111 protein-coding genes and 3 tRNA genes (2 of these 114 cut by a window edge) are annotated in these 110,518 nt (G+C 66.6%); 68 read left to right on the forward strand and 46 right to left on the reverse strand.

The features are described from left to right. From ACI2JO_RS09270 to ACI2JO_RS09285, 4 genes are all read right to left on the reverse strand, one after another. Nucleotides 1-862, reverse strand: partial view of a sensor histidine kinase gene (locus ACI2JO_RS09270; RefSeq protein WP_404720856.1) — the 5' portion only. It extends 455 nt beyond the left edge of the window; 862 of the gene's 1,317 nt are visible here — the first part of the coding sequence; its start codon is at nt 860-862; the stop codon falls past the left edge of the window. 38 nt (nt 863-900) lie between these two features. Further along, nucleotides 901-1,623 (reverse strand): response regulator, encoded by a 723-nt coding sequence (locus tag ACI2JO_RS09275; RefSeq protein WP_333917260.1) that lies wholly within the window; start codon nt 1,621-1,623, stop codon nt 901-903. Nucleotides 1,624-1,664: 41 nt separating this feature from the next. After that, nucleotides 1,665-2,150 carry a ca2+ sensor protein gene (locus ACI2JO_RS09280; protein ID WP_404720422.1) on the reverse strand — a complete coding sequence of 162 codons (486 nt, stop codon included), beginning with the start codon at nt 2,148-2,150 and terminating at the stop codon, nt 1,665-1,667. A gap of 130 nt (nt 2,151-2,280) precedes the next feature. Further along, nucleotides 2,281-2,919 carry a glutathione S-transferase N-terminal domain-containing protein gene (locus tag ACI2JO_RS09285; RefSeq protein WP_404720423.1) on the reverse strand — a complete coding sequence of 213 codons (639 nt, stop codon included), beginning with the start codon at nt 2,917-2,919 and terminating at the stop codon, nt 2,281-2,283. Between the two features lie 161 nt (nt 2,920-3,080). Here ACI2JO_RS09285 and ACI2JO_RS09290 point away from each other — a divergent pair, with 161 nt between their 5' ends. Then, complete coding sequence (locus ACI2JO_RS09290) at nt 3,081-3,935, forward strand: helix-turn-helix domain-containing protein (protein WP_404720424.1); 855 nt, start codon at nt 3,081-3,083, stop codon at nt 3,933-3,935. Nucleotides 3,936-4,042: 107 nt separating this feature from the next. Here the strand turns inward: ACI2JO_RS09290 and ACI2JO_RS09295 are convergent, their stop codons facing one another. Beyond that, nucleotides 4,043-5,278, reverse strand: a complete 1,236-nt coding sequence (locus ACI2JO_RS09295) for a TetR family transcriptional regulator (RefSeq protein ID WP_404720425.1) — start codon at nt 5,276-5,278, stop codon at nt 4,043-4,045. Nucleotides 5,279-5,413: 135 nt separating this feature from the next. Here ACI2JO_RS09295 and ACI2JO_RS09300 point away from each other — a divergent pair, with 135 nt between their 5' ends. Genes ACI2JO_RS09300 through ACI2JO_RS09315 form a run of 4 tightly spaced genes read left to right on the forward strand, consistent with a single transcriptional unit; the run spans nt 5,414 to nt 9,584 of the window. Continuing rightward, entirely contained in the window at nt 5,414-6,649 is a 1,236-nt protein-coding gene (locus ACI2JO_RS09300) for an acyl-CoA dehydrogenase family protein (RefSeq protein WP_404720426.1), read from the forward strand. After that, nucleotides 6,646-7,665, forward strand: a complete 1,020-nt coding sequence (locus ACI2JO_RS09305; RefSeq protein WP_404720427.1) for a phosphotransferase family protein — start codon at nt 6,646-6,648, stop codon at nt 7,663-7,665. The genes ACI2JO_RS09300 and ACI2JO_RS09305 overlap by 4 nt, the downstream gene beginning before the upstream one ends. Further along, nucleotides 7,662-8,462 (forward strand): SDR family NAD(P)-dependent oxidoreductase, encoded by an 801-nt coding sequence (locus ACI2JO_RS09310; RefSeq protein ID WP_404720428.1) that lies wholly within the window; start codon nt 7,662-7,664, stop codon nt 8,460-8,462. The genes ACI2JO_RS09305 and ACI2JO_RS09310 overlap by 4 nt, the downstream gene beginning before the upstream one ends. A gap of 54 nt (nt 8,463-8,516) precedes the next feature. Continuing rightward, nucleotides 8,517-9,584 carry a catalase family protein gene (locus ACI2JO_RS09315; protein WP_404720429.1) on the forward strand — a complete coding sequence of 356 codons (1,068 nt, stop codon included), beginning with the start codon at nt 8,517-8,519 and terminating at the stop codon, nt 9,582-9,584. Nucleotides 9,585-9,586: 2 nt separating this feature from the next. Here ACI2JO_RS09315 and ACI2JO_RS09320 read toward each other — a convergent pair whose 3' ends face one another. The 4 genes from ACI2JO_RS09320 to ACI2JO_RS09335 all read right to left on the reverse strand — a co-directional run bounded on the left by ACI2JO_RS09320 (nt 9,587) and on the right by ACI2JO_RS09335 (nt 15,143). Next, nucleotides 9,587-10,474: an acyl-CoA thioesterase gene (locus tag ACI2JO_RS09320; protein ID WP_404720430.1), complete on the reverse strand. Its 888-nt coding sequence runs from the start codon at nt 10,472-10,474 to the stop codon at nt 9,587-9,589. Continuing rightward, nucleotides 10,471-11,598, reverse strand: a complete 1,128-nt coding sequence (locus ACI2JO_RS09325) for an acyl-CoA dehydrogenase family protein (RefSeq protein WP_404720431.1) — start codon at nt 11,596-11,598, stop codon at nt 10,471-10,473. The genes ACI2JO_RS09320 and ACI2JO_RS09325 overlap by 4 nt, the downstream gene beginning before the upstream one ends. Nucleotides 11,599-11,931: 333 nt before the next feature. Next, on the reverse strand, nt 11,932-13,110 hold the full coding sequence (locus ACI2JO_RS09330) for an acyl-CoA dehydrogenase family protein (protein WP_404720432.1): 1,179 nt from the start codon (nt 13,108-13,110) through the stop codon (nt 11,932-11,934). Continuing rightward, the gene (locus tag ACI2JO_RS09335) at nt 13,107-15,143 is read right to left on the reverse strand and encodes a 3-hydroxyacyl-CoA dehydrogenase NAD-binding domain-containing protein (protein ID WP_404720433.1); all 2,037 of its coding nucleotides are present in this window, start codon (nt 15,141-15,143) and stop codon (nt 13,107-13,109) included. Before ACI2JO_RS09335 ends, ACI2JO_RS09330 begins: the two co-directional genes overlap by 4 nt. A gap of 171 nt (nt 15,144-15,314) precedes the next feature. On the opposite strand from ACI2JO_RS09335, the gene ACI2JO_RS09340 reads away from it, so the two are divergent. From ACI2JO_RS09340 to ACI2JO_RS09355, 4 genes are all read left to right on the forward strand, one after another. Then, the gene (locus ACI2JO_RS09340) at nt 15,315-16,055 is read left to right on the forward strand and encodes a Crp/Fnr family transcriptional regulator (protein WP_404720434.1); all 741 of its coding nucleotides are present in this window, start codon (nt 15,315-15,317) and stop codon (nt 16,053-16,055) included. Between the two features lie 47 nt (nt 16,056-16,102). Further along, on the forward strand, nt 16,103-17,293 hold the full coding sequence (locus tag ACI2JO_RS09345) for an AI-2E family transporter (RefSeq protein WP_404720435.1): 1,191 nt from the start codon (nt 16,103-16,105) through the stop codon (nt 17,291-17,293). Nucleotides 17,294-17,339: 46 nt separating this feature from the next. Next, a tRNA-Asp gene (locus tag ACI2JO_RS09350) sits at nt 17,340-17,416 on the forward strand. A 94-nt stretch (nt 17,417-17,510) separates the two neighbouring features. Then, nucleotides 17,511-17,587, forward strand: a tRNA-Asp gene (locus ACI2JO_RS09355). Between the two features lie 19 nt (nt 17,588-17,606). On the opposite strand, the gene ACI2JO_RS09360 is transcribed toward ACI2JO_RS09355, so the two are convergent. The 4 genes from ACI2JO_RS09360 to ACI2JO_RS09375 all read right to left on the reverse strand — a co-directional run bounded on the left by ACI2JO_RS09360 (nt 17,607) and on the right by ACI2JO_RS09375 (nt 19,157). Beyond that, nucleotides 17,607-17,813, reverse strand: coding sequence for a DUF2842 domain-containing protein (locus ACI2JO_RS09360; protein WP_404720436.1), 207 nt, complete (start codon nt 17,811-17,813; stop codon nt 17,607-17,609). Then, a complete protein-coding gene (locus ACI2JO_RS09365; RefSeq protein WP_404720437.1) occupies nt 17,810-18,352 on the reverse strand; it encodes a 5-formyltetrahydrofolate cyclo-ligase in 543 nt (180 codons plus the stop codon). Before ACI2JO_RS09365 ends, ACI2JO_RS09360 begins: the two co-directional genes overlap by 4 nt. Nucleotides 18,353-18,549: 197 nt before the next feature. Beyond that, nucleotides 18,550-18,855: a cell division protein ZapA gene (locus ACI2JO_RS09370; RefSeq protein WP_335307806.1), complete on the reverse strand. Its 306-nt coding sequence runs from the start codon at nt 18,853-18,855 to the stop codon at nt 18,550-18,552. Further along, the gene (locus tag ACI2JO_RS09375; protein ID WP_404720438.1) at nt 18,855-19,157 is read right to left on the reverse strand and encodes a hypothetical protein; all 303 of its coding nucleotides are present in this window, start codon (nt 19,155-19,157) and stop codon (nt 18,855-18,857) included. The genes ACI2JO_RS09370 and ACI2JO_RS09375 overlap by 1 nt, the downstream gene beginning before the upstream one ends. Nucleotides 19,158-19,184: 27 nt before the next feature. On the opposite strand from ACI2JO_RS09375, the gene gap reads away from it, so the two are divergent. From gap to ACI2JO_RS09390, 3 genes are read left to right on the forward strand one after another with little or no spacing between them, the layout of a single operon-like run. Further along, complete coding sequence (gene gap, locus ACI2JO_RS09380; RefSeq protein ID WP_404720439.1) at nt 19,185-20,186, forward strand: type I glyceraldehyde-3-phosphate dehydrogenase; 1,002 nt, start codon at nt 19,185-19,187, stop codon at nt 20,184-20,186. Between the two features lie 16 nt (nt 20,187-20,202). Further along, complete coding sequence (locus ACI2JO_RS09385) at nt 20,203-20,661, forward strand: MOSC domain-containing protein (protein ID WP_404720440.1); 459 nt, start codon at nt 20,203-20,205, stop codon at nt 20,659-20,661. Further along, nucleotides 20,658-21,848, forward strand: coding sequence for a phosphoglycerate kinase (locus ACI2JO_RS09390; RefSeq protein WP_404720441.1), 1,191 nt, complete (start codon nt 20,658-20,660; stop codon nt 21,846-21,848). The genes ACI2JO_RS09385 and ACI2JO_RS09390 overlap by 4 nt, the downstream gene beginning before the upstream one ends. A 71-nt stretch (nt 21,849-21,919) precedes the next feature. Here the strand turns inward: ACI2JO_RS09390 and ACI2JO_RS09395 are convergent, their stop codons facing one another. After that, a complete protein-coding gene (locus tag ACI2JO_RS09395; RefSeq protein ID WP_404720442.1) occupies nt 21,920-22,582 on the reverse strand; it encodes an RBBP9/YdeN family alpha/beta hydrolase in 663 nt (220 codons plus the stop codon). A gap of 203 nt (nt 22,583-22,785) precedes the next feature. On the opposite strand from ACI2JO_RS09395, the gene ACI2JO_RS09400 reads away from it, so the two are divergent. The 5 genes from ACI2JO_RS09400 (at nt 22,786) to ACI2JO_RS09420 (ending at nt 25,800) form a co-directional block, all read left to right on the forward strand. Next, a complete protein-coding gene (locus tag ACI2JO_RS09400; protein WP_404720443.1) occupies nt 22,786-23,529 on the forward strand; it encodes a TlyA family RNA methyltransferase in 744 nt (247 codons plus the stop codon). A gap of 64 nt (nt 23,530-23,593) precedes the next feature. After that, nucleotides 23,594-24,148, forward strand: coding sequence for a TspO/MBR family protein (locus ACI2JO_RS09405; protein WP_404720444.1), 555 nt, complete (start codon nt 23,594-23,596; stop codon nt 24,146-24,148). A 27-nt stretch (nt 24,149-24,175) separates the two neighbouring features. Beyond that, nucleotides 24,176-24,436 carry an accessory factor UbiK family protein gene (locus ACI2JO_RS09410; RefSeq protein ID WP_404720445.1) on the forward strand — a complete coding sequence of 87 codons (261 nt, stop codon included), beginning with the start codon at nt 24,176-24,178 and terminating at the stop codon, nt 24,434-24,436. Between the two features lie 61 nt (nt 24,437-24,497). After that, on the forward strand, nt 24,498-25,007 hold the full coding sequence (locus tag ACI2JO_RS09415) for a YbjN domain-containing protein (protein ID WP_404720446.1): 510 nt from the start codon (nt 24,498-24,500) through the stop codon (nt 25,005-25,007). 7 nt (nt 25,008-25,014) lie between these two features. Then, nucleotides 25,015-25,800 (forward strand): pyrroline-5-carboxylate reductase family protein, encoded by a 786-nt coding sequence (locus ACI2JO_RS09420; protein ID WP_404720447.1) that lies wholly within the window; start codon nt 25,015-25,017, stop codon nt 25,798-25,800. A gap of 105 nt (nt 25,801-25,905) precedes the next feature. Here the strand turns inward: ACI2JO_RS09420 and ACI2JO_RS09425 are convergent, their stop codons facing one another. Beyond that, complete coding sequence (locus ACI2JO_RS09425; protein ID WP_404720448.1) at nt 25,906-26,394, reverse strand: MarR family transcriptional regulator; 489 nt, start codon at nt 26,392-26,394, stop codon at nt 25,906-25,908. Nucleotides 26,395-26,456: 62 nt separating this feature from the next. Between ACI2JO_RS09425 and ACI2JO_RS09430 the strand changes: the two genes are divergently transcribed. Together ACI2JO_RS09430 and ACI2JO_RS09435 are read left to right on the forward strand one after the other, a co-directional pair. Then, nucleotides 26,457-27,560 carry a branched-chain amino acid aminotransferase gene (locus tag ACI2JO_RS09430; protein ID WP_404720449.1) on the forward strand — a complete coding sequence of 368 codons (1,104 nt, stop codon included), beginning with the start codon at nt 26,457-26,459 and terminating at the stop codon, nt 27,558-27,560. 36 nt (nt 27,561-27,596) lie between these two features. Next, nucleotides 27,597-27,671, forward strand: a tRNA-Gln gene (locus ACI2JO_RS09435). A 403-nt stretch (nt 27,672-28,074) separates the two neighbouring features. Here the strand turns inward: ACI2JO_RS09435 and ACI2JO_RS09440 are convergent. Further along, nucleotides 28,075-28,832 (reverse strand): IS5 family transposase gene (locus ACI2JO_RS09440; RefSeq protein WP_404720450.1). Its coding sequence is split into 2 segments (ribosomal slippage): nt 28,075-28,499 and nt 28,499-28,832, totalling 759 coding nucleotides; the frame shifts between segments, so codons are not numbered across the junction. Nucleotides 28,833-29,108: 276 nt separating this feature from the next. Next, nucleotides 29,109-30,005 (reverse strand): AraC family transcriptional regulator N-terminal domain-containing protein, encoded by an 897-nt coding sequence (locus ACI2JO_RS09445; protein ID WP_404720857.1) that lies wholly within the window; start codon nt 30,003-30,005, stop codon nt 29,109-29,111. A gap of 149 nt (nt 30,006-30,154) precedes the next feature. Between ACI2JO_RS09445 and ACI2JO_RS09450 the strand changes: the two genes are divergently transcribed. Continuing rightward, nucleotides 30,155-30,880: an SDR family oxidoreductase gene (locus ACI2JO_RS09450; RefSeq protein WP_404720451.1), complete on the forward strand. Its 726-nt coding sequence runs from the start codon at nt 30,155-30,157 to the stop codon at nt 30,878-30,880. Nucleotides 30,881-30,927: 47 nt separating this feature from the next. On the opposite strand, the gene ACI2JO_RS09455 is transcribed toward ACI2JO_RS09450, so the two are convergent. After that, nucleotides 30,928-31,662: an SDR family oxidoreductase gene (locus tag ACI2JO_RS09455; RefSeq protein ID WP_404720858.1), complete on the reverse strand. Its 735-nt coding sequence runs from the start codon at nt 31,660-31,662 to the stop codon at nt 30,928-30,930. Between the two features lie 131 nt (nt 31,663-31,793). On the opposite strand from ACI2JO_RS09455, the gene ACI2JO_RS09460 reads away from it, so the two are divergent. Further along, a complete protein-coding gene (locus tag ACI2JO_RS09460) occupies nt 31,794-32,105 on the forward strand; it encodes an ArsR/SmtB family transcription factor (RefSeq protein ID WP_404720452.1) in 312 nt (103 codons plus the stop codon). Here the strand turns inward: ACI2JO_RS09460 and ACI2JO_RS09465 are convergent, their stop codons facing one another. Next, complete coding sequence (locus ACI2JO_RS09465; RefSeq protein ID WP_404720453.1) at nt 32,106-32,969, reverse strand: aldo/keto reductase family oxidoreductase; 864 nt, start codon at nt 32,967-32,969, stop codon at nt 32,106-32,108. A gap of 92 nt (nt 32,970-33,061) precedes the next feature. On the opposite strand from ACI2JO_RS09465, the gene ACI2JO_RS09470 reads away from it, so the two are divergent. Beyond that, complete coding sequence (locus ACI2JO_RS09470) at nt 33,062-33,958, forward strand: LysR family transcriptional regulator (RefSeq protein ID WP_404720454.1); 897 nt, start codon at nt 33,062-33,064, stop codon at nt 33,956-33,958. Here ACI2JO_RS09470 and ACI2JO_RS09475 read toward each other — a convergent pair. After that, on the reverse strand, nt 33,955-34,785 hold the full coding sequence (locus tag ACI2JO_RS09475) for an aldo/keto reductase (protein WP_404720455.1): 831 nt from the start codon (nt 34,783-34,785) through the stop codon (nt 33,955-33,957). The genes ACI2JO_RS09470 and ACI2JO_RS09475 overlap by 4 nt on opposite strands. 86 nt (nt 34,786-34,871) lie before the next feature. Between ACI2JO_RS09475 and ACI2JO_RS09480 the strand changes: the two genes are divergently transcribed. The 4 genes from ACI2JO_RS09480 to uxuA all read left to right on the forward strand — a co-directional run bounded on the left by ACI2JO_RS09480 (nt 34,872) and on the right by uxuA (nt 41,826). After that, a complete protein-coding gene (locus ACI2JO_RS09480) occupies nt 34,872-35,489 on the forward strand; it encodes a glutathione S-transferase family protein (protein ID WP_404720456.1) in 618 nt (205 codons plus the stop codon). A 526-nt stretch (nt 35,490-36,015) separates the two neighbouring features. Beyond that, nucleotides 36,016-37,419, forward strand: a complete 1,404-nt coding sequence (locus ACI2JO_RS09485; protein ID WP_404720457.1) for a carboxylesterase/lipase family protein — start codon at nt 36,016-36,018, stop codon at nt 37,417-37,419. Between the two features lie 494 nt (nt 37,420-37,913). After that, nucleotides 37,914-40,568 (forward strand): glycoside hydrolase family 2 TIM barrel-domain containing protein, encoded by a 2,655-nt coding sequence (locus ACI2JO_RS09490; protein ID WP_404720458.1) that lies wholly within the window; start codon nt 37,914-37,916, stop codon nt 40,566-40,568. 76 nt (nt 40,569-40,644) lie between these two features. Then, on the forward strand, nt 40,645-41,826 hold the full coding sequence (gene uxuA / locus ACI2JO_RS09495) for a mannonate dehydratase (RefSeq protein WP_404720459.1): 1,182 nt from the start codon (nt 40,645-40,647) through the stop codon (nt 41,824-41,826). A gap of 87 nt (nt 41,827-41,913) precedes the next feature. Here uxuA and ACI2JO_RS09500 read toward each other — a convergent pair whose 3' ends face one another. Next, complete coding sequence (locus tag ACI2JO_RS09500; RefSeq protein ID WP_404720460.1) at nt 41,914-43,845, reverse strand: ribonucleoside-diphosphate reductase subunit alpha; 1,932 nt, start codon at nt 43,843-43,845, stop codon at nt 41,914-41,916. A gap of 326 nt (nt 43,846-44,171) precedes the next feature. Between ACI2JO_RS09500 and ACI2JO_RS09505 the strand changes: the two genes are divergently transcribed. Continuing rightward, nucleotides 44,172-45,698, forward strand: a complete 1,527-nt coding sequence (locus ACI2JO_RS09505; protein ID WP_404720461.1) for a fumarate hydratase — start codon at nt 44,172-44,174, stop codon at nt 45,696-45,698. A 91-nt stretch (nt 45,699-45,789) separates the two neighbouring features. Here ACI2JO_RS09505 and ACI2JO_RS09510 read toward each other — a convergent pair whose 3' ends face one another. The 4 genes from ACI2JO_RS09510 to ACI2JO_RS09525 all read right to left on the reverse strand — a co-directional run bounded on the left by ACI2JO_RS09510 (nt 45,790) and on the right by ACI2JO_RS09525 (nt 50,173). Continuing rightward, entirely contained in the window at nt 45,790-46,479 is a 690-nt protein-coding gene (locus ACI2JO_RS09510; RefSeq protein ID WP_404720462.1) for a prolyl hydroxylase family protein, read from the reverse strand. Nucleotides 46,480-46,525: 46 nt separating this feature from the next. Beyond that, nucleotides 46,526-47,353 (reverse strand): RcnB family protein, encoded by an 828-nt coding sequence (locus ACI2JO_RS09515; RefSeq protein WP_404720463.1) that lies wholly within the window; start codon nt 47,351-47,353, stop codon nt 46,526-46,528. Between the two features lie 88 nt (nt 47,354-47,441). Further along, entirely contained in the window at nt 47,442-47,786 is a 345-nt protein-coding gene (locus ACI2JO_RS09520; RefSeq protein WP_404720464.1) for a response regulator, read from the reverse strand. A 5-nt stretch (nt 47,787-47,791) separates the two neighbouring features. Continuing rightward, complete coding sequence (locus tag ACI2JO_RS09525) at nt 47,792-50,173, reverse strand: PAS domain S-box protein (RefSeq protein WP_404720465.1); 2,382 nt, start codon at nt 50,171-50,173, stop codon at nt 47,792-47,794. Between the two features lie 217 nt (nt 50,174-50,390). Here ACI2JO_RS09525 and ACI2JO_RS09530 point away from each other — a divergent pair, with 217 nt between their 5' ends. The 4 genes from ACI2JO_RS09530 to rpsI all read left to right on the forward strand — a co-directional run bounded on the left by ACI2JO_RS09530 (nt 50,391) and on the right by rpsI (nt 54,701). Beyond that, nucleotides 50,391-52,433: an NAD(+) synthase gene (locus ACI2JO_RS09530; RefSeq protein WP_404720466.1), complete on the forward strand. Its 2,043-nt coding sequence runs from the start codon at nt 50,391-50,393 to the stop codon at nt 52,431-52,433. A 39-nt stretch (nt 52,434-52,472) separates the two neighbouring features. Next, entirely contained in the window at nt 52,473-53,513 is a 1,041-nt protein-coding gene (locus ACI2JO_RS09535; protein WP_404720467.1) for a COX15/CtaA family protein, read from the forward strand. Nucleotides 53,514-53,673: 160 nt separating this feature from the next. Then, nucleotides 53,674-54,153 carry a 50S ribosomal protein L13 gene (rplM, locus tag ACI2JO_RS09540; RefSeq protein WP_028965246.1) on the forward strand — a complete coding sequence of 160 codons (480 nt, stop codon included), beginning with the start codon at nt 53,674-53,676 and terminating at the stop codon, nt 54,151-54,153. Continuing rightward, complete coding sequence (gene rpsI, locus ACI2JO_RS09545; protein WP_404720468.1) at nt 54,153-54,701, forward strand: 30S ribosomal protein S9; 549 nt, start codon at nt 54,153-54,155, stop codon at nt 54,699-54,701. Before rplM ends, rpsI begins: the two co-directional genes overlap by 1 nt. A gap of 214 nt (nt 54,702-54,915) precedes the next feature. Here rpsI and ACI2JO_RS09550 read toward each other — a convergent pair whose 3' ends face one another. The 3 genes from ACI2JO_RS09550 to ACI2JO_RS09560 are packed head-to-tail and all read right to left on the reverse strand — an operon-like array spanning nt 54,916 to nt 56,747. Continuing rightward, entirely contained in the window at nt 54,916-56,004 is a 1,089-nt protein-coding gene (locus tag ACI2JO_RS09550) for an RluA family pseudouridine synthase (protein WP_404720469.1), read from the reverse strand. Next, complete coding sequence (gene crcB / locus ACI2JO_RS09555) at nt 56,001-56,381, reverse strand: fluoride efflux transporter CrcB (protein WP_404720470.1); 381 nt, start codon at nt 56,379-56,381, stop codon at nt 56,001-56,003. The genes ACI2JO_RS09550 and crcB overlap by 4 nt, the downstream gene beginning before the upstream one ends. A 36-nt stretch (nt 56,382-56,417) precedes the next feature. Beyond that, nucleotides 56,418-56,747 carry a DMT family transporter gene (locus ACI2JO_RS09560; RefSeq protein WP_404720471.1) on the reverse strand — a complete coding sequence of 110 codons (330 nt, stop codon included), beginning with the start codon at nt 56,745-56,747 and terminating at the stop codon, nt 56,418-56,420. 91 nt (nt 56,748-56,838) lie between these two features. Between ACI2JO_RS09560 and ACI2JO_RS09565 the strand changes: the two genes are divergently transcribed. Then, nucleotides 56,839-57,060, forward strand: coding sequence for a hypothetical protein (locus ACI2JO_RS09565; RefSeq protein ID WP_404720472.1), 222 nt, complete (start codon nt 56,839-56,841; stop codon nt 57,058-57,060). 103 nt (nt 57,061-57,163) lie between these two features. Here the strand turns inward: ACI2JO_RS09565 and ACI2JO_RS09570 are convergent, their stop codons facing one another. The 3 genes from ACI2JO_RS09570 to ACI2JO_RS09580 all read right to left on the reverse strand — a co-directional run bounded on the left by ACI2JO_RS09570 (nt 57,164) and on the right by ACI2JO_RS09580 (nt 58,679). Then, entirely contained in the window at nt 57,164-57,733 is a 570-nt protein-coding gene (locus ACI2JO_RS09570) for a glycine zipper 2TM domain-containing protein (protein ID WP_404720473.1), read from the reverse strand. A 98-nt stretch (nt 57,734-57,831) separates the two neighbouring features. Beyond that, on the reverse strand, nt 57,832-58,260 hold the full coding sequence (locus ACI2JO_RS09575) for an OsmC family protein (RefSeq protein ID WP_404720474.1): 429 nt from the start codon (nt 58,258-58,260) through the stop codon (nt 57,832-57,834). 113 nt (nt 58,261-58,373) lie between these two features. Continuing rightward, nucleotides 58,374-58,679, reverse strand: a complete 306-nt coding sequence (locus tag ACI2JO_RS09580) for a glycine zipper 2TM domain-containing protein (protein ID WP_333915851.1) — start codon at nt 58,677-58,679, stop codon at nt 58,374-58,376. A 177-nt stretch (nt 58,680-58,856) separates the two neighbouring features. On the opposite strand from ACI2JO_RS09580, the gene ACI2JO_RS09585 reads away from it, so the two are divergent. The 3 genes from ACI2JO_RS09585 to ACI2JO_RS09595 are packed head-to-tail and all read left to right on the forward strand — an operon-like array spanning nt 58,857 to nt 60,321. Beyond that, a complete protein-coding gene (locus ACI2JO_RS09585) occupies nt 58,857-59,309 on the forward strand; it encodes a PaaI family thioesterase (RefSeq protein WP_404720475.1) in 453 nt (150 codons plus the stop codon). Further along, nucleotides 59,306-59,689 carry a PaaI family thioesterase gene (locus tag ACI2JO_RS09590; RefSeq protein ID WP_404720476.1) on the forward strand — a complete coding sequence of 128 codons (384 nt, stop codon included), beginning with the start codon at nt 59,306-59,308 and terminating at the stop codon, nt 59,687-59,689. Before ACI2JO_RS09585 ends, ACI2JO_RS09590 begins: the two co-directional genes overlap by 4 nt. Further along, nucleotides 59,686-60,321 carry a trimeric intracellular cation channel family protein gene (locus tag ACI2JO_RS09595; RefSeq protein WP_404720477.1) on the forward strand — a complete coding sequence of 212 codons (636 nt, stop codon included), beginning with the start codon at nt 59,686-59,688 and terminating at the stop codon, nt 60,319-60,321. The genes ACI2JO_RS09590 and ACI2JO_RS09595 overlap by 4 nt, the downstream gene beginning before the upstream one ends. Before the next feature lie 39 nt (nt 60,322-60,360). Here ACI2JO_RS09595 and ACI2JO_RS09600 read toward each other — a convergent pair whose 3' ends face one another. From ACI2JO_RS09600 to ACI2JO_RS09635, 8 genes are all read right to left on the reverse strand, one after another. After that, nucleotides 60,361-61,119, reverse strand: coding sequence for a phosphoadenylyl-sulfate reductase (locus ACI2JO_RS09600; protein ID WP_404720478.1), 759 nt, complete (start codon nt 61,117-61,119; stop codon nt 60,361-60,363). Continuing rightward, nucleotides 61,112-61,573 carry a DUF934 domain-containing protein gene (locus ACI2JO_RS09605; RefSeq protein WP_404720479.1) on the reverse strand — a complete coding sequence of 154 codons (462 nt, stop codon included), beginning with the start codon at nt 61,571-61,573 and terminating at the stop codon, nt 61,112-61,114. Before ACI2JO_RS09605 ends, ACI2JO_RS09600 begins: the two co-directional genes overlap by 8 nt. Continuing rightward, entirely contained in the window at nt 61,566-63,197 is a 1,632-nt protein-coding gene (locus ACI2JO_RS09610; protein WP_404720480.1) for a nitrite/sulfite reductase, read from the reverse strand. Before ACI2JO_RS09610 ends, ACI2JO_RS09605 begins: the two co-directional genes overlap by 8 nt. Nucleotides 63,198-63,237: 40 nt before the next feature. Beyond that, entirely contained in the window at nt 63,238-63,534 is a 297-nt protein-coding gene (locus tag ACI2JO_RS09615; protein ID WP_404720481.1) for a DUF2849 domain-containing protein, read from the reverse strand. Further along, nucleotides 63,531-64,319, reverse strand: a complete 789-nt coding sequence (gene cobA / locus ACI2JO_RS09620) for a uroporphyrinogen-III C-methyltransferase (RefSeq protein WP_404720482.1) — start codon at nt 64,317-64,319, stop codon at nt 63,531-63,533. Before cobA ends, ACI2JO_RS09615 begins: the two co-directional genes overlap by 4 nt. 298 nt (nt 64,320-64,617) lie before the next feature. Next, nucleotides 64,618-65,532: a DUF808 domain-containing protein gene (locus tag ACI2JO_RS09625; protein ID WP_404720483.1), complete on the reverse strand. Its 915-nt coding sequence runs from the start codon at nt 65,530-65,532 to the stop codon at nt 64,618-64,620. Nucleotides 65,533-65,553: 21 nt separating this feature from the next. Further along, entirely contained in the window at nt 65,554-66,963 is a 1,410-nt protein-coding gene (astD, locus tag ACI2JO_RS09630) for a succinylglutamate-semialdehyde dehydrogenase (RefSeq protein ID WP_404720484.1), read from the reverse strand. A gap of 47 nt (nt 66,964-67,010) precedes the next feature. Continuing rightward, nucleotides 67,011-68,369: a protein adenylyltransferase SelO family protein gene (locus ACI2JO_RS09635; RefSeq protein ID WP_404720485.1), complete on the reverse strand. Its 1,359-nt coding sequence runs from the start codon at nt 68,367-68,369 to the stop codon at nt 67,011-67,013. Nucleotides 68,370-68,407: 38 nt separating this feature from the next. Here ACI2JO_RS09635 and ACI2JO_RS09640 point away from each other — a divergent pair, with 38 nt between their 5' ends. From ACI2JO_RS09640 to ACI2JO_RS09650, 3 genes are all read left to right on the forward strand, one after another. After that, on the forward strand, nt 68,408-69,280 hold the full coding sequence (locus tag ACI2JO_RS09640) for an alpha/beta fold hydrolase (protein WP_404720486.1): 873 nt from the start codon (nt 68,408-68,410) through the stop codon (nt 69,278-69,280). A 183-nt stretch (nt 69,281-69,463) separates the two neighbouring features. Beyond that, nucleotides 69,464-70,222, forward strand: coding sequence for an SDR family oxidoreductase (locus ACI2JO_RS09645; RefSeq protein WP_404720487.1), 759 nt, complete (start codon nt 69,464-69,466; stop codon nt 70,220-70,222). Beyond that, entirely contained in the window at nt 70,222-71,352 is a 1,131-nt protein-coding gene (locus ACI2JO_RS09650; protein WP_404720488.1) for a glycosidase, read from the forward strand. Before ACI2JO_RS09645 ends, ACI2JO_RS09650 begins: the two co-directional genes overlap by 1 nt. A gap of 117 nt (nt 71,353-71,469) precedes the next feature. Here ACI2JO_RS09650 and ACI2JO_RS09655 read toward each other — a convergent pair whose 3' ends face one another. Next, the gene (locus tag ACI2JO_RS09655) at nt 71,470-71,721 is read right to left on the reverse strand and encodes a hypothetical protein (RefSeq protein ID WP_404720489.1); all 252 of its coding nucleotides are present in this window, start codon (nt 71,719-71,721) and stop codon (nt 71,470-71,472) included. Nucleotides 71,722-71,831: 110 nt separating this feature from the next. Between ACI2JO_RS09655 and ACI2JO_RS09660 the strand changes: the two genes are divergently transcribed. The 4 genes from ACI2JO_RS09660 (at nt 71,832) to bla (ending at nt 75,828) form a co-directional block, all read left to right on the forward strand. Continuing rightward, the gene (locus ACI2JO_RS09660) at nt 71,832-72,947 is read left to right on the forward strand and encodes a glycosyltransferase family 4 protein (RefSeq protein WP_404720490.1); all 1,116 of its coding nucleotides are present in this window, start codon (nt 71,832-71,834) and stop codon (nt 72,945-72,947) included. A 74-nt stretch (nt 72,948-73,021) separates the two neighbouring features. Continuing rightward, the gene (locus tag ACI2JO_RS09665) at nt 73,022-74,425 is read left to right on the forward strand and encodes an NAD(P)H-dependent flavin oxidoreductase (RefSeq protein WP_404720491.1); all 1,404 of its coding nucleotides are present in this window, start codon (nt 73,022-73,024) and stop codon (nt 74,423-74,425) included. Continuing rightward, on the forward strand, nt 74,425-74,859 hold the full coding sequence (locus ACI2JO_RS09670; RefSeq protein ID WP_404720492.1) for a hypothetical protein: 435 nt from the start codon (nt 74,425-74,427) through the stop codon (nt 74,857-74,859). Before ACI2JO_RS09665 ends, ACI2JO_RS09670 begins: the two co-directional genes overlap by 1 nt. A 93-nt stretch (nt 74,860-74,952) precedes the next feature. Next, complete coding sequence (gene bla / locus ACI2JO_RS09675) at nt 74,953-75,828, forward strand: class A beta-lactamase (protein ID WP_404720493.1); 876 nt, start codon at nt 74,953-74,955, stop codon at nt 75,826-75,828. A gap of 50 nt (nt 75,829-75,878) precedes the next feature. On the opposite strand, the gene ACI2JO_RS09680 is transcribed toward bla, so the two are convergent. Further along, entirely contained in the window at nt 75,879-76,202 is a 324-nt protein-coding gene (locus ACI2JO_RS09680; RefSeq protein ID WP_404720494.1) for an STY0301 family protein, read from the reverse strand. 76 nt (nt 76,203-76,278) lie between these two features. Next, entirely contained in the window at nt 76,279-76,470 is a 192-nt protein-coding gene (locus ACI2JO_RS09685) for a hypothetical protein (RefSeq protein ID WP_404720495.1), read from the reverse strand. Nucleotides 76,471-76,643: 173 nt separating this feature from the next. Here ACI2JO_RS09685 and ACI2JO_RS09690 point away from each other — a divergent pair, with 173 nt between their 5' ends. Beyond that, entirely contained in the window at nt 76,644-76,820 is a 177-nt protein-coding gene (locus ACI2JO_RS09690) for a hypothetical protein (protein ID WP_404720496.1), read from the forward strand. Nucleotides 76,821-76,913: 93 nt separating this feature from the next. Here the strand turns inward: ACI2JO_RS09690 and ACI2JO_RS09695 are convergent, their stop codons facing one another. After that, nucleotides 76,914-77,912, reverse strand: a complete 999-nt coding sequence (locus ACI2JO_RS09695; RefSeq protein ID WP_404720497.1) for a 2-hydroxyacid dehydrogenase — start codon at nt 77,910-77,912, stop codon at nt 76,914-76,916. 91 nt (nt 77,913-78,003) lie between these two features. On the opposite strand from ACI2JO_RS09695, the gene ACI2JO_RS09700 reads away from it, so the two are divergent. From ACI2JO_RS09700 to ACI2JO_RS09795, 20 genes are all read left to right on the forward strand, one after another. Beyond that, nucleotides 78,004-78,498 (forward strand): SH3 domain-containing protein, encoded by a 495-nt coding sequence (locus tag ACI2JO_RS09700; protein WP_404720498.1) that lies wholly within the window; start codon nt 78,004-78,006, stop codon nt 78,496-78,498. Then, on the forward strand, nt 78,495-79,340 hold the full coding sequence (gene nadC, locus ACI2JO_RS09705; RefSeq protein ID WP_404720499.1) for a carboxylating nicotinate-nucleotide diphosphorylase: 846 nt from the start codon (nt 78,495-78,497) through the stop codon (nt 79,338-79,340). Before ACI2JO_RS09700 ends, nadC begins: the two co-directional genes overlap by 4 nt. Beyond that, the gene (locus ACI2JO_RS09710; protein WP_404720500.1) at nt 79,337-79,840 is read left to right on the forward strand and encodes a hypothetical protein; all 504 of its coding nucleotides are present in this window, start codon (nt 79,337-79,339) and stop codon (nt 79,838-79,840) included. The genes nadC and ACI2JO_RS09710 overlap by 4 nt, the downstream gene beginning before the upstream one ends. Next, complete coding sequence (locus ACI2JO_RS09715) at nt 79,837-80,562, forward strand: ribonuclease T2 (RefSeq protein ID WP_404720501.1); 726 nt, start codon at nt 79,837-79,839, stop codon at nt 80,560-80,562. Before ACI2JO_RS09710 ends, ACI2JO_RS09715 begins: the two co-directional genes overlap by 4 nt. Nucleotides 80,563-81,375: 813 nt before the next feature. Beyond that, complete coding sequence (gene tssB, locus ACI2JO_RS09720; RefSeq protein ID WP_404720502.1) at nt 81,376-81,879, forward strand: type VI secretion system contractile sheath small subunit; 504 nt, start codon at nt 81,376-81,378, stop codon at nt 81,877-81,879. Beyond that, on the forward strand, nt 81,876-83,420 hold the full coding sequence (gene tssC, locus ACI2JO_RS09725) for a type VI secretion system contractile sheath large subunit (protein WP_404720503.1): 1,545 nt from the start codon (nt 81,876-81,878) through the stop codon (nt 83,418-83,420). Before tssB ends, tssC begins: the two co-directional genes overlap by 4 nt. Before the next feature lie 44 nt (nt 83,421-83,464). Next, a complete protein-coding gene (locus tag ACI2JO_RS09730) occupies nt 83,465-83,992 on the forward strand; it encodes an Hcp family type VI secretion system effector (protein WP_404720504.1) in 528 nt (175 codons plus the stop codon). Nucleotides 83,993-83,994: 2 nt separating this feature from the next. Beyond that, nucleotides 83,995-84,999 (forward strand): hypothetical protein, encoded by a 1,005-nt coding sequence (locus tag ACI2JO_RS09735; RefSeq protein ID WP_404720505.1) that lies wholly within the window; start codon nt 83,995-83,997, stop codon nt 84,997-84,999. Nucleotides 85,000-85,061: 62 nt separating this feature from the next. Then, a complete protein-coding gene (locus ACI2JO_RS09740) occupies nt 85,062-85,445 on the forward strand; it encodes a GPW/gp25 family protein (protein ID WP_404720506.1) in 384 nt (127 codons plus the stop codon). A 3-nt stretch (nt 85,446-85,448) separates the two neighbouring features. Next, the gene (locus ACI2JO_RS09745; protein ID WP_404720507.1) at nt 85,449-87,221 is read left to right on the forward strand and encodes a type VI secretion system baseplate subunit TssF; all 1,773 of its coding nucleotides are present in this window, start codon (nt 85,449-85,451) and stop codon (nt 87,219-87,221) included. After that, on the forward strand, nt 87,212-88,063 hold the full coding sequence (locus ACI2JO_RS09750) for a type VI secretion system baseplate subunit TssG (protein WP_404720508.1): 852 nt from the start codon (nt 87,212-87,214) through the stop codon (nt 88,061-88,063). The genes ACI2JO_RS09745 and ACI2JO_RS09750 overlap by 10 nt, the downstream gene beginning before the upstream one ends. Further along, nucleotides 88,051-90,132 (forward strand): type VI secretion system Vgr family protein, encoded by a 2,082-nt coding sequence (locus tag ACI2JO_RS09755; protein ID WP_404720509.1) that lies wholly within the window; start codon nt 88,051-88,053, stop codon nt 90,130-90,132. Before ACI2JO_RS09750 ends, ACI2JO_RS09755 begins: the two co-directional genes overlap by 13 nt. Before the next feature lie 90 nt (nt 90,133-90,222). Next, nucleotides 90,223-92,739, forward strand: a complete 2,517-nt coding sequence (locus ACI2JO_RS09760; protein ID WP_404720510.1) for a DUF2169 domain-containing protein — start codon at nt 90,223-90,225, stop codon at nt 92,737-92,739. Next, the gene (locus ACI2JO_RS09765; protein ID WP_404720511.1) at nt 92,736-93,785 is read left to right on the forward strand and encodes a pentapeptide repeat-containing protein; all 1,050 of its coding nucleotides are present in this window, start codon (nt 92,736-92,738) and stop codon (nt 93,783-93,785) included. The genes ACI2JO_RS09760 and ACI2JO_RS09765 overlap by 4 nt, the downstream gene beginning before the upstream one ends. Before the next feature lie 4 nt (nt 93,786-93,789). Beyond that, a complete protein-coding gene (locus ACI2JO_RS09770) occupies nt 93,790-94,389 on the forward strand; it encodes a DUF3540 domain-containing protein (RefSeq protein WP_404720512.1) in 600 nt (199 codons plus the stop codon). A 4-nt stretch (nt 94,390-94,393) separates the two neighbouring features. Further along, nucleotides 94,394-94,786, forward strand: coding sequence for a PAAR-like domain-containing protein (locus ACI2JO_RS09775; RefSeq protein ID WP_404720513.1), 393 nt, complete (start codon nt 94,394-94,396; stop codon nt 94,784-94,786). Between the two features lie 62 nt (nt 94,787-94,848). Then, nucleotides 94,849-95,529 carry a type VI secretion system lipoprotein TssJ gene (gene tssJ, locus ACI2JO_RS09780; RefSeq protein ID WP_404720514.1) on the forward strand — a complete coding sequence of 227 codons (681 nt, stop codon included), beginning with the start codon at nt 94,849-94,851 and terminating at the stop codon, nt 95,527-95,529. Between the two features lie 2 nt (nt 95,530-95,531). Beyond that, nucleotides 95,532-96,893 (forward strand): type VI secretion system baseplate subunit TssK, encoded by a 1,362-nt coding sequence (gene tssK / locus ACI2JO_RS09785; protein ID WP_404720515.1) that lies wholly within the window; start codon nt 95,532-95,534, stop codon nt 96,891-96,893. Further along, on the forward strand, nt 96,883-97,593 hold the full coding sequence (locus tag ACI2JO_RS09790) for a DotU family type IV/VI secretion system protein (RefSeq protein ID WP_404720516.1): 711 nt from the start codon (nt 96,883-96,885) through the stop codon (nt 97,591-97,593). Before tssK ends, ACI2JO_RS09790 begins: the two co-directional genes overlap by 11 nt. Next, nucleotides 97,590-100,955 (forward strand): ImcF-related family protein, encoded by a 3,366-nt coding sequence (locus ACI2JO_RS09795; protein WP_404720517.1) that lies wholly within the window; start codon nt 97,590-97,592, stop codon nt 100,953-100,955. Before ACI2JO_RS09790 ends, ACI2JO_RS09795 begins: the two co-directional genes overlap by 4 nt. A gap of 21 nt (nt 100,956-100,976) precedes the next feature. Here the strand turns inward: ACI2JO_RS09795 and ACI2JO_RS09800 are convergent, their stop codons facing one another. Continuing rightward, entirely contained in the window at nt 100,977-101,888 is a 912-nt protein-coding gene (locus ACI2JO_RS09800; protein ID WP_404720518.1) for a LysR substrate-binding domain-containing protein, read from the reverse strand. Between the two features lie 169 nt (nt 101,889-102,057). Here ACI2JO_RS09800 and ACI2JO_RS09805 point away from each other — a divergent pair, with 169 nt between their 5' ends. From ACI2JO_RS09805 to ACI2JO_RS09820, 4 genes are all read left to right on the forward strand, one after another. Continuing rightward, nucleotides 102,058-105,261, forward strand: a complete 3,204-nt coding sequence (locus tag ACI2JO_RS09805; protein WP_404720519.1) for an efflux RND transporter permease subunit — start codon at nt 102,058-102,060, stop codon at nt 105,259-105,261. Beyond that, on the forward strand, nt 105,254-106,423 hold the full coding sequence (locus ACI2JO_RS09810; protein ID WP_404720520.1) for an efflux RND transporter periplasmic adaptor subunit: 1,170 nt from the start codon (nt 105,254-105,256) through the stop codon (nt 106,421-106,423). The genes ACI2JO_RS09805 and ACI2JO_RS09810 overlap by 8 nt, the downstream gene beginning before the upstream one ends. 26 nt (nt 106,424-106,449) lie before the next feature. Beyond that, nucleotides 106,450-107,847, forward strand: a complete 1,398-nt coding sequence (locus ACI2JO_RS09815; RefSeq protein ID WP_404720521.1) for an efflux transporter outer membrane subunit — start codon at nt 106,450-106,452, stop codon at nt 107,845-107,847. Between the two features lie 432 nt (nt 107,848-108,279). Then, a complete protein-coding gene (locus ACI2JO_RS09820) occupies nt 108,280-109,386 on the forward strand; it encodes a sensor histidine kinase (RefSeq protein ID WP_404720522.1) in 1,107 nt (368 codons plus the stop codon). Between the two features lie 7 nt (nt 109,387-109,393). Here the strand turns inward: ACI2JO_RS09820 and ACI2JO_RS09825 are convergent, their stop codons facing one another. Continuing rightward, on the reverse strand, nt 109,394-109,603 hold the full coding sequence (locus ACI2JO_RS09825) for a hypothetical protein (RefSeq protein WP_404720523.1): 210 nt from the start codon (nt 109,601-109,603) through the stop codon (nt 109,394-109,396). A gap of 73 nt (nt 109,604-109,676) precedes the next feature. On the opposite strand from ACI2JO_RS09825, the gene ACI2JO_RS09830 reads away from it, so the two are divergent. Continuing rightward, a complete protein-coding gene (locus ACI2JO_RS09830; protein WP_404720524.1) occupies nt 109,677-110,150 on the forward strand; it encodes a response regulator in 474 nt (157 codons plus the stop codon). Here ACI2JO_RS09830 and ACI2JO_RS09835 read toward each other — a convergent pair. Next, nucleotides 110,102-110,518, reverse strand: the 3' portion of a protein-coding gene (locus ACI2JO_RS09835; RefSeq protein WP_404720525.1) for a response regulator transcription factor. 333 nt of this gene lie beyond the right edge of the window; the window shows 417 of its 750 coding nt (coding positions 334-750); its start codon lies off the right edge, out of view — the gene reads right to left on this strand; it ends in the stop codon at nt 110,102-110,104. The two genes, ACI2JO_RS09830 and ACI2JO_RS09835, sit on opposite strands and share 49 nt — an antisense overlap.

The following is a 110,518-nucleotide window of genomic DNA, read 5'->3' on the forward strand; positions in this document are numbered from 1 at the left end:
GCCGCGCCAGCGACAGGATGTCGTCGAGCGTGCGATTCATCTCTGCGATCGTGTCCGCCATTCGCAAGCGGTCCTGATCGTCCTCGACCGATTCGATCCGCACGCGCAGCGCGGCCAGCGGGGTGCGCAGGTCGTGCCCGATCGCGCCGAGCATCCGATCTTTTTCATCGAGCATCGCGGTGACGCGCAGCCGCAACGCGTTGAACGCCGCGATCACCGCGCGCACGTCGGGCGGGCCACTCTCTTCGAGCGGCTCGGGCTTCGCTGTCGGCGAATAGCCGCGCGCCGCCGCCGCCAGCTCGCGAAGCGGACGCGAGATACGCCGCGCCACCCACAGCACCGGCACCAGCACAACGACATACAGAATCAGCGTCTGCCCGAGCAGCCGCCAGAACAGCCGCAGGTCCTCACGCGGCAACCCGCCCGCCAGTGCCATCCAGCGCCCGTCCGTCCGCCTGACCGCGATGACGATCGAGTCGCGCGGACCGTCCTCCTGCGCCGCCCGCGCCGCCATCCGCCGCTCGAAACGGCTGAGCGGCACGCGATATTGCCATGGCTTGGCAATCGCGACGTCGACCGCCGCGACGCGCACGCCCATGTCGGCAAGCTGGCTCGTCAATTCGCGCGCCACCGCCGGCTGCGCGACCATCGCGCGCGTGATCGGGTTCTGCGGCACCAGCCGCACGCGGCCACGATCGGCGACCACCGGGCGTCCGCCGGCTTCCTGATCGAGCGCATCGGCGATCCGGTAGGCGGCGGGGCGTGTGATCTGCGCCATCCGCACCGCACCGCGTTCGCGGAGCAGCAGCGCGAGGTTGATCGCCTGCGCCATGAAAAGCGCCAGCGCGACCAGCAACGCCATCTGCCCCGCCAGACTGCGCGGCCATGGCATCCGCAGCTTCACAGCCGCGTCACGTCTGTCGACAGCGCATAGCCGCCGCCCCACACCGTCTTGATGATCTCCGGGTTCTTGGGATCAGGTTCGATCTTGCGGCGCAGCCGGCTGACCTGATTGTCGATCGCGCGGTCGAAGGCGGCTGCCTCGCGCCCCTGTGTGAGATCCAGCAACTGATCGCGCGTCAGCACCTGTCGCGGACGCTGCACCAGTGCGAGCAGGAGGTTGTACTCGCCGGTCGACAGCGGCACCGATACGCCCTCGCGATCGATCAGCGCGCGCTCGCCGGTTTTCAGCACCCAGCCGGCGAAGGCATAGGAGCCGCTCTCCGGCGCATGATGCCGTACGCCGCCGCCGCCGGCGGTACGCCGCAGCACGGTCTTGATCCGCGCCGCCAGCTCGCGCGGGGAAAAGGGCTTCACGACATAATCGTCCGCCCCCATCTCCAGCCCGACGATGCGATCGGTTTCCTCGCTCTTCGCGGTCAGCAGGATCACCGGCGTTTCGCCGGTCGCGCGGACGTGGCGGCACAGCGACAGCCCGTCCTCGCCCGGCATCATGATGTCGAGCACGATCAGATCGATCGCATAGGCCGCCAGCCGCGTGCGCGCCGCTTCCGCGTCCCCCGCCTGGGTGACGCGAAAGCCCTGCTTGGTCAGATAGCTGGCCAACGGCTCGCGGATCGACCGCTCGTCGTCGACCAGCAGGAGGTGCGGCATCTCGCCCATGGTCACGGCACCTGACACAATCGTCGCCATGCGGAAAGGGCTTAGCCGGCGGGTGCAGCAGGGCCGGCGGGCGGCATCTGCCCATCGTGCGGTCGATCATGGCCGATCCGGCGCGACCGCATCAGCATCATCATCGCGTCGCGCTCCTTGGCGTCGATCTGACCGTCGCGGTTCGTGTCGATCCGGTCGAAGCGCTTGAGCGCATGGTCGCGGAACGCGGCCTGCGTCTGATCGACATCGCGACGGCCATTGTTGCCGCGCTCGCGCGGGGGCGGCCCGCGGCGTTGCTCGCGCCACGCGCGCCGTTCGTCGCGGGTCAGCTTGCCGTCATGATTGGTGTCCATCGCGATAAACCGCCGGTCCGCGTCGGCTGCGGCTTCCTCGCGTGTGACCACGCCGTTGCCATCGCCATCGCCATCGGGCGCCTGCGTCGGCGCGGACTGCGGGGTCTGCGCCTGAACGCCGGCGGCACCCAGCCCGCCCAGCATCGCGGCGCCCAGCGCGGCAGCGGTGATCCACGTCTTCATCGTCTTTCCCCTTCGTGCCCAACGAGCGCCCGGCGCCCCGACGTCCATCTTGTGCGGCCGGGGCGTCGCGCGAAAATGTCGGGCAACGGGTGAAACTGTCGCGACTTGTATCAACGCCGGGCGCACCAGGTTACTTTGGCGGCGCGACCGCCTTCCCGCGCTCGTAGGCGCGCGCCACCGCCGGACGCGCTGCGACTGCCGCATGCCAGCGCGCGACATTGGGGAAGCTGGCGATATCCTGTCCCTGCGCGTCAGGGAGGATCCACGGATGACACGCCATGTCGGCGACGGTGAAGTCCTCGCCAGTCACGAACGTCCGCCCTTCGAGCTGGCGGTCGAGCACGCCGTACAGCCGCGTCGTCTCCTTGACGTAGCGATCGATCGCATAGGGCACCTTCTCAGGGGCGAAGCGCGTGAAATGATGGTTCTGCCCCAGCATCGGGCCAAGCCCGCCCATCTGCCACATCAACCATTGCAGCACGTCGACATGCGCGCGCGGATCGCGTCCGCCGAACTGCCTGGTCTTGTGCGCCAGATACAGCAGGATCGCGCCACTCTCGAACACGCTGATCGGTGCGCCGCCATCGCTGGGGTCGTTGTCGACGATCGCCGGCATCCGGTTGTTGGGCGAGATTTTCAGGAAGTCGGGCCGGAATTGTTCGCCCGTGCCGATGTTGACGGGGTGGATCCGATATTCGAGGCCGGCTTCCTCAAGGAAGATGAGAACCTTGTGTCCGTTCGGGGTCGGCCAGTAATGAAGGTCGATCATCGTCTTTCGCTCCTCTACGATCGGCAGGTGTCTGGCACATCGCGCTGATGTTTCGGTCCGTTCCCTAAAAAGCCGGTGAAACGATGCTGAAAAGCGACACATGCTTGCAGCGCCGCAACAAAAGATTATGAAGCCGCATTAAGAAGTTGCTGGGGGGCGACGTGACGGGGAAAGACAGTGGGCCGGCGATGGTCGATGTGCGCTATGTTCCTCCCGGGGAACGGCTGAGGCGTTATGTCACCGGCTATCATCGTTTTGCCGCACCGGTCAGCCCGACGCGTGAGCTGCGCGACGCTTTCTTCCCGAGCGTGGCGACGATCCGCGTGTCGCTGCACAACAGCCCGTCCTGGTCGCTGAGGATCGGCAGCCGCCTGATCGATCCGATGCCGCCGGTCGCGCTGACGGGGCCGACCAGCTACGCGGGCTATCTTACCTGTCATGGGGGCGAACTGGTCGGCGTCGGGCTGCTCCCGCTCGGCTGGGCGCAGATCTTCGGCGGCGACGTCTCGCGCTACGCCAATCGCGTGATCGCACTCGACGAGATCGATGCCGGCGCGACGATGCTGCGCGAGGCGCTGGAGGGTGATCAGCCGTTCGCCGCCGTGTTCGAGGCGTGGCTGGAGGCGCGGCTCGATCGCCGCCCGCCTGCCGACCCGCGCATCGAGATCCTGTGCGAATTGCTGCGTGATCCCGCCACGACGCGGATCGAGACAGTCGCCGAGGCGCTCGACATGTCGCCGCGCGCGCTGGCGGCGATGACGCGCTTCAACTTCGGTTTCACGCCCAAGCTGTTGCTCCGCCGCACCCGGTTCCTGCGCGCGGTGACCACGGTGCTGACCGAGCCCGAAGCGGGGCCGGCGGCGCTGGAGGCGGCAGGCTATTGGGACCGGTCGCACTTCCTGCGCGACAGCCATCTGTTCCTCGGCTGCTCGGTGCGTGAATTCACCCGCCGGCGCGGTCCGCACAATCAGGTCGCGATCATGGCGCGGGTGCAGGCGCTCGGCACGCCGGTTTGAGGACGATAGCGGTCCACCACCACCGTTCGTCCTGAGCTTGCCGAAGAGCCTGTTCCGGGGCGTGCTTCGACAGGCTCAGCCCGGACGTGGTATGCGCCGCGAGGCTGTCACTCCGCCAGTGCGCGGTCGTCGAACATTCCGAACATCAGCGTCGAGGCATAGAAATGGATCGCGCGGTCGCGCTCCATGCTCCACGCCCATTTGCGCATGTCGAACGCGGCGTTGAGCATCCCCATCAGCGCCTGCGACGCGATCAGGCTGTCGGCCGGTCGCACCGTGCCCTCGGCGATCCCGTCCATGATCGTTCCCGCGAAGCGCCGCGCGATCCGTGTCGAGCGGTCGATCATCTGCTGCCGCTCGCCCGCGGGCAGCCCGCTCAGTGCAGTGGTGCGCAGCAGCGATTCGCGCTGCGAGAATTGCACCGCAACCAGCGTCGCGACCGTGTCGCACAGCCGCTGCCAGTATGTGCCCCCGCGTTCGTCGGCGAGCCGCTGCGTCGCCGCGATCGTGTCGAAGCTGCGGCGATAACAGGCGACGACCAGATCGTCCTTGGCATCAAGATGGTGGTAGAAGCTGCCCTTGGTGACGTTCAGCTCCGACGCGATCCGCTGCACTGACGCACCACGATAGCCGAGTTCGTTGATGAGCCGTGTCGCGGCCAGCAGGAACGCCTCGCGTCCCGGCACCGGATCGTCGTGCGGCAAGGCTACCGGGGCTGGCGTCCAGCCGGCACCATCCACCGCCAGCCCGTCGCGCAGCAAGGCGATCAGCCGCGCCGCCGCGCGCGGATACTGATCGATCTCATAACGCGGCAGCCACAACGGCAGCCAGAAGATGTTCTCCAGCAGCACATGCGCACGTGCGCCGGCCAGATCGGTCGCCGTACGCGAAAGTCCGCTGCCCCAAAGCGCGCGCGTCCGCCGGAACACCTCGCGCCAACGGTTCATCAACGTCGCGCGCATCGGCTCGTCCATTGCGCGCAGGTCCGACAGCACCGCCAGTGCGCGTTCCTCGCCGCGCTCGATCCGCATCAGCCGCTCGACGTTGAGCGTCACCATCCGCGCGACCCGCTCTTGCGGGGTCGGCTCGCGCGCGGCCTCGTCGAGCATCGCCATCAGGCTGTCGAGCGTCTGCTCGAAGGCGGCGGCGGCCAAATCCTCCTTGCGCTTGAAGTAATAGGTTACGCTGGTCGTGTTCAGCCCGACGCGGCGCGCGACATCGGCGAAGGTCATGCCTTTCGCGCTCTGTTCGTTGATCGCGTCAGCGGCGGCAGCGAGGATCGCCTGACGTTTCTCGCGAAAGCGCCGCGTGCTGCCGGTGTCTTCGGTACGGATGTCCCCCATGACGTAGCGTTAGCATGGCTCGTTTCGAAGATGCAGTCCTTTTTCACCTAGAGCGCGGATCACGTGATCGGCGACTTTACCGAACATCGGGTATGGCTTACACCGCGTCGCCGACAGTCATGGAGAGGAAGCGCGGTGGATTTCACCCTGAGCGAGCGCGAGACGCATTTCCGCGATCGGGTACGCGATTTCATCGCCCGCGAGATCGCGCCGCGCCGCGCCGAGCATGACCACCAGCATCACGACGGCGATCGGTGGAAGGTGCTCCCCGTCATTGAGGATATGAAGGCGTGCGCGAAGGCTGCCGGGCTGTGGAATTTCTTCATGCCGCCCCATTCGGGTCAGACCCATGTCGACGATACGTTCGCGTTCGAGGGCACGCAGCTCTCGAACCTCGAATACGCACTATGTGCCGAGGAAATGGGGCGGATCGACTGGGCGAGCGAGTGTTTCAATTGCTCGGCCCCCGACACCGGCAATATGGAGGTGCTGCATCGTTACGGCACGCTGGCGCAGAAGGAAGCGTGGCTGCGTCCGCTGATGAACGGCGAGATCCGCTCGGTCTTCCTGATGACCGAACCCGCCGTCGCCTCCTCCGACGCAACGAACATCGAGACGCGCATCGACCGTGACGGCGATCATTATGTCATCAACGGCCGGAAATGGTGGTCGTCCGGGATTGGCGACCCACGCTGTCGGGTCGGCATCCTGATGGGCAAGACCGACACCGGCGCGGCGCGGCACAAGCAGCAGAGCATGGTGCTGGTTCCGCTCGACACGCCGGGCGTGCGGATCGAACGCATGCTGTCGGTCTATGGCTACGATCACGCCCCGCACGGCCATGGCGAGGTCAGCTTCACCGACGTGCGCGTGCCGGTCGAGAACATCCTGCTCGGCGAGGGCAGGGGGTTCGAGATCGCGCAGGGGCGGCTCGGGCCGGGGCGCATCCACCATTGCATGCGCACGATCGGTGTCGCGGAGGCGGCGATTGAGGCGATGGCGCGCCGGCTCGTCACCCGCACCGCGTTCGGCAAGCGCATCGCCGACCATAGCGTCTGGGAGGAGCGGATCGCGCGCGCGCGGATCGACATCGAGATGACGCGGCTGCTCTGCCTCAAGGCTGCCGACATGATGGACAAGGCCGGCAACAAGGCCGCGCAACAGGAAATCGCGATGATCAAGGTGCAGGCGCCCAACATGGCGCTGCGCATCCTCGACGATGCGGTTCAGGCGCATGGCGGCGCGGGTGTGTCGGGCGACTTTGACCTCGCGCACGCCTGGGCGTCGATGCGGACGCTGCGCTTCGCCGACGGTCCCGACGAGGTGCATGCGCGCGCGATCGCGCGGCACGAGTTCGGCAAATACGCATGAGCGACCTCGACACCGCGCGGCTCGGCGCGTGGCTGGCCGCGCATGTCCCCGGTGCCGGGGCGATTACCAGGGAGCAACGGCTTGAGGGGGGGCAATCCAACCCTACCTATCGCCTCGACACCGAGAACGGCAGCTATGTGCTGCGCCGCAAGCCGGTCGGCGCGCTGCTGCCGTCCGCGCATCAGGTTGACCGCGAATATCGCGTGATCGCCGCGCTTCACCCGACCGGCTTTCCGGTGCCGCGTCCCTATGGGCTGTGCATGGATGACGATGTGATCGGCTCGGCCTTCTACGTGATGGCGATGGTCGAGGGGCGGACGATCTGGGACGGCACGATGCCCGATCTCGCCCCCGATCAGCGCCGCGCGCATTACGAGGCCATGATCGACACGCTCGCCGATCTCCACAACACCGATCACGTCGCGATCGGGCTGGAGGATTACGGGCGACCCGGCAATTATTTCGAGCGGCAGGTCGCGCGCTGGACGAAGCAATATCGCGGCGCGGAGACCGAGCCGATGCCGGCGATGGAACGGCTGATCGACTTCCTGCCGCGCACCGTGCCGGCGCAGGAGCGGACCAGCATCGTTCACGGCGATTACCGCGTCGACAATCTCCGCTTTGCGCCCGGCACCGAGCCGCGCGTCGCGGCGGTGCTCGACTGGGAATTGTCGACGCTCGGCGATCCGGTTGCGGACCTCACCTATTTCCTGATGAGCTGGGTCACCGAGCCGGAGGGCCGATCGGGCGTGCTCGGCCGCACCGGCCCCGTCACCGGAATTCCCGAAATGACGGAGATGCTGGAACGCTATTGCGCGCGCACGCAGCGCAGCGCGCCGATCGCGCTCGACTGGTACTTCGCGTTCAACCTCTTCCGCCTCGCCGGCATCGTGCAGGGCATCAAGAAGCGCATCGTCACCGGCACCGCCGCCAACCCGCGCGCGCACGAGACGGCGGCACGGATGGGCGGGCTGGTCGATGCCGCCTGGCATTTCGCGCAAAGGGCGGGGGCGTGATGCGCTTCGCGGGCAAGTCGGTCGTCGTCACCGGCGCGGGCTCGGGGATCGGTCGCGCGGCGGCATTGCTGTTCGCCGCCGAGGGCGGGCAGGTGGTCGTCGCCGACCTGACCGACCGGGCGGAGGAGACGGCGCAAGCGATCACCGCCGCCGGCGGCGTGGCGGCGGCGATCCGCATGGATGCGGGCAATGAAGGTGACGTTGCACGCACCGTCGCGCTCTCGGTCGATCGCTTCGGCGGCCTCGACGTGATGTTCGCCAACGCCGGCATCTCGGGCGGAATGGCGAACATCTTCGACACCGATATCGCGCTGTTCGCCGAGGTGCTGCGCGTCAATCTGATCGGCCCGTGGCTGGCGGTAAAGCACGCTGCACCGCAAATCGCCGCACGCGGCGGCGGCGCGATCGTGCTGACCGCCAGCGTCGCCGGGCTGCGCTCGGGAGCGGGCTCGCCGGCTTATTCGGCGTCCAAGGCCGGTGTCATCAACCTTGCGACGACCGCCGCGCAGCAATTGTCCGGCTCGGGCGTCCGCGTGAACGCGCTCTGCCCGGGGTTGACAGAAACCGGCATGACGCAGCCGACCTTCGATTACGCCCGCGACGCCGGAAAGATCGACCGCCTCGGCCGCCTCAACCCGCTGCGTCGCGGCGCGAAAGCGGAGGAGCTGGCGCGCGTGGCGCTGTTCCTCGCCAGCGATGACGCCAGCTACGTCAACGGTCAGGCGCTCGCCGCGGACGGTGGCCTGTCGTCGAGCCACCCGGTGACGCGACAGGATTACGGCAAGACCGCCGTCTAGCGGAACGCTGTTCGCTAACCTGTGTTGACCCTCCATCCACAGGAGAGTTGCCCGATGCCCGCCCCCGTCCGCTACACCCCCGACATCGAGCAGCGTCAGCCCGACGAGGCGTCAACGATCGCCCAGCTCAATGAACAATTCGACATCGTCCTCGACACCACCGCCGAGGATTACGGCCACGCCGTTCGCGCGGTCCATGCCAAGGCGCACGCGATCCTCGAAGGCACGCTGACGATCGACGCCGACCTGCCGCCCGAGCTGGCGCAGGGCCTGTTCGCCACACCCGGCGAGCACAAGGTGCTGATGCGTTTCTCCACCAACCCCGGGGACATCCTCGACGACGCGATCTCGTTGCCCCGCGGGCTCGCGATCAAGGTCTTCGACGTCGATGGCGAGCGGTTGCCGGGTGCCGAGGGGCGATCGCAGGACTTCGTCATGGTCAACGCCCCCGTCTTCATGGCGAAGACGGCGGAGAAGTTCCTCGGCAACCTCAAGCTGCTGGCGCGCACCACCGACAAGGCGGAAGGCGGCAAGAAGGCGCTGTCCGCCGTGCTGCGCGGCGTCAGCAGCGCGCTGGGTGCCGTCGGCATCGAGAGCGCGACGATCAAGTCGCTCGGCGGCGCACCCAACGTCGATCCGGTCGGCGAGACCTATTACAGCGCCACGCCGTTCCGCTACGGCGACCACATCGCCAAGTTCAGCCTCGCGCCCGTCGCGCCGGGCCTGAAGGAGCGCACCGGCGCGATCATCGACACCGCCGACGACCGCGACGCGATCCGCCACACCGTCCGCGCCGAGCTACGCTCGATCGCGGGCGAATGGGAGTTCCGCGTCCAGCTCGCCCGCGATCTGACGCGCCAGCCGGTCGAGGACGCCACCGTCGAATGGGACGAAGCCGAAGCCCCGTTCGTCCGCGTCGCCACGCTCCGTACCGCCGCACAGGATAGCTGGGACGACACGCGCGTCGAGCAGGTCGACGAACAGACGCGCTTCAGTATCTGGACCGGCCTTGCCGCGCACCAGCCGCTTGGCAACATCAACCGCGCGCGCCGCGACACCTACCGCCACTCCGCCGACTACCGCCAGCGCGTCAACCGCTGCCCGATCCACGAACCGGGCTGAAGTCAGCGTTGCTCGCGCATCCGCACCAGCCCCTCCTGCGCGACGCTCGCCACCAGCCGCCCGTCGGCGGTGAAGATCCGGCCGCGGTTCATGCCGCGGCCGTGCCCCGCCCACGGGCTGTCCATCGTGTACAGCAGCCAGTCGTCGGTCCGCGCCGGCTCATGTAGCCACAAGGCGTGGTCGAGGCTGGCGGTCTGCATCCCCGGCGTGATCCACGTCACGCCGTGCGGCAACATGCACGTCCCCAGCAGCATCATGTCGCTGGCGTAGGCGAGCACCGCCCGGTGCATCGCCGGATCGTCGCCGACCGGCGCCACCGCGCGAAACCAGTAATGATGCACCGGCGGGGCAGGGGTCGGCTCGGTCCAGTGCCTCGGGGTCACCGGGCGATATTCGATCGCGCGCGGTCGCAGCAACTGTTCGCGAAGCTGCGGCGGGATCCTGTCCGCCACCGCCGCGCGCAACGTCTGTTCGTCCTGCAACGCCTCCGGTGGCGGCACGTCGGGCATCGCGTCCTGATGCGACAACCCCTCTTCAGGGCGCTGGAACGAGGCGGCCATGTTGAGGATCGGCGTGCCCTTCTGCATCGCGATCACGCGCCGCGTCGCGAAGCTGCGCCCCTCGAAATCGCGCACCACGCGGTAAATGATCGGATGCTCCTCCGACCCCGCGCGCATGAAATAGGCGTGGAGCGAATGCGCAACCTTGTCGGTCTCGCCCGCCGAGCGCTGCGCCGCCTGCAACGCTTGCGCGATCACCTGACCGCCGAACACGCGCCCGACCCCGCCGGTCGAGCGCCGTCCGCGATACAGATCGGTGTCGATCTCCTCGACGTCGAGCAGATCGACCAGATCGGCCACCAACGCGGCGGGGGAGGGCGCGTCGCTCAATAGCCGCGCCCGCGCGCCACGCGATCAGCGTGGAAGTTCGTGTCGCCGAACATTTCGGCGAGCACCCGCGCGCGCTTCATGAAGAAGCCGATGTCATATTCGTCGGTCATCCCGATTCCGCCGTGCATCTGAACGCCTTCCTGCACCGACAGCGTCGTGGCAAGCCCCGTCATCGCCTTGGCGACCGACACCGCCTGATCCGCCGCCGTATCGCTGGCGTCGAGCAGTTGCTGCGCCTTGAGCACTGCGGCGCGCGCCACTTCCAGCTCGGCATAGAGATGCGCGGCGCGATGCTGGAGCGCCTGGAAGCTGCCGATCAGCGTGCCGAACTGCTTGCGCTGCTTCAGATACCCGACCGTCATGTCCATCGCGCCACCGCCGACGCCGAGCAGCTCCGCCGACGCTCCGGTCCGCCCGGCGCGCAACAGCCGGTCGAGCGGCGCGCGCCCGGCGTCGACTTCACCGATCACCGCATCCGCGTCGACCGCCACGCCCTCGAACGTCAGCCGCGCGGCGATGCTGCTGTCGGCGAGCCGCTCTGGGGTCGCGGTGAGCCCGGCGGCGTCGGGGGGCACCGCGAACAAGGTCACGCCCTCGGCCTCCTCGTCGCTCCCGGCGGTGCGCGCCGCGACGATCAGCAGGTCGGCGACATGGCCATGCGTCACGAACTGCTTGGCACCGCTCAGCCGGAAGCCGTTACCGGCCCGCTCCGCGCGCATCGCGATCCGGTCGCGGTGCTTCGGTCCTTCGTCGACCGCCAGTGCCGCGACCGTGTCGCCAGACAGGATGGCGGGAAACCAGCGCGCCGCCTGCGCGGTGCCGTCAAGCGCCGCGACCGCCGCGACTGCGGTGGACAGGAACGGCGAGGGCGACAGGTTGCGCCCGATTTCCTCCAGAACGACCCCGGCCTCGACATGCCCGAGCCCCAGCCCGCCCGCATCCTCGCCGATCAGGATGCCGGTGAACCCCATCTCCGCGAACTGCTTCCACAGCGCGCGATCGAAGCCGGTCGCGTCGTCGCTGTCGCGCAGCCGGCGCAGATGCGCGACGGGCGCATTCTCGCTCACGAAATCGCGCGCGGTGTCACGCAGCATCGTCTGTTCGTCATTCAGGAAAAGCGGCATCGCATCCCTCCGTTCAGGCCCATGTGGCAGGGCTCTATCCTCTGTATTCACGTCATCCCGGGCTTGACCCGAGATACCGCTTCTTCCTTCTTCACTGCGGCTGAAAAGAAGCGGGGCCCCGGATCAAGTCCGGGGCGACGAACAAGGGTTGGCGCGCTCTCGCTAGAAGACGCTGACCGCCCCACCTCCACCGTCGCCCTGCGAAGGCAGGGGCCCATGTCTCTGTCGTGTGCCGATACATTCGACACACAACCCGCGCGCACCAACGGCCGCCGGCACTCATCCACTCGACAGCCATGGGCCCCTGCCTCCGCAGGGGCGACGGAATGACCATCACCCCGGCAACTCCAGAATCCGCTTCGCCACGATGTTGAGCTGGATCTCGCTCGTTCCGCCCTCGATCGAATTCGCCTTGGTCCGCAGCCACGCCCGCGCCGCGCGCCCGCCGCCCGAGCGCTCGCTCTCCCACTCGACCGCGTCCGATCCACCCGCCGCCATCGCCAGCTCATGCCGCGCCTTGTTCAGCTCGGTGCCGTAATATTTCATCATGCTTGGCTGCGCGGGGTGCGCGTGCCCCGCCTTCAGCTCGTCGATGAACCGCTCGCTCTGCGCCGCGAACGCCAGCGCGCGCACCTCGTACGCGGCGATCTGCGCGCGCAGCAGCGGATCGGCCAGCCGCCCCTCGGCATCGACCCCGACAGTGGCCAATGCGCCTTCCACCAGCGCATCGCCGCCGCCGGACAGCCCCATGCCCGAGATCATCTCGCGCTCATGCCCGAGCAGATATTTGGCGACATCCCAGCCCTTGTTCAGCTCGCCGACCAGATTCGCCTTGGGCACCTTCACATCGTCGAAGAACGTCTCGCAAAACGGCGAATAGCCGCTGATGAGCAGGATCGGCTTGGTCGAGACGCCCGGCGAGGCCATGTCGAACAGCACGAAGCTGATCCCGCCCTGCTTGGTCGTCCGGTCGGTCCGCACCAGACAAAAGATCCAGTCGGCCTGATCGGCATAGCTGGTCCACACCTTCTGCCCGTTGACGACGAAATGGTCGCCGGCATCCTCGGCACTGGTCGCAAGGCTTGCGAGGTCGGAACCGGCGTTGGGCTCCGAATAGCCCTGGCACCAGCGGATCTCGCCGCGCGCGATCTTCGTCAGATGCTCCAGCTTCTGCGCCTCGGTACCGTATTTCAGCAGCGCCGGCCCCAGCATCGAGATGCCGAAGCTGTTGAGCGGGTTGCGCGCCTTGATCCGCGCCATTTCCTCGCGCAGCACCTTGGTCTCCGCCGCGCTCAGCCCGCCGCCGCCATAGTCCTTGGGCCAGTCGGGCACCGTCCAGCCGCGCGCCGCCATCCGGTCGAGCCACGTCTTCTGCGGTTCGGTCAGCCGTGACTGGTCGCGTCCGCCCCACACCACATCCTTTTCGGACACGATCGGCGCGCGCATCTCGGGCGGGCAATTCTCTTCCAGCCATGCGCGCGTCTCTTCGCGGAAGGTGTCGAGATCGCTCACTTGAACGCCTCCCCGGTCTTGAGTCCCTTGGCGACCGGGAAGCCATAGCGTTCCAGCCCGGCGATCACCTTGTCGACGCCTTCGCTCTGAGCCCAGAACATCGGCCCGCCGCGATAGACCGGCCAGCCATAGCCATAGACCCACACGACATCGATATCCGACGCGCGCTGCGCCATGCCTTCCTCCAGGATCAGCGCGCCTTCGTTGACCATCGTGTAGAGCGTGCGCGCGACGATCTCCTCGTCGCTGATGTCGCGCGGGGTCGCGCCTTCCTTTGCGCGAAATTCGTCGATGATCTCCGCCACGCGCGGCGAGGGAGTCGGGTTTCGCTTCTCATCATAATCGTAGAAGCCCGCGCCCTTCTTCTGCCCCCAGCGGCCTTCGGCGGCGAGCGCGTCGCGGATGTTCTCGATCCGGCTGGGATCGCGGTGCCAGCCGATGTCGACCCCGGCGAGGTCGGCCATCTGGAACGGCCCCATCGGCATACCGAACGCGACATGCACCCGGTCGATCTGCTCGGGGGTCGCGCCTTCCATCAACAGTTTGTTGGCTTCGACCTGCCGCGGCATCAGCATCCGGTTGCCGATGAACCCGTCGCACACGCCCGCGACCACCGCCACCTTGCGGATTTTCTTGGCCAGCGCCATCACCGTCGCCAGCACATCGGGCGCGGTCTGCCTGCCGCGCACCACCTCCAGCAACTTCATGACGTTCGCCGGCGAGAAGAAGTGCATTCCCAGCACGTCGCCGGGGCGCTTCGTCACCGCGGCAATCTCGTCGATGTTGAGGTAGCTGGTGTTGCTCGCGAGGATTGCGCCGGGCTTCGCGATCGCATCGAGCTTCGTGAAGATGTCCTTCTTGACGCCCATATCCTCGTAGACCGCCTCGATGATGAGGTCGCAATCGGCCAGATCGTCGAGCGACAGGGTGGGGGAGAGCAGCGCCATCGCCTTGTCGGGCGCATCGGCGGGCAGCCGCCCCTTGGCGGCGCTCGCCTCGTAATTGCGCCGCATCACCCCGGTGCCGCGATCGAGCGCCTCCTGCTGCATTTCGACGATGGTGACGGGCACGCCCGCCGACAGGAAGTTCATCGCGATCCCGCCGCCCATCGTCCCCGCGCCGATCACGCCGACGCGCTTGATGGGGCGCAGCGGGGTGGCCGGGTCGATATCGTCGATCTTCGCCGCCTTGCGCTCGGCGAAGAACAGATGCCGCTGCGCCGCCGATTGCGTGCCGTTCATCAGCGCCATGAACTGTTCGCGCTCGACCGCCAGCCCGTCCTCGAACGATTGCTCGGTGGCGGCGACGACGCAGGTGATGCACGCCGCCGGCGCGTCGAAGCCGCGCAGCTTGCGGCCGTGCGTCTTGCGGAACGCCTCCACCGCAGCCGGATCGGGAGCGATGACACGGTCGCGGACGCGCGAGATCGGGCGCTTGCCCGCCACCTCGCGCGCGAAGGCCAATGCGTCGGCGGCCAGCGTGTCCTCGCCGACCACCTTGTCGATCAGCCCCATGTCCGCCGCCGCCTTCGCGGACACCGGATTGCCGAGCACGATCATCTCCAGCGCGGCCTTGACCCCAACCAGCCGCGGCAACCGCTGCGTTCCGCCCGCACCGGGCAGCAGCCCCAGCTTTACCTCGGGCGTCCCCAGCTTCGCCGAGGGCACGGCGACACGGTAATGACAGCCGAGCGCCACCTCGCACCCGCCGCCCAGCGCAGTGCCGTGGATCGCGGCGATCACCGGCTTGGGGCTCGCCTCGATCACGTCGACCAGCGTCGGCAGCGGAATGCCCTGCAACGGCTTGCCGAATTCGCTGATGTCGGCGCCCGCGAAGAAGGTGCGGCCGTCGCAGCGGAGCACGATCGCGGCGATACTCGAATCCGCGACACCGGCCTTCACCGCGGCCTCCAGACCGTCGCGTACCGCGGCACCCAGCGCGTTCACGGGCGGCGAATCGCTGGTAATTTGGAGGATATCGCCGTCCCGCTCGATGCGGATCGGTCCCGACTGTTCGATGCTCTGCGACGTCATGAGGGATCGCTCTCCTGGATGTTCGGCATACCGTTGTTTCGAATTATCGTGTCCTTGTCGGGGAAAGCAATCGCCTTTCGGCGAACCGTTCCGACGATCGCTGCCAGACTTGTCCCCGCGCCGTTTCCCCGCCTAATCCTGCACTCACAAGGAATGGGGGTTCGCTCTTCGATGCGCGTGACGAAGAACTTTCTACGCGGGCGTGGCCGCAACGGATTGACGCAGGCCGAAAAGGATGTGCTGGAAAGCGCGGTCGATCGGATCGAGCACCTGCCGGCGCGCCGCATCGTCACGCGTCGTGGGGAGCGGGTCACGAACAGCACCTTGCTGCTCGACGGCGTGATGTGTCGCTACATGGATGCACGCGACGGCTTCCGGCAGTTGGTGGCGCTGCAACTGACCGGCGATTTTGTGGACCTGCACGGCTACCCGCTGCGCCGGCTCGATCACGATGTCGGTACGCTGACCGAGGCGCGTGTCGCGATCATCCCACATGCGCGGATCGACAGGATCCTGACCGAGCACCCGCACCTGACGCGGCTGCTGTGGCGTTCGACCCTGCTTGACGCGGCACTGCACCGGGAGTGGATTTTCCGTATCGGTCGGTTGGACGCGGCGGGACGACTCGCGCATTTCCTGCTTGAAACCTATCACCGGCTCCATGCCGTCGGTGCCGCGGACGGGGGCGCATTCGATTTCGCGCTGACGCAACAGGATCTTGGCGAGGCGCTGGGCCTCACCAGCGTGCACGTCAACCGCATGCTGCGGCGGCTGCGCGAGGGCGGGCTGGTTGAGTTCGCGCGCGGCGTGGTGCGGATTACCAACCACGACGGACTGGCGCGGCTCGGCGAGTTCGATCCCGACTATCTCTACCTTGAAACCGGCACCTGGAACCGCGACGATCGACCGTAACGCGAAGGCGCTTGGCCGCGGACGGTAAATGGCCGTAGGTGACGGATATGTCCGATCAGCCTTCGCCCGCCGAACCGTTCATCCCGGCGCCGACCGCGGCGGGGATCGACCCGCCGATGCGCCGCGACCGCCTACTTGCCGGGCTAACGCTGACCGCCGGCATCGGGCTGATGCTCGGAACGCCGTTCGCGCTGCAGGCGGGGGCGGAGTTCTTCATGCCGACCGCGATCGCGCTGGTCGTGTCGCTGGCGCTGATCCCGTTGCTCGAATGGCTGGAACGCAGGCGGCTGCCGTCGCCTATCGCAGCCTTGTTCTGCGTGATCCTCTTTCTGGTGATCGCGAATGTTGCCCTGGCCGCCATCGTGGTGCCCGCGACGGAGTTTTTCCGGCTTCTGCCCAGCCGCATCCACCGTATCCAGGCGAATCTCGCGCCGATCCTCGACCTCTATTCAAGTCTGGAGCGCTACGCGAACCGCACATTGCGTCAGATCGCGACCACGCCGGTCAAGCCATCGGCTACCGCCGCTGTCGCCCCGCCAAGTTCGATCGTGGAACTCGCCGCCACGTCGGCGCCGGCGGTAATCGTCCAGACTTTCTACGCAATCCTCGTCGCGTTCTTCTTCCTGTCGGGCTGGACACGGATGCGCGAGCGGATGATCACCGGCCGTGCCAGCTTCGGCGGGGCGATGACCACCGCGCGGGTGTTGCAGGAGATGGTCGACGCGGTGTCGTCGTATCTCGGCACGATCACGATCATCAACATCATGCTCGGGGCGGTAGTGGCGGGCGCGCTCCACATGCTGGGCATGCCGTTCCCGCTGATGTGGGGCGGGATTGTCACGCTGCTCAACTACGTTCCTTATTTCGGGCCGGTCGTCGCGGCGCTGCTGCTCGCTATCGGCGGGCTGATGACCTTCTCCGACGTCTGGACCGCGCTGTCGGCGCCCGCGATCATGTACGGCGCGCATCTGATCGAGGCGAACGTCGTGACCCCACTGATCGTCGGGCACCGTCTGACGATCAATCCGGTCATGATCCTCATTTCGATCAGCTTCTGGGGCTGGGTGTGGGGCACGGTCGGCGCGCTGCTGGCGGTGCCGATCCTGATCATCGTCCAGACGATCCTGTCCGCCGCGGGCCGCCCCGACATCGCCGGTTTCCTCTTCGAGGACGGCACGCTGATGCGCGGCCAGGAGGAGCAGATCGCCGTCGTCGAAAAAGTCGCCGATAGTCGTTGACAGGGTGGGGCGTGCCGCCTAGTTGGCGCGCCTCACGCTTCTACAAGCGGGTGTAGCTCAGTTGGTTAGAGCGCCGGCCTGTCACGCCGGAGGTCGCGGGTTCGAGCCCCGTCACTCGCGCCATCCTTGTCGGGATCGGCGTATAGTTGCGAGATGACGCGAAACATGCGGTTTGCAGGCACATTGCCTGGTTGATCCATGTGATACGTCCAGGAATGCGGGTGTAGCTCAGTTGGTTAGAGCGCCGGCCTGTCACGCCGGAGGTCGCGGGTTCGAGCCCCGTCACTCGCGCCACTTCTCAGTGGCCCCGAACTCAGCGCCAGCGACCGGTTTCCATCCAGCGGAGCAGCGGTTTAAGCGGCGCGATCCAGATGATCCCGGTCACGACATAGAACAGCAACTGCACCGCGCCCGGCCAGCGTCCGATCGATGCGGACAGCGAGGCGATGCCGACGCACCACACGAGGATCAGCAGCAGGATGATGAGCATCCCTGCGGGCTTGCGCCATGAAGGTGTCATGCGGTGATCCACTCCATTTCGGTCGCGACGGCGTGCAGCGGCACATCCCACGGATCGGCGGTCAGTCCCTCGATCAACTGGACGCTCCACGCCACGCCGATCCGTAGCGCTTGTGGAAAGGCGCTGAAAGCGCGGTCATAATGGCCAGCCCCCTGACCGAGCCGATTGAGCGCGCGATCGAATCCCACCAGCGGCGTCAGCACCAGATCCGGCGCGACCGGCACGCTGTCGTTCGCGGGCTGACGCAATCCGAACGGCCCGTTCTGCAAGGTGCTGCCCGGCATCCAGCGCACGAACGACAGCGGCGTCGCCCGGTCGATGACATGCGGCAGCGCTAGCTTGCAACCGGCAGCCAGTGCGGCCTGTTCCAGCGGTGTGGGATCGGCCTCGCCGCCGATCGGGATGTAGCTCGCCACGATCATCCCTGGCGTAAGAAGGGCCACGAACCGCGCATCGACCCGGATCGGCGGGTGCGCAGTGGCGACAAAGGCAGTGCGGGCAGCGCGCGCGGTGGCGCGCAGGGTCGTCTTGTCGCGCATCAGCTTACAATCGGCCGGGGGAAGGGCGGGTGGCGGGACCGCCATGGTCGTTTGCCGGATTATCCACTGACGCCCAGTACGTCAGGTGGGGATCATGTGCGTCGGGCCAGGACCCGGGCAGGGACAACCCCCATGGAAGATGAATAGCCTCAGGGATTTCTCTAGGCTCGTACCGGGCAGAACCCGCCATCACCAACTTAGGCGCTCGGCAGCGTTTGCTCAAGGGCTGCCGCAATCGATTCGAGTCGCTCCGACAAGGCATCGAGCGCCACACCCTCCGGCGTCTCGGGGGGCGGCGCGTTGCGGGCGTCGATCAGTGCATCGGCGACCATCAGCGCGGCGAGCAGCATCTGCCGGTTGGTGCCGCCCGCTCCGGCGGCGCGACGCGCCATCTCCCAGCGTTCATCGATCAACGCGGCGGCTTCCTGCAACCGCGCCTCGCCACCGTCCCGGCAGGCCAGATCGTAATTTGTGTCGCCGATGCGCAGCGTGACGATCGCCATCAGCCCTTCACCTCCGGCTCGGGTGCGTTGGCAATGATCGTGTCGAGCGCCGCAACGGCCTGCGCCATCGTCGCCTTCAGCGTGGCGTGACGCCGCTCCAGCAACGCGTCGGCGGCGCGCCGCGCGGCGATCGCGTTTTCGACGCGGGTGATGGCGGCGTCCAGCCGGGCGATCGCGGGATTGTCCATAATGGCGAAGCGATAGGATCGCGCACGCGGCGCGACAAGTAGCTTGCGCGGCGGACGGTCGCTGTAGCGGGGCGGTTGACGGGTGCGCGTCCACCTGCGCAAAAGCCGCCGCATCTGGACGGATTTGGCGGAGGACTGACGATGACGAAGGTTGCGATCAACGGCTTCGGGCGCATCGGACGGCTGGTGGCGCGGGCATTGCTGGAGCGCGGCAGCGAGCTGGAGCTGGTGGCGATCAACGATCTGGCCGACACCAAGTCTAATGCGTGGCTGTTCAGCCGCGACAGCGTTCACGGCAAGTACGCTGGCACCGTCGAAGCCGACGGGCAGGACATGGTGATCGACGGCAAGCGCATCCGCGTCACCGCCGAGCGCGATCCCGCCAATCTGCCGCACAAGGACCTGGGCGTCGATATCGTGCTGGAATGCACGGGCTTCTTCACCGATCGCGCCAGCGCGCAGAAGCATATCGACGCGGGTGCGAAGAAGGTGCTGATCTCCGCGCCGGCCAAGGGAGTCGACATCACCGTCGTTTACGGCGTGAATCACGACAAGCTGGAGGCCGGCCACACGATCGTGTCGAACGCGTCGTGCACGACCAACTGCCTTGCACCGGTCGCCAAGGTGCTGAACGACGCGCTGGGCATCGAGCGTGGGCTGATGACCACGATCCACGCCTATACCAACGATCAGAAGATCCTCGATCAGATCCACCCGGACCTGCGGCGTGCGCGCGCCGCGGCGATGAGCATGATCCCGACCACGACCGGCGCGGCGCGCGCGGTCGGCGAGGTGCTGCCAGAGCTGAAGGGCAAGCTGGACGGTTCGGCAGTGCGCGTGCCGGTGCCGGACGGCAGCCTGGTTGACCTGACCTTCATGCCGGGGCGCGAGACGACGAAGGATGAGGTCAATGCGCTGCTCAAGGCGGCAGCGGACGGCCCGATGAAGGGCGTGCTGCACTTCTCCGACGAGCCGTTGGTCTCGATCGACATCGTTCACACGCCCTATTCGTCGACCGTCGACAGCCTTGAGACGGCGGTGCTCGACGGCAAGCTGGTGCGCGTCGTCAGCTGGTACGACAATGAATGGGGCTTCTCGAACCGCATGGTCGACACCGCGTCGGCGATGGCGAAGCTCGGCTAATCGCGGGAGGCGCGCGATGGCTGGGGTGTTGCTCGGGATCGCGCGCCACGCCCGGTCGCGCGCGCCGATGGAGTTGGTCGACCATGTCGAGGTCACCCTGGATGGCGGCATCCATGGTGACTTTCGCGGTGCGATGCGCGGCAAGCCCTACAAGCGGCAGGTGACGCTGATCGAGCGTGGCGACTGGGCGGCGGTGATGGGCGCGGTCGGGCATACGATTGGCTGGGAACAGCGACGTGCCAACCTGCTGGTCGACGGGTTCGACCTGCCGCAGACCGCCGGTGTCCGTGTGCGAATCGGCGCGGATGTCGTGCTGGAGATTACGCGCGAATGCGATCCGTGCGAACGGATGGAGGCGCTGGCCGACGGACTGCGCGCGGCGATGACGCCCGACTGGCGCGGCGGCGCGTGCGCAATGGTGATAAGCGGCGGCCGGATCGCGGTCGGCGACGAGATCAGGATGGAGGAAGCATGACCAAGTCGTTCCGGACGCTCGACGATATCGGCGACGTCACCGGCAAGCGCGTGCTGGTGCGCGAGGACCTCAATGTCCCGCTCCACGATGGGCAGGTCAGCGACGATACGCGGCTGCGCTCGACGGTGGCCACGGTCGCCGAGCTGGCCGACAAGGGCGCGATCGTGCTGGTGCTGGCCCATTTCGGGCGACCCAAAGGCGTGCCTTCGCCCGAGCTGTCGCTGGCACAGATCGTCAAGCCGTATGAGGCGGTGCTCGGTCGTCCGGTGCGCTATATCGATTGGGAGGGCGCGGCGGAGGCGATCGCGACGCTCCAGCCGAGTGACATCGGCGTGCTGGAGAATACGCGTTTCTTCGGCGGCGAGGAGAAGAACGAGCCGGCGGTGGTCGAGCGGTTCGCGGCGCTAGGCGACCTGTACGTCAACGACGCCTTCTCGGCCGCGCACCGCGCGCATGCCTCGACCGAGGGGCTGGCGCACCGGCTGCCGGCCTTCGCCGGCCGTGCGATGGAGGCGGAGCTGGATGCGCTCGAGAAGGCGCTCGGCAAGCCCGAGCATCCGGTTGCCGCGGTGGTGGGCGGCGCAAAGGTGTCGACCAAGCTGGCGGTGCTCAAGCATCTGGTCACGCGGGTCGATCACCTCATCATCGGCGGCGGCATGGCCAACACCTTCCTCGCCGCGCGTGGCGTTGATGTCGGCAAGAGCCTGTGCGAGCATGAACTGACCGGCACCGCCGACGAAATCTTCGATGCGGCCGAGGCGGCGGGCTGCACGATCCACCTTCCGTACGACGTCGTCGTCGCGAAGGAATTCAAGCCGAACCCGGCGACCCGCACGGTGAATGTTCACGAAGTTGCCGCAGACGAGATGATCCTCGACGTTGGGCCGGCGGCGACCGAATCGCTGGGCGATGTGCTCAAGAATTGCCGGACGCTTGTCTGGAACGGGCCACTCGGTGCGTTCGAGACGCCGCCGTTCGACACCGCGACGGTGGCGTTGGCGCGCACTGCGGCAGCGCTGACCAAGGAAGGCGGGCTGGTGTCGGTGGCGGGCGGCGGCGACACGGTTGCCGCGCTCAATCAGGCTGGTGCTGCCGATTCCTTTACCTTCGTCTCAACTGCCGGGGGTGCATTCCTGGAGTGGATGGAAGGGCGCGAATTGCCGGGGGTCGCCGCGCTGACCCGCTGAGCCGCCCACCGTCGCCCCGGGTCAAGCCCGGGCCGACGCGGCTCAAATGCATCAGTTCGGCAAGACGCAGGTCAGGCGTGAAGGCGGCGACCGTCGTCCACAGGCCGCGACAGGATCGCGCGTGCGTCCCCCGGTGAGCGAACCTCACCATGCGGGCCACCCGCCGCCGCCAGCACGCGGTCGAGCAATTCCAGCCCGTCCGGCCATTGTCCCAGACCGCTCGCGGCGTTGAGGTGCCCATAGGCGCCGTAATCGATGAAGTGGCTGCCCCAATCGACCGCCAAGCTGTGCGCGCGCTCGGTCGACACCCATGGATCGTCGCTCGACGCGACGAGGATCGAGGGGAAGGGAAGCGCGAGTTTCGGTGCCGGTGCGAACGGCGCCAACTCGCTCGCCACGCCGGCACGGTCGACGTCGGCCGGCGCGACCAGCAGCGCGCCTGCGACCGGCCAGCCATAAGGCTGCGGGCTCATCGACGCCCACCAGGCGATCGCGATACAGCCCAGACTATGGCCGACGAGGATCACCGGGGCGCGCGCGGAGGCCACTGCCTGATCGATCTTCGTGACCCAGCTGTTGCGATGCGGACGGTCCCACATTCCGAGTTCGATCCGCGCGGTATCGGGCCGGCTGCGCTCCCACAACGTCTGCCAGTGCGCAGGGCCCGATCCGCCAAGCCCGGGAACGGTCAGCACGGTCGGCTGAACCGACAGATCGTAGTTGGCATGTCCCATGACGTACCTCCTGTTGCGTGCAATCGGGGCGAGGCCGCGGCTCAGTCTAGGGGTCGGGCGTGCCGCAGCCTCAATAGACAAATAATCCCCATTAAACTGATAGGCAATCGTGCAGCGCAGCAAATCGCATGGATCGAGCGAGTGGCGCGATGAGGCGTTGCCGCCGCTTGCGGCGCGGCGTCGTGCGCGCGATAGCGTCAGGTATGTCAGCACCAACAAAACAGCGGGTCGATCAGTTGCTGGTCGATCGCGGCCTTGTCGAGTCGCGCACCCGCGCGCAGGCATTGGTGATGGCGGGGCTGGTGTTCGCGGGCGACCGCAAGATCGAGAAACCGGGGCAGCCGGTCGCCATCGATACCCTCCTGGATGTTCGCGGACGCGACCATCCGTGGGTGTCGCGTGGGGGGATCAAGTTGGCACACGGGCTCGACCATTTCGGCTGGGACGTCGCCGACGCGGTGGCGATCGACGTCGGCTCGTCGACCGGCGGCTTCACCGACGTGCTGCTCACGCGCGGCGCGGCGCGCGTCTTTGCGGTCGACAGCGGCACCAACCAGCTCGCGTGGAAGCTGCGGCAGGATGAGCGGGTAATCGTTCACGAACAGACCAGCGCCCGCGTCCTGACCGCCACGCACATTCCCGAGCCGATCGACCTGGTCGTTTGCGACGCCAGCTTCATCGGCTTGGCCAAGGTGCTGGAGGTGCCGCTCGGCTTCGTACGCGATGGCGGGCGCGCGCTGGTGCTGGTCAAGCCGCAGTTCGAGGCGGGACGCAGCGAGGTCGGGAAAGGCGGGGTGGTGCGCGATCCGGCGATCCACGCGCGCGTCTGCGGCGAGGTGTCGGACTGGTTCGTCGCGGGTGGCTGGCGGGTCGAAGGCGTGACCGAAAGCCCGATCACAGGCCCGGAAGGCAATGTCGAATTCCTGCTCGCGGCGCATCGCGGATGAACCCGTCGCGTGATGAAGCGCTTTGCGGCATGTTGGTGCGGGACCACTTGGCGAGGGAGTGAGCATGGGCGAGCTGGCATCGAGAGAACAATTGCGCGCGTCGTTCCTTCGCTATGCCGCAGTGACGGTTCCGGCGGTGCTGCTGCTCGGCTTTCTGTCCGGGCGCACCGTGCCATCAGGCGATCAGAATGGATGGTATGCGGTGCTCGCCAAGCCGGAGCTGACCCCTCCGGGCTGGGCGTTCCCGGTCGTATGGTCCTCGCTCTATGTGATGCAGGGGATTGCCATTGCGCTGGTGCTCAGCGCGCGCGGCGCGCGGCTGCGCGGGCTCGGCATCGCCTTGTTCATCGCGCAACTGGCGGGCAATCTTGCCTGGACGCCGGTATTTTTCGGTGCGCACCGCATCGCGGCGGCGTTCCTGTTGATCGTTGCAATTCTCGGCCTGTCGATACTCACCACAATTGTTTTCGCGCAGATTCGCCGCGTCGCCGCCTGGCTGATGGTACCGTATATGGCGTGGCTGTGCGTGGCCGGCGCGCTCAACTGGCAGATCGGCCAGCTCAATCCGGATGCGGAACGGGTTGTGCAAGCGCCCGCGGCATCCCAAGTGATCCGCTGACCTTTTGCTCCTGCAGGACGATTCGCCATGCAATCCGAAAACCATCTGTTCGGCGACGTCGCCAAGCTGTTCAATGGCGCTGCCGGAACAATCGCCGGCATGGGCCGCGAGGCTGAGGCCAATGCCCGCGCCCGCGCTCGCGAGTGGATCGGCGGGCTCGACTTCATCGCGCGTGAGGAGTTCGAGGCGGTAAAGGCGATGGCCGTCGCCGCGCGCGACGAGAATGACGCGCTGCGTGCGCGGATTGAGAAGCTCGAAGCGGCGCTCGCGACGCGCCCGTCCGCCTGACGCCACACCTGCCGAAGCCGTTGCCGGGGATGACGCGCGACGGCGGTCGTGCGATAAGATCATGATGCTTGACGAAGCCGACCAATATTCCGAGCCCGAAGCCCCGCTCGACATGCTCGAATCCTATTTCCTCGCGCACGGCTGGCCGTGCGAGCGGAACGAGGATGAGATCACCGCGACGGTAAAGGGTAGCTGGACCGAATATGAACTTCGCGCGCTGTGGCGCGAGGACGATGGCGTGGTGCAATTGCTGACCTTCCCGGACGTGAAGGTCGCCGAGGGACGGCGCGGCAAGATCTACGAGACGCTGGGTCTCATCAACGAGCAATTGTGGCTCGGCCATTTCGAGATGTGGTCGTCGAGCGGCATCCTGCTCTATCGTTGCGCGACCGCGATCGAGACGCGTGAAGGTGAGGCGACGATGTCGCTGGCGACCGCCGAGCTGCTGATCGACTCGGCGATCGATGAGTGCGAACGCTTCTATCCCGTGTTCCAGTTCGTGCTGTGGGGCGGTAAGTCGCCAACCGAGGCGATCGCCGCGGCGATGGTAGAGACACAGGGCGAGGCCTGAGGCGCGGATGCGACTTTGGATGATCGGCTGCGGCAACATGGCCTCGGCGATGTTGCGGCGCTGGCTTGAGAGCGGTGTGGTCGCGGCGGCGGATGTCGATGTCGTGAACAGGCACGATCGCGCGCTGCCCGGCGACGTCCGTCAGGCGCGGACTCTGCCCGACGGCCCGCCGCCCGATGTGGTTGTGCTTGGGATCAAGCCGCAGCAGCTCGACGAGGTGGCCGCGGTGCATCGCGAGCGGGTACGCGGTGCGCCGCTGCTGGTGTCGATGCTTGCCGGCCCCGATCCCGCACGCCTGTCCGCCGCTTTTCCCGGCCCGATCGCCATCCAGACGATGCCCAATTTGCCGGTTGAGCTGGGGAGGGGGGTCGTCGCGATTCATGCGCCTGACGCGCCGGCGGATTCCCACGCGACGGTCGACCGGTTGATGGCGCCGCTGGGTCTGGTCGAATGGTTCGACGACGCTGCACGCTTCGCCGCTGCCGGTGCGCTATCAGGGTGCGGCCCCGCGTTCCTGTTCCGATTCGTCGATGCGATGGCCGCAGGCGGCGTCGCGATCGGGCTCGACTCGGCGCAGGCAGCGGCGGTGGCGCTGGCGACGGTTGAAGGCGCGGCGGCGATGGTGGCGGCGAGCGATCGCAGCCCCGGCGTGCTGGCCGATGCGGTGGCGAGCCCCGGCGGGATGACCCGCGCGGGTCTCAACGTCCTCGACGAGGCGGAGGGACTTGTCCCGCTGCTCGAACGCACGCTCACCGCCTCCGCGAAGCGCGGTGCGGAGATGGCGAGAGGGTAAGGCCTTTCGCTGCTTCGCCAGCGCGTTTCGAAGCGACGAAAGCAGGATCTTGAACCATCGTCGCGTCGCTGCGCTTGCAGTGACGAGCGATGGGTGGTGAACTAGCTACCCGCGCAGCGCCTCGACTCGCGCGATCTCGTCTTCGGGAATCAGCCCCTCCAGCACCGCCCAGAATCCGGTCACCGCCCCCTGTCCAGCGCGCGAATAGGCCGCCGAGAGTTTCTCGCGCAGCGCTTCGTACAGGCTGCCCTCCAGCTCGGCGCCCGCCGGGGTAAGCCGCAGCAGTCGCTGCCGCCGGTCGCGATCGCCGGCACGCGTCTCGACCAGCCCGCGCTCCATCAATTCGTTGAGCACGCGTCCCAGGGATTGCTTGGTGATTGCCAGCAACGCCAGCAGGTCGCTGACCGGCATGTCGGGCTTGCGCGCGATAAAATAGAGCGCACGATGGTGCGCCCGCCCCAGTCCCTGCCGCGAAAGGCCGCGATCGATCGACCGCGTGATGTGCGCGTTGCCGAAATACAGCAGCTCCAGGCCGCGACGAATCTCGGTTTCGCGCAGGAAAAGCGGCGAGGCGGAATGCGTTGAGGCAGCCATGTTGACCCGCTTTGCCATCCGCCCTAGGCCGCTGCAACCCCGGCGCGTCGACCAACGGTCGCGTGCCTGCGATCTCTGGAGGTCTTGTGAACTTCGCGTTCGAACCGCATCCGTCGCCCGTTTCCGCCAATGAGCGCGCCGCGCGGCTGGTCGATCCCGGCTTCGGGCGCGTGTTCACCGATCACATGGCGGTGCTCCATTATTCGGAGGGGCGCGGCTGGCACGACGGCCGGATTTCGCAGCGGATGCCGCTGACGATGGATCCGGCTTCCTCGGTACTCCATTACGCGCAGGAGATTTTCGAAGGGCTGAAGGCCTATCGGCTTGAGGACGGCGGGCTGGCGCTGTTTCGTCCCGAGGCGAATGCCCGCCGCTTCAACGCCTCGGCACGACGGATGGCGATGCCTGATCTGCCCGAGGAGCTGTTCCTCGAGTCGGTCGAGCAGCTGGTGCTGACCGAGCGTGAGTGGATGCCGAGCGTCGAGGGCGGCTCGCTCTACCTGCGCCCGTTCATGATCGCGTCGGAGGCGTTTCTGGGCGTCAAGCCGTCCGCCGAATATCTCTACATGGTGCTCGCCTCGTCGGTCGGCGCCTATTGGAAGGGCGGCGCGCGCGCCGTGTCGCTGTGGGTGAGCCACGACTATACCCGCGCGGCACCGGGCGGCACCGGGGCGGCCAAATGTGGCGGCAACTATGCCACTAGTTTGATCGCGCAGCAGGAGGCGATCCGCCGCGGCTATGATCAGGTGGTGTTCCTCGACGCCGCCGAGCGGCGCTGGATCGAGGAGCTGGGCGGCATGAACATCTTCTTCGTCTTCGAGGACGGCTCGCTTCGTACCCCGCCGCTGACCGGTACGATCCTGCCGGGCATCACCCGTGACTCGATCCTGCACATCGCGCGTGACCAGGGGCTTGCGGTGCAAGAGGAGCCCTATGCGATCGAGGAATGGCGGGCTGACGCGGCGAGTGGCCGGCTGGTCGAGAGCTTCGCCTGCGGCACCGCCGCGGTGGTGACGCCGATCGGGCGTGTCGCGGGGCCAGACTATGAATTTACGATCGGCAGCGGCGGCACCGGCCAGCTCACCGCGCATTTCCTCGAGCGGCTGAGCGCGATCCAGCGGGGCCGTGCCGAAGATTCGCACGGCTGGCTGCATCGTATCGGTTGAGCTTTCCCGCGCGCCCCGCTAAGGCGCGCGGCTCATTGGGGCGTCGCCAAGCGGTAAGGCACCGGTTTTTGGTACCGGCATTCGCAGGTTCGAATCCTGCCGCCCCAGCCAGTTTAAGAAAACCGCCCAAAGTCACCGCTTTGCGAGGAGTTCATGCGGTGGTGTGGGGCAGCTTTATTGAGCGATTCGCGCTCGGGTGAGCCGGCTTCGACACAGCGGTCAGGCGTTCCGTGATTGGCTCAATGTGCTCGGCACTTTTGGCGGCTTAGCCGTCGCAGTGGTCTCCCTTTGGACCACGGCGCGCATCTCCGGTCTGGAGGATTACCTGCGGTCTGAGATCGGCCGTCGGAATAGCGAACTTACCGCACTCACTGTTCGGAGCGAACGCGCGCAAGCAATGGCGGAGAGGCGTGCTGAAGCGCTAAGCGGCTTACAATCCTCCGCTGACCCCCTAACCGCATCACTAGCATTGCCTCAAGCCAGGATGGAGGAAGCTAGGGTCAGGACTCGTTGATCACAGCCAGAAGATGACGGTGGCAGCGAGTGCGACCGCGGAGAAGAAGGCGGTCGGGCAGCGATCGTAGCGGGTGGCGACGCGACGCCAGTCCTTGAGGCGTCCGAACATGATCTCGATGCGGCTACGTCGTCGATAGCGGCGCTTGTCGTATCTGACCGGCACGTTGCGCGATCGGCGACCGGGAATGCAGGGCTGGATGCCCTTGGCCTGGAGAGCATCCCTGAACCAGTCGGCGTCATAGCCGCGATCGCCGAGCAGCCAATTCGCTTTCGGCAGGTCGTCGAGCAGCGCTGCCGCGCCGGTGTAGTCGCTCACCTGTCCGGCGGTCATGAAGAAGCTCAACGTGCGGTCGTTCGCATCGTCAACGGCATGGAGCTTGGTGTTCATGCCGCCCTTGGCGCGCCCGATCAGGCGGCCGAGATCCCCTTTTTTACCCGCAGGCTCGATGCCGTGCGGTGCGCCTTGAGGTAGGTCGCATCGATCATCACGGTCTGTGGCTCGGCATCTGCCGCAGCAAGCCCTTCCATCATCCGCGTGAACACGCCCGCGTCGCCCCAGCGCTTCCAGCGGTTGTACAGCGTCTTAAGCGGGCCGTAGGCGCTGGTTGCATCACGCCAGCGCAGCCCGTTACGGTTGACGAACACAATGCCGCTCAGCACCCGCCGATCGTCAACCCGAGGCCTGCCGTGGCTCTTGGGAAAGAACGGCCGCAGCCGCTCCATCTGCTCATCCGTCAACCAAAACAGGTCGCTCATTCTGGTCTCCTTGCGGAGCCTGAATCAGATCACGACGCTCACATCAATGGGTCCTGACCCTAGTGCAGCTGTCCAGCGGGTTCGGACAATCGCGGACAAGACGCGGGTCGGCAGACCTATCTCTTGATGCGGTGAACGAGTGTCCGACGTTGGTGAACAGAAAAGGGAGCTTGAACGTCCGGCAGTGGGTCATTCTGCTTGTGCGGCGACAAACGCCAACGGAGCGCAACAATCAGCGCAACAATCGCGATGAATCATTGCTAGCGTCGGTCAAAATCAGAGGGCGATCCCCGCCGAAGGGGCGGTGTGCAGCCGTTCGATGTCTTGGCGCGGCGGTGCGCCGAACAGGCGGCGATATTCGCGGCTGAACTGCGACGGGCTTTCATAGCCAACCGCGAAGCCCGCCGTGCCCGCCGTAGCGCCGCCGACCAGCATCAGCCGGCGCGCTTCCTGCAGGCGCAACTGCTTTTGATATTCGAGCGGGGTCATGCGCGTGATCGCCTTGAAATGCGCATGAAGCGAGGAGGGGCTCATGCCCGCCTCGGCGGCGACCTCTTCGATGCGGATCGGCGCGTCGAACCGGCGACGGATCACGGCGATGGCGCGGCTGATCTGGTTGAGGTGACTACCTGCTGTCACGAGGTGGCGAAGCATCGGTCCGTGCGGCCCCGTGAGCAGTCGGTAGAGGATTTCCCGCTCGATCAGGGGCGCCAGGGCGCGGATCGTGTCCGGCCGGTCAAGCAGTCCGACCAGCCGGCATGCGGCGTCGATCAGGTAGGGGTCGCTGGGATAGACGCCTAGGACCGGCAGGTCGGTGTGCGGCACAACGCCGCCCTCCGCCACCATCAGGTCGGACAGCATTGCGGGATCGAGGTAGATCTTGCAGCAGAGATACGGGCGGTCGGGGCTGGCATCGATCACGTGGCCGACCAGCGGGAGGTCGACGGAGACTAGGAGATAATGCGCGGCGTCGTAGACGAGGCTATGGTCGCCGATCGAGACGCGCTTCGATCCCTGGGCAATCAGGCAAAGCGATGCCTCGTAGACAGCCGGCGTCGGGGTGCTCGGTTGATCCGCCCGGATCAGTGACACATGCGGCATTGCGGTCATGCAAATGCCTGATCCGGCGACATGACGATCGATGACAGCAGCAAGTTCGGTGATCCGGTCCATGCCGATCGTCATCCGTCAGCCCGTCGACATGCGCAAGCGGGCAGAGCTGGTTCTGGAGGATCGTGCAAAGCGTTTGGACGATCGCTCTACCGCTGGTTGAAGCCGCGGCGCCATCTTGCCGGCTGTCACTTCAAGGTAAGGAAAGCATCATGACAGCGAGCATCGACAAGGTCGTCCTCATCACGGGCGCGTCGAGCGGGATCGGCGAGGCCACGGCGCGCGAACTGGCAGCGACCGGCGCGCGCCTCTTCATCGGCGCGCGTCGCGCAGAACGGTTGCAGGCACTGGCCGAGGAACTGGGCGAGACCGTCGCGTGGCGCACGCTCGACGTGACGGACGGGGCCGACTTCGACGCCTTCGTGGAGGCCGCCGAAGCGCGGTTTGGGCGGGTCGACGTGCTGGTCAATAATGCCGGCGTGATGCCGCTGTCGCCACTCGCCGCGCTGAAGCGGGATGAGTGGAAGCGGATGGTCGACGTCAATATCCACGGCGTTCTCAACGGCATCGCCGCCGTGTTGCCCCGGTTCGTGGCGCAGAAGTCCGGACATATCATCAACGTCGCCTCGGTCGCCGCGCACATGGTGATGCCCACCGCGGCGGTCTATTGCGGGACCAAGCATGCGGTGCGGGCCATCACCGAGGGGTTGCGGCAGGAGCATGACGAGATTCGGTCGACGCTGATCTCACCAGGCGTGGTCGCCACCGAACTGGGCCACGACATCACCGATCCCGACGTCGCAACGGCTCTGACGGGGTGGCGAAAGAAGGCGCTGACCCCGGATGCGATCGCGCGGGCGATCCGCTATGCGCTGGAGCAGCACGAGAGCGTCGACATCAACGAGGTCATAGTCCGCCCGACCGCGGCGGACATGTAAAGCCATCGGCGTGCTGGCTCTTGCGGCCGGCACGCCAGTGCTATCCCTTAGGCCGTCGCGCCGCCATCGATGTTGAGCGTGGTGCCGGTAATATAGCTCGCATCCGGTCCGGCGAGGAACGCGACGGCACCCGCGATTTCCTCGACCTTGCCATAGCGGCCGAGCGGGATCGCTTGCAGAACCTGCCCCGCGAATTCGCTGTCGGCGGGGTTCATGTCGGTGTCGATCGGCCCCGGCTGGACGGTGTTGACCAGGATATTGCGCGGCGCGAGGTCCTTGGCCCAGCCGCGTGCCAGCGCCGCGACGGCTGCCTTAGTCGCGCTGTAGACCGTGGTCGCGGGGAAGGCCATTTCGCCCGAGATGCTGCCGATCAGGATGATGCGGCCGCCGTCGCGAAGATGCGGCAGCGCGGCGCGGGTGCCGACGTGCAGGCCCTTCACATTGACGCCGAACTGGCGGTCGTAGGTCTCGTCCGTATCCTCGGTGACGGCGGAGAATTCGGCCACCCCGGCATTGTGGACGAGGATGTCGATCCCACCCAGGGCAGCGGCGGCCTGTTCGACGCCCGCGCGTTGCGAGGCGGGATCGGCGGCGTTGGCCTGGAAGGCGAAGGCGGTGCCGCCCGCGCTCTCGATCGCCGCCACGGTGGCGTCGGCCGCCGCCTTGTTGCCGGCATAGGTGATCGCCACGGTCGCGCCGTCGACCGCCAGCCGCTTGGCGATCGCCGCTCCGATGCCGCGCGATCCGCCGGTGACGAGCGCTGTCTTGCCCTGAATCGACATATATATTCTCCAGAAATACTGGCCCGCGATCACGGCATCGTGCGCTGTCGGCAGGCGGAAGATGGAGTGATGCTTCAACAGTTCAATAATCCCGAACTATTAAATTTAGTGTCGTCCCCTATATCTGGCGCATGGCCCGCTTCACCCATCCCCGGCTGGAAGACGTTCCGCTCGATCTGGCGCTGCATGCGCTGGCCGATCCAAATCGGCTGGCCATGGTGGCGCGGCTCGCCGCGACCGAGCGGCTGAGCTGCACCGAGGCCGCGCCCTGCGAGTCCATTCCGAAAAGCACCCTGTCCAACCACTTGAAGCTGCTGCGCGGGGCGGGGCTGATCGAGACGACGCAAGCCGGGCGCGAGATGATCAACACGCTGCGCCGCGCCGAATTCGACCGGCGCTTTCCCGGCCTGCTCGACGCGGTGCTGGCCAACCGATCGGCCTGATTACCCGCCGATCGCATTGAGTTCGGCCACTGCATCCTCGGGCAGCGTCAGCGATGCCGCGGCGAGATTCTCGTGGAGGTGCGCCACCGACGAGGTGCCCGGGATCAGCAGGATGTTGGGCGAGCGCTGGAGCAGCCAGGCGAGCGCCACCTGCATCGGCGTGGCCTTGAGCCGCGCGGCTACGTCGGAGAGCGCCGCCGACTGGAGCGGGCTGAACCCGCCAAGCGGGAAGAAGGGGACATAGGCGATACCCTCCGCCGCCAGCGCGTCGATAAAGGCATCGTCGTCGCGGTGGGCGAGGTTGTATTGGTTTTGGACGCCAATGATCTCGGCGATGTCGCGGGCTTCCTCGAACTGTGTCGGCGTCACGTTGCTCAGCCCGATATGGCGCACCAGCCCCTGCCGCTGGAGATCCGCCACCGCCTTGAGCGGCGCCGCGAGTGATCCCTCGGCGGGGCCGTGGACATCGAACATCAGGCGCAGGTTGACGACGTCGAGCGTCTCCAACCCAAGGTTCGTCAGATTGTCCTCGACCGCGCGGGCCAGCTCGTCCGCCGCGAACGCGGGCAGCCAGGATGCATCGTCCCCGCGCCGCGCGCCGATCTTGGTCACGATCAGCAGGTCGTCGGGGTAAGGGGACAGCGCTTCGTGGATCAGCCGATTGGTGACGTGCGGGCCATAAAAGTCGCTGGTGTCGATGTGGTTGACGCCAGCCTCGATAGCCGCGCGAAGCACGGCGAGCGCCGCATCATGGTCCCGCGGCGGGCCAAACACGCGGGGTCCGGCGAGCTGCATCGCGCCATAGCCAAGCTGCTTCACGGCGCGTCCGGCGAAGGAATAGGTGCCTGCCTGATCGATCGTCATCGTCATTCTCCTCGTGCTGGCCCCGAGATACGGCTTGCGGATCATCACGATAAGCCGGAGTGATCCGCACGGGCTGTACGGAAAACCGAACGATGAAGGCGGACCTTGCCGATCTTAACGCACTCCTGGCGGTCGCGCAGGCGCGCGGCTTCCGCGATGCGGCGCGCACCGTCGGGTCGAGCGCCTCGACGCTTAGCGAAGCGGTGCGGCGACTGGAAGCGCGGCTGGGCGTCCGCCTGCTCCATCGCACCACGCGCAGCGTCGTACCGACCGAGGCGGGGACGCGGCTGATCGAGCGATTGGCGCCAGCCCTCGGCGAGGTGGAAGCGGCGCTCGACGTTGTGAACCTGTTCCGCGACCGGCCGGCGGGCACGCTCAAGCTCAATGTGCCGGTCAGCGCGGCGCGATTGGTGCTGCCGGCGATCCTCCCCGGCTTTCTCGCCGCCTATCCCGATATTCAGGTTGAGATCATGGCCGAGGACATCCTCGTTGATATGGTCGCGTCAGGCTGCGATGCCGGCATCCGCTATGACGAGCGGCTGGAGCAGGACATGATCGCTGTGCCGATCGGCCCGCGCATCCAACGATTCGCGACGGCGGCGGCACCAGCCTATCTCAAAGCACGCGGGCGCCTGGACCATCCGCGCGATCTGCTCGACCACGCCTGCCTGCGCGGCCGCTTCACGAGCGGCGTGCTGACCAGCCCCTGGGAATTTGAGCGCGACGGCGAGATCGTCCGGATCGAGCCGCAGGGCCCATTGATCGCCAGCGTCGCCGGTGCGGTGGACCTGCTAGTCGATGTCGCGGCGGCGGGCGGCGGCATCATCCACCTGTTCGAGGATTGGCTCGCGCCGGCGCTGGCGAGTGGCGCTTTGGAACCGGTGCTGCCGGATTGGTGGCAGTCCTTCTCCGGCCCGTTCCTCTATTATTCGGACCGTCGGCTGGTGCCCCCGCCGCTGCGCGCATTCATCGACTTCATCCGCGGCTAGAGCATCGCGAGCGGTTCGGGACCGTGTGGGGGCGGAAACAGGTCGTCGAGACGTCGGAGTTCGGCTTCGGACAGTGTGAGGTCCAGCGCCGCCCGGTTGTCTCGAACATGGGCGACCGATCCGGCCTTGGGGATCGGCAGGACGCCGTCCCGTGCCAGAAGCCAGGCAAGGGCGAGCTGCGCGGGTGTAACGTCGCGGTTCCCGGCCATGGCAGCAAGCCCGGGATGCGCCAACAGGCCACCCTGTTCGACCGGGCTATAGGCCATGACCGGCATGCGATGCTGCGCAAGCCACGGGATCAGGTCATATTCCGGACCGCGTCGGGTCAAATTGTAGAGGATCTGGTCGGTCTGGCACCCCTCGTCACTGCTGGAGACGAGTTCTTCCATGTCGTCGGTGTCGAGATTGCTGACGCCCCAGCGCAGGATCTTGCCCGCCGCGACCAGTCGCTCCATCGCCTCGACCGTTTCAGCCAGCGGCACGTTGCCCCGCCAGTGCAGCAGGTAGAGGTCGAGCCGGTCGGTGCCGAGGCGGTCGAGACTCGCCTCGCAGGCGCGGGACAATCGATCGCGTGAGGCATTCTGGGGGTAGGCCTTGCTGACGAGGAACACCTCGTCGCGCACGCTCGCGATCGCCTCGCCGACGAGGCGTTCGGACTCCCCATCGGCATACATCTCGGCGGTATCGATGAGGGTCAGGCCGAGCGACAGCCCTTCGCGCAGCGCGGCGATCTCGTCCGATCGGCGGGCAGGGTCTTCCGCCATCATCCAGGTGCCTTGGCCGAGCGCGGGGACGGTCGTGCCGTCTGCGAAGCGGATCGTTTTCATGCGGCGGTCAACGGCCGACATGGCGTATCGGACCAAGGGCTGGCCGGAGACGTTGGTCCGCTGGAGACAGGAAGGCGCGGGGCGACATGCGGCTGTACGGCACACCGGGTTGGGGATCGGCGATCGTGGAGGCGATGCTCGCGCTGGTCGGCGCGCCCTACGACATCGTCGATGTCGAGGGCTTCGATCGTCCGGGTGCGGCCCACGACAGGCTCGCCGCCGTCAATCCGTTGCGACAGGTTCCCACCCTCGTGCTGGACGACGGCGAGGTGCTGACCGAGACCGCCGCGATCGCGCTGTGGCTGGCGGATCGGCATGCGGAGCTGGCGCCGGCACCCGGAACGGTCGAGCATCGCCGCTTCCTGCGCCTGCTGATCTGGATCGTGGCGAACGTCTATCCGACCTTCACCTACGGCGATTACCCGGAGCGCTGGACGCCCTCTGCGCAGAACGAACTTGTCGCCGCCACCAGTGCCTATCGCGAGCGCCTCTACCGATGGCTCGAGGATCAGGTAGTCGGACCCTATCTGCTGGGCGAGCAACCGTGTGCCCTGGATTGCTACGCGGCGGTGATGATCGACTGGCGTCCGCGCCGCGAATGGTTCGCCAAGAACACACCACGGCTGTTCGCCGCCGCCCGGCTGACGCGGCGGGACCCGAGGTTGGCGACCGTGATGAAGCGCAACAGGCTGGCCATTGACTGACACTAGTTGTTGGTCGCCCGACTATACGAACAGGTTTCCTTTAAGCGCCTATAAAGCCCGGCTAAATCACGATTGAAAACTGTGCCAATGCATTGTAGCAATGGTGTGTGCAGGCGGTACCTGCGCGCTAGTGGGATCAAGTACTTAGCGAGCAGCTTTGCTGGGATGGGAATCCTGCCGCCCCAGCCATCTGCCTAGATTATGACCTAGCCTGTACGCGGGGCGTTGCCATTTGCGGTTGCACGCCCGATGAACTCGGCAATCGCCGTCGGAACGGGCACAGCATTTCAGAGCTTCGCGCAAGGACGCGAACACCTTTGCCTTTGACGGTTCAGGCCGCCGCGCCGCTCATTGCCACGACGTGAGGCTGAGTACGATCATCGCGCCGGGCAAAAAGCCCAACTCCGATCGCGTGTCAGTCTTGCCGTCGCGGGAGCGTCGGGCCAAAAAGCTGGATACTAATAAGCGATTGATTAAGAGATGTAACAGGTGAGGGGCGGCGATCGTCGCATCTGGAAGGATAGTGATGACGGTTGTGCGTTTCGCCCTGATGGTCGCGGTATCGGCTTCGCTTACGATCCCGGCGACGGCCTTTGCCGCCGAAGAGGCGCCAGTCGTTGTCACCGCGTCAGGGCCCGTACGCGGCGCTGTCGCTGACGGGGTGAACCAGTGGCTCGGCATACCGTTCGCCGCGCCGCCGGTCGGTGCCCATCGCTGGCGGGCACCACAGCCCGTCGCACGCTGGTCGGGCGTGCGCGATGCGACGCGGTACGGCCACGACTGTGCACAGCAACCATTTCCCAGCGATGCGGCACCGCTCGGCACCGATCCGTCGGAAGACTGTCTGGTCGTGAACGTCTGGCGGCCGCAGGCGGCGCGCGCCCGATTGCCCGTCATCGTCTGGATCTATGGCGGCGGGTTCGTAAACGGCGGATCATCGGCCAAGACATACGCCGGCGCGCATCTTGCGCGGCAAGGGGTAATGGTCGTCAGCTTCAATTACCGGGTCGGGCGGCTCGGGACGTTTGTCCATCCGGCGCTCGATCGTGAGGCGGGGGCACCGACCAGCGGCAACTTCGGCTACATGGATCAACTGGCCGCGCTGCGCTGGGTGCGTGCCAATGCCGCAGTCTTCGGGGGCGACCCGCAGAACGTGACGATCGTCGGCGAAAGCGCCGGGGGCATGTCGGTCAACACCCTCGTGACCTCGCCCGTGACGAAGGGCCTGTTCCAACGCGCCGTCATCATGTCGGGCGGTGATGGTGAATCCGGCCCCGCCGATCGCGGCGCCGCCGAACAGGCCAGCCTGGCCTTCGCGGCATCGCGGGGGATTCGGCCTGACGATCCGCAGGCCGCAGCCAAATTGCGGGCGCTCACGACCGATCAGGTGGTCGATGGCCTGAACATGCGTGCGCTGTTTTCGGGTGGAAGCGCGCCGCGCTCCTTTGCCAGCCCGTATGCCGACGGCCAGATATCGTTCCCCGTCGCCACCACGTACCGGAGCGGGCGGTTCCCGCACGTTCCCATCATGATCGGTGCCACGAGCGCCGATATCGGCGGCCCGGACGGCATGATGATCGGCGGAGCCCGCAAACTTGCCGGCATGATCGCGGCGGCGGGGGCGCCGACCTATTATTATCGCTTCTCCTACGTCGCGAATTCGGTGCCGGCGGGCGGTGGTGCAGGCCATGCCACAGATATCCCGTTCTTCTTCGATACCCAGCGCGTCAAATACGGCGCCGCGACAACCGCCCGCGACGATGCCATAGGGCGGGCCATCAGTGCGTATCTGGTCAATTTCGCCACGTCGGGAGATCCGAACGGCGACGGACTGCCGATTTGGAGGCGATACGATCAAAAGACCGCGATGATGATGGACTTCACGGTCGACGGGACGGCGTCACAGCGGGCCGATGCGCCGGGTCAGTGACATGCGTGTGGCCTGATGACGGCCGCAGCGATCGGAGGTCGATCGTTGCGGCGTCATCGGGCCGTCCCGCGCTAACCGGCTTGACGTCTTTGGAGCGCGTGCTGGCTCTTGGCTAACGCGTTCAGCGGCGGACGACACGTGAATGGTCGAGGAGCCGATCGACGGACGGTGCATTTTATCGCGCAGGACGGGACAGCTGTCCGACCATGGAGCGAATTGGGCCATCTGCGGCGTCCGGTTCACGCACTGCCATTCCGGCGATGCTGCGCATCACTCGAGCATCGTCGCGTCTGTTTGTAGCCGAAGCTGCCTTACCAAATGGCGAGGCGGTGATCGGCGCAGCAGCAAAAATGACGATGTGGGCCGCTGACAGTCCTGGTAAGTCACCATCTTGCGACCGTTCCGTCTCGACTTGCCAAGATGTGCGGCTGCCATCTCGATAATAACTGGTCAGGCCGATTTTTGGGGAGTAGCGTCAGGCGAGGGAGAGAGAGATGAGGCTTCGGACCGGGTCGACCGCGCTGGCCATGCTGGTGGCGACGCCAGCCATCGCGCAAGCTGATCGTTCTTTGGTGCCGCTGGCACAGGGCTGGGAATTCAGCCGTGGCGATGCGACGCTCGACGAGGTCAGCCACGCGCCGGACCGTAAGTGGGAAAAGGTTGCCATTCCCCATAGCTGGAACCGCGTCGGCTATTACGTTCCAAACCCGCAAGATCATATAAATCGCGCCGACACGATCGACAAATATCAGGGGGTCAGCTGGTACCGCCTGACCTTCACGCCGGCGGCTGACTTCGACAAGCGACGCGCGTGGTTGCAGTTCGATGCGGCCAGCCGCACCGCCGAGGTATGGCTCAACGGGCAGCGGCTGGGTGTGCACCGCGGTGGCTTTTCGCGGTTCCGTCTCGACGCGAGCAGCGCGCTGCGCGCCGGTCAGTCCAATGTGCTGCTCGTCAAGGTCGACAACACGCAGCCCGACTTGGGCAGCTCGACCGCCGACGTCCTCCCGCTCGCCGGCGATTTCTTCGTTCATGGTGGCTTGTATCGTCCCGTCAGCCTGATCGGCACCGCCGCCATGCACATCGACATGCTCGATGCGGGTGGAAGCGGCATCTTGGCAACGACGCGCTCGATCGATGGGGCACAAGCGAAGATCGACGTGCGGGTGCGGACCCGCAACGACGGGCAGCGCAAGCAGGCCGGGCAGATTGTCGTGCGGCTGGTCGATGCGAGCGGCAAGACGGTCGCAACCGACGCGCGTCCGGTGACGCTGAACGGTGGCGGTGCGGCCGAGACGACGCAGCGGCTCACGATCGCGAATCCGCACCTGTGGAACGGTGTCGCCGATCCCTATCTGCACCGCCTTGTCGTCGAGATCGCGTCAACGTCGGGCGCGGTGTTCGATCGGGTCGAACAGCCGTTCGGCATCCGTACGATGCGCGCCGATCCGGTGCGTGGCTTCCTGCTCAACGGCCGGCCCTTGCACCTGCACGGCGTCGGCTATCATCAGGATCGCGAGGGCAGGGGCTGGGCCACCACGCCCGCCGAGATCGAACAGGATGTCGCGATAATGCGCGACATGGGGGTCAACTCGGTCCGGCTCACGCATTACCAGCATGGGCAAACGATCCACGATCTCGCCGATCGCTACGGCTTCGTCCTGTGGGACGAGATCCCGCTGGTATCGAAATGGACGCAGGGCGAAGCGATGGCCGCGAGCCCGGCGCTGCGCGAGAATGCGCGGCAGCAATTGCGCGAGCTGATCCGGCAGAACGGCAATCATCCGTCGGTGGCGAGCTGGGGCATCGCGAACGAGGTCGATTTCGGCAAGTCGATCCCGGCTTTCATCACCGCCAGGAGTGGGGAGGCCCCTGATCCGCTGCCGCTGCTGCGGGAGCTCGATATGGTCGCCAAGGCGGAAGATCCGTCACGGCCAACCGCGCTCGCCACTTGTTGCGAGCGCGACATCGGACCGACGTCGGCGGTGCCGATCACCGCGGTTGCTGCCGACCTTGGTGGCGCGAACCGCTATTTCGGCTGGTATTTCGGTACGCCCGCCGACCTTGGGCCGCACCTCGACGAACTTCATGCCAGGCGCCCTGCACAGCCGTTGTCGGTGACCGAATATGGCGCGGGCGGGGCGACGACGATCCACACCGACAACCCGCTGGGCGGGCGTGTCGATCAGCGCGGGCGCAACCAGCCCGAGGAATATGAGAGCTACATCCACGAACAGGCCTGGCAGACGCTCGCCGCGAAGCCATATCTGTGGGGTACATGGCTGTGGAACTCGTTCGACTTTGCCACGACCGTGCGTCGCGAGGGTGACGGGATCGACATCAACACCAAGGGCCTGGTCACCTACGATCGCAAGATCCGGAAGGACGTCTCTCATTTCTACAAGGCGAACTGGAACGCCGCGCCGACGGTGCACGTGAACGGCAGTCGCTATACTGACCGTGCCTATCCGGCCACCGACGTGCGGGTCTATTCGAATGCCCCGCGCACCGAATTGCGAGTCAATGACCGCCTCGTCGGCACAATGTCGGCCTGTCCGCAAATGACGTGCGTCTGGCCGAAGGTGGCGCTGAGCGCGGGGGCCAACCGGGTCGTCGCGCGCGGCCTTTTTCCGGACGGCGCGCAGGAAGACACGGCGATCTGGCAACTGGCGCCCGAGGCGCTCCGCGCGATCCGCATCGACAGTGGCGCGCTGGTCGCTGCCGATGCGGCCGGCAAGCGATACGGCTCCGACGATTTTTTCGACGGTGGCAGGGCGGGGCAGGTCAATGCCTGGTCGGGCTATGGCCCGCGCCCTGCGCCGAAGGTCGTCGCTGGCACGAGCGAAGGCGAGGTGGTCGGGACGTACCGCGAAGGGCGCTTCTCGTACGACGTGCCGGTCGCCAATGGACGCTATTCGGTCGCGTTGACCTTCGTGGAACCATCGTTGACGGCGGGAGCGCGCCGCTTTGACGTGCTTGCAAACGGCAAGCGTGTCCTGCCGGCGCTCGACGTCGCGGCGGCGGCAGGCGGACCGCTGAAGGCGGTGACGCGCCGCATCCCGATCCAGGTTTCGGACGGCCGGCTGCGGCTGGCATTCGTGCCGGTGCAAGGGGACGCGATCGTGTCGGGTATCGAGATCACGCGATGACCCGTCGCGCTTGCAGTGGCGTCACGCACGTCGCCGCGCGTCGGACGAACAAAACAGGAAGGTCAGTAACGTGTTGATGACGCAGACGATGCGGTGGTTCGGGCCGAACGATCCGGTCCAGCTGCATCATATTCGGCAGGCGGGCGCGACGGGGATCGTCACCGCGCTCCACGAAGTTCCGAACGGCACGCTCTGGACCCGCGAGGCGATCGCCGCACGGAAGGCAGAGATCGAGGCGGCGGGGCTCGACTGGCGCGTGGTGGAGAGCCTGCCCGTCGACGAAGGGATCAAGACACGTTCCCCTCACTGGGATCGGCTGATCGATCATTATCGTCAGTCGCTCATCAACCTCGCTGCGTGCGGGATCGAGGTCGTGACGTACAATTTCATGCCGCTGCTGGATTGGACGCGCACCGATCTGGCGTGGGAACTACCCGACGGCACCCGCGCGCTGCGGTTCGAGGCGATCGCTGTCGCGGCCTATGACCTGTTCGTCCTGCGCCGACCGGGCGCGGCGGAAAGCTATGACGCGGCGACGCAGGCGGCGGCGGAGGCACGCTACGCGACGATGGACGAAGCGGCGCGCGCGGTGCTGGAGCGTACGATCATCGCCGGCCTTCCGGGAAGCGAGGAGGGCTTTACTTCGGCTCAGTTCCTCGCTGCGATCGGCACCTACGCCGGAATCGACGCGGCCAAGCTACGCGACCATCATGTCGCCTTCCTGGAGGCGGTCTGCCCGTTGGCGGACGATCTGGGCCTTCGTCTGGTCGTGCATCCCGACGATCCACCATTTCCTATTTTCGGGCTGCCGCGCATCGTCAGCACCGAGGCGGACGTTGCCGACCTGTTCGCCCGCGTTCCCAACCGCTCGAACGGTCTGTGCATGTGCACCGGGTCGTTCGGGGTGCGCGCCGATAATGACCTGCCCGGAATGGTCGACCGGCTGGGCAGCCGAATCGGTTTTCTCCACCTGCGCTCGGTCCAGCGCGAACCGGAGGGCGCGTTCCACGAGGCGGAGCATCTGGGTGGTGATGCCGACATGGCTGCGGTCGTCGCGGCAGTGCACCGTCTGTCGCTGCGGGAGCGCCGCAGCATCCCGATGCGTCCCGATCACGGGCACCAGATGCTCGACGATCTCCACCGGAAAACCAACCCCGGCTATTCCTTGCTTGGCCGGATGCGCGGGCTGGCCGAATTGCGAGGGCTTGAACGCGGCATCGCCTTCACCGGTGGTATGGAAGGGCGCGCCGCGGACTAGCGTGGCGACGCCGATCGCGGTCGGCGTTTCCGCTGCCGGGCGAGCGTGCCGCCCGCCCGCCCGCACCGGCCATGGTCGTTTAGTCGATCACTGACAGGCGAGGCACTCGTCGTAGTCGGTTGTCTCGCCAATCGAGAATTTCGGCGTGGCGATCGTGTTGTCGGCCTCGACGCCGCCCGATCCTTCCGACCCCGCGAAGCCGGCGCGCTGCACCGACTTGGAGCGGAGATAATAGAGCGACTTGATCCCCAGCTCCCACGCGCGGAAGTGGAGCATCAGCAGATCCCACTTCTCGACGTCGGCCGGAATGAACAGGTTCAGCGACTGCGCCTGATCGATGTACGGCGTACGGTCACCGGCGAGTTCGAGCAGCCAGCGCTGGTCGATTTCGAACGAGGTCTTGTAGCAGTCCTTTTCCTCCTGCGAGAGAAAGTCGAGGTGCTGCACCGATCCGCCGTGTTCGAGGATCGAGTTCCACACCGCCTCGGCGTTCTTGCTCTTTTCGCTGAGCAGCTTTTCCAGATACGGGTTCTTGACCGCGAAGCTGCCCGACAGCGTCTTGTGGGTGTAGATATTGGCCGGGATCGGCTCGATGCACGCGCTGGTACCGCCGCAGATGATCGAGATCGACGCGGTCGGCGCGATCGCCATCTTGCAGCTGAACCGCTCCATCACGCCGACGTCGGCGGCGTCGGGGCACGGCCCACGCTCGTGCGCGAGCACCATCGACGCCTCGTTCACTTGCGCGTTGATCTGCTTGAACATGCGCAGATTCCAGCTCTTAGCCATCGCGCCCTCGAACGGCAGCCCGCGCGCTTGCAGGAATGAGTGGAAGCCCATCACGCCCAGGCCCACCGAACGCTCGCGCGCCGCGCTATAGGCCGCGCGCTCCATGCCGGGTTCGTGGCGGTCGATATAATCCTGCAGGACGTTGTCGAGGAAGCGCATCACGTCCTCGACGAAGCCCTTCTCGTCCTTCCACTGGTCCCACGTCTCGAGATTGAGCGACGACAGGCAGCAGACCGCGGTCCGGTCGTTGCCGAGATGGTCGGTACCGGTCGGCAGCGTGATCTCGCTGCACAGGTTCGAGGTCGAGACCTTGAGACCCAGCTCGCGGTGATGCTTGGGCATCGTCGAGTTCACATGGTCGGCAAAGACGATGTACGGCTCGCCGGTGGCGAGGCGGGTCTCGACCAGCTTCTGGAACAGCGCGCGCGCGTCAACGGTCGCGCGGACCGAACCGTCCTTGGGCGACTTGAGGTGCCATTCGGCGCCGTCGCGCACCGCTTCCATGAAGGCGTCGGGGATCAGCACGCCGTGGTGGAGGTTCAGCGCCTTGCGGTTGAAATCGCCCGACGGTTTGCGGATTTCGAGGAATTCCTCGATCTCCGGGTGCGAGATGTCGAGATAGCAGGCCGCCGAGCCGCGGCGCAGCGAACCCTGGCTGATCGCGAGCGTCAGCGAATCCATGACGCGGACGAACGGGATGATTCCGCTGGTCTTGCCGTTGAGCCCGACCGGCTCGCCGATCCCGCGGACGTTGCCCCAATAGGTGCCGATCCCGCCGCCGCGCGAGGCGAGCCAGACGTTCTCGTTCCACGTCTTGACGATGCCGTCGAGGCTGTCGGGAACCGAGTTGAGATAGCAGGAGATCGGCAGCCCGCGCCCGGTGCCGCCGTTCGACAGCACGGGGGTCGCCGGCATGAACCACAATTTCGAGATGTAATCGTACAGCCGCTGCGCATGTGCCTGATCGTCGGCATAGGCGCTGGCGACACGAACGAAGAGGTCCTGATAGCTCTCGCCGGGCAGGAGGTAGCGGTCCTTGAGCGTCTCCTTGCCGAAATCGGTCAGCAGCGCATCGCGGCTGTGGTCGACGTCGAGCGGAAAGGGCGCGGTGCGCGCGCCATGCTTGGCGATCGCCTGCTCGGTCGCGGACGCATCGGCTGTCGCCGTCGCCGTCATTGCTTCGATCATATCTGCGCTCATCGCCTCGGCGTCCGTGGTCGTGAAGTTCATGCTCTCGCCCGCCTGTCAGTGTGCGATCCGTCTGGATCGGCTATTCGAAACCTTGAAGCCGGGCAGGTCGCCGGTGGGGAGCGGGTACCGCTTCTTTACCACGGATAGCGCCGTTGCCCGGCCGCTACCTCTACAGATTGTGGCAGATGCAGCGCTTGTGCAACACCTGCGCAGCGGTCGTGCGGCTGCTCCATGGCTGCGACGCGCGGACTTCCGCCGTTTCCAGAAAGCGCAAGCGGACAAATTTTTTTTCGCCCCGCGCGGCGCGCGGCATATCGAATCGTGGCGCTGTTGCCGCGCGACGAGCGCGCTTATAGAGCGTCGCCATGACGATTGTGATCCGTACCGCCGACCTGATCGAGAGCGTCGCCGACGCGCTCCAGTTCATCAGCTACTATCACCCGATGGATTATATCCGCGCGCTGGGCACCGCCTATGAGGCGGAGCAATCGCCCGCCGCCAAGGATGCGATCGCGCAGATCCTGACCAATAGCCGGATGTGTGCGGAAGGGCATCGCCCGATCTGCCAGGACACCGGGATCGTCAACGTCTTCGTCAAATGGGGCATGGACTGCCGGCTCGACGACAACAGCCGCTCGATGCAGGAAGTCGTCGATGAGGGCGTGCGGCGCGCGTACCTGCACCCGGAGAACAAGCTGCGCGCCTCGGTGCTCGCCGACCCGGCGTTCACGCGTCGCAACACCAAGGACAATACGCCGTGCGTGCTGCACGTCGAGATGGTGCCGGGCAGTACGGTATCGGTCGATGTCGCGGCCAAGGGCGGCGGCAGCGAGAACAAGTCGAAGTTCAAGATGATGAACCCCAGCGACTCGATCGTCGACTGGGTGGTCGAGATGTTGCCGCAGATGGGCGCCGGCTGGTGCCCGCCGGGGATGCTCGGCATCGGCATCGGCGGCACCGCCGAACATTGCGTGCTGCTCGCCAAGCAGGCGCTGATGGAGCCGATCGACATGGGTCCGCTCAAGGCGCGCGGACCGCGGAACGATATCGAGGCGCTGCGCATCGAGATCTTCGACAAGGTCAATGCGCTCGGCATCGGTGCGCAGGGACTGGGCGGACTATCGACGATCCTCGACGTCAAGATCAAGGACGCGCCGTGCCATGCCGCGGGCAAGCCGGTGGCGATGATCCCGAATTGCGCCGCGACCCGCCACGCGCATTTCACGCTCGACGGTTCGGGGCCGGCGTTCCTCGAGGCGCCGAAGCTGGCGGAATGGCCGGACGTCAACTGGACCCCCGACAAGGCCGCGATCCGCGTCGATCTCGACACGCTGACGCCCGAGGTGGTGCAGTCGTGGAAGCAGGGTGACCGGCTGCTGCTTAACGGCAAGATGCTGACCGGCCGCGACGCCGCGCACAAGCGGATCGCCGACATGCTGGCGAAGGGCGAGGAACTGCCGGTCGAGTTCAAGGGCCGCGTGATTTATTATGTCGGGCCGGTCGATCCGGTCGGTGAGGAAGTGGTGGGGCCGGCGGGTCCGACCACCGCGACGCGGATGGACAAGTTCACGCGGATGATGCTCGATCAGGGCCTGCTCGCGATGGTCGGCAAGGCCGAGCGCGGGCCAGCTGCGACCGACGCGATCCGTGATGCGAAGAGCGCCTATCTGATGGCGGTCGGCGGCGCGGCCTATCTGGTCGCGCGCGCGATCAAGGGCAGCAAGGTCGTCGGGTTCGCGGATCTCGGGATGGAGGCGATCTACGAGTTCGAGGTGTCCGACTTCCCGGTGACGGTGGCGGTCGATGCCGAGGGCAACAACGTCCACCAGCTCGCGCCGCTGGTGTGGCGCGAGAAGATCGCGCGTGAGGGATTGCTGGTGCCCGCCAACTGACGTCACCGCGGACTTGATCCGCGGTCCCGCTTTCTGCCGTCGCGTGGGAGAGAAGAAGCGGGGTCCCGGATAAAGGTCCGGGACGATGAGGTCAGGCCCGCGGCTTGCGGCCCCAGGATTCCTCGCGAAACCACTTGGTGATGATGTATTTGGTGCCCTCCAGCACCGCCATCCCCTCGTGCAGCGTGGCGGTGTTCGGGCTGCCGTCGGGGTTCATGTTGTTCCACGCCAGCAACATCCCCTTGCGCGGCGCGACGCGCAGGCCGCCCTTGGGAAACCACGTCGCACCGCCCTCCTCGACATCGTTGAGGTAGATCATCGCGGTGAAGGTGCGCTGCCCGCCATTCTCGCGCATCGCCGGCCAGTAGCTTTCGGCCTCGTGGAAATAGTCGTGGTGCGCGCGGAACAGCTGGCCGGGGGCGTAGCGCTGCCCCTGCATCGTCTCGCCGAATTCGGGCGCGATGCCGAGCGAGGCGGCGATATATTCGTCGATCTGGCGGATGCCGTCGGCGTTACGGTCCATGTCGCAACTGTCGCTGGTGCGGCTCGCGGGGCCGCCGCGGTCGCTGAACAGCGTCGAGGGGCGGCGATTGCCGTCGATCACCTGCACCAGCCAGTCGCAATTGGCGGCGTCGAGAAAATCGGGGCAGCGCCACGCCGCGACCGTGTCGCTGGGCAGGCGCTGCATCCGCGGGTCGGAATCGAGCCGCGCCGCCACTGCCGCGCCCTGTCGGGCACGAACGGCGGAGGGTTGGCCGGGCGGGGTGGTGGCGAGCGACATGCCCGCACCTGTGTCGCCCGGCCTCGCGACTTTCAAGCCACCACGCTTATTCAAAGATGCCGTGGATCACGTCCACCACCGTTCCGTCCTCGATATCGACCAGCAGCGCATCGTCGTAATAGCGCACCCAGCGATACGGCTCCTCGGCATACGGCAGCCGGTACGTATAGGGATCGTAGATCCAGTAGCGCGGCGTGTAGAGCACCGGGGCGAGCGCAAAGCCGATATCGAAGCGCCGATACCCGCTGTTCCAGCCGTACGGCGCGTAATAGCGCGGCAGACGAAACGCCGAGCGCCGTTCGCTCCGATAGCGGTTCCAGTCATATTGCGGTTCGCGACGCCAGCCGCGATCCCAGCGACCGTCACGCTCCGATCGCCAGACCGCGGCCGGCGGCGGCGCAGCGCGGCGATCGTAACGACGAAGCCCCGGCTCGGCACTCCAGCTGCGATCGGGCGCGACGCGGGCGGGTCCGCGCCAGTCTTCGCGGCGGTCCTGCACGTCGCGGTCGCGCCGCCAGTCACCACGCGGCGCATCGGGCGCGCGTGCGCTCCGCCAGTCGCCATCGGGCGCGGGCGGACGTGAGGCGCCATCAGCGCGCGGTGCGCCCGGCTCGTCTCCGCGGGCCCAGCGGGGCGAGTCGCGCCGTTCGTCGCCACCCTGACGCTCCCAGCGCGGCGGCGCGGCCTCCGGTGGCCGGGGTGCGTCGGCGACCCGCGCGGGGCGTTCGGGTGAGCCCGGTGGCGGCATGGGACGCTCCGCGCGCCCGCGCCGCCACTCGCCTCGGTCCATCGACCGCTCGTCCCGCTGCTGCGCGATCGCCGGCGGCGCCAGCGCCGTCATCGACAACAAGCCCGCCACCAACGCCTTCAACATCGCATCCTCCAACCAACATGTCCGCTGTCTGCCCCGGCGCGCGACAACGATGACTGAACCGGTCGTGCAGCCGATTGAAAGCCGGCGCTCACGCTTCGGCGAGAACCGCGCGCACGCGCTCCAGCAGCAGGCGTCGCGGATAGGGTTTGCGGATCAGCCGATCCTCGCTGACACCCTCCATGTCGGACGGATCGGCATGGCCGGTCACGAACAACAACTCGATATGGCGCGGCAGATCCTGCACGCGCCGGGCGAACTGGATGCCGGTCATGCCCGGCATCGCGATATCAGTGATGACCAGCCGGATCGCGGGCTCGTGCAGCAACGCCTCCAGCGCCGCCTCGCCATCGCCGGCCTCCACCACCCGGCAACCCGCCTCACGCAGCGCCTCGACCGCGACCTGACGCACGCGATCGTCGTCGTCGAGCACCATGATTGTCACGCCGTCCAGCGGTTCGATCGCAACGGGGGCGGGGGGGGCTCGGGCGCCGGATCGGCTGCGTTTGCGGCCCGCGGGACATACACGCTGACGGTGGTGCCGACGCCCGGCGTGCTGTCGATCCGCACCCCGCCGCCCGACTGCTTGGCGAAGCCGAACACCTGCGCCAAGCCGAGCCCCGACCCCTTGCCGACCTCCTTTGTGGTGAAGAAGGGCTCGAATGCGCGCGCCAGTACCGCCTCGGACATGCCGGAGCCGGTATCCGCCACCGCGACGCGAACATAGTCGCCCGGCGGCGGCTCTTCGGCGCGCTCTGTGCGTTCCAGCGTGGCATTCTCGACCGACAGCACCAATGTGCCGCCGTCCGGCATCGCATCGCGCGCGTTGATCGCCAGGTTGAGAATGATTAGCTCCATCTGCGTTGCGTCGACCAACGCAGGCCAGATGCCTGGCGCTGTCCGCGTTTCGATTGCGATGTCCCGCCCCAGCGTGCCGCCGAGGAGGTCCAGCAGCCCGGTGACGGTATTGTTCAGATCGACGACCTTGGCCTCCAGTCGCTGACGGCGTGAGAAGGCCAGCAGTTGCGCGGTCAGGGCCGCACCACGCTCGGCGGCGATGCGGACCTGCTCGAGCCGGGATTCCAGCCGGGGATCGATCATCCCGCGCTTCCCCGCCGCAGCCAGCGAATCGACGTTGCCGAGGATCACGGTCAGCAGATTGTTGAAGTCGTGCGCCACACCCGAGGTGAGCTGGCCGATCGCTTCCAGCCGCTGCATTTGATGAAGCGTTTCCTCGACCCGCTCGCGCTCGGCGATCTGCTCGGTCAGTTCGGCGGTGCGATCCGCAACGCGCGCCTCCAGCCGCTCGCCCGCGAGGTGCGTATCGGTGACGTCGATCGCGCAGGCCGTATAGCCCTGAAACATTTCGCCGATGAAGCGCGGGCGGGCCTCGATATGCATCCAGCGGGTCGTGCCGTCATGCTTCAGCAGCGGATGTTCGCCGCTCAGCATCCGTGGCCGCGCGAACCACCCCTCCCGCGCTGCCAGTGCAGCCTCCCTGCGATCGGGACGCAGCAGGCTGGCCCAGCCGCGCTCGCCGACCAGGTCGGGCGCTACCCCCAGGATCGTCTCGAATCCGCGGTTGGCGAAAGTAACGTGACCGGACGGATCGGTCATCCACACCAGCGCGGGCAGGCTGTCGGCCAGCGTGCGGAAGCGCGCCTCGCTCTCGCGCCATGCCTCGGTCTGCAACTTGCGCGCGGTGATGTCGCTGATCGTTCCGACCACCCGCATGCAGGTGTCGCCCTCGAAGATGCCGCGCCCGCGTACCGACAGCCAGCGAACCTCACCGATCCGGCTGTACGCAACCCGATATTCGACGTCGAGCGGCCCGCGCACGGCCGGGTCGACGACGGGCGGGAACGCGTCTTGCAACATCGGCAGGTCGTCGGGCTCGACCAGTGACCGGAATGCCTCGCGTGTCAGCGGCTGGCTGCCGGCCGGAAGTCCGTACAGCAACATGCCCAGCGGAGAGCAGGCGAAACGGTCGTGACGGACATCATAGTCCCAGGTGGCGATCTCTCCTGCCTCGGTCGCCTGTTCGAGCGATGCGCGGCCCCGGGCCAGCGCCTCGCGCGCGCGGTGGCGGTCGGTGCGATCGATGCCTTCGATGAAAATCGCGGTGACGTCGCCCTTTTCGTCGGTGATCGGCTGGCAGATGAAGTCGATCCAGAAGTCGCGTAGCTCACCCGAGGTTGCGGTAGGCAATCGCACCGGCCGGTCGACGGCACGATAGGGTTCGCGCGTGTGGCGCACCTCGTCCAGCCGCTCGAGGAAGCCGGTCGCGGCCACCTCCGGCAGCGCATCGGCATAGCGGCGGCCGACCAAGTCGCGCTCGCCGGTCATCCTCCGGTAGGTGGCATTGGCGAGTTCGATGACATAATCGGATCCCCGCAACACTGCGATGAAGCCGGGCGTCTGATCGAACATCTGATGAAGTCGCTGGCGCTCGCGCGTCGCCGATTCAATGGTGCGTACCCGCTCGGTAACGTCGGAGATGACGCCCAGCACCCCGCCGACCGTGTCATCCTCCAGCATGACCGCGGAGAGCGACATGTCGATGTGCAGTGTGCTTGGTCGTCCATCCGCGACGAAGTCGAACCGGCGATTGCCGATCGCCAGCGTTTCCGCCGTCGCGAAGACGCGCTCGACCATCGGCGCGACTTCGTCCCACGCGCGATACCACCGCCGGTCGGCCGGCTGACCCAATGCCGCGGGATGGCGCTCGGCCAGGATCGTAGCGTAGGCATCGTTGTAGAAGACGCGCCGTTCCGGCCCCCATATCAGCAGCATCTGCGCGCCCGCCGGCAACAGCAGTTCCAACGCAAGACGCAATGGTGCCGGCCACGCCTCGATCGGGCCCAGCGCCGTATCCGACCAATCGGTCGCTCGGAGCAGCTTCCCGATTTCTCCACCCCTTGCAAAGGGTTGCCGGTCACGATCCGGGCTGGGAGCACGAGGTGTCATCCTTCCTGATGTAGCTTAGGCGCGGCATCGCGAATAGTTGGCAAAGTCGGCCCCGGCCCAGTATTTGACCGGCATGAACCCAGCCTTCCGCTCGCTGCATCGCCATGGGATGGTGCGTGTCGCCGCCGCCACCCCGATCGCTACCGTCGGGGACCCAGCCGCCAACGCCGAGGGGGCAATCGCCATCGCGCGCACCGCGCACGACGCCGGGGTCGATCTCGTCGTCTACCCGGAGCTGAACCTGAGCAGTTACGCGATCGACGACCTGCATCTGCAATCGGCGTTGCAGCGCGCGACGCGGGAGGCGATCGCGGCGGTGGTCGCCGCCAGTACGGCACTGCGCCCGGTGTTGTTGGTCGGCGCGGCGCTGGAGCGGGCGGGGCGGCTCTATAATTGCGCGCTCGCGGTTGCGCGCGGGCGCGTGCTGGGGGTGGTGCCCAAGACCTTTCTGCCCAATTACCGCGAATATTACGAAAAGCGCTGGTTCGCCAGCGGGGCGGGGCTGACCGGTCTGACGATCATGATTGATGGTGAGGTGGTGCCGTTCGGGACCGACCTGATCTTCGCCGCCGACGACCTGCCGAACTTCGTGATCCATGCCGAGATTTGCGAGGACTATTGGGCACCGACCCCGCCGTCGACGCAGGGTGCGCTGGCGGGGGCGCTGATCTGCGCCAATCTGTCGGCGTCGAATGTCGTGATCGGCAAGTCGCGCGAGCGGATGATGCTGTCGGCGGCGCAGTCGGCGCGCGCGATGTGCGCCTATGTCTATTCCGCCGCTGGGCCGGGCGAGAGCACCACCGATCTGGCGTGGGACGGGCAGGGCAGCGTCCATGAGTTGGGCGAGCTGCTCGCAACGTCCGAGCGGTTCGCGCACGAACCGGGGCTGACGATCGCGGATATCGATACCGAGCGGGTGGTGCAGGAGCGGTTGCGCAACGGCACCTTCAACGACGCCGCCGCGTTCGCCGGGCATCCCGAGACACGCTTCCGGCGTGTCGCGTTCCGGCACGAACCCGACTTCGCCGATGTCGGGCTGAAGCGCGAGATCCGTCGCTTCCCGTTCGTGCCCAACACCCCCGACAAGCTGGACGAGGATTGCTACGAAGCCTTCAACATTCAGGTCGAGGGCATCGCCAAGCGGTTGGTCGCGGCGCGCGCGCAGCGGCTGGTGATCGGCGTCTCGGGCGGGCTCGACAGCACCCACGCCCTGATCGTCGCTGCCAAGGCGCTCGACCGGCTCGGGCGACCGCGCAGCGACATCCTTGGCATCACCATGCCCGGCTTCGCGACCAGCGAGGGGACGAAGGGCAATGCGTGGAAGCTGATGCGCGCACTCGGCATCACCGCCGAGGAGATCGACATCCGCCCCGCCGCAACGCGGATGCTGGAGGACATGGGGCATCCGTTTGGGCGCGGCGAGCCGGTCTATGACGTGACGTTCGAGAATGTGCAGGCCGGGCTGCGCACAGATTATCTGTTCCGCATCGCCAACCAGCGCGACGGGCTGGTGGTCGGCACCGGCGACCTGTCGGAGCTGGCGCTGGGCTGGTGCACCTATGGCGTCGGCGACCAGATGAGCCACTATGCGGTCAATGCCGGTGTCCCGAAGACGCTCATCCAGTTCCTGATCCGCTGGGCGATCGGCACCGACCAGTATGATCCGGAGACCGATGCGGTACTGGAGGCGATCCTGGGGCAGGAAATCAGCCCCGAATTGGTTCCCGGCGAGGCGTTGCAGAGCACCGAGAGCAAGATTGGGCCGTACGCGCTCAACGACTTCTTCGCGCATTACCTGATCCGCCACGGCCTCGCGCCGTCGAAGGTCGCCTTTCTCGCATGGCACGCCTGGCACGAAGCATCCGCCGGACGCTGGCCGCTCGGCTATCCGGAGAGCGCCCGCACTGGCTACGATCTCGCGACGATCACTAACTGGTTGGAACGATTTCTAATTCGCTTTTTCCAGACCAGCCAGTTCAAGCGCTCGGCGATCCCGAACGGGCCGAAGGTTTCGGCAGGTGGGGCACTGTCGCCGCGTGGCGACTGGCGTGCACCGTCCGACGGCACGGCGGCGGCGTGGCTGGCGGAGCTGAAGGCGAACGGACCAGGGCTCTAAGTCGCTTCCCTTCGTCATAAGCGGGTCGTAGAAGGCGCCATGCTACAGGCAAGCCCGGGTTTCTCGCTCTCCACGCGTCCGGCGGCGCTCGCGCGCTGGCTCTACTGGGTCGCGGCGCTGATCGTGGCGATGGTAGTCGTCGGCGGCATCACGCGCCTCACCGAATCCGGGCTGTCGATCACGCAATGGAAGCCGATCAGCGGTATCGTCCCGCCGCTGACGCTAGCGCAGTGGCAGGCCGAGTTCGCCAATTATCAGCGCATTCCCGAATATCAGCAGCTCAATCGCGGCATGACGCTCGGCGGGTTCAAGGCGATCTTCTTCTGGGAATATCTGCACCGGCTGCTCGGGCGCGTGATCGGGCTGGCGTTTGCGCTGCCGCTGTTGTGGTTCGCGGTGCAGCGGCAGATCCCGCGCGGTTATAGCTGGCGGCTGAGCGCGCTGCTGGCGCTCGGCGGGTTGCAGGGGGCGATCGGCTGGTGGATGGTCGCGTCGGGCTTGTCGGTGCGCACTGATGTCAGCCACCTGCGGCTCGCGACGCATCTGGGGACTGCGCTGTTCATTCTCGGCGGGATCATCTGGACCGCGCGTGACCTGAGCGCACTTGCCGCCGACCCTCTGGCGCGTTCGGCGGCGTTGCGCAAGGGGCCGGCGCTGGTGATCGCGACGCTGGCGGTGCAGATCACGCTCGGTGCGCTCACCGCCGGGCTCGACGCCGGCTATGCCTTCTCGAGCTGGCCGCTGATGGGGGATGCGTGGTTCCCCGCCAACGTGCCGATGCTGGCGCCGGCGTGGAGCAATGCGGTCGACAACCCGATCGTCGTGCAGTTCCTCCACCGCTGGGTCGCGTTCGTCGCGGCCGGAGCGCTGGGCTGGCTGGCGTATGGGGCGCGGAAGATGCGCGCGGATCGCGTCGCGGCGGCGGTCGTGTTGCTGGTCGTCGTCCAGATCGGCCTGGGGATCGCGACGTTGCTGTCGGGGGTCGAGATCGTCGTCGCGGTGGCGCATCAGGCGAATGCCGCGCTGCTGCTGATCGCGACGGTCGTCGCCGCGCATGCGGTCAGCCGTCGTCGGGCGTGATAGTCGGTGACGACGCTGCCGGTATCAGAATACCCGTCAGCAAACCCGCGGAAACCTTGACAGGATCGTCACTGCGCGGCATTGCGCCGCCATTGACGCGTGCACCCGGCGGGGTGGCGCGTTTTTCTCTTTCGACGCGAAATGAAGGTCACCAGGCACCATGAAGGCGCTGATGAAGACCACCAAGGCGGCCAAGCCGCACGAGGTGGAAAAGAAGTGGCACATCGTCGACGCCACCGACCTCGTGGTCGGTCGTGCGGCGGTGGTGATCGCCAACGTGCTGCGCGGCAAGCACAAGACCAGCTTCACCCCGCACGTCGATTGCGGTGACAATGTCATCGTTATCAATGCGGATAAGGTGCGGTTCACCGGCAACAAGCTGACCGACAAGGTCTATTACAAGCACACCGGCTATGCCGGCGGCATCAAGGGCATCACGCCCGCCAAGGTGCTGGAGGGCAAGTTCCCCGAGCGCGTGCTGGAAAAGGCTGTCGAGCGCATGATCCCGCGCGGTCCGCTGGGCCGTCAGCAGATGCGCAACCTGCGGATCTTCGCGGGTGCCGAGCATCCGCATGAAGCGCAGAACCCGGAAGTCCTCGATATCGCGGCGATGAGCCGCAAGAACAAGGTGGGCGCATAATGTCCGACAACCGCCAGTCCCTTTCCGATCTGGGTGCGGCGCTCCAGCAGCAGCAGCAGACCGTGGTCGAGCAGGCCGACACCACCGCCGACGCGTATCTTGCCGGCGACGTGCAGGAGCCGGTGCAGCGCGCGCCGTTGCGTGCGCAGGAGATCGACAAGTACGGCCGCGCCTATGCGACCGGCCGTCGTAAGGACGCTGTCGCGCGCGTCTGGCTGAAGCCGGGCTCGGGCAAGATCACGATCAACGGTCGTGACCAGGAAGTCTATTTCGCGCGTCCGACGCTGCGTCTCGTCATCAACCAGGTGTTCGGGATCACCGAGCGCGAAGGTCAGTATGACGTGATCTGCACCGTCAAGGGCGGTGGTCTGTCAGGTCAGGCCGGCGCGGTGAAGCACGGCATCAGCCAGGCGATCACCCGCTACGAGCCGGCGCTGCGCGCCCCGGTGAAGGCGGCAGGCTTCCTGACCCGCGATCCGCGCGTCGTCGAGCGTAAGAAGTACGGTCGTGCCAAGGCACGTCGTAGCTTCCAGTTCTCGAAGCGCTAAGATCGGGCGGGTGGCGCCGGCTCGGCCGGCGCTGTTCGACGAGGTGATCTGCCAGCAATGGTGCGAGGGGCGGTCCGGCAACGGGCCGCCCTTTCGTTTTTAAGCACGGCCGAATGATCGGCAACGTGCCCGACCGCGGTGGCACGGTTAGTTGTGGCCGGTAATCGCGCCCGAAAGCATAACGTTAGGTGATAACGAGCCGAGCGGGCAGCGATTACTTCGTCGCGCCGCGCCCGCGCCGTTCGCCTCGCCGCTCCTTGCGGACCGTCTTGGCATGCGCCCGCGCCCGCGCCTTTTTTTCCTCGCGCGTCGGAGGAAGCTTGACGTCGAGCGGCATCATGTCGCCTGCCATGAGCTCGAACCCGAGGCTCGCAAGGCTTTCGCTGAAATGCGTCGGGAGCTCTGCGGTGACGTCGATTTCGCCGCCATCAGGATGATCGACGCGGATGCGGCGCGCGTGGAGATGCATTTTACGGCTGATATTCCCGGTCAGGAACGCCGCCGGACCGCCATATTTGCCATCCCCGACGATCGGGTGCCCGATTGCGGCCATATGGACGCGCAACTGGTGCGTGCGCCCGGTGAACGGCTGCAGTTCAACCCAGCAGGCACGATTGCCGGCACGCTCGATCACGCGGTAGCGGGTGCGGGCCGGTTGGCCGTTCTCTTCGTCGACGTGCATCTTCTCGCCGCCGGTGCCGGGCTGCTTGGCGATCGGCAGTTCGATCATGCCGTCGTCGATCGAAGGTACGTCGACCACCAAGGCCCAGTAAACCTTCTTGGCGGTGCGGCTGGAGAAGCTCTTGGCGAAAGCGGCGGCGGCGCGGGCGCTGCGCGCCACCAGCAGCGCGCCGGAGGTGTCCTTGTCGAGTCGGTGGACGAGCTTCGGCCGGCCCTCCGCCTCGTACTGCAGCGCATCGAGCAAGCCGTCGACGTGTTGCACGGTCTTGGTGCCGCCCTGCGTCGCAAGGCCCGGCGGCTTGTTGAGCACCAGCGCGGCAGCGTCCTTGTGGATCACCAGCTCGCGGGCAAACGTCGCCTCGTCTTCGCTGAGCGGCGGGCGTTCGCGCTTCGGGCGTTCCTCGGCGCGCTCGGGCTCGGGCGGCGGCACGCGCAGCACCTGACCGGCTTGGATGCGATCGCCGGGGCCGACACGCGCGCCATCGACGCGCAGCTGACCGGTGCGCGCCCATTTGGCGACGGTGGTGAAGCTGGTGTCTGGCAGATGTCGCTTGAACCAGCGATCAACGCGGATGCCATCGTCGTCATAGCCGACGGTGAACTGACGAACGGCGTCGCTCATGCCGGCACCCGTGCGAGCGCGAGCCCGGCGAAAAGCGCGACGATCGCACCGATGACGGACAACAGCACATAACCGAGCGCGGCGACGAGCGCGCCGCGCTCGATCATGCCGACGACGTCGAGGGCAAAGGACGAGAAGGTCGTGTAGCCACCGAGGACACCGACGCCGAGCAGCAGGCGCCAAGTCTCACCGTTGGCGTTCGCCGATCGCGCAAGCACGCCGACGAGCAGGCCCATCAACAGCCCGCCGAGGAGATTGACGGTCAGCGTGCCCCACGGCCAGCCGGTTCCGAGTAGCTTCGCCATCGTGCGCCCGGTCAAATGGCGCGCGCCGGCGCCGACCGCGCCGCCTGCCATGACAAGAAAGAGGGAATTCATCGCCGCGCCCTACCGTGTTTCAGCGCGCAAGGGAAATCAGGTGTGCGCGCTGGACGAGAAAAGGTTCATCACCAGCACGCCCGCGACGATCAGCGCCATTCCGGCGATCGCCGCCGCGTCGAGCCGCTGCCCGTGCCAGAGCCATGCCACCGCCGTGACCAGCACGATCCCGATGCCGGACCAGATCGCGTAAGCGACGCCGGTCGGCAGCGTCCGCAGCGTGAGCGACAGGAAGTAAAAGGCAATCCCGTACCCGATAATGGTCACCAGCGTCGGCCAGGGCCGCGTAAACCCGTCCGACTGCTTGAGCGCGGACGTGGCGGTAACTTCGGCGACGATCGCGACCAGCAGAAGCAGATAAGCCATGTGCCGCCCTCTCGCGCCTTCCTTGTCCCTTGACGAGCCTCTCGCGTGTCTTGCTCTTGCAAGACACCGGCGCAAGGGCCATCTTTACGACATGTTCAATCTGATTTCGATCGTCATCGGTCTTGTCGCGCTCCTGCTCGGGATCGTGCCGTTTCTGCCGTTCCTCGCCTGGGGCTATTGGTTCGTCATTCCGATCGCGGTGGTCGGTGCCGCAATCGGTGCGCTATCGTCGCGCAACAGCGGCCGGAACCTCAATCTGGTGCTGATCCTGATCTTCGGCCTGCGCCTGATGCTCGGCGGTGGTCTGATCTGATCGGCCGATCTAGGACGATGGTGGCGCGAAAACATCATGGGTGACGATCGGTGGTCGCGACCCTCTGGAAGGAGCGCCCGGCGAGCGACCGGGCGCTGTCCAGTTACCGGCAGACCACCTGTCCGCGGTCGACCTGCCGACCGAGCAGCGCACCACCGCCAGCGCCGACGAGAGTCCCGAGCAGTCGCGAGCCGCCGCCAGCAATAATGTTGCCCAATGCCCCGCCGGCCAGACCGCCGACGATCAAGCCGGTCGTCCCGTCGTTGCGGCGGCAGTAATATCGACCGTCATTGCCACGATAAACGCGGTCGTTGCGGGTCAGCGCGCGCTGCCGATAATAGCGGCCATCGCGATAATAGCGGTCGGCATAATAGCGGCGCTGGCCGGGCTCGAGGTTGTTGTAATCGTAGCGCCGCGATTGCCGCCAGTCGCGCAGCCGCTCATTGCGATCGCGCTGCGCATCACGGACGTTGTCGCGATATTCGCGACGGGCGCTGCGTACGTCGCGTCGTGAGTCGGCATCACGTAGATCCTCGCGATACTCTTGGCGTGCGTCGCGCACGTCGTCACGATATTCGCGATTCGTCTCGCGCGGACGCTGCGCCTGTGCAGGTGCAACCGACAAAGAGGTTAATGCGGTCGCCCCGAGCACCGCCGCCATGATGATACGCATCACTTGCTTCCTTTCTGCTTATCAGAATTAGACAAGAACGATGGCGGCGCTCGCGGGTTGCGTGAACGGAATACTACTTAGCGTTCACTTTCAGGACATTATTGTGCGAGGTCGTGTGTCAGGCTGATCTCTGCTTTCAGCAGCTTAGACACCGGGCAGTTCGCCTTGGCATCTTCGGCGATGCGCGCGAACTCGTCAGCGGTGATGCCCGGCACCTTGCCCTTGAGGTTCAGCTTCGACGATGTGATCGTAAAGCCGTCGCCGTCCTTGTCGACCGTCACCCGCGCCTCGGTTTCCAGCGTTCCGTCATGATAGCCGGCGCCGGCGAGCGCAAAGCTGAGCGCCATGGTGAAGCAACTGGCGTGAGCGGCGGCGATCAGTTCCTCGGGGTTGGTGCCGGGACCATCCTCGAACCTTGAACCGAAACCATAGCGTGTGTCGTTGAGCACGCCCGACTGGGTCGATGTCCAGCCGTGACCCTCCTTGCCGAAACCTTCGTATCGTGCCGATCCGCTGCGCGTAGGCATGTCCTGCTCTCCTTGTCATCAGACCAAAAAGGCGCGATCCGTGCCATCACGGACCGCGCCCCTCAAACGTCGATCACCCGCGAAAGGCGCATCGATCGATCAATTTTGGTAGCTTAGCGGCACTGACGCTTGCCGCTCCGCTCGATTTCACGACCGGCGAGCGCGCCGCCCACGCCGCCGAGCACCGTTCCCAGTGTGCGATCGCCGCGCGTGTCGATCGTGCGGCCGAGCAGACCACCGGCGACCGCACCGACCACCAGACCGGTGGTGCCGTCGGGCTTGCGGCAGCGCAACCGACCATCATTGCCGCGCCATTCGCGATACTTATGGCGACGCTGAGCATCCGCATCGACCGTGGTGGCGACGAGCGTCGGTGCGACCATAGCAACCGCGCCGAAGGCGAGCATGAGCTTACGCATGTAACATTCTCCCGTTCATTCAATCGTGATGCGACCGAAACGTGTTTATTCTAGTGCAGTTGCATGAACCTGTAACAACGTCGCGTTCATCCTGGGACAGCCTTGAAGTCTGTTGCAGGTCAAGAGGCATGCCGATGTGGCGTTGCGTGCGCCCGGCGGGTGTGTAGAGGGCGAGCGATGGAATGGGACCCGACCAGGATGGCGCGCTACCTGCTGGAAACTCCGGGGGTCGCCGGACATGGTGGACGGCTCGGCCAACGCTATCACGCGCATGGCGCGGATTGGCTCGAGGTCGCGCAGCCGTGGCATGCCGATCTGGTCGGCGATGAAGAGCGCGGCGTGATCGCGTCCGGGCCGATCATCGCGTTGATGGACGTCGCGACCAGTCTGGCGGTCTGGCACCGCTGCAACGCGTTCGTGGCCCACGCCACGCTCGACCTGCGGATCGACTATCTGCGGCCCGCGCGGCCGCGCCAGACGGTGATCGGGCGGGGCGAGTGTCTGCGCATCACCCGCTCCATCGCCTTTACGCGCGGGATCGCGCACGATGGCGATCCGGACGATCCGATCGCGCAGGTCGCAGCGACCTTCATGGCCACCGCAGGCCCGTATCCGCGGTTCGGAGCATGAACTTGCCGCCCTATGCCCGGCTGCTCGGCGTGAGGCTGGAGCTGGTCGACGATGCGCCGGAGATCGTGATGCCGTTTGGCCAACACGTTGTGGGTCGACCCGGCTTTCTTCAGGGCGGGGCGATCGCCGGGTTGCTGGAGGTCGCGTCGGTGGCAGCGCTGCGTCATGCGCTGGCCAGTGAGACGGTGCGGATCAAGCCGATCAACGGCACGGTCGATTTCATGCGCGGCGGGCGCGATCACGTGACGCGCGCGGCGGGCGAGATCACCCGGCTCGGCGCGCGCGTCGCCACCGTCACCGCGGTGGCGTGGCAGGATGATCGCGCGCGTCCGATCGCGAGTGCGCGGATGAACTATCTGATCGAGCGCGCCGAGGGATGACGCCGCCGCTCGATCCGGTCGTGCTGCTTCCGGCGTTCGCGCCGTGGCTGGACGTGGCGGGGCTGGCGGTTTTTGCGGCGTCGGGCGCGCTGGCGGCGGCGCGGCGGGCGCAGACCCCAGTGACGCTGGCCTTCTTCGCGCTGATCACCGGGGTCGGCGGCGGGACGGTGCGCGACCTGCTGATCGGCGCGCCCGTGTTCTGGGTGCACGATACGCGGGTGGCGGCGGTGTGCCTGCTGATGGCGGGGGTCATTTGGAGCACGCCCGAGCGTTGGTGGCGGGGGGCGGCGCTGGACTGGTTCGATGCGATCGGGCTTGCAGCCTATGCCGTATATGGCGCGGCCAAGGCGCTGAGTTACGGCGTGCCGCCGCTGCCGGCCGCGCTGATGGGAGTGGTGACCGGATGCGTCGGCGGGATCATCCGCGACGTGCTGGCGGGTGAGCCGTCGATCCTGATGCGACCGGAATTGTACGTGACCGCCGCGGCGCTGGCGGCGGGCTGCTACGTCGGGCTGCGCGAATTCGGACTGGTGCCTTGGCACGCGGCGACGATTGCGGCGGTGGCCGGCTTTGCACTGCGGGCGGCGGCGATCCGTTTCAAGCTGGGGTTGCCGGCTTATGGGAAGGGATGATCGTCGAGCTTGCGCGGGATGGGGGCCTGTAGCCGACGCTCAGAACACCGGTTCTTCGCCCGGCTTTTCAGCGACGTGCATCCCGCATTCGACCTTGTCCCAGCCGCGCCAGCGCCCGGCGCGCGGGTCTTCGCCCGGGCGCACCTTCGACGTGCAGGGCGCGCAGCCGATCGACAGATAGCCTTGCGCTTCGAGAGGATGGCGCGGCAGATCGTGCTCGGCGAAATAGCCGTCGAGCTTCTCTTTCGACCAGTCCGCAAGTGGATTGATCTTCAACCGGCCCTCATCCTCCTCGAAGCGCGGCAGCGCGAGCCGGGTCTTCGCCTGAAAGCCTTTGCGCCCCGAGATCCACGACTGGAATGGCAGCAGCGCGCGGCGCAGCGGCTCGACCTTGCGCAGTTCGCAGCAGCCATCGGGATCGTAAGACCAGCGCAGCCCCTTTTCGTCCTTCAGCCGAAGTAGTCGCGGGTCAGGGCGGAACACGCGCAGGTCGGTCAGCCCGAGCCGCTCCGACAGTTCGTCACGATAGGCCAGGGTCTCGCCGAACATCTTCTGCGTGTTGGTGAAGATCACCGGCACGTCGCGGTCAACCGACGCGATCATGTGCAGCAGCACCGCCGACTCCGCACCGAACGACGATACCGCCGCGATCCGCCCGGCCAGTTCGCCGGTCAGCAGCTCGCGCAACATGTCGGGCGCTGGCACGCCCTCGAACCGCGCCTGCATCGCCGCGGCATCGGCGGCAGTGAAGGCGGGACGGACGTCGATGACGTCAAGATCGTGAGCAGGCTCACCCATGGCGCAATTTCCAGACCGGGACCGCCCCGTCGGCGGCCTTTTGATAGACATGGTCATAGCGCTCCAGCGAGCGCTTGAGCACGACAGGGTCGACGGCGGCGTGCGGCGCGAACGCGTCAAAACCGCAGCGACGCATCAGCGGAATCTGGTCGACCAGCACGTCGCCCTCGGCGCGCAGCTCGCCGGTATAGCCCGCCTCGCGCAGGATCCGCGCGACCGAATAGCCGCGCCCGTCGCGAAACGTCGGGAACGACACCTCGACCAGTGCCAGCCTGTCGAGGTGCGGGATCAGCGCGCGCGCATCGTCGCCCGGCTCGATCCGGACCGCGGTCGCGTTCGACTGGCCGGCAAGGAAGGCGTCGAGCGTCACCGCCGGCTCTTCATGCACGGCACCGTCGCGGAAGCGCAAATGCGCGCGGTCGTCGATCAGGTCGACCTCGAACGCATTAACCATAGATCGCCTCCTTGAACGGCTGCATGCCGACGCGACGATAGGTGTCGACGAAGCGCTCGCCGGTTTCGCGAATTCGGACATAGGTGTCGGTAACGCGCTCGATCGCGTCGACCACTCCGTCCTCGTCGAAGCCGGGGCCGGTGATCTTGCCGAGCGACACGTCCTCCGCGCCCGAGCCGCCGAGCAGCAGCTGGTAATTCTCGGTGCCCTTCCGGTCGACGCCGAGGATGCCGATGTGCCCGGCATGATGGTGGCCGCAGGCGTTGATGCAGCCGCTGATCTTGAGCTTCAATTCACCCAGATCGCGCTGGCGGTCGAGATCGGCGAACCGCTGCCCGATCTTCTGCGCGAGCGGGATCGAGCGCGCATTGGCAAGCGCGCAATAATCCAGCCCCGGGCAGGCAATGATGTCGCTGATCAGGTCGAGGTTGGCGTCGGCCAGCCGGGCCTCGGCGAGCGCCTCCCACACCGCCTTCAGGTCGGCGATGCGGACGTGCGGCAGCACGATGTTCTGCGCATGGGTGACGCGCAGCTCGTCGAAGCTGTACCGCTCGGCGAGGTCGGCCATCACGTCGATCTGCTCGGCGGAGGCGTCGCCTGGAATGCCGCCGATCGGCTTGAGCGAGATGGTGACGATCGCATGGCCCGGCTGCTTGTGCGCGCGGACGTTCTGGTCGAGCCACACCGCGAAATCCGGGTCGCTGCGATCCGCGACCGCGCCGTCATCCGCGGCGAAGGCGGGAGCGGCGAACATCGCGCTGATCCGCGCCAGTTCGGCGGCGGGCGGATCGATGCCGAGTTGGCGCACCTGCGCGAATTCCTCCTCGACCTCGGCGCGGTACTTGTCCGCGCCCAGCTCGTGGATCAGGATCTTGATCCGCGCCTTGTAGATATTGTCGCGCCGGCCGTAGCGATTGTAGACGCGCAGGCACGCCTCCAGATAGCTCATCAGCTGGTCGGCGGGGATGAAGTCTTTGATCTCCGGCGCGATCATCGGGGTGCGGCCCATCCCGCCGCCGACGAACACCTTCGCGCCGAGCACCCCATCGCGATCGAGCAACTGCAGCCCGATGTCGTGGAGACGCATCGCCGCGCGATCCTCGTCGGCGGCGATCACCGCGATCTTGAACTTGCGCGGCAGATAGCTGAACTCGGGGTGGAAGGTGCTCCACTGCCGCAGCAATTCCGCGAACGGGCGCGGGTCGGTAACCTCGTCGGCGGCCGCGCCCGCGAACTGGTCCGAGCTGATGTTGCGTATGCAATTGCCGCTGGTCTGGATCGCGTGCATCTCGACCGTCGCCAGCTCGGCGAGGATGTCGGCGGCGTCCTCCAGCTTGATCCAATTGTACTGAATGTTCTGGCGGGTGGTGAAATGGCCGTAACCGCGGTCGTACTTGCGCGCGACATGCGCCAGCATCCGCATCTGCCGCGCATTGAGCGTGCCATAAGGCACCGCGACCCGCAGCATGTAGGCGTGAAGCTGGAGGTAGAGCCCGTTCATCAGCCGCAGCGGCTTGAACTGATCCTCGCTCAGTTCGCCCGACAGCCGCCGCTGGCACTGGTCGCGGAATTCCTCGACCCGCGCATCGACGATCGACTGATCATATTCGTCGTACTTGTACATCGTTGCTTCCTCGATCCCCGCGCAAGCGGCGGGGAGGGGTTCAGATCACCCATTCGCCCGCCTGGGCGTCGGCTGGCTTGAGCGTCAGGTCGGGGCGGACGGTCGGGCCGAGCGCGCGAATACGGTCCTTGATATGCGCCGGGCGCGGCCCATCGGGGGTCTCGCTCGCCTCAATCACATAGGGGACGTTGACGCGCCGCGCCGCCTCTTCCTCGCGCGCGATCGCCTCGGCACGCTCGCCGGCGTCGCCGGCGTCGGCGATGTGGCGCGACCACTCGCGGCCGGTCCACCAGACCACGTCGCCGGTCGCCAGATCGTTGCCGGTCACCAGCCTCATGCCATCGTCTCCGCCACCTTCGCATAGCCCGCCAGCCGGTCCTCGGCGTCGGACAGTTCCACCACCTCGCCGACGACGATGATCGCCGGGCTCGCTACCTGCTCGCGCGACACCATCGCGCCAAGATCGGCGAGCAGCGTCCGCAACGCGCGGTGGCCGGGCAGCGTGCCCTTTTCCAGCACCGCAACCGGCATGTCCGGCGCGACGCCGTCCGCCATCAATTTGTCGGCGATCGCCTCGGCGGTCGCGACGCCCATGTAGATCACCAGCGTCCGGCCCTGTCCGGCAAGCCCCGACCAGTCCTGATCGGTCAGCCCCTTGCACTGGCCGGCGACGAACGTGACCGCCGAGCTGTGGTCGCGGTGAGTGAGCGGCAGCATCGCCTCGGCGGCGCAGCCGAGCGCCGCCGACACGCCTGGAATCACCTCGACTGCCAGCCCGGCGGCGCGCACCGCCTCGACCTCTTCGCCGCCGCGCCCGAAGATGAACGGGTCGCCGCCCTTCAGCCGGACGACGACGCTGCCCGCCATGACGTGCGCGACGATCAGCGCGTTGATCGCCTCCTGCGGCAGCGTGTGGCGCGCGCGGCGCTTGGCGACCGAGATGCGATGCGCCTCAGGCGGGGCGAGATCGAGGACGCGCGGGTCGATGAGCCCGTCGTGAACGACGACGTCGGCGCAGCGCAGCGCCTCGACTGCACGGACCGTGAGCAGGCCGGGGTCGCCCGGACCAGCCCCCACGAGGATGACGCGGCCGCGCGCGTCGGGATCAAGAAGCGTCGCCATGATGCCACCGGACATGGGGCAGGGCGGCGGAGGGTGCAATCGAGCGATGCTTGGCGGTGGCGTAGGATTGGTTTCGTGGTGGTTGTTGCTGCGTGGTGGGGGTAGACGCAGCGGTGCTCGCTTTGCGGGGCGGGGTGGCGGCTGATTGGACAGACATGGGCCCCTGCCTGCGCAGGGGCGACGGTGTTTGTTGATCGGGCTCTGCCCACTTCCACCGTCACCCCCGCGAAGGCAGGGGCCCATGTCTATCGCGTTGAAGTGTGAGGCTGCCCCAAGCCCGACGCTTACGTGTCAGAGCTCAATGCCGCGCCGCATGAACCTTGTGCATCACCAGCGCGATCACCCCGCCGACGATCAGCCCGCATACCCCCGCAATCCCCGCGCTGACCAGCCAGCCGAGTGCCCCGCCGCCCGCACCCCCGGCGAGATGGTGGACGAACTCGGCAGGCGCGGGCACGCCGACGTCGGCGGCATTGTGGATCAGCAGATCGCCGCCGACCCACAGCATCGCCGCGGTGCCGACCACCGTCAGAACCTGCATCAGCACCGGCACGCCCTTCACCAGCCCGCGCCCGATCGCCTGCGCCGCTGCCGAGGGCCGCTGCGCCAGATACAGGCCGACATCGTCCGCCTTCACGATCAGCGCGACGACGCCGTACACGCCCGCGGTGATCAGGACCGCGACGATCGCCAGCGTCACCGCCTGCGTCAGCAGCGGCTGGTCCGAGACCTCGCGCAGGGCGATCACCATGATCTCGGCCGACAGGATGAAGTCGGTGCGAATCGCGCCCGACACTTTCTGCTTCTCCAGCGCCACCGGGTCGGTCGTCAAAGTCTCCTCGTTCGCGCCATGCGCGCCGGACACCGCCTCGATCACCTTTTCCGCGCCCTCGAAGCACAGGAACGCCCCGCCCAGCATCAGCAGCGGGGCGAGCGCCCACGGTGCGACCGCGCTCAGGATCAGCGCGGCGGGGAGCAAAAACAGCAACTTGTTGCGGATCGAGCCGAGCGCGATTTTGCCGATGATCGGCAGTTCGCGCTTGGGCGACAGGCCAACGACGTAGCGCGGAGTGACCGCGGTATCGTCGATCACCACCCCCGCCGCCTTCGTTCCCGCCTTGGTGGCGGCCGCTCCGACGTCGTCGAGCGATGCCGCGGCCAGCCGGGTGAGTCCGGCGATATCGTCGAGCAGCGCGACGAGTCCGCTTGCCATGTCTCTCGATCCTCTTCTGAATCAGGCGTCGGCGAGGCCGATGCCGATCGTCGCGCGCGCCGCCTCGGCCTCGTTCGAGACGACCGGATAGGCGCAATAATCAGCGGCATAATAGGCGCTTGGACGATGATTGCCCGACCAGCCGATCCCGCCGAACGGGGCGGACGACGACGCGCCGTTGGTCGGGCGGTTCCAGTTGACGATGCCGGCGCGTGCGCCTGCCCAGAAGCGGTCGAACAATGCCGGGGTCTGGCTGATCAGCGACGATGAGAGGCCGTAGCGGGTGTTGTTCGCCTCGGCGATCGCGTCGTCGAAATCGTCGGCGCGGATCACCTGCAACAGTGGACCGAACAGCTCGATATCAGGACGATCGCCAACATCGGTGACGTCGATGATGCCGGGCGTCACGAACGGCCGATCAGCGACCGGGCGCGCCATATGCTGGATCGGGCGCCCGCCCTTCATCATCAGCGCGAGGAAGCTTTCGGTGAGGCCGTCGGCTACCTCATTGTCGATCACCGGGCCCATGAACGGCTGCGGATCGTCGTGCGGCGCGCCGACGATCAGCCGGCGGGTCAGCGACGCAAGCTCGGCAAGCAACGGTTCGGCCAAGGATTCCTGCACGATCAGCCGCCGCGCGGCGGTGCAGCGCTGCCCGGCGGTGGTAAAGGCGGACTGGACGATCAGCACCGCGGCGGCGTGCAGGTCGGGCGTGTCCCACACCAGGATCGGGTTGTTGCCGCCCATCTCCAGCGCGAGGATCTTCTCCGGCTTCTCGGCGAAAGCGCGGTTGAGCGCGATCCCGGTGCGGGCCGAGCCGGTGAACAGCAGCCCGTCGATCCCGTCGTGCGCGGCCAATGCGCGACCTTCGTCTGGGCCGCCGATCACCAGCCGCAGCGTCTCGGCGGGCACCCCTGCGGCGTGGAAGCAATCCACCAGAAACGCGCCGGTCGCCGGGGTTTTCTCCGATGGTTTGAAGACGATGGCGTTGCCCGCGATCAACGCGGGGACGATGTGGCCGTTGGGCAGATGCGCGGGAAAATTGTATGGTCCCAGCACCGCCAGCACGCCATGCGGCTTGTGGCGGAGCGCCATGCGGGTGTTCATCGGTGCGTCGAGCCGACGCTGCGCGGTGCGTTCGGCATAGGCGCTGACTGAGATGTCGACCTTGGCGGCGACAGTATCGACCTCGGTGCGCGCTTCCCACACCGGCTTGCCGGTTTCGCGCGCGATCAGGTCGGTGAAGGCGTCTGCGCGCTGGCGGACGACATTGGCGAAGCGCCGGAGCGTTTCGATGCGGAAAGACAGGGACTTGGCCGCCCATGGCACGAAGCCGGCGCGCGCCGCCGCCACCTCGGCGTCGACGTCGCTCGTCTCCGCACGCCACAGTTCCGCGCCGGTGGCGGGTTCGAACGAGATCAGCTCAGCCATGCCGCTGGTCTTAGCCGTAACTTTCATCACGGCGGAAGGGGGGATCGTCAGCGCAGCGCGTCACCCATCGCGCGGATGTTGGCGATGGTTGCGCCAAACAGCCCCCAATCGTCGGCAGCCGCGATCGGCGACCAGATCGCCTCGACCCGGTCGATCAGCATCGCGCACGGCTCGCCCTGCCAGTAGACGTGATCGCGCGCGCGGCGGGGTGAAAAGGGCTGTAGATGTTGGCGGACCTCGTCCCATTCGGTGCCATAAGTTTGCGGGAGGGGTTGCGCGAAGGCATCGAAGAAGAACCGGTCGACCGGCGTGAGCGTCGCACGCAACGCCCGTTCGACCGCCTGTACCAGCGCACGGTTCTCTTCCGGTGCACGCGGCAACCGACCCATCCGCCACAGCACCGCCTCGGCGATCGCGGGCTGATAAAGGCCGGCGAAGCCGTCGAGCGCGGCGATCAGCGGCTCGGACTCGCTGATCTGCGCGAGCGAGGAGGCGAGCTGCATGACGTCCCACAGGATCGCCTCGGGCTGGCGACCAAAGGCGTAGAGGCCGGCGTGGTCGAAATAGGCGGCGACGAACCCCGGATCCCAGACCGGCGCGAACCGCCACGGGCCATAGTCGAAGCTCTCGCCGGTGACGTTGATGTTGTCGGAATTGAGCACGCCGTGGACGAATCCGGCGGCCATATAGCGCGCCGCCAGTGTCGCGGTGCGCGCGACGACGCGTTCCAGCAGCCGCACCGGATCGTCGCTGTCCTCGCCATAGAGTTCGCGCAGCACATAGCCGGTCAGCCGACGCAGCGCGTCCTCGTCACGGTGATACGCGAGCCGCTGGAAGGTGCCGATGCGGATATGGGAGTGGCTGAGCCGCACCAGCACGCTGCCGCGCGTCGGCGAGGGTTCGTCGTTGCGCTCCAGCGCCTCGTCGGTTTCGATCAGCGAGAAGCTGCGCGAGGTGGGCACGTTCAGCGCCTCGAGCATCTCGGTGGCGAGCACCTCGCGCACGCCGCCCTTGAGCGTCAGACGGCCGTCGCCGAAGCGGCTCCACGGCGTCTGCCCCGAGCCCTTGGTGCCGAGGTCGAGCAACCGCCCGCGGTCGTCGCGAAGCTGTGCGTAGGTGAAGCCGCGCCCGTCGCCGATATCGGGATTGTACACGCGGAACTGGTGCCCGTGATAACGCAGCGCCAAGGGACGTTCGAGCGTGCCCGGCAGGCGCTCGAAGCGGCCGAAATGCGCGACCCATTCGGCGTCGTCGAGCGTGTCGAGCCCGACCTGCGCGGCGGCGCGATCGTTGCGGAAGCGCAAGGTCGCCTGCGGGAAACGCGCGGCGGCGACTTCGTCGTAAAAGGGGTCGCCGAGCGCGGTGAGGGTGCGCTCGGGGCGATATGCTTGCGGGTCGACGGCCATGCCGCGATATGGGGGGCGGTCGGCAGGGGGCGCAAGCGATGGCGGAATTTTGGGACATCTACTGGTGGTCGAGCGATGGGTTGCGGCTGCATGCGCGCGACTATCCCGGTACCGATGATGCGCCGCCGGTGCTGTGCCTTCCGGGCCTGACCCGCAACGCGCGCGACTTCGCGGCGGTGGCGGAAGCGATCGCCCCCAAGCGGCGCGTGATCGCGGTCGAGTTTCGCGGGCGTGGCGAGAGCGCGTTCGCCAAGGACCCGATGAGCTACGTCCCGCTCACCTATGCGCAGGACGTGGTCGCGTTGCTCGACGACCAGAAGATCGACCGCTTCGTGACGATCGGCACGTCGCTGGGCGGGATCGTCACGATGTTGCTGGCCGGGCTGGTGCCGGGACGGCTGGCGGGAGCGCTGCTCAACGACGTCGGGCCGGAGATCGAACCGGCGGGACTCGCGCGCATCCGCGGCTATGTCGGCAAGCCGAGCACTTGGCCGACCTGGATGCATGCCGCGCGCGGGGTTCAGGAGGGCAATGCCGCCGCCTATCCCGACTGGGGGATCGAGCAATGGCTGGTGATGGCCAAGCGGCTGTACCGCGTCAATTCCGCCGGACGGATCGTGCTCGACTATGACCTGAAGATCGCCGAGCCGTTCCGCCTGCCCGGCAACGAGGCGGGGCCGGACATGTGGCGCGCGCTCGCGGCGCTGGCGGGGGTGCCGGTGCTGGTGGTGCGCGGCGCGCTGAGCGATATCCTGTCCGCGGGCACCGCCGAGCGAATGGCGGCGATGCTCCCCGATGCGACGCTGGTGACGGTGCCAAGGATTGGTCATGCGCCGATGCTCGACGAGCCGGCGGCGCAACCTGCGTTGATGCAATGGCTGGCGCGGACCGGGAACCGCCCGGCGGATTGAGGCGCTGTCGCGGGGCTTTACGACCTCTGCCCGGAGAGCCCGCATGATCTGTCTTCCCCGTCATCCCGCACGTGATCCGGGATCCCGCTTTTGTGCTCGCCGAGAAGAAGAAGCGGGGCTCCGGATCAAGTTCGGGGCGACGTATTGTGGGGTGGTAGCGCGGCCTGATCATGGAGCGTCCGCATGACTGACGTTCGGGACGCTCATACCGCCGTGCTGCCTCTGAAGGGGCGCCGCGCGGCGATCACCGGCGGCACGACGGGCATCGGGCGCGCGATCGCGAGGTTGCTCGCCTCCGAGGGCGCGTCGGTGTTCATCGGCGGTACCGATTGGGCGCATCTCGACGAGGCGCTGGCGGACATCCGCAAGGTGGGAACGGGCGAGGGCGCACTGCTCGACCTGTCCGATCCCGACAATGTCGCGGCGTTCCTGTCGAACGCCGATGCTGCGCTGGGCGGCTATGACATCGTCATCGCCAATGCCGCCGAGGCGGCGTCGGGATTGAGCGAGATGAATGAGGCGGCGGTACGCCACGCGATTTCGCTCAACTTTACCCATTATCTGCTGCTCGCGCACCGCGCCGCAGCGACGATGGCACAGGGCGGCGATATCGTGATGATCGGGTCGACCAGCGCCTATGTGCTCGGGCCGCACTCGACCGTTTACGCGGCGATCAAGCACGGGTTGCAGGGCTTCTCGATCGCGTTGCGTCGTGAGCTGGGCGGCAAGGACATCCGCGTCGCCTTGGTTGAGCCCGGCAAGACCGGCTCCGACATGCAGATGCCCGACATCAGCCCCGAAGAGCAGCGCGAGCAGATCGAGGCGGGGACGATGCTGCGCGCCGAGGATATCGCGGTCGGCGTGCACTATCTGCTTACCCAGCCGCGTCGCACCGTGATCCAGCGGCTGACGATCAGCCCGCGCGTGCAGGAGGAGGAGTGATGGCCGATTGGACCCATGATGCGCTGGTGCTGACGCCGCACGACATCGATCTGGCGCGCTCGCCGCTGGCGGGGAAGGTCGATGCCGAGACCTATGTGCTGGGCGCGTTCAATCCGGGGATGACGCGGCTGCCGAACGGCAACCTGTTGCTGATGGTGCGCGTCGCCGAGGCATTGCGCACGCCCGTCCGCGACCAGCAGGTCCACGCGATCCGCTGGCATGACGGCGGCTATGTGCTCGACGGCTGGCCGCTGTCGCTGGTCGATACCTCCGACCCGCGCAAGTTCATGATGCGCGGCGGCGGGTGGAAGGTAATGGCGCTGACCTCGCTGTCGTGGCTGTTGCCGGTCGAGCTGGATGCCGAGGGGCGCGAGGTGGTGGCGATCCATTATGATCGTGCGATCGCGCCGCGCACCGATTACCAATGTTATGGCGTCGAGGATGCGCGGATCACGCAGGTCGACGGGCGCTATTACATGACGACCTGCTCGGTCAGCCCGGAGCGCCATTCGACCACGCTCTACACCAGCGACGATGCGCTCGACTGGACTCTTGAGGGGATCGTCCTGGATCACCAGAACAAGGACATGCTGATCTTCGAGGGCAAGGTGGGCGGCAAGTTTTGCGCGCAGACCCGTCCGCTCGGCGACCTGTATTTCGCCTATCCACCCGAGTCCGAATGGCGTGCCGGGCCGTCGATCAATCTCGCGACCTCGCCGGACGCGCTGCACTGGAAGCCCTACGACAAGCCCGGCATCCGCCCGCATGCGCAGACGATGGCGACCGCGCGGATGGGGGGTGGCGCGCCGCCGGTGCTGGCGGAGGTCGGCGGAAAGCAGGGCTGGCTGTCGCTGTGGCATGGCGTCGAGCCATCGGGCGTGGTGGGTATCTATCGGACCTATTGGACGCTGCTCGACCGCGACGATCCGTCGCGCGCGCTGGCAACCGACCACGCGCCGCTGCTGGAGCCGGCGCCGGAGCTGCTCACGCCGCTGGAGGATCTGCTCTACGTTACCGATGTGGTGTTCACGACCGGGATTGCGGACGGCGGTGATCACTGGGTGGTGGCGAGCGGGGAGGCCGATCTTGCGTGCCGGATCACGCACGTGCCGAAGGACCGGCTCGGGTGAAGGCTGGCGGCTAAGCGCCGCTTGCCTTGACGGGGGAGGCACGAAAAAGCCCGGAGCGCGCGTGCGCCCCGGGCCCCTCTCGACGTCACCGCCGCCACGGCGGCGCGACCCTTCGGATCAGTTGCTGTCCGAATCGTTGTTGTCGTCGACCGCGATCACCACGCCGGCGGCGACCACCGCGGCGGCCAGGACGAGGCCGATAATCGCGCCCGGTGCGGCCAGCTTGCTCTTGCCGTTGGTGGCGGTGGCGGCGCGGGCCGACTTCGCGACCGACAGCGAGGCCGCCGGGCTGGCAGCCGGCGCGGCGAGGGCGGGGGCAGCAGCCAGCGTGAGCGAGGCAGCGGCGGCGAACATGGAAACGATCTTCATGGGTCAGAGTCCTGTTAGTCGCTGATAAGAAGCCCTTTCATGTCCTGTTCTGCCAAACGGAGGAAGCAGAACATGGTGCACGGCAACATTTGATGGTTTATGTGGCGGGTATGTCACAGTCACTGTCCATTCTGCATTTGCTGGCGCGCTACGATCCCGGTTCCGATCCGTGGAGCCGGCGCGCGGCGGCGCTGATGACAGCGTCGGGCGCGCGGGTGCGGCACGTGGTGGCGGCGGACGGCCACGCGGGTGGATTGCCCGAGGGCGTGACGGGCCTGCTGGCGCAGGACCCGCCACCGCTGCGCGGTACGGTATCGGTGGCGCGCTATGAGGCGATTGCGCGCGCGATGCATGGACACGATCTGGTGCTGAGCTATGGCGCGGGGACGATCGACGCCGTGATGGCGCGGCGGGCGTTTTCGCGCGGCGCGCCGCCGATCGTGCATCACGAGGACCCTGCCGATGCGACGACCATCGGCAGCGGGCGGCTCTATCGGCGGATCGCGCTGGGCGCGGCGGCCGGGCTGGTGGTGCGCAGCGATGCAGCGGCGCAGGTGGCGGCAGAGAGGTGGAAGGTGCCGGGCGCGCGATTGCACGTGATCCCCGACGGCGCCGACCTGACGGCCTTTGCGCGGGGGCCCGACGCGAAAGCGGTCGGCGGGTTCCGCCGCAAGCCGGGCGAGGTGGCGATCGGGGTGCTCGCGGACAGGGTCGCGGACGACGATCTGACGCTGCTGGTGCGCGCGGTCGCGGGGCTTGCGGCGCGCTTCCGGCTGGTGGTGGTCGGCGAGGGCGCGGGGCGGGCGGCGGTCGAACGCGCGGCGCTGGCGATGGGTATCGACGACCGGTTGGTGCTGCCAGGCCCGCTCGCGCCGACGTCGCGCTTCCTTGGCGGATTCGATGTGTTGCTGCTGCCGATGCGGCCGGGCGCGGCGTCTTCGGTCGTGGTCGAGGCGATGGCGGCGGGGGTGCCGGTGATGGCGCTGCGCGGCGGCGGGGTCGAGAACATGCTCGCACCGCCAAATGCCGCGCTGCTGGCCCCCTATGCCGCCGAAGTCTCGTTGCGCGATGCGTTGCAGCCGTTGGCGAGCGACGCCGCGCTGCGCGCCGAGGTCGGCGCGGCCAATCGCGCCCGCGCGGCGGAGCGGCATGACGCCGCGACGATGATCGCGCGTGCCGCCGCCGTCTATTCGGATGCGATCGGGCGGCCGGCTTTCCCTGATTGAGTCGCATTTCGGTCGCGTTGCGGCCCGATTGCTTTATATGGGGCCGCTCCATCATTGGTGAAACGGGAATTCGCGTGTTCAAGGGGCTGAAGCCAATCGTCTATGGAGGCCGCGAGGTCTGGCCGCTGGTGGAAGGGGGCAAGGGGGTTGCCGCCACCAATCACGCCTCGGCAGGCGCCTGGGCGGCGGCGGGCGGAATCGGCACGGTCTCGGCGGTCAACGCGGACAGCTACGATCCCGACGGCAAGATCATCCCGCAGATCTATCGCGCGCTGACCCGGCGCGAGCGCCACGAGGAACTGATCGCCTATGCGATCGAGGGCGCGGTGCAGCAGGTCCAGCGCGCCTGGGAGATCGCGGGCGGCAAGGGCGCGATCAACATCAACGTGCTGTGGGAAATGGGCGGCGCGCCGCGCGTGCTGCACGGCGTGCTGGAGCGGACGCGCGGGCTGGTGGCGGGCGTCACCTGCGGCGCGGGGATGCCGTATAAGCTCAGCGAGATCGCGGCGTCGTACAACGTCAACTATCTGCCGATCGTCAGCTCGGGCCGCGCGTTCCGTGCGTTGTGGAAGCGCGCCTATTCCAAGGCGAGCGAGTGGCTGGCGGCGGTCGTCTACGAGGATCCGTGGCTGGCGGGCGGGCACAACGGCCTGTCGAATGCCGAGGACCCGCTGAAGCCGGAGGATCCCTATCCGCGCGTCAAGGCACTGCGCGAGACGATGCGCGAGGGCGGCATTCCCGACACCACGCCGATCGTGATGGCGGGCGGCGTCTGGTATCTGCGCGACTGGAACGAGTGGATCGATAATCCCGAACTCGGGCAGATCGCGTTCCAGTACGGCACGCGCCCGCTGCTGACGCAGGAAAGCCCGATCCCCGAGGAGTGGAAGGCCAAGCTGACTCAGATCGAGGAAGGCGAGGTGCTGCTGCACCGTTTCTCGCCGACCGGTTTCTATTCATCGGCGGTTCGCAACCCGTTCCTGCGTTCGCTGGAAGCACGGTCGGAGCGACAGATCGCGTTTTCGACGCAGGAAGCGGGCGACCATGTCTTCCAGCTCGACGTCGGGGTGAAGGGCAAGAACTTCTGGGTGACCCGCAACGACCTGTTGCGCGCGCGCGAATGGTTCGGCGCGGGCTTCACCGATGCGCTCAAGACTCCGGACAACACGCTCGTCTTCGTGACGCCGCAGGAAAAGGGCGAAATCCGCAAGGATCAGGCCGATTGCATGGGCTGCCTCAGCCAGTGCCTGTTCTCGAGCTGGGCGGATACCGAGACCAACTCGACCGGGCGGCTTGCCGATCCGCGCAGCTTCTGCATCCAGAAGACGCTGCAGGACATCGCGCATGGCGGCGACACCGATGCGAACCTGATGTTCGCGGGGCACGCGGCGTATAATTTCAAGCGCGATCCCTTCTACTCGAACGGCTTCGTGCCCACCGTGAAGCAGCTCGTCGATCGCATCCTGACCGGCGACTGATGTTCGACGCGGCGCTGGCGCAGGTGGCGACAGCGCTGCGCCCGGCGCGCGATCCGTGGTGGGTGATCGGCAGCGCGGCGGTGCGGTTGCATGGGGCCGAGACGTCGGTCGCCGACATCGACGTGCTGGTGAGCGCACGCGATGCGGCGAGGCTGCTCGGTGCGTGGCCGGGCGCGGTGACGATCGGCGCGGCGAGCAATCGCTTCCGCTCGTCCCCGTTCGCGCGGTTGAACGGGGCGGCGTTGCCGGTCGAGGTAATGGCCGACCTCGAATTGTGCACGGACGGCGTGTGGCGACGGGTGTCGCCGGCAACGCGCGTGGCGGTAGCGGGCGTGTTCGTGCCGGCGCGCGACGAACTCGCCGCGATCCTGCGCGCGTTCGGGCGAGGCAAGGATTTGGTACGCGCAGCCTTGCTGGACCGGCGCGTCGCCTGAGCCGGCGACCGTCGGAAGGTGGCGCGTGGCGCGACAGGACGACCCCTTGCGCGTGGTGCTCGCCACCTTCGTTGGTGCTGCTATGGCTTGCGGATGAACAGCCACGTGCATCGACGTCATCTGCTGGTCGGCGGCGCGCTTGCGCTGTCCGGGGCGGCGCCGCGGACCGCTTCGACCGTGGAGGCGCTTGCCTCGCTCGAACGTCGTTCGGGCGGCCGGTTGGGCGTCGGCATCGTCGATACGGCGCGCGGCAGGACGTTCGGCTGGCGAGCGCACGAGCGCTTTACGCAGGCCAGTTCGTTCAAATTGTCGCTGGCCGCGATGGTCCTGGCCGAAGCGGAACGTGGGCGGCTGGCACTGGGCGAACGGCTAGGCTGGTCGCCGGCCGACATCCTCCCCCACAGCCCGGTCACGACCGCCAGCGCCGGCATGACCTTGCCGATCCGCGAACTGGCGCGCGCGGCCGTCGTCACCAGCGACAATACTGCGGCCAATGTCCTGCTGCGCAAGATCGGTGGGCCAGCCCGGCTGACGGCGTTCTGGCGGGCGATCGGCGATCGAGTCAGCCGGCTCGACCGCTACGAGCCGGCGCTGAACGTGACGCCGCCGGGTACCGCGCTCGACACGACGTCTCCGGCTGCGATGGTCGCGACCATCTCGCGGATCGTGCAGGGCGACGTGCTGCGACCGGCGAGCCGCGCGCTGCTTGCCGAGTGGATGGTTGCGGCCAAGACGGGGCAGAACCGGTTGCGCGGCGGCTTTCCAGCCGGATGGCGCGCGGGCGACAAGACCGGGACCGGCGGCGGCGAGCGACAGCCGATCTACGTCGACCTCGCCTTCGGTGGTCCACGCGGCCGCGCGCCGGTTATCGTCGCGGCCTATTACGAGCCGGTTCGATCCGCTCCGTCGGCCAGCGTGGAGGCGGTGTTGGCCGCCGTGGGGCGGATCACCGCGGACAGCGTCGTCTAGTCGACGTCCTGTCGGCGACGGGTGCTGCGCTCAGCAAAGAGCGGGTACGATCAGGCGCAGCGGAATGTGCGGACGCCCGCGCGCGCCGAGAGACGACATTCGCGGACCGGCTTGGTCACCGGCACCATCACCGATCCGCCGATGGCATAGCCGCACCGGATGTGGAGCGAGCGCCTGGCGCTATACACGCCGTCCACCCGCCATACCTGCACCGTCGTTCGGTTCAATCGGCGCGTCGTATCGGGGGCGAGCAGGGCATTGTCGGTGATCGGCTCGTCGTAGAGATCGACACTGCGGAGCGGCGCGCTACCCCTGTGCGCCGGACAGGTCGCTGCCGCTGCCGCTGCCGCCGCCAATGCCACGATCCCGATCATCGCTTTTCCCCATAACGAACGACGCGCCGCCCGGCCGGTCGGCGCGTCGTCATCATAGCGCGGTCGATGCTGGGCGTCAGTCGACCACAGTACCCACGACGGCGCCGCCGACGCCGCCGACCGCCGCGCCCTTCTCGACGTTGCCGCCGGTCGCCGCTGCGACACCCGCGCCGCCCGCACCGCCGATCGCCGCGCCGCGCAGTGTCGAACAGGCCGAGGTCGATACCGCCGCGACGACGAGCAGGGCGGAGAGTGCGATCTTTTTCATGTGCTTGCTTCCTGTGCTGGGAATGTCGCGTCAATGCGGCGGCTCGGGCACGGTTCCGGGCAGACATGCTTCGTTACGGCGTATTTGCGACAGTGATTGCGAGGCGGCAACGCACGCGACATCTCGGGGCAACGTCACCCGCCGATCGACGACGGGCCATGACGGAGAGTTCGATGCCCCACGATCGCCACGCCGCCTATCATGCCGAACGTGCCCGCGGCGAAGCCATTCGCGCGATCAGCGCCAAGAGCGCCGATGCCGCGGCGATCCATCAGGAGCTGTGCCTGCGCTACAGCGGGCGCGTGATCGCCGCGCTGATCCTTGGCGCGGTGGGGAAGGGAATGGATTGACCCTCCAGTCCCCGTCGCCCTGATCCGGTGTCTCGCTTCCTACGCGGCAGAAGAAGCGGGACCTCGGCCCAAGTCCGCGGCGACAGCGAAGCGCTATGCCCAGCCCTCGAGCACCTGATCGGGCGGACGGTGGCCGTCGGCCCACATGCGGATGTTGGCGATCACCTTCTCGCCCGACGCGACGCGGCCTTCCCAGGTCGCCGAGCCCATGTGCGGGGTCATTACGACGTTCGGCAGCGCGAGCAGCCGGGGGTCGATCTCGGGCTCGTGCCGCCATACGTCCAGCCCGGCTCCGGCGAGCCGGCCGTTCTCCAGCGCGTCGACCAGCGCATCCTCGTCCACGATTCCGCCACGGCTGGCGTTAATGACAAAGACGTGCGGGCGCAGCAGCGCGATGCGGCGCGCGTCGATCAGCTCGCGGCTGTCGGCATTGAGCGGCGTGTGGAGCGTCAGAATGTCGATCGCGCCGAGCAGCTCGTCGAGATTTGGGTGCCAGACCGCGTTCAGTTCCGCCTCGACGACCTTCGGCAGCCGGTGGCGGTTGTGGTAGTGGATCAACAGACCGAACGCGCGCGCGCGCCGCGCGACCGCCTGGCCGATCCGGCCCATGCCGACGATCCCCAGCGCCTTGCCGCCGATCCGGTAGCCCAGCATCCCGCCCGGGCTCCACCCGTTCCACGCGCCGGCGCGCACCAGCTTCTCGCCCTCCGCCAGCCGCCGCGGAACCGAGACGATCAGCGCCATCGTCATGTCGGCGGTGTCCTCGGTCAGCACGCCGGGCGTGTTGGTGACGATGATACCGCGCGCGCGCGCCGCCTTAAGGTCGATATGGTTCACGCCCGCGCCGAAATTCGCGATCAGCCGCAGGCGCGGCCCCGCACCCGCGATCAAGCCGGCATCGATCGTGTCGGTGACGGCGGGCACCAGCACGTCGCACTCCGCCATTGCAGCGGCCAGCGCATCGCGCGACAGCGGCACGTCGTCGGCATTGCCGGTCACATCGAACAATTCGTCCAGTCGCCGCATCACCACGTCGGGGAGCGCCCGCGTCACGATCACCTTGGGATGGGCGCAGCGTCGCGTATCGGCCATGCGCCGGGATTGGCGAAGCCGCGCGCGTGCGTCAACGGTTGATGCGGCAGGGTCCGCGTGGTTACAGGGCGAAGATGACCAGAGGGCGGAAGTGAACAGGGACCATCATACGATCGTGGCAGCGGCGGTGGCGGTGGCGCTGCTCGTTCCCGTGCCCGCCGCGGCGGACAACGAACCGAAGAAGCCGCCCTTCGTCGGTTCGATCGCTGCGTCGCGCGCGCGGATGCGGACGGGACCGGGGCGCAACTTTCCGGCGAGCTGGATCTATGTCCGCGCCGACCTGCCGGTGCGCGTGCTGGAGGCGTTCAAGGAATGGCGCCGCGTCGAGGATCCCGACGGCACGCAAGGATGGATGCTCAACGCGCTGCTCAGCAGCCGCCGCACCGCGATCGTGCGCGGCACCGAACCGGCCGATCTGCGCGATCGTCCCGGCGGACCGACGATCGTGTGGCGGGTGCAGCCCGGCGTCGTCGGGCGCGTCTCGCGCTGCGGCAACGGCTGGTGCCGGTTCGACGTGAAGGGGCAGGCGGGGTTCATCCAGACCGACCGGATCTGGGGCGTCGCGCCCACGGAGCAATTGCCATGACGTTCCAGCTCGACGGTTTCGATCTCGACGCCTTCGTCGCCGCGACGCTGGCGGAGGATCTGGGTGAGGGGGGCGACGTCACCTCCGTCGCGGTGATCCCGGCCGGGGCGCGGTTCGAGGCGGTGATGGACAGCCGCGACGCGATTACGGTCTGCGGACTGGAAATCGCTGCGGCGTTCTTCCGGCACCTCGATCGCGAGGCACAGGTCGTCCCGCTGGTGCAGGACGGCGATCGTGTCGCGCCCGGCACCGCGCTGATGCGCATCACGGGCAATGCCCGCGCGCTTCTGACCGCCGAGCGCTCGGCGCTCAACACCGTCCAGCACCTGTCCGGCATCGCGACGCTGACCGCGGCCTATGTCGACGCGATCGCGGGCAGCGGCGCGACCCTGCTCGACACGCGCAAGACGATTCCCGGCCTTAGGCGGCTCGAGAAATATGCGACGCGCACCGGTGGCGCGCGGAACCATCGCATGGGATTGTGGGACGCGGCGATGATCAAGGACAATCATGTCGCGGTGGCCGGCGGGGTTGGCCCGGCGGCAGCGCTGGCGAAAGCCGCCGGGATCGCGACGATCATCGTCGAGGTCGACCGCACCGACCAGATCGAGCCGGCGATCGCGGCGGGCGCGACACACCTCTTGCTCGACAACATGGGGCCCGACATGCTGCGCACGGCAGTGGCGATCGTCGCCGGTCGCCTGCCGACCGAGGCGTCGGGAGGCGTCACGCTGGAGACGATCGGCGCGATCGCACGCAGCGGCGTGCGCTACGTCAGCGTCGGGCGGATCACCCAGTCGGCTCCCGCCGCCGACATCGGGCTGGACTTTGCAGAGCTATGAGCGAGCGCAGGAAGAAGAAGGTCATGCCGGTGGAGAAGCGGTCGCCGCTGGCGTTCTTCGGGGCGAACGGACGGCCGCCGTCGATCCTACGGTTCGAGCGGCTGTATCTGGCGTCGTTCGTCGTGTCGCTGATCGGCTGGGCGTTCAGTTGGCAGCAGACCGCCGACCGGCTGGCGATCGATCCCAAGACCGCAAACTATACCTGGCTGTTGCCGCTCGCGTTGCTGCTGAGCTGCGCGATCACGCTGACCTTGTGGTATTTTACCGCGCGCCGCGCCAGCCTTGCCGCCAAATGGGTCGTGACGATCCTGACCGGGCTGGCGGCGGTTCGCTTTGCGATCAATCTGTTGGTGGTGGCCGGCGGCAAGGTGCCGGTGATGGCGCTGCTGCTGTCGGCGGCGATCCTGGCGCTAAGCGTCGCGGCGGCGGCCCAATTGTTCAGGGCCGACGCGCGTTTGTGGTTCGGCGAGGGGCTGGAGCCCGAGGAAGAAGAAGCATGATGACGGTGACGAAGCGGGTAATGATGCTGGGCGCGCTGGCAGTCGTAGCCGGCCCCGGCGTGGCGACGGCGCAGGCGCTGTCGTGCGCGATCCCGGCCGATCTGCCGCGCCCGCGCCCCGATCTGCCCTCGGCGAGCCAGCCGGTGCGGCGGCTGCCGATCGGCAGCTACACGCTCGCGATCAGCTGGAGCCCTGAATATTGCCGCAGCAGCGGCGACCGACCGAACGCGCGCTTCCAGTGCGGAAGCAGCAACCGCTTCGGCTTCGTGCTCCACGGGCTGTGGCCGGACGGCATGGGCAAGGACTGGCCGCAATATTGCCGCGCGACGCCGATCCTCTCACGGCAGGTGATCCGCCGGCATGTCTGTACGACACCGTCGCCGCAGTTGCTTCAGCACGAATGGGCCAAGCACGGCACCTGCATGGCGGGCTACACGCCCGAGCGCTATTTCACCACGTCGAACGCGATGTTCCATGCGCTGCGCTTCCCCGACATGGCGCGGCTTTCGCAGACGCCGGTGACTGCCGGGCGGCTGGCGGAGGCGATCGCCGCTGCCAATCCGGGCCTTCGCGCGGACATGATGCGCGTGACCGGTACGAAGGGCGGGGCGCTCGACGAGGTGTGGCTGTGCACCGACAAGCGCTTCCGCTACACGCGCTGTCCGGCGCATCAGGGCGGGCTGGACCCGGCGGCACGGATCACGATTACTCCGTTGCGCTGAGGGCAGAGCCGCCGTTCTCATCAATGTTGGTGCGCGGCCCGCTCGACATCGCGCCTGAAATCGTGGCGCTTTGACGCCGACGTCATGCCGTCGGGCAAGTTAAGGCAGGCGGCCGGGCATCAAGCGACGTCGTCGGTGACCAATCCTGCTAAAAATCGGACCGGCGCTGTCGGGGCTTCTCCATGAGAGTGACGCCAGCGCCAGGGTCACGAGAAGCGGCGCAGCGCCGGCCGACCTGGTAGCCGAGACCTGTCGCGAACGGGGCTGGAGACGGTGCGCCAACGTCAACGCACTTTCGCATTCAGTAAGATGCGTGCGCTTGGCTTGCCGATCACGTTGAAGGCTCACGCATTCAGACGGCGTCGACAAGATCAGGTTGCCGGTGGGAAGCCGCGCGTCGCAACGTGACGCTGGACGTCGTTGTTGGCGGTGCTCCGCCCCAGCCTGAAACGATCACCTTCTCACCTTCGGTGAAATCGCAAACCCGATCCATGAAATCTTACACGGTTCGGCCGAGGTTTTTGCCTGTATTCGCTGCATTAAATAAGTGAAGCCTGGAGTTGATATTACAAGCAAATAGATGTTGGAATAATAAGTAACAAAATATTGGAACTGTATTCTCCAATTTGTAATCGAACTGACATTGTCTTTCTGTAGCGCTTCATCGTGCGGTAGCGGGGAAACGTCTCCGATTTCGCGAGGAGACCTGCGGCTTTGTTGGCTTAACAGGTCATTAATAATTGCATGATGGTCGGCGCTGCCGTGGAATCTCCAACGTCATTCGCCAGGCCGTTTTGGCAACGGACACGATGTATGAAGTGGCAGAAGCGGCAGTCCGATCTCAAGCGTCCGCGTGTCGAGATCGCCTATGACATCGAGGTTTATGGCCGTGAACAGCAGGTCGAACTGCCGTTTGTCATGGGAGTCATGGCGGATCTGAGCGGCGATGGTGCATCTGACCTGCCGCCCATCGAGGACCGGACGTTCGTCTCGGTCGATGCGGCCACCCTCGACCAGCGTATGCGCGACGTCGCGCCGTGCTTGCGACTGCACGTCGAGGACCATTTGACCGGATCGGGTACGATGCCGGTTCAACTCACTTTCGAACGAATGGATGATTTCCGGCCTGACTCGGTCGCGCGGCAGGTGCCGGCGTTGACGCAATTGCTTGAAGCGCGCGAGCAACTTGCGTTGCTGCTGACGTATATGGACGGGAAGGCGGGGGCCGAGCAATTGCTGACCCGCCTGATCGCCGACGAACAGGCGATATCGGAACTCTCGCAAGCTCCCGATATCTCGACGGAGCAGCGCGCGTGACCGCCGCCACTCGCTCCGGCCCTGCCGCGACCGAAACGCCGGCGCAGCCACTCGCGGCATTGATCGAACGTGAGTTTCGGCCGCGCAGTGACGTCACTCGGGATGTGGTAACGAAGGCGATCCGTACACTGGCGCGGCATATCAGCTCCTCGCCGGATCTGCGTGGCGAAGAGGCCGGGCAAATCATCTGCCTCATCATCGCCCGGCTCGATCAGATCCTGACTCGACAGCTCAACGAGATCATTCACGATCCGGCGTTCCAGCAACTCGAAGGCACGTGGCGCGGGCTACAGTATCTCGTACAGAATAGTCAGACGTCGCCGACGCTGAAAATCCGCTTGCTGAACGTGTCCAAGGACGATCTGGCGCGCGGGATCGCAGGTTATCGAGGCGCTACATACGACCAGAGCGCCTTGTTCAAGCGGATCTACGACGACGAATTCGGTCAGTTCGGTGGTGAGCCTTACGGCTGCCTGATCGGCGACTATGCGTTCGATCATTCGGCGGGGGATGTCGCGCTGCTGGCCGGAGTTGCTCGCGTAGCGGCGGAGGCGCATTGTCCGTTCATCGCCGCTGCCAGTCCGGCGATGATGCAGATGGAAAGCTGGTCGGAACTGGCCAATCCGCATGATCTGGGCGCCATTCTCTCAACGCCGGACTTTGCGGCGTGGCAGGCGCTGCGTGGCTCGCCCGATGCACGCTATGTCGCGTTGACGCTGCCGCGGTTCGCGGCGCGGGCATCTTATGGCAGCCAGGGCGAGCGGATCGCCGCGTTCCAGTTCGAGGAGGATTTGACGCGTGGCGCCAAGGCGGTGGTGTGGACCAATGCCGCCTATGCAATGGGGGCGAATATCAACCGTGCGTTCGCCACCTACGGCTGGTGCTCGCGCATTCGCGGCGTCGAATCGGGGGGAATGGTCGATAATCTGCCGTCGTTACGCGCGACGCCGGGCCTTGATGGCATCGGGATCATCCCGACCGAAACCGCGATTTCGGATCGGCGCGAGGCAGAATTGTCGCGCGCCGGCTTCATGCCGCTGGTTTATCGCAAAAACAGCAACGTCGCGGCCTTCATCGGCGCACGCACCATTCATCGGCCGCGCAACTATGGGGATGATGAGGCGAACGAGAATTCGGAGCTGTCATCGCGATTGCCCTACGTCTTCGCAGTATCGCGCTTCGCGCATTATCTAAAAAGTATCGGGCGCGACAAGATCGGTAGCTTCACCTCGCAGGGTGAGATCCAGAGGTGGCTGAAAAGCTGGGTGATGCGCTATGTCGACGGCGACCCTTCGATATCCTCGGAAGAGGTAAAAGCTCGTCGTCCTCTTGCCGACGCGGACGTTACGGTCGAGGAAATGCCGGGCGATCCGGGTTATTACTACACAACATTTCACCTACGTCCGCATTACCAGCTTGAAGGATTGACGGTCTCGCTCCGGCTGGTCGGCAAGATGCCGAACGCGCAGGTCGCTGCCGCGGGTGATGCTTTAGGCGCCGGGGCAGCGCTGGCGGCGCCGGAGGCGATCACCGCCGGCTGATCAAGCAGACCAGCCTACAACTTATCATCAGCAAACAATCTAAATTGAAAGGGAAAGCTGTGGCCAAAGTAGATTACTGGCTCGAGATCGACGGGGTCGAGGGAGAGTCGCATGATGAGGCACTCGGCAACGACGTCATTCAGGTTGAAAGCTGGCGCTGGGGTGAAAAGAACGCCGGATCATGGTCGATCAATTCGGGTGGCGGTCGTGGCAAGGTGGAAATGAGCGATTTTCACTTTGCGATGTGGTTCAATAAAGCATCGCCGAAACTTTTCATGCTCTGTGCGACGGGTGAGCATATACCGCACGCCAAGTTGATCTGCCGCAAGGCCGGGGGCGGCCAGCAGGAATTCCTGACCATCACGTTCAAGCAAGTCCTGATCTCCGGGTTTGAGACGCGTGGCGGACATAGTGCGACCGCGACCGGCGTGGAGGAGTTGGTCCACCCGCTCAACGACATCAGCTTCAACTTCGAGACGATCGAGATCGATTATCACGAGCAGGGCGACGATGGCGCCGCTGGCGCGACGATCAGCGCCGGGTATGACCTCAAGAAAAATCACAAGATCTGATCGTGGCGGGGCGTGATCCGATCATCGGAACCGGGCTTCGGCTCGACCTGTCGGTCGCGCCCGCGCTTGCCGGAGACGTCCGTTATGGCCAGCTTCAGGTCATGGCGGACGAACTCGTGCGCCATGATCCCGTCGCGGCCCGCTCGGCCGAGGAATGTCGCGAGCGATGGCGGCAGGTCCTGACACAAGCCGAGGCACTGCTCTGCGACTTTGTCGACGTGCGCCTGCATCTGTTGCGGTACCGCGCGGTGCTGGCGACGGAGGGTTTCCTGGCCGGCGGCACACTGCTTGCGCAATGGTCCGAGGCGCTGCGGCAGACGGCACCTGCCGATATCGACGGGGCGGCGCTGGAGATTGTCGGCACGACGTTGGGGCACCTGCTGACCGATGACCACATCAGGGAATGGCAGTCGTCGGATCTAACCGGAAATGGTGACCTGCCGATGATCGAGCTGCTGAAGGATTCGGGCGCTGCGCGAGCGGTGAACGACGGTTTGCGGCAGTCGCCAGCCCTTGCCGATCCTGCGGCAACGGCGGGGACGCAATCGCAGCATAACGCGTCCGGCGTGTTGTCGCAGGTCACGGCGATGCAGGCGGTGATTGCGGATGTCGCAAAGTGGCTGCGAGCATATCCGCCACTCGCCGCTCTGGTCCAGCAGGAGCGCGCCTCACGCTGGCTGGCTCGCGTGCGCGAGTTGCTGGCAGCGTCGGTCGGGGTCGGCGCGGCGATGCCGGACGATCGGTCTCCGGCGGCATCGGTGGCGCCTCATCATCCTTGGACCGCATCGCACCCGGAAAGCTCGGAATGGCAGCGCATGGATGTCGTCGCGCTTCTGCAGTCATGCATCGGCTGGTTCGCGCAGAACGAACCCGGGCATCCAGCACCTTATTTCCTTCAGCGCGCCGTCACCCTTATGAACGCTGATTTCCATGGCATCTTGCAGGCATTGTTACCCGACGCGGCGGCGCAGTTCCGGTCGCTGACCGGAATGGTGGACCCCAGATGAGCAACATGTCCGCCGCGAGATGGCTGGGCCTGTCGGCTTCGCAAGGGGTCGATGCAGAGAGCGTGGCGGCGCTGGTCGCGTCCGATGCCGAGGACATGCTCAATCACATCCGCTTCCACGACGGATCCGGCAAAACGAGCGGATCACTGCTGGATTACGGACTCAGGTGCTATTCGGGGCGGAGTGTCGATGACGCATTCATGCGTTCCGTTGCCGCCGACATCGTGACGGCGTTGCGGCGTTTCGAGCCGCGGCTCGACCCTGCCTCGATCCGGATCGATCCGCTTGAGCCTGCACATCGGGTGCGCAGTCGATGCCGGTTCGCGCTTTCCGCGCAGCTGCGGTCGGACGATCACGACATCGCCTGGTGCATCCACTTCGATACGAAATTCGGCACGATCCGTATCGATCGCGGCGTTGCCGTGGCGGACGGACGGCTGGGCTGAGCGATGCACGACATGCTGCGTGGTGCCTTTATGCGTGAGCTGGCCCTGCTGCGCGACTCGACCATAGAGTTCGGGCGGGCTCATCCCGAGCTGGCGCCGCATCTCGGCGTGCGTGCCACCAACCCGCATGTCGAGCGGCTCATCGAGGGCGTCGCCTTTCTGGCGGCGCGCACGGCCATCCGCGTTGACGCCGAATATGAACGACTTGCTCAAGATATCGTACAGGCGATCGCACCCGATCTGAGCTGTGCGCTCCCCCCGGCAGCGCTGGTGCAGTTCAAGCCCTTGCTGACCCAGGATGCGGCCGCCCGGACGATCGTGCCACGCAACAGTGCGCTTCGTTATCAGCTGGCCAGCGGCGAGGAAGTGCATTTTCACACCGCTGCCGGACTGCAATTATCCCCGGTCGAGCTGGAGGTGCTGCCGCCCCCCGACCCCGACGCTTTGACGCGGCTCTTTGCTGAGCGCGGCGCGGTGACCGTGCCGCCCGAACTCTTCCACGCCGCGATCATCCGCGCGCGACTGCGAACAGCACGAGGATGGCGCGTGGGCTCGGCAATCGACGCCACTCTCGACCTGCAATGTTGCGGCGCTCATGCGGGTTGGTTGTGGGGCAGTCTGACCCGACAGGGAGCTACGCTGGCCTTGGTCGACCCGTGTTCCGGCGTCGCTCAAGCCCTGCATCCGCAATCCGCCTTGCGGCCGACCGGCTGGAGCGATGACGAGGCGCTGCTCCCCCCCGAATGTGCGCCTCCAGGACCATTGCGACTTCTGCGGGAGAGCCAGGCCTGGCCCGAACGCTTTTTCCGCATGTCGCTCGACGGATTGCCGGTCAGTCTGGAACATTGGTTTGGCGATGCCATCGATCTATGGTGGTTTCTTCCCGGAGAACGGGCAGCTCCAGAGCTGGCGCCTGACGCCTTGCGGCTGTTCTGCTGCCCCGTCGTGGCGCTGACGCGGCGGCGCTGCGAACCCGTTACGTTCCTCGGCGACCAGTACGAGGCGAACGTGCGACTGCCCGCTGGGTCAGACGGGCAGGAGATCGTCGCCGTCGAGCGGGTGGATCTGCGAGGGAGGGACGGGCACATCACCCCGCTTCACCCGCTTCACGACCTCGATGGTTCCGAGCTGGGGCCTCAGCGGCCCTGTTACGCTCTTCGCCGCCAGCCGCGCTGGCAGGAGGCACGCGGCAAGCAGCAGTCGCCGCCGCCGTTCGAGTGGATGATCGCGCCGTCCCCCGTGATCGAGGACAGCGCACTGCTGCTCGTAACCGCCTGGGCGAGCCAGTCGGTCGACGTCCTGATCCCGGACGATTGCCGGCACTGGCGGTTGGATGTGGTCGCTGGATTGCAGGATGTCGTCGGCGTTGGCGGCGCAATGACTCCGATCGCGGCGGCGTCGCCGTTGCCGGAGACGGTGCTGCGCGCGATGAGCTGGCGGATCGACAGGCTGCGGGGATTGTCACCTTCGGCTACCGCGACGGCCCTTCTTGATTGGATACGCCCGTTCTGTCGCGCCGAGCGACTGCCTCCGCTGCGCGGCGCGGTGCTGGAGAGCGACGTTGCGGCGATCGGCGGCACAACGGTACCGGTGTACGCGCGCGGCTGGCGCCTGACGATCGACGTCGAGAAGCGTGCCATTCGCGACCCGGCATTTTGCCTGTGGCCACATGTTCTGGCAGCGACCTTGGTGCGGCAGCTGCAAGCCGAGTCCTTCATCCGCTGCATCTTCGCCAGTGCAGGCGATCCCATCGGCGAGGCGCTGGCATGGCGATGACCCAACATATCGCTGGTGCGGCGATCCACGGCCGCTTGCGGGCCTATGAACGGGCGAGTGGGATCAGGATCGGCGACAGCGCGCGCGGCCTTGCCTCCATCCGGCTCGATCAGGCGGTCGGTTTCGCCACCGACGATCGCGCGCTCTGGCAACAGGCGGAAGCCGGGCCGCCGGTGCTGCTATCGCCGCACTTCGGCCTTCTGGCACCGCATGGACCGCTGCCGAACAGGTTCACCGAACTGATCCTGCACGAGCCCGATGGCCGCATGGTCTTGCACTTTCTTGATCTGCTGGTTCAGCGACACGCCCAGTTGCATTATCGGGCTTGGGCGCAGCTGCGCCCGGAGTGCGAAGTGGGGCAGGGCGACGATCGCTTTTGTCGGCTGCTCATCGAACTGGCCGGTGGCAGGTTCGCGGTGCCGCATCTGGCGTGGCAGACACCAGCCGCGGATCGCTTGCCGGCGATCGTGCGGCGCAGGCTGGGGTTCGGTGTCAGCGTTCAACGGGACACCGTCGACTGGCGCGACAATCCCAGGCCGCTGCGGATGGGGACGGTCGGCCTCGGTCAGGGGATCGTCGGGCGGCGGGTTGCTCTGCATGGCGGCATGCATGCGCCGGTCCGGCTTTGCGCCTGTCCAGAGACTGCCGGACAATTCGCTGCATTGCGCGCACCAGGCGGAACGCTGCGTGCGCGTTTGATGGCGCTGGCGCGCGAATGTCACGGCGTGGCGGCAGCGATCCAGCTGCGGATCATCGCGCCGAGCATTCTCCCGTCCGCGCGTCTCCAACGCGTGCCGCTGGGACAGGTACGCCTAAAGCGAGGATCGTCATGCATCGCATAACGCTTACCTTCGGCATTCCGGGTGTGTTCGCGCCGCATCGCCGCGTCTTCGTTCAGGATGCGATCGTCTCCGAAGGGCTGGAGTGCAACGCGGAAGCGCAGCTTACGCTGGCGATGATACCCCCGCTGCCCGCGCCGGAATTGTCGCTGGATCGCTGGACCGGCAATCAGGGTGTGCTGTTGATCGAGGCCGTTGATGCCGACTCGGAGCATCGACGGTGCGTCGCAGGCACTATCAGTCAGGTCCGCGCCTTGTTCGATAGCGACACGATGGTGCGGCGGATTGAGTTGACGCTTCACGGCTGGCCGGCCGCGCGCGAAGGCCGCAGTTTCGCGGCCAACTACTGCTTTTTCGAGGCGGTCAGCAGCACGGACATGGCGCGGCTTATCTTTGAGAGCGCCGGTGGAGGGATACACGACGCGACGACCGCTCCGGCACCGGCTCGAGACTATGAGGTGCAATATGGGGAGTCCGACGAGGCGTTCGTGCGGCGCGTTCTCGCCGAGGATGGCCGCGGCGGCGTGATCCGAGCAACGTGGCAGTCGAGGACATTTCCGGTCGTGCCGTTACGCTTGGAATTGTCGCTCCACGACGCGCTCGACACACTAAATGACCCGGGCAGTCCTTTTAATTCCGTCGTGCACTTGTCCGTCCAGCCCCAGTTCGAGGGGCATCGGCACGGTGTCTTCGACCTTGTCGAAGAGCAAATCCGCGCACCGCAGAGCGTGGCACTGACGGCTTACAGTCCGTCAAACCCCAACGTTGATCTGCGGAGTGCCAGCAGCGCGCCAACTTCCGAACATCGCTGGGTCACGATCGAAACCTTCGTGGAGGAGGACACGCCGGCGACGCTGGCCGACCATGCCGAGCGGCGGCGACGTGCCAGTCTGGCGGTGCGCGGTTCCTTTCGCACGTCGCTGCCATGGTTGTTCGCCGGCGAACAGGTGACACTGCGCCGCGAAGCACACGGGAAGCCGACCTCGACAGGGCGGGTGGCATTGGTGGAATCGCGCCAGGCCTATCATCGCAGCGATATGGGCTTGTGGAGCTGCACGGCCGACATAGCCTTCCGCGCGGTGGACAGCGTCTGGTTGCCCACCGCGCGCGCCCGTCCGCGATTGCCGGGATTGCTCCCCGGCGTGGTGTTGGATGCGGCCGGGCGTCCCGATGATGGCAAGCAGCATCCCACCCCCGACGCCGCGGTGCACACCGATGCCATGGGGCGCATTCGCGTGCGCATCCTTTGGCACAGCCATGCTCAGGTGAGTGATCGCGCGGATAGCACGATCTGGGTTCGAGTGATGACGCCATGGGCCGGGCACAAGGCCGGCTTTTTCGCTTTGCCGCGCGCGGGGCAAGAGGTGTTGGTATCGTTCGTCAACGGCGATCCTGCGCGGCCGGTGGTACTTGGTGCGGTATTTGGCGAGGTGAGCGAGGCCGGCAGTATGCCGCCATGGGACATGGCTGGTGGAGCGCATTGGGTTGGGATGGGAACCCGCTCGGGGACGGGCAGCCCGGAGCATATCCGCATGTCGGCCGATCCCGACCGGCCACGCGTCGAGCTGGCCGCAGCCGAGAACCTGACGATCACGGCCGCGAGAGACGTGGATATCAAGGCCGGCGACTCCGTGTTGCAGCAGGCAACGCGGCAATGGTCAGCTTCGGCACCACATATGTCGATGACCGCCTCTGCCGGCCTGCGGATCACGACGCCGGCATTGTCGCTCGAAACACCGAACATTTCCCTGACCGCCACCGCCCGTCACGAGATCGTCGGTTCCTCCACGTCGAGCGGTCTGACGAAGACAAGCGTCTTGTGGAACTCCGCCAACGTCATGGCGACGAGAGAGAATCTCATCGGCGCGAGTGTTCAGAGCATCGTGGTGAAGTACGAAATCAATCTTGCGGCAATGCAGCAATATGGTGTGAAAATTGACGAGGGCCGCTTTGCATCAAAATATGTTGCTTACGAAACGAAGCACAGTCAGATGCTTATGACGACCGCTGCCCAATCTATCGGAGCGGGTCTGGTTAATGCGGCGCTTCACACCATGACGATCATCGCGTAGTTCGCAATGGCACGCGTTTCGCTACCATCCTGCTCATCACTCTCCACCTTCCCATTCCGCGTCAATGACGCGGGGCAGGTGGGGATTGGAGTGACGCTTGCCTTCGCGCTGGATGCGCCGAGTATACTTCGGGCGCAGGCCGAAATGTGGCCGCTTGTCTTGCCGCTGCTAGGCGGTGAACCGCTTGACCTTGGTCAGCCGAAGCCTTTCGGCGAATGGCTGCTTGCGGGGCGATCGTTCGCGCCGGGCGGCGTGGCGGCGGAAAGCTGGGAGGCGGCGGTGACGGTCGGCGAGCGCCGCAAACGCCTCGTCATACACGGTCCGCGCGTCTGGGAAGACGGACGGCTTCAAACCACCCTCGCCACCGTCATGCCGACCGGCTGGGCGAACGCGTGGGGCGGCGAAGGAGTAGCAGACAATCCGCTGGGGCTCGGCTGGCGCCCCGGCGCGACGACGCCCGTCATCGCGCCGAGTGTCGAGCATCCCGACTTTCCGTGGCAGGGGCCGGATCGGCGCTGCCGCGCCTGGTCGCCGGCGCCGCTGGCGATGACCGATCCGTCCCGGCTGGCCAGGATCGGGACGATCGGCGCCGACCATGTCGCTAGCGCCTTCCCCGGCTATCCCGCCGACTTCGACCCACGCTTCTTCCAGAACGCACCTGACGACCAGCAATGCGCGTCTCCATGGCGTGGCGACGAGGAGTTCGTCCTGCAGCACTGGCACCCCACTGCCGCGCTGATCACAGGCCGGCTGCCAGGATTGCGCGCCACAGTGCACGTCGGAGCGGCCGAAGGGCCGCTGTCACCCATCGCGATGCGACTGACCACGATCTGGTTCGTGCCGGAGGCGATGTTGGGCGTGCTCGTTTACCATGGCGAGACCGCGACAGATCGCCTTGACGGTGGGGATGTGGCGCGCGCGATCGTCGGCTTCGAGCCGCTGGACGACGCGCAACTCGGCTGCGGGCATTACGAAAGCCGGTGGGCGCAGCGCACGGCGCGCACCACCGATGCGGCATTGGCATCGTTGGACGATGGGATGTTGTTGCCGCCAGGTTTTTCGGTCCGCTTCGATGCGCTTGCAGCGGGGGAGCGGCGTCAGATTGCGTCGATGCCGCCCCGCCTCGATCCGCAGGTGATGCTGGCGGAGGCGATTGATCGCGTCCGCGAGGAGGTAGGATCGGGCGACGACCATGATGTCGCCGCCAAAATTACGGCCATGCTCGGCGATCTGAAAGCGGTCGGCGTCGATGAAGCAGATCCGGCGGCGCGACGACAGGCTGTGGCAGGTGCGACAGCAGCAGCGGCGCAGATACGTGGGTCGATCGACGTGGCAAAGCTTCAGGCGGCGATTGCGGAAATGCGCGAGGCCCACCCGGTTCCACCGTCCCCCGATCCTGCCGCGCTGGCGGAGGGGTTGATCGCGCTTCGTGATCTCCAGCGGACGGGCGCACCCCCGGCGTTGGCGGCATCTTCCGCTTCGGGCGATGTCAATTCCTTATTGCGGCTGATCGGGTACGGTCCGGTCGCCAGTGGCGTGAAGCAGTTGCCGGATCGGGCGTTACTGGAGGCGCGGTTGACCGACATGGTCGGGACGCTGCCATCGATGGCCGATTTCCCCGATCCTGCTACACTAGGCGCGGCGCCTGACGATGGTGAGCGATCAGCACCCCTGCGCTTCAAGAGGCTAGATCCAGCGTCGTTGCGACGTGGTCGCGCGGGGCGCGTAGCCGCGGCGCCCGCCGGTACGCTTCATCAGCGTCTCGATTTGCGAGGGTGTGACCTGTCCGGGCGGGAGTTGCGAGGGCAGACCTTCATGGATTGCGATCTGCGGGCCGCAGATCTGCGCGGAGCGCGGTTGTACGACAGTCGTTTTCTTCGCTGTGATGCCGAAGAATGGCGCTGCGAGGGCGGCCATTGGCAAGGCCTCCATCTCACCGCCACACGGCTCGATCGCCTGATTTCGCCGGCGCGGGTGATCGGCGCGACGATCTGTGGCTGTAATGCGGGTTACAGTCGGTGGAGCGGTCAACTCGACGGTCTGTCGATCAGCGGCGGCGACTGGAGCAGAGCGGCTTTCAGCGGTGCGACGCTGCGGCGCTGCACCTTCGTCGACACCGACCTGAGCGAAAGTCGCTTTGACGAGGCGAACCTTGAGATGACCGTCATGACGGGAGTGGCACTTACCGGTGGCGACTGGTCGCGGGTTTGCGTGACCCGCGGCAGCCTGCATGGCGTAAAGATGCCGCGATATTGGCAGGGCGCGTCCCTGATCGCGTCCACCTTGCGCGGGGCGACGTTCGCCGCCTGTGACCTGTCCGGTTCCTGTTTCACGCAGGTGGATGTCAGCCACAGCGATTTCAGTGAGGCGGACCTGTCGGACGTAGTGTGGCGGGACTGCCAGGGGACGGCGCTTGTCATGCGCAGTGCCCGGCTCGACCGGGCACAGCTGCGCGGAGTCCACGCGCTCGGCGCAGACCTCCGGGACGCCAGTTTTCGCGACGCGGTATTCGACGGCTGCTGGTTCCCCGAGGCGCGCTGGAGCGGCGCGGATCGCACGGGAATGATCGGGACAACCAGCTGCTTTCTGCCGGAGGCTCGGTCGTGAGCGCCGCCGAGCGGCTTGATGCTGCGCGGGCCTCTCGTGCGGGCGGCAGGCCCTTGCAGGCGCACGATTTGCGAGGTTGCGACCTGCGCGGCGAGGATTGGTCGGGCGCCACGTTCCTCGATTGCTGCTTCACTGAAGCGATATTCGGGGATTGCGACCTGAAAGCAGCGCGGTTCATCGCATGCGATCTGGCAGGGACCAGTTGGGGTGCATCGACCACCCATGGATTGATGATGCAACGATGCACATTGACCGAAAGCGACTGGAGCGGCGGTTCTCATTATCAGCTTTGCGCCACGCAGAGTGACTGGCGTGGCGCAAAGCTGGCCGAGGCACGGTTCGAGCGCGCGACCTGGGCGCAATCGGACTGGCGCGGCGTCGACGCGACGGGGCTCCACGGTGATGGTTGCGTGTGGATCGGCACACGGTGGGACGATGCCCGGCTCGACGAAACCGATCTGACCAGCTGCACGCTCACCGGGCTGGATGCGGGCGCGTTGCGGGGGATGTCAGACACGCGATGGACCCGCTGCGTCATCGACGACCTGCGTTGCGAGGGCCTCGATCTACGCGATGCAGAGTGGCAAATTTGCCAGTTTCCTCGGGCGCATATCGTTGAAACCTGCCTTGACGGCGCGACGCTGCGAAATTGCGGGTTCCACGAGGCGACGCTCGACCGGGTTTCGTTCCTGGGCGCAGATCTGACGCAAACGCAGTGGGCGGGCGCAACGATCACTGCATGCGACTTCGGCGGTTGCGCCGCCAGCGCGTCGATCTGGGCCGGTGCGCATCTGGTCGACACACGACTGCAGGATAGTGACTTGCGGCAGGGGTTATTGGCGGGCGCGGTGCTCGACCGCTGTGATTTCGCGCGCGCTGACCTCGGCTTTGCCGATCTGAGTGGCTGCATCTCGCGCGATACGGCGTGGGGCGGTGCCATCACCAGCTTCGCCCGGGTCAGCGATACGAAGGGCGTTCCCCTGGCGCTTTTTCCAGACGGCGCCACGCGCTGCTTTCTTGATCCGACCTCTTTGGCCAAGGGATGATATCATGTCAAAATTGCTCGCCTGGCCGCGGCCTTCCGCCGCGATGCCCGGCGTCGACGACGCCACCTTGCTGACCGCGACGCTGGCGCATTGGCAGACGGGGCAGGGCCGATTGGTCGACGGGCGCGCCTGTCGCGCCGCCGCGTCGTGCCTTGTCGAGCCGGGCGCGGGCGACCTCGCGCTGCTTGTCGACGCAGATGACCTGTGGGTGGTTGCGGTGCTTGTGGCCAGTGGGAGCCGCCCCCTTCAACTCGCCGCACCGCACGTCGCACTGGAAGCGGAAAGCGCGCGGATCGAGGTCGCGGCGCTGGAGACGCGCGGGCGACGGTGGAGCGCCGTGCACGACGAACTTCAGGCGACCGCAGGCACGCTGACCGTCTGTGTCGGCGCGGTGCACGGCGTGGTTACGCGATTGAGCACCTGGGTACGCGATGCGTTTGCGTGGCGTGGGCGCAGCATCCGCGACGTTGAAGAGGTCGAGACGGTGCGCTGCGGCCAGTTTGATGTCGCCGCTCGCGATCTGCTGGCGCTCTCGGCGCACACCGGCATCGTCACGGCACGCGGGCTGATGAAGATCGACGGCGAGCAGATCACGGTCGGATAGGATCATGTTCGCACTTAACCAATTGCCCGCCCTGACCATCGGCATGCCCGACGTCTGCCTCACGCCTGTCGGACCGGTGGTGGTACCGGTGCCCTATCCCAATATCGCGCAGGAGGTGTTGGGCTTTCCCGCCCCCTATAACGTCATCGTTGGCGGTGCACCCGTGCACAACATGGGGACAACCTTGCCGCTGTCGCTTGGCGACCTACCCGGTGTCGCCGGGGTTGCGTCGGGGACGGTGATGGGGCCGCATCGTTCGCTGACCAACGCCACGACCTGTCTGATGGGCTCGCTGCCAACACGGCGTGTCGGGTCCTGTGGCCCGTCGAACACGATGAACACGATCGGCATCGCGGCTGTCCCCAATCAATTCAAAGTTGTGCTGCTGTGCGCCTGACCCGCGGAGCGGTCGCTGCGCTTGCCCTGGCGGCGTTGCCGGGGTGCACTGTCCTGCGCGCGATGGACGACGGCGTGTCGGGAACACTCGAGAAAATTCCCGTGCTCAAGGCGGTGGGGATCGAGTCGCGCAAATCCATCGAGCAACGCGAAGCCGCAAAGGCGGCGGATCCCATCCATGCTTCCAGCGTGGCGCAAGCCGCTTCGGCTCCCCCGGTCGCCAGCGGCACGCGTCGGTCACTACGGTTGCTGGTCTGTGCGGCCGCCTGGGTGAATCCGGACGAAGCCGGGCGCGCCGCGCCGCTTCGGCTGCGACTGTTCGAGCTGACAACCGCAAGCCATTTCACCGCTGCCCCCGCAGTCGAGTTGATGGCCGATACACGACCCCCGACGTGGTCCGGTGAGATCCGTGACGTTCGTGATGTCGTCATCCCGCCGGGGCGGGGCGTGTCGATGGGGTGGCTGAGCAGCGGCGACGCCTTGCTGGGGATCGTCGGAGACTTTCGCGACGAAGCCTCGGCATCGGAAACGCGGCTGGTTCTGAAGCTCGACGATAGCGCCGCCGCAGCGGGCTGGATCATCTACGCGCGCGGCACGGCGCTGCACCTGTTCGCGGCCGAAAAAGTCGAAAGCACCGCGGCTACATCGACTGCCGACCCGCCGCCGGTCATCCCGCGGCTCAACCAGCCCGGTTGCCCGCCGGAGACCTCGCCCACAACGGCCAAACCCCACGATCCGGAATAATCATGAAGGCCCATTCAGCCTTGCCAGTGCTCTGGCATGAAGGAATGTTGCTTGTGCCTCAGCACTTTCAGCATCTCCATGCCCATCTTCTTCACCGTGTCGAGGCACGCGTCGGCTCGGGTCACGGTGTCGGCGGCATCTTCGCGATCGATCTGGACCAGCGCGCGCTAGCTCATGGTCATGTCTCGCTGCGCGTGGTGCGTGGCGTGTTCAGCGATGGAACGCCCTTCGATGTGCCCGAAGAGGCTGCCCCGCCAGCGCCCCTTGCCGTGCGACCGGACGACGCGGGACAGATCATCGCTCTCGTGGTCGGACGCAGCGGCGTGACGGTGGACGAGCCGGCGAGTGGTAGCCGCGATGATGGTAGGCGCGCGCGCTATCGCAGTCGGATCGAGACGCTTCATGACGAGGTGACAGGAGGCGAGCCGGAACAGGTCAGCCTGGGCTTGCTGAATTTGCGACTGGAGCGAACGACCGATGCGCTTGGCTCCGACCTTTCCCTACCGCTGATGCGGGTTTCGGCGGTGCTGCCGGGCGGACAGGTGACGCTTGATGCCGACTTTGTGCCACCGCTCCTTGATCTGCGCGGCAGCGCGACGTTGCTGGGTCGGCTCGAGGCGATGCTCGATCTGCTCTCGCACCGCGCAGAGTGGCAGATGGGGCGGCTGGGGCAGCCGCAAACAAGCTCGTTGTTCGAGGTGTCGGACTTCCTGCTGCTGCAGTCGCTGCTGCGGCATGAGACGGCGCTTCGGCTGGAGTTGTCGTTGCCGCGGGTCGAGCCGCTGGCGATCTTACGCATCCTGCATCTGCTGGTCAGCGACATGGCCGCGGTGCAGCACCCGCCAGAGCGCGCGGGCGCGGTGAACTGGCTCCCCAACGATCCAGCCGCTGCGTTTCGGCCCTTGTTCGATCGTGCCGAGGCGTTGCTGAGCAGGATGCGTGAGCGTCTGGCGGTCGAGTTCAGCTTCCGGCCCGATGCCGACGGTTTGCACGTCGGAACCGAGGTGCTGCCACCGCTCGCCAGCGACGAGCGGATCGTACTCGCTGTGCACGCCGAGGTGCCGGACGAGTGGTTCTTCAGCCGCTTCAAAGGACAGGCGATCGTTGGAGCGGCGGATCGGCTGGCCGAACGCGTCAGACGGCAGGTGCCTGGTGTCACGATGCGTCATCTACCCAGCGCGCCCCCAGAGCTGCCCTTGCAGATCGGTTGGCATTATTTCGAGCTGCAGCCCGGCGGTGCAGCATGGACAGACCTGGCGAGTAGCCGCAGCCTTGGCCTCTATGTTGCTGGCGACTGGCCGGGACTCATGCTGCGCGGCTGGGTCATCCGCGCCCCGCTACCGGAGCCGACATATGGCGGATGATTTTCTGCTTGAGGCAGCCGATCGCTTCCTCAACGTCTTGTCGCAGGCGCTGGGCGACGACCCAGCGGAGCATGTCGCGGTGGAGGCCTGGTCCGCACGACTGATCGCGGAAGTACGCGCCTTCGAGCGTAGCGCGCTTCATGTCAGCGGTGACGCAATGGTGGTGACGGATGCCAGCTACCTGCTTTGCACGCTCGGTGACGAACTGAGTACGGAGCGGTTCGGGATGCGCTGGGCAGCGGTGGGGCTGTTGGTGCGTCATCACGGCGATGCGCATGGCGGTCAACGGAGTTGGGCAAGACTGGACGCGCTGCTGCACGACGCCGACGATCAAATCCGACCGACCGTCCACCCGCACCGCCTTGCGCTGCTGCGCCTCTACGAACGGGCAATCGTTCTCGGCCTGCGTGGCCGGCACGGGGTGGAACTCGGTGGCGAGCAAACGCTCGACGGATTGCGGCTCGAAATTCGCGATCGCCTGAACGGTGAGGCGGGCGATCCGCCGGTCATGGCTGATCTGGTTCAGCTGGCAACGAGGCATGTGCAGCAACGTGGCCGCAGGATCGGCGTCGCCGTGGCGGGTCTGTCGCTTGCAATGCTGCTCCTCTTCTTTCTCGAAATTCGGCGCGACATCGACGCGCGCTGGGACGCGGCCGCCGCCGATATGGTTGGCGCGGTGAACCGAGGGGCGAACCGATGAGCGGCGCCAAAAACGGGCGCGGGCTGGCGCGCGTCACGCGTACGGTTCTCCTTTTTGCAGCCTTCCTGCTGTTCGCGGCGCTGGTCTGGTGGGTCGGGCCCGAGATCCGCATAGGCGAGAGCCGGCCGCTCGATCCACCGGGCTGGCGTCTTGCTGTCATCGCGATGGTGCCCGCGCTGGTATTGCTGCCGCTGCTGGGCGGTGCGCTGGCTTGGGGGTGGCGGCAACTTCTCCCACGATCACGGCCGCGTGAGCCTGATCCTTTGCGAGAAAGCTGTGCGCAGTTGCTTGCTTGGGCGGCCCGTGAACGACTCACGCACCCCAACAGGCAGCGCGGCGCCATTGCAACGTGGTTGGCAGAGCAGCTGTCGCTCCGCTTCGCGCCCGATATGCTGATCGTGGCGGAGGACGAGGTGGCCGCCACCTTGCGCCGTTACTGGCCCTTGGCGATCGACGCCCAAGCCGATGACAATGCAGCGGGTGACGTTTTCTGGTCGTCGGGACGATGCTGGCTGATCGCGTCGCCGGAAGCATTGTCGGGCTGGGCGCGAGCCCTGAAGCATCGGCGTGCGCCCCGTGCCGCGGTATGGCTGATTTCCGAGAGTGCGTGGCAGGGCGGGGCGTCGTCGCCTGCGCTGGCGCAGATGCGTATCCTGCTGTCACAATGGCAACAGTGGACCGGTCGCAAGCTTCCGCTGTGGGTCACTCGGTGGACCACCGTCGACGCGGGGACGGGCATTGCCTGGGATGCAAGGACGGAGGACTTGCCGCATGGCTTCTCGGTGCCGGTGCGCAGAGGAACAAGTGGTGCAGCCTGGCAAGCGCTGATCGCCGAATTTCGCGCCATTCTCACGGCATCGCTGCTCGAGCCTGACCTTGCTCCGGCGACGGCGCTCGCCAGATTGCGTGTGCAACAGCAGTGCCAGGCTGATCTGGAAAGCGCGTCGATCGTGTTCCGGCAGCTCGGCATCGGAACCACTCTCTTCGCGACCGCCTGGCTGCGCGGCGTGTTCTGGATGTGGGAAAAGGGCGACGCCGTCGTCGGCCTTTCGGGGCTGGTGCATGTCCTGCTCGCCGATGATCCTGCCCCGCGCTATCGCCCGCGCCTTGCTCTGCTGCGTGGCCTGGCGGTGCTCGCGCTGGCGCTCGGCGCTCTTCTCCTCATCAATGACATAGTGGTCGAGACGCCCGCGCGGCACGATCGCGCCTTGACGGAATGGCGGTCACGGCGCTCCGAGGTCCGGCGAGCCGCCTATCGCGCAGCCCTGCCGGACTCATCGACTGCGATCACACCGGCACTTGATACAATGACCGTGGTCGAGGACGCGCAGGCGCAGGCCGAGGCGACGATCGGAACGTCGTTACCACCGCGTGCCAGCGCGACGCTGGCGAAGCTGGAAGGGCAATTATGGCGTCAGCGGCTCCTGCCGGCGTTAATCGGCTGGAACCGTGCCTGTGTCTCGCAGGCGGCCGGTCCGGCGGTGCCATCCGATCTCTATCGCGCACTCGCGACCGCGCTGTCGTTTCGCGGAGAAGGTGTGGCCGACGGCTCCGACGAGGCACTGCTGCGCAGCCGGCTGGCGCAATGCGGAGCCTCTCCCGAACAATCGGATGCCGTTCTGCATCAGCTTGCGCGTCATCGCGCACGCGACGAAAACGAACGCGTGGCGGTATTGCGGGACGACATCAAGGCATGGCGCTCGGCACTTGCAGGAGCGGCTCACTACTCGCTTGACGAACGTCTATGGGTTGGAATGCGCGAGGAGATGCGGCCAGCGAATGCGGTCGATTTCACCCTCTCCGGTGCACTCGGACCAGGAGCGTTCTGGTTTGGCGAGGCGCCAGCGGTGTCGTGGTTTTTCACCGCAGAGGGATTGCAGTCCGGCTTCCGCGCCAGCCATCGACGCTACGCTGCATGGATTGCGGAATACCGCCGGGTCATGACCGCTGACGGACAGCCTGTCGATCCCGTACCGAGTGATGCCGACCTCGCCGCGCTCGATGGTGCGCTACGTGCCCGATACGTCCGTGAGGCTTCGCTGGCGTGGGAGACCATGTTCTCCGCCATGCATCTCGTTCGGGCACACGACGTAGGAGAGGCGGTCGATCGCGCCCAGACCTTCGCCAGCGACGCGTCGCCGTTCATCCAGTTGCTTGATGTACTGGAGCAACAGATGCCGCTGCCGCCGCGAAAGGTGACAAGTCTCTGGTCACGGCTCGCGGCGCGCATCGCAGGCGATTGGGCGCGGGTGCAATATGAATTGGGCTGGCGCAACTCACCGCGCCCGGCGGCGGTGACGACCGATCCGTCCTATGCCCTGGCGCAGCGGTTCGCGGCATTGCGCAGCTATTTCCCCGACGACAAGGGGAAGGCCGCGTCGCGCGATCGGATGATCCAGACGATCCAGCCGATCGCGCGCTATCTGGGTCAGCAACAAGCGGCGGCAGAGTTTGGCGGTCGCCCGCCGGCACCCGCGAGTCTGAAGATGTTACGTGTCGCGGCCGGCCGCCTGCCGGCACCGTTGCGCGAGCTGATGCAGGATCTGGCCGAAGACAGCGGGCGGGAGCTGGTTCATGCGCAGGCCGACACCTTGGCGATCAATATGGATGCGGTGCCATCCTATCTCTCCTGTCTGCTCGACGCGCCGTTCCCGTTCGGCCGGCACGGCAGCAGTGAGCTGGACTGGGCGACCTTCGTTCAGGATTTCGCGCCAGCCGGTCGGATCGCCAGGATCCTCACCGAGAACAGCTCCCTCATTGACACCGGGGCAACGCCCTGGCGACCGCGGCTACCTCCCGGTAGCGCCGGTGTCCAAGACATGCGCGCGCGCATCTCGTGGTTGCAGCGCGCGACGCGGATCGGTCAGGCATGGTTCCCGCCGGAAGGCGGTGGGCTGGTGCTGACGATGCGCGCCTTTCATCTCGATGATGACGTGCTGCAGGCACGATTGACCGTAGACGGGCAGAACTGGACCTACGCGCATGGGCCCGCCGCTCCTGTGACGATCCACTGGCCCGGCCCGACCGGTTCGAACGTTGTCGAGATGGAGTTGCAGCGTGTTGATGGCCAGGTGGTACGGCGCCGATATGCCGGCCCATGGGCGCTTCTGGCGCTGATCGGCGATGCCGAGCGGCACGCGATGCGATCGCCGGCGGCAATGCTGGTCGGGCTTGGCGACGCTCAGGGGCGGTGGGTGATCTCGATCACATCCGCCAGTGCGCAGAACCCGCTCAATCCCGATCTCTATCGCGGCCTGTGCCCGCGCCGCCACGCGTCAAGCGAGATCGACCTGTTCACGCCAGTGGGCGCGCCGCAAATGCCGCTCATGCAAAGCCCGGTGGTCCCGCCCACCGAACCATGAGGCGCGAGGGCGATGGAGGTCCTAGACCATGTCCTGCCCGGCTGGCGCCGCACCGCCTTGCACGATCGTGGTGAAATTCGTCGCGGTGCGCGCGCACGTCAGGGCGTGGATCAGCCAGATGGCGCTCTCCGCATGGTCGTCGAGCAGGGGTGTGTAGACCAGGCCGGCCGACTGGAGTGCACAGAGCGACTCTGCCACGACCGTGATGCCGACGCCGGCGGCAACCAGTCCCAGCAGGGTGGAGACCTCGCGCACGGTCTGTGCGATCCGCGGTTCGGTGCCGGCCACTCGCATGAGCGCGAACAATTCATCGGTGAAGCCGCCGCTGCGATCGTTGGCGTAGACGACCAGCGGGTGAGCGGCGGCATCGGCCAGCCGCAGACCGGACCGACCGGCGAGCGGGTGATCCGGCCGCGTGGCGACGACAAAACGCTCGCACAGAATGCGGCTCGCCACCAGTTCGGACGGCAGGGACGGCGGGGTGGTGCTGCGCAGGAAGCCGACGTCCAGCGCATCGCCCAGGATTGCCTCGACCTGAACCGGGCCGACCATCTCCGACAGCACGAGTTGCACATCAGGGTAGCGGAGGCGGTAGGTGTGGATCGCGGTGGCGACCTGCGGGATGAACGGCGCCGATGCGTTGAAGCCAACCCGCAACTCGCCGCATTCGCCGCTTCCGAGACGCCGTGCCGTCAGCGCGGCCTTGTCCGCCTCCACCAATACGCGCCGCGCCGCATCGAGGAACGCGGTGCCAGCGCGGGTCAGCGAGACACGGCGGCTGGTGCGGTCGAGCAACCGCACGCCCAGTTCATCCTCAAGCTGGCGGATCTGCTGGCTGAGCGGCGGCTGCGAAATGCCCAGCCGGGCGGCCGCGCGCGCGAAGTGCAGATCCTCCGCAACCTGAACAAAATAGCGTAAGTGGCGCAGCTCCATGATTGATAGGCTCTACGTATCAATCATTGCGGAAACAATATTAGACAAAGCGGCAATCGACGCTCATTCGCTGCGCCGCGGCATGTTCGTCGTCGCCGCCTTCCGCCGGTCACCCGATGCCGCTCTGGCATCGCCCACCGGAACGGACGTCATCAACGGGAAGCTGCCCATGATCGGCATCGTACGCATCGCGCTGGCGCGGCCACTGACCTTCATCGTCATGGCGATCCTGATCGCGGTCGTCGGCGTGCTGGCGGCGATCCGCACGCCGGTCGACATCTTCCCCGATATCAAGGTGCCGGTGATCGCCACCGCCTGGCAATATGCCGGCCTGTCGCCTGACGAGATGTCCGGGCGGATAATTACCCCGTTCGAGCGCGTGCTGACCACGACAGTCAACGACATCGACCATATTGAGAGCCAGTCGCTGCCCGGCATTGGGGTGGTAAAGATCTATTTCCAGCCCGGCGCCGACATCCGCACCGCCACCGCGCAGGTCACGTCGGTGTCGCAGACCGTGCTGAAGCAATTGCCGCCGGGAATCACCCCGCCGCTGGTGCTCAACTACAGCGCCTCGACGGTGCCGATCGTCCAGCTCGCCCTGTCGGGCAAGGGGCTGTCGGAAGGGCAGATGTTCGATCTCGCCAGCAATCAGGTCCGCCCCGGGCTGGTGACGGTGCCGGGCGCGGCGATCCCCTATCCGTCGGGCGGGCGGCAGCGGCAGATCCAGATCGACCTTGATCCCGAGGCCCTCCAGTCAAAGGGGCTGTCGGCGCAGGATGTCGGCAATGCGATCGCGGCGCAGAACCAGATTAACCCGGCCGGCTTCGCCAAAATCGGCGGGTTCCAGTACAGCGTCCGGCTCAACAACGCGCCGGGTTCGATCGAGGAGCTCAACAGCATCCCGGTCAAGGTCGTCGGCGGCGCCACCATCTACATGCGCGACGTCGCGCACGTCCGCGACGGCTCCGCGCCGCAGACCAATGTCGTGCACGTCGACGGGTCGCGCTCGGTCATCATGACGGTGCTCAAGAACGGCGCGACGTCGACGCTGGCGATCGTGCAGGGGATCAAGGACGCGTTGCCGAAGATCCAGGAGACGCTGCCGAGCACGCTCAAGATCGTGCCGATCGGCGACCAGTCGCTGTTCGTCCGCGCTGCGGTGGAGGGGGTGGTCAAGGAAGGCTTGATCGCGGCGGCGCTGACCAGCCTGATGATCCTGCTGTTCCTCGGATCGTGGCGGTCGACGGTGATCATCGCGATCTCGATTCCGCTGGCGATCCTGTCGGCGATCATCGGGCTGGCGGTGACGGGCAACACGCTCAACACGATGACGCTCGGCGGGCTGAGCCTTGCGGTCGGCATCCTCGTCGACGATGCGACGGTGACGATCGAGAACATCAACTGGCATCTCGAACAGGGCAAGCCGGTGCACCGCGCCATCCTCGACGGTGCGGCGCAAATCGTGACGCCGGCGTTCGTGTCGCTGCTGTGCATCTGCATCGTGTTCGTGCCGATGTTCTTCCTGCCCGGGGTCGCGGGGTTCCTGTTCGTGCCGCTGGCGCTGGCGGTGGTGTTCGCGATGATCGCCTCGTTCATCCTGTCGCGCACGCTGGTGCCGACGATGGCGATGTATCTGCTGCGCCCGCACGGCGCGGGCGACGATCACGACCAGCATAGCGCCGGGGCGCCGACATCGCGCAACCCGCTGGTGCGGTTTCAGCGCGGGTTCGAGGCGCGGTTCGAGCGCTTCCGGACCGGCTATGGCGCGATGCTGGAACGGGTGCTCGCCGTCCCGAAGGGATTCGTGATCGGATTCCTCGCGGTGGTGCTGCTGTCGTTCGGGCTGGTGCCGTTTCTCGGCCAGAACTTCTTCCCGTCGGTCGATGCCGGGCAGATCGCGATGCACGTCCGCGCGCCGGTCGGCAGCCGCATCGAACAGACCTCGGCCGAATTCGACCGCATCCAGCGCCGCATCCGCCAGATCATCCCGGCCGACGAGCTGGTGTCGGTGGTCGACAACATCGGGTTGCCGGTCAGTTCGATCAACACGACCTACAACAATTCGGGGACGGTCGGGCCGCAGGACGGCGACGTGCTGATCCAGCTGTCGCACGATCACCGGCCGACCGAGGATTATGTCCGTCGCCTCCGCGAGCAATTGCCGCGCGACTTCCCCGGTGCGACCTTCTCGTTCCTGCCTGCCGACATCACCAGCCAAATCCTCAATTTCGGTGCGCCGGCGCCGATCGATATTCAGATCACCGGCAAGGACGCCAACGCCAATGCCGCCTATGCGCAAAAGATCATGCGCCGCATCGCGCGCATCCCGGGTCTCGCCGACGCGCGTATCCAGCAATCCGCACGCTACCCGCAGCTCAACGTGGCGGTCGATCGCAGCCGCATCGGGCAATATGGGCTGACCGAGCGCGACGTGACCACCAGCCTCGCCAGCTCGCTAGCCGGCACGCAGCAGACCGCGCCGGTGTTCTTCCTCAATCCCGACAACGGCGTCTCCTATCCAGTGGTGGCGCAGGCGCCCGAATATCGGGTCGGATCGATGAGCGACCTGTCGAGTCTTCCGGTGACGGGGGCGAGCGGGCGCTCGCAGGTGCTGGGCGGGCTGGGGACGATCGTCCGCGGCAACGCCCCGGCGGTGGTGTCGCACTACAACATCGCGCCGGTGGTCGACATCTTCGCGACGCCGGCCGGGCGGGATCTCGGCGCGGTGTCGGGCGACATCCAGCGGGTGCTCGACGACCTCAAGGCCGAGGCGCCCAAGGGCGCGACCGTCACGATGCGCGGGCAGTTTGCGACGATGAAGAGCGCCTTCTCGGGGCTCGGCTACGGGCTGCTCGGCGCGATCGTGCTGATCTATCTGCTGATCGTCGTGAATTTCCAGAGTTGGCTCGACCCGTTCGTCATCATCACCGCGCTGCCCGGCGCGCTGGCGGGGATCATCTGGATGCTGTTCGCCACCGGCACGACGCTCTCGGTGCCCGCGCTGACCGGCGCGATCATGTGCATGGGCGTTGCCACCGCCAATGCGATCCTGGTGGTGAGCTTCGCACGCGAGCGGCTAGCCGAACTGGGCGACGCGACCGCCGCCGCGCTGGAGGCGGGCATGACGCGCTTCCGCCCGGTGCTGATGACCGCGCTGGCGATGATCATCGGCATGTTGCCGATGGCGCTGGGGCTGGGCGAAGGCGGCGAGCAGAACGCCCCGCTCGGCCGCGCGGTGATCGGTGGATTGCTGGTCGCTACCTTCGCCACGCTGATGTTCGTCCCCGTCATCTTCAGCCTCGTCCACCGTCGCCACGGCGCGACGCGTCCGGTGCGTGAGGCCAGTCATCTGGAGGAAGCCCATGTCTGAGGCGTCGACCGACGCACCGCCGCCCGCGCCATCCCGTTCGCTGCGCACCGCGGGAATCGCCGCGGCGGTGATCGCGGTCGGCGTGGTCGGCGCGGGGATCGCCACGCGTTCGCGCACCGAAAGCCGGCTCGCTGACTGGACCGCCGCGCAGGCGACCCCGACCGTCGCGGTGATCCGGCCCAAGCCGGCGGCGGCGACCGGCGCGCTGACGCTGCCGGCGACGTTGCAGGCGCTCAACAGCGCGCCGATCTTCGCGCGGACCAGCGGCTATGTCCGCAAATGGTATGTCGATATCGGCGATCCGGTCCGCGCCGGTCAGACGCTGGCGGTGCTCGACGCGCCGGAGATTGACCAGCAACTGGTCGCCGCACGCGCCGATCTGGAAACCGCACGCGCCAACCAGCAACTCGCCGCCTCGACCGCGACGCGCTGGCGCAACATGCTCGCCAAGGATGCGGTGTCGAAGCAGGAGACCGACGAGAAGGTCGGCGACCTCGCCGCCAAGACCGCCGTCGCCAATGCCGCGCGCGCCAATGTCGCGCGGCTGACCTACACGCAGGGCTTCACGCGGCTGGTCGCGCCGTTCGGTGGCATCGTCACCAGCCGCTCGACAGATATCGGCGCGCTGGTCACCGCGGGCACCGCCGCTTCGACGCCGCTGTTCACCGTCTCCGACGTGCGGCGGATGCGCGCCTATATCCGCGTGCCGCAGAATTATTCGGCGCAGATCCATCCCGGTATGCACGTCACGCTGACGCTGCCCGAATATTCCGGCCGCACCTTCGATGCGACGCTGACCCGCTCGGCCGGGGCGGTGGACCAATCGTCGGGGACGGTGCTGGTGCAGGTCGAGGCCGCCAACCCCGATCGCGCGCTGAAGCCGGGTGCCTATGCGCAGGCGAGCTTCCCGGTCGCCGGGGCGAGCGGAGCGGTGGCCTTGCCGGCCAGTGCGTTGATCGTCGGCGAGAAGGGCACGCAGGTCGCGCTCGCGGGCAGCGACGGCAAGGCGCATCTGCGCACGATCCGGATCGCGCAGGACCATGGCAACACCGTCGAGGTCAGCGCGGGCGTCAGCGCCGCCGATCGCGTCATCGACAACCCGCCAGACTCGCTGGCCGACGGCGATCCGGTGAAGGTGCAGAACGGGCAGACGGTACGGTGAGCGGGTTGCGTCGTCGCGCAGGAGGGTTGGGGCGGAACGCCCTGCTGACGGTGCTGCTCGCCACCACCGCCTGTTCCACCGCGCCCGATTACTTGCCTCCGGTCACCGCGGCACCGGCGGCGTACAAGGAGGCAGCGGGCTGGCAGGCGGCCGGCACCAATCTCGCTTCGCCGGGTCGGTGGTGGGAGGTCTTCGCCGACCCGGTGCTCACCGGGCTTGAGGAGCGGGTCGTCGCCGGCAACCAGGACCTTGCGGTGGCGGCGGCGCGCTATGAGCAGGCGCGCGCGCTCGCGCGGCAGGCGCGGGCCGACCGCTTCCCGCAGGTTGGCGTCGCGGCGGATGTCAGCCGCAACCGGGTTTCGGACGGGCGACCGCTCGCGCCGGGTGGTGCGGCCCCTTATACGGTCGGATCGGTCGGGGCGTCGCTCGCCTATGAGCTGGACCTGTTCGGGCGCGTCCGCAGTTCGGTGCGCGCCGGCGCTGCCGACGCCGCCGCAAGCGCGGCGGACGTGGCCGCCGTGACGCTCGGACTGCAGGCGCAACTCGCCAGCATCTATTTCGACATGCGCGGACTCGACGCGCGGATCGTACTGCTGCGCCAAACGGTAGCGGCCAACGAGCGCGCCTACCAGCTTACCGATACCCGGCACAGCGGCGGGATCGCCTCAGGGATCGATGTCAGCCGCGCGCAAACCCTGCTGTCGAGCGCGCGCGCCGAGCTGTCGGCGGTCGGCATCGCGCGGCAACGTGACGAACATGCGATCGCGGTGCTGCTCGGCGAGATGCCCTCGACCTTCGCGCTGGCGGTGGACGATCGACAACTCGCGCCGCCGCCGCTCCCGGCCGGGCTGCCGTCGACCTTGCTCGAACGCCGCCCCGACATTGCAGCGGCCGAGCGCCGCGTCGCCGCCGCCAATGCGCGGATCGGCGTGGCGCGATCGGCGCTGTTCCCGAACATCACGCTCGGCGCGGCGGGCGGGTTTGAGGCGGTGCGCGGGTCGCTGCTCAGCGCGTCGAATGGCTTCTGGGCGCTGGGGCCGCTTTCCGCGGCGCTCGCGGTCTTCGATGGCGGCCGTCGGCGCGCGGGCGTGCGGCGCGCGCGCGGAGAATATGACGAAGCGGCGGCTTCCTATCGCAAGACCGTACTCACCGCCTTTCGCGAGGTGGAGGATGCGCTGGCCAGCCAGCGGTTGCTCGCGGCGCAGGAGCGCGATCAACGCACCGCTGCGGAGGCGGCCGAGCATACCCGCGAACTGGCGCTGATCCGTTATCGCGATGGCGCGGCCGACTATCTGGAAGTTGTGAGCGCGCAGACTGCGGCGCTCGATGCGCAGCGTGCGCTGCTGACGGTGCGCAGCGAGCAATTGCAGACAGCGACCGACCTGATCCGCGCGCTGGGCGGGAGCACGGCCGCCGCGGGCTGACCAGGGCGGCCGATCGGCGACGGCCTCGGCGGCTCGGCCGCTAGCGTCGGACATTTAGGACAACACCGAGTGCGGGCTCGGCGTGACGATCCGGTATGGCTGTCCGACGCTTTGCGCCGCCGCGCACGCGGCATGATGAACGCCGGGTTCCGAGACTGTCATCACGTGCCAGATGCAGTCAAATTCTCTCCCAAAATCAGCTGGATACAAGAGTATTGCCGGCGAGATGCTATTCTTGGCCCACGCCACAGTTGTCTGACGGCGCCACGCTTGGGATGCCGCGCGACTAAACGGAAAATTGTATGAAATTGGTTCATACTGGAGCCGATTGCCGCGTGCCTGAGTTTGGGATGGTGGCTTCGGAAACGGAAATGTCTTGAGGTGTTTTCAGAATTCCCCCATTTTGGGTGAAACCTACAAGGCAGGGGAACAATGAGCAAGCATTGGCCTGAGTTGATAGCTGATTGCGAAGAGCAGGATCGTGCCGATGCGTACCTGGCAGAAATATACAATGCGACCGCTGGCGCCAGATCGCGTCTGTATTTGTTGCTAAACGATGACATGCGGATCGAGAACGTCGGAGGCGGCGATGCTGGCCAAGGGCATGAGCGATGGAGTTTGCTGCCGGGTCAGCGATTTGAGGATCTTCTTGCAGATGGCTTCGAGCCTCTGAGGCGTGATTTGACACGCCGCGGCGCGCCACCATTGTCGCGCTACACGCATGACCTGCTGCTGAAAGGTACCGAAGGGCGCACCACTCGCGTCAAGGCGTTCTTCTACCCACTCATTGTCGAAGGACGGCACTACTGGTTCGTCGAGGCGGCGACGCTGCTGCCAGAGCAGGCAGGCGATCGGGTAGCCACCGATTTCATCGTCAATATCAGTCATGAACTGCATACGCCGCTTTCAGCGATCGCAGGAGCGCTCGGGCTGATCGCCGGGGGCGCGACGGGATCGGTCGGAGAGGACGCAGCGCAGATGGTTCGTGTCGCGCTCAGCAGCACGAAGCGGCTGATGCGGTTGATCAACGACCTTCTCGACAGTGAGCGGCTATCGCGGGGCAAGCTGCATTTCGTTATGGAGCGACAGTCGCTCCGCGAGATGGTGCAAAGCGCCCTGCAGGAACTAACGCCGCTCGCTGTCGCCCGAAATATCCGTCTCACGATTGAGGACGATGGGCGGCGGGACATTGTGCGGGTCGACCGTGATCGATTCAGTCAGGTGGCGATCAATATCATATCGAATGCCATTAAATTCTCGCCGGACGGCGCCGAGATCCGTCTTGTTCTCAAGAACGATGCGAACTTCCGGCGCTTTGCGGTGATCGACAATGGTGTCGGTGTGCCGGAGCCGTTTCGCAAGCGGATTTTCGAGAGGTTTGTTCAAGTCGATATGCCATCGCGCCGCAAACGCAATGGGGTAGGGCTTGGTTTGTCGATCAGCCGCGACATCGTCGAACGGCTCAGCGGCAGGTTATGGTTTGCGCCCAATCCTGACGGGGGAGCAATCTTCACCGTGGAGATACCCGCAGCGGCGTGAACAACCACTATATTACATCATCAAAGGGCTGCTCAATCTGTTCAACGAGACTGAGCATTGCCTTGGCGGCGGCACGGATCCGGGCAAGATCCTCGCGTGATTGGCTTCCAAGATCGTCATCATGAAGATTGATGATATCCGTCAGTCCGACGATGATGCCGATTTGCGTGCGCATCATGTGACACATACGGCTCGTGAAGTTTTCGGGCATTGTCATGAAGTTTCTAGCGCTTGGCCGCAGGTGCCGATGAACAACGCGAGGATTGCGTCGTAGGTGGGAGGGGCTGCGAATGGGTGAATGTAATGTGTTGAAGTTGCTCTATGTTGACGATGAGCCGGAACTGGCCGACGTGGTCGTGCGATCGCTTCGGCTCGATCGCGGTCTGGACGTCCGGGCGCTTCATTCCGGTGCCGAGGCGATCGCGCTCGCGGCGGAAAATCCGTGGCGACCGGACGCGGTGCTGCTGGATGTCATGATGCCCGATTTGAACGGGCCGGACACCTTCACGCACCTTCGCGATATCCTGGGCAAGCAGGTGCCGATCATCTTCTTCACGGCACAGGCGCAGCGCAGTACGGTGCAACGCCTGCTTGCACATGGCGCGGCGGGTGTGCTGATCAAGCCGTTCGAGCCGCTGCGCCTGGCGCAGGACGCGCGGAGGCTGATCGAGGCGTGGCCTGATCGTGCCGCGCTCCCTCGAGCGGCCGGGCTGGCTCATGAGCCGATGTTGCCGATGACCTGCGCAGCGCCGGTGAAGACGTAGCCCGTCCCGCGCGCGGCACGGAGGGGCAGGGGCGTGCCGGTTCCCTGTTCGATCTTCCGCCGGATGCGCGAGATCAGGACGTCAAGGCTGCGATTGTCGACGCCGAGCCGAGGTTTGCCCAGCCGCGCATTGATGAGGTCGCGGGAGTTCGGCCGACCGGGCTGCTCGAGCAGCGGTAGCAGCATCAGATACTCGGCCGACGACAGTTCGATCGCATTTCCGTTGGGCGCGGTCAGCGTCCAACTCGCCAGATCGAGCGTCCAATGCCCCTGCGCGGGCGCCGCGGCTGTGACGTCGGCTTGTTGACCTCGCTCATTGCTGCGCAGCCGACGCGCCAGGTTGCGAATGACGCTTTCCAGCTCAGGCAT

Source organism: Sphingomonas sp. NPDC079357, assembly GCF_044901155.1.
GTDB lineage: Bacteria > Pseudomonadota > Alphaproteobacteria > Sphingomonadales > Sphingomonadaceae > Sphingomonas.

Excerpts from the sequence above, each read along its gene's own strand:
- ACI2JO_RS09425 (WP_404720448.1), bottom strand. The coding sequence starts at position 26,394 with ATGGCTGCCTCAACGCATTCCGCCTCGCCGCTTTTCCTGCGCGAAACC.
- ACI2JO_RS09470 (WP_404720454.1), top strand. The coding sequence starts at position 33,062 with ATGAAGGCGGACCTTGCCGATCTTAACGCACTCCTGGCGGTCGCGCAG.
- ACI2JO_RS09800 (WP_404720518.1), bottom strand. The coding sequence starts at position 101,888 with ATGGAGCTGCGCCACTTACGCTATTTTGTTCAGGTTGCGGAGGATCTG.
- ACI2JO_RS09550 (WP_404720469.1), bottom strand. The coding sequence starts at position 56,004 with ATGAGCGACGCCGTTCGTCAGTTCACCGTCGGCTATGACGACGATGGC.
- ACI2JO_RS09770 (WP_404720512.1), top strand. The coding sequence starts at position 93,790 with ATGTCAAAATTGCTCGCCTGGCCGCGGCCTTCCGCCGCGATGCCCGGC.
- ACI2JO_RS09345 (WP_404720435.1), top strand. The coding sequence starts at position 16,103 with ATGTCCGATCAGCCTTCGCCCGCCGAACCGTTCATCCCGGCGCCGACC.
- ACI2JO_RS09535 (WP_404720467.1), top strand. The coding sequence starts at position 52,473 with ATGCTACAGGCAAGCCCGGGTTTCTCGCTCTCCACGCGTCCGGCGGCG.
- ACI2JO_RS09365 (WP_404720437.1), bottom strand. The coding sequence starts at position 18,352 with ATGCGCGACAAGACGACCCTGCGCGCCACCGCGCGCGCTGCCCGCACT.
- ACI2JO_RS09360 (WP_404720436.1), bottom strand. The coding sequence starts at position 17,813 with ATGACACCTTCATGGCGCAAGCCCGCAGGGATGCTCATCATCCTGCTG.
- tssK (WP_404720515.1), top strand. The coding sequence starts at position 95,532 with ATGAAGGCCCATTCAGCCTTGCCAGTGCTCTGGCATGAAGGAATGTTG.
- bla (WP_404720493.1), top strand. The coding sequence starts at position 74,953 with ATGAACAGCCACGTGCATCGACGTCATCTGCTGGTCGGCGGCGCGCTT.
- ACI2JO_RS09810 (WP_404720520.1), top strand. The coding sequence starts at position 105,254 with ATGTCTGAGGCGTCGACCGACGCACCGCCGCCCGCGCCATCCCGTTCG.
- ACI2JO_RS09825 (WP_404720523.1), bottom strand. The coding sequence starts at position 109,603 with ATGACAATGCCCGAAAACTTCACGAGCCGTATGTGTCACATGATGCGC.
- ACI2JO_RS09745 (WP_404720507.1), top strand. The coding sequence starts at position 85,449 with ATGCACGACATGCTGCGTGGTGCCTTTATGCGTGAGCTGGCCCTGCTG.
- ACI2JO_RS09655 (WP_404720489.1), bottom strand. The coding sequence starts at position 71,721 with ATGAAGATCGTTTCCATGTTCGCCGCCGCTGCCTCGCTCACGCTGGCT.
- ACI2JO_RS09820 (WP_404720522.1), top strand. The coding sequence starts at position 108,280 with ATGAGCAAGCATTGGCCTGAGTTGATAGCTGATTGCGAAGAGCAGGAT.
- ACI2JO_RS09615 (WP_404720481.1), bottom strand. The coding sequence starts at position 63,534 with ATGAGGCTGGTGACCGGCAACGATCTGGCGACCGGCGACGTGGTCTGG.
- ACI2JO_RS09580 (WP_333915851.1), bottom strand. The coding sequence starts at position 58,679 with ATGCGTAAGCTCATGCTCGCCTTCGGCGCGGTTGCTATGGTCGCACCG.
- ACI2JO_RS09465 (WP_404720453.1), bottom strand. The coding sequence starts at position 32,969 with ATGACGATCGATCAGGCAGGCACCTATTCCTTCGCCGGACGCGCCGTG.
- rpsI (WP_404720468.1), top strand. The coding sequence starts at position 54,153 with ATGTCCGACAACCGCCAGTCCCTTTCCGATCTGGGTGCGGCGCTCCAG.
- ACI2JO_RS09690 (WP_404720496.1), top strand. The coding sequence starts at position 76,644 with ATGCCCCACGATCGCCACGCCGCCTATCATGCCGAACGTGCCCGCGGC.
- ACI2JO_RS09695 (WP_404720497.1), bottom strand. The coding sequence starts at position 77,912 with ATGGCCGATACGCGACGCTGCGCCCATCCCAAGGTGATCGTGACGCGG.
- ACI2JO_RS09340 (WP_404720434.1), top strand. The coding sequence starts at position 15,315 with ATGCGCGTGACGAAGAACTTTCTACGCGGGCGTGGCCGCAACGGATTG.
- ACI2JO_RS09790 (WP_404720516.1), top strand. The coding sequence starts at position 96,883 with ATGGCGGATGATTTTCTGCTTGAGGCAGCCGATCGCTTCCTCAACGTC.
- ACI2JO_RS09480 (WP_404720456.1), top strand. The coding sequence starts at position 34,872 with ATGCGGCTGTACGGCACACCGGGTTGGGGATCGGCGATCGTGGAGGCG.
- ACI2JO_RS09750 (WP_404720508.1), top strand. The coding sequence starts at position 87,212 with ATGGCGATGACCCAACATATCGCTGGTGCGGCGATCCACGGCCGCTTG.
- ACI2JO_RS09275 (WP_333917260.1), bottom strand. The coding sequence starts at position 1,623 with ATGGGCGAGATGCCGCACCTCCTGCTGGTCGACGACGAGCGGTCGATC.
- ACI2JO_RS09390 (WP_404720441.1), top strand. The coding sequence starts at position 20,658 with ATGACCAAGTCGTTCCGGACGCTCGACGATATCGGCGACGTCACCGGC.
- ACI2JO_RS09715 (WP_404720501.1), top strand. The coding sequence starts at position 79,837 with ATGATGACGGTGACGAAGCGGGTAATGATGCTGGGCGCGCTGGCAGTC.
- ACI2JO_RS09510 (WP_404720462.1), bottom strand. The coding sequence starts at position 46,479 with ATGTCGCTCGCCACCACCCCGCCCGGCCAACCCTCCGCCGTTCGTGCC.
- ACI2JO_RS09795 (WP_404720517.1), top strand. The coding sequence starts at position 97,590 with ATGAGCGGCGCCAAAAACGGGCGCGGGCTGGCGCGCGTCACGCGTACG.
- ACI2JO_RS09585 (WP_404720475.1), top strand. The coding sequence starts at position 58,857 with ATGGAATGGGACCCGACCAGGATGGCGCGCTACCTGCTGGAAACTCCG.
- ACI2JO_RS09455 (WP_404720858.1), bottom strand. The coding sequence starts at position 31,662 with ATGTCGATTCAGGGCAAGACAGCGCTCGTCACCGGCGGATCGCGCGGC.
- ACI2JO_RS09285 (WP_404720423.1), bottom strand. The coding sequence starts at position 2,919 with ATGATCGACCTTCATTACTGGCCGACCCCGAACGGACACAAGGTTCTC.
- ACI2JO_RS09475 (WP_404720455.1), bottom strand. The coding sequence starts at position 34,785 with ATGAAAACGATCCGCTTCGCAGACGGCACGACCGTCCCCGCGCTCGGC.
- ACI2JO_RS09450 (WP_404720451.1), top strand. The coding sequence starts at position 30,155 with ATGACAGCGAGCATCGACAAGGTCGTCCTCATCACGGGCGCGTCGAGC.
- astD (WP_404720484.1), bottom strand. The coding sequence starts at position 66,963 with ATGGCTGAGCTGATCTCGTTCGAACCCGCCACCGGCGCGGAACTGTGG.
- ACI2JO_RS09520 (WP_404720464.1), bottom strand. The coding sequence starts at position 47,786 with ATGGTGCTCGACGACGACGATCGCGTGCGTCAGGTCGCGGTCGAGGCG.
- ACI2JO_RS09560 (WP_404720471.1), bottom strand. The coding sequence starts at position 56,747 with ATGGCTTATCTGCTTCTGCTGGTCGCGATCGTCGCCGAAGTTACCGCC.
- ACI2JO_RS09680 (WP_404720494.1), bottom strand. The coding sequence starts at position 76,202 with ATGATCGGGATCGTGGCATTGGCGGCGGCAGCGGCAGCGGCAGCGACC.
- ACI2JO_RS09590 (WP_404720476.1), top strand. The coding sequence starts at position 59,306 with ATGAACTTGCCGCCCTATGCCCGGCTGCTCGGCGTGAGGCTGGAGCTG.
- ACI2JO_RS09325 (WP_404720431.1), bottom strand. The coding sequence starts at position 11,598 with ATGCCGCTTTTCCTGAATGACGAACAGACGATGCTGCGTGACACCGCG.
- ACI2JO_RS09600 (WP_404720478.1), bottom strand. The coding sequence starts at position 61,119 with ATGGGTGAGCCTGCTCACGATCTTGACGTCATCGACGTCCGTCCCGCC.
- ACI2JO_RS09490 (WP_404720458.1), top strand. The coding sequence starts at position 37,914 with ATGAGGCTTCGGACCGGGTCGACCGCGCTGGCCATGCTGGTGGCGACG.
- nadC (WP_404720499.1), top strand. The coding sequence starts at position 78,495 with ATGACGTTCCAGCTCGACGGTTTCGATCTCGACGCCTTCGTCGCCGCG.
- ACI2JO_RS09710 (WP_404720500.1), top strand. The coding sequence starts at position 79,337 with ATGAGCGAGCGCAGGAAGAAGAAGGTCATGCCGGTGGAGAAGCGGTCG.
- ACI2JO_RS09400 (WP_404720443.1), top strand. The coding sequence starts at position 22,786 with ATGTCAGCACCAACAAAACAGCGGGTCGATCAGTTGCTGGTCGATCGC.
- ACI2JO_RS09505 (WP_404720461.1), top strand. The coding sequence starts at position 44,172 with ATGACGATTGTGATCCGTACCGCCGACCTGATCGAGAGCGTCGCCGAC.
- ACI2JO_RS09295 (WP_404720425.1), bottom strand. The coding sequence starts at position 5,278 with ATGGGGGACATCCGTACCGAAGACACCGGCAGCACGCGGCGCTTTCGC.
- uxuA (WP_404720459.1), top strand. The coding sequence starts at position 40,645 with ATGACGCAGACGATGCGGTGGTTCGGGCCGAACGATCCGGTCCAGCTG.
- ACI2JO_RS09660 (WP_404720490.1), top strand. The coding sequence starts at position 71,832 with ATGTCACAGTCACTGTCCATTCTGCATTTGCTGGCGCGCTACGATCCC.
- ACI2JO_RS09280 (WP_404720422.1), bottom strand. The coding sequence starts at position 2,150 with ATGAAGACGTGGATCACCGCTGCCGCGCTGGGCGCCGCGATGCTGGGC.
- crcB (WP_404720470.1), bottom strand. The coding sequence starts at position 56,381 with ATGAATTCCCTCTTTCTTGTCATGGCAGGCGGCGCGGTCGGCGCCGGC.
- ACI2JO_RS09515 (WP_404720463.1), bottom strand. The coding sequence starts at position 47,353 with ATGTTGAAGGCGTTGGTGGCGGGCTTGTTGTCGATGACGGCGCTGGCG.
- ACI2JO_RS09305 (WP_404720427.1), top strand. The coding sequence starts at position 6,646 with ATGAGCGACCTCGACACCGCGCGGCTCGGCGCGTGGCTGGCCGCGCAT.
- ACI2JO_RS09595 (WP_404720477.1), top strand. The coding sequence starts at position 59,686 with ATGACGCCGCCGCTCGATCCGGTCGTGCTGCTTCCGGCGTTCGCGCCG.
- ACI2JO_RS09610 (WP_404720480.1), bottom strand. The coding sequence starts at position 63,197 with ATGTACAAGTACGACGAATATGATCAGTCGATCGTCGATGCGCGGGTC.
- ACI2JO_RS09605 (WP_404720479.1), bottom strand. The coding sequence starts at position 61,573 with ATGGTTAATGCGTTCGAGGTCGACCTGATCGACGACCGCGCGCATTTG.
- ACI2JO_RS09445 (WP_404720857.1), bottom strand. The coding sequence starts at position 30,005 with ATGGACCGGATCACCGAACTTGCTGCTGTCATCGATCGTCATGTCGCC.
- ACI2JO_RS09670 (WP_404720492.1), top strand. The coding sequence starts at position 74,425 with ATGTTCGACGCGGCGCTGGCGCAGGTGGCGACAGCGCTGCGCCCGGCG.
- ACI2JO_RS09460 (WP_404720452.1), top strand. The coding sequence starts at position 31,794 with ATGGCCCGCTTCACCCATCCCCGGCTGGAAGACGTTCCGCTCGATCTG.
- ACI2JO_RS09405 (WP_404720444.1), top strand. The coding sequence starts at position 23,594 with ATGGGCGAGCTGGCATCGAGAGAACAATTGCGCGCGTCGTTCCTTCGC.
- ACI2JO_RS09485 (WP_404720457.1), top strand. The coding sequence starts at position 36,016 with ATGACGGTTGTGCGTTTCGCCCTGATGGTCGCGGTATCGGCTTCGCTT.
- ACI2JO_RS09640 (WP_404720486.1), top strand. The coding sequence starts at position 68,408 with ATGGCGGAATTTTGGGACATCTACTGGTGGTCGAGCGATGGGTTGCGG.
- ACI2JO_RS09635 (WP_404720485.1), bottom strand. The coding sequence starts at position 68,369 with ATGGCCGTCGACCCGCAAGCATATCGCCCCGAGCGCACCCTCACCGCG.
- ACI2JO_RS09570 (WP_404720473.1), bottom strand. The coding sequence starts at position 57,733 with ATGCGTATCATCATGGCGGCGGTGCTCGGGGCGACCGCATTAACCTCT.
- ACI2JO_RS09565 (WP_404720472.1), top strand. The coding sequence starts at position 56,839 with ATGTTCAATCTGATTTCGATCGTCATCGGTCTTGTCGCGCTCCTGCTC.
- ACI2JO_RS09415 (WP_404720446.1), top strand. The coding sequence starts at position 24,498 with ATGATGCTTGACGAAGCCGACCAATATTCCGAGCCCGAAGCCCCGCTC.
- ACI2JO_RS09685 (WP_404720495.1), bottom strand. The coding sequence starts at position 76,470 with ATGAAAAAGATCGCACTCTCCGCCCTGCTCGTCGTCGCGGCGGTATCG.
- ACI2JO_RS09375 (WP_404720438.1), bottom strand. The coding sequence starts at position 19,157 with ATGCGGCGGCTTTTGCGCAGGTGGACGCGCACCCGTCAACCGCCCCGC.
- ACI2JO_RS09805 (WP_404720519.1), top strand. The coding sequence starts at position 102,058 with ATGATCGGCATCGTACGCATCGCGCTGGCGCGGCCACTGACCTTCATC.
- ACI2JO_RS09410 (WP_404720445.1), top strand. The coding sequence starts at position 24,176 with ATGCAATCCGAAAACCATCTGTTCGGCGACGTCGCCAAGCTGTTCAAT.
- ACI2JO_RS09645 (WP_404720487.1), top strand. The coding sequence starts at position 69,464 with ATGACTGACGTTCGGGACGCTCATACCGCCGTGCTGCCTCTGAAGGGG.
- ACI2JO_RS09385 (WP_404720440.1), top strand. The coding sequence starts at position 20,203 with ATGGCTGGGGTGTTGCTCGGGATCGCGCGCCACGCCCGGTCGCGCGCG.
- ACI2JO_RS09775 (WP_404720513.1), top strand. The coding sequence starts at position 94,394 with ATGTTCGCACTTAACCAATTGCCCGCCCTGACCATCGGCATGCCCGAC.
- tssJ (WP_404720514.1), top strand. The coding sequence starts at position 94,849 with ATGGACGACGGCGTGTCGGGAACACTCGAGAAAATTCCCGTGCTCAAG.
- ACI2JO_RS09530 (WP_404720466.1), top strand. The coding sequence starts at position 50,391 with ATGAACCCAGCCTTCCGCTCGCTGCATCGCCATGGGATGGTGCGTGTC.
- ACI2JO_RS09395 (WP_404720442.1), bottom strand. The coding sequence starts at position 22,582 with ATGGGACATGCCAACTACGATCTGTCGGTTCAGCCGACCGTGCTGACC.
- ACI2JO_RS09315 (WP_404720429.1), top strand. The coding sequence starts at position 8,517 with ATGCCCGCCCCCGTCCGCTACACCCCCGACATCGAGCAGCGTCAGCCC.
- ACI2JO_RS09420 (WP_404720447.1), top strand. The coding sequence starts at position 25,015 with ATGCGACTTTGGATGATCGGCTGCGGCAACATGGCCTCGGCGATGTTG.
- ACI2JO_RS09755 (WP_404720509.1), top strand. The coding sequence starts at position 88,051 with ATGCATCGCATAACGCTTACCTTCGGCATTCCGGGTGTGTTCGCGCCG.
- rplM (WP_028965246.1), top strand. The coding sequence starts at position 53,674 with ATGAAGGCGCTGATGAAGACCACCAAGGCGGCCAAGCCGCACGAGGTG.
- ACI2JO_RS09650 (WP_404720488.1), top strand. The coding sequence starts at position 70,222 with ATGGCCGATTGGACCCATGATGCGCTGGTGCTGACGCCGCACGACATC.
- cobA (WP_404720482.1), bottom strand. The coding sequence starts at position 64,319 with ATGGCGACGCTTCTTGATCCCGACGCGCGCGGCCGCGTCATCCTCGTG.
- ACI2JO_RS09335 (WP_404720433.1), bottom strand. The coding sequence starts at position 15,143 with ATGACGTCGCAGAGCATCGAACAGTCGGGACCGATCCGCATCGAGCGG.
- ACI2JO_RS09575 (WP_404720474.1), bottom strand. The coding sequence starts at position 58,260 with ATGCCTACGCGCAGCGGATCGGCACGATACGAAGGTTTCGGCAAGGAG.
- gap (WP_404720439.1), top strand. The coding sequence starts at position 19,185 with ATGACGAAGGTTGCGATCAACGGCTTCGGGCGCATCGGACGGCTGGTG.
- ACI2JO_RS09625 (WP_404720483.1), bottom strand. The coding sequence starts at position 65,532 with ATGGCAAGCGGACTCGTCGCGCTGCTCGACGATATCGCCGGACTCACC.
- ACI2JO_RS09370 (WP_335307806.1), bottom strand. The coding sequence starts at position 18,855 with ATGGCGATCGTCACGCTGCGCATCGGCGACACAAATTACGATCTGGCC.
- ACI2JO_RS09830 (WP_404720524.1), top strand. The coding sequence starts at position 109,677 with ATGGGTGAATGTAATGTGTTGAAGTTGCTCTATGTTGACGATGAGCCG.
- tssB (WP_404720502.1), top strand. The coding sequence starts at position 81,376 with ATGAAGTGGCAGAAGCGGCAGTCCGATCTCAAGCGTCCGCGTGTCGAG.
- ACI2JO_RS09500 (WP_404720460.1), bottom strand. The coding sequence starts at position 43,845 with ATGAACTTCACGACCACGGACGCCGAGGCGATGAGCGCAGATATGATC.